The sequence below is a fragment of the Streptomyces sp. MBT53 genome, from assembly GCF_016654115.1.
Taxonomy (GTDB): domain Bacteria; phylum Actinomycetota; class Actinomycetes; order Streptomycetales; family Streptomycetaceae; genus Streptomyces.
Genome location: NZ_JAEQAZ010000014.1, coordinates 1 through 83,949, shown reverse-complemented (window position 1 = coordinate 83,949; position 83,949 = coordinate 1). Strand labels below are relative to the sequence as shown.

Here is an 83,949-nt window from a genome sequence, read left to right as displayed (position 1 = left end):
GGGCCGGCACGACGTCGTACACGTCGGCGTATTCGGCGGCGAGTTGGGCGGCCTCCTTGTCCTCGACCTGATCCACGACCGCCACCAGGTCGTTCACCGCGTAGGTGTTCACCGAGTAGCCGAAGCGGAGTTGGGCTTCGACCTTGTCGCCCTCGGTGACGGCGACGTCGCGCATGTTGTCGCCGAAGCGGGCCAGGCGCAGGGTGCGCGAGGCGTGGCGGCCGACGGCGGCCCGTGCCCAGGCCGCGACGCGGTGGACGACCCGGGGGTCGGTGGCGTGGCCGGCGACCACCTTGCGGTCGATGCCGAGACGGGACTCGATGTGGGCGAACTCCCGGTCGCCGTGGGCGGCTTGGTTGAGGTTCATGAAGTCCATGTCGATGCTGGGCCAGGGCAGCGACAGGTTGTACTGGGTGTGCAGGTGCAGCAGCGGCCGGTCGAGGGCGGAGAGTCCGGCGATCCACATCTTGGCGGGGGAGAAGGTGTGCATCCATACGATGACGCCTACGCAGGTGTCGGAGCTGCTGGCTTCCTGGCACAGGCGGCGGATGGCGTCGGCGTCGGTGAGGACGGGCTTCCACACGATGCGGACCGGGATCTTCCCGGGGCCACCGAGGATCTCGGCGATGCTGCGGGACTGCTCGGCGACCTGGTGCAGGATGTCGTCGCCGTACAGGCCCTGGCTGCCGGTGAGAAACCAGATCTCCTGGTCCGGGTAGGGAGAGGCTGTGGTGTCCATGAGGGTTCCTTCACAGTGTCGGGCGGTTCAGGTACAGGTGATGAGGTCTGGCGTTGATGCTTCGGCGGGAATGGCCGCCGGACTCCGGGGATGCTCTGATCACTCACTGGAACCTGTGTGGTCATCGCTGGTCAGCGAACTGCCGGGACGGCATTGGGCGATGGCGTTCGAGGACGGTCATCGGGGCGTCTGTCGAAGGGAGTTGACCGCCGGGCGGGGCGTGGCGTGGTGTGGCGTGGTGTTCAGGCGGAGGGCTCGGTGCGCAGGCGGCGCAGTCGGTGCATGACCTTGTTGGTGCCGCGGCCGAAGTAGTCGTGCAGGAGGCGGTATTCGGCGTACAGCCGGTCGTAGGCGGCGGCCCGCTCGGGGTCCGGCCGGTAGACGGCGGGTTGGGCCTTGGCCATGGCGTGGGCGGCGGCCCGGATGTCCGCGTGGGCGCCGGCCGCGACCGCCGCGTGCATCGCCGCACCGAGCGCGGGGCCCTGTGCCGAGTCGATGACGCCGAGGGGCAGGCGGGTGACGTCGGCGTAGATCTGCATCAGCAGCGGGTTCTTCATCAGACCGCCCGCGACGATCAGTTCACCCACCGGCACGCCCGAGGTCTCGAAGGCCTCGATGATGGTGCGGGTGCCGAAGGCGGTGGCCTCCAGCAGCGCCCGGTAGACGTCCTCGGGCCGGGTGGACAGCGTCAGCCCGACCACGACGCCGCTCAGATCGTGGTCGACGAGCACGCTGCGGTTGCCGCTGTGCCAGTCCAGCGCGATCAGCCCGTGCTCGCCCACCCGCTGCTGCGCGGCCAGCGCGGTGAGGTGCTCGTGCGGATCACGGCCCAGCGCGGCCGCCTCCTCCGCATACGGGGCAGGGAAGGAGGTGCGCACGAACCAGCCGAAGATGTCGCCGACCCCGCTCTGTCCGGCCTCGTAGCCCCACAGCCCGGGCAGGATGCCGCCGTGCACGACCCCGCACATGCCCGGTACCTCGGCCCACCGGTCGCTGCTCATCACATGGCAGGTGGAGGTGCCCATGATGGCGACCATCCGGCCCGGCTCCACGGCGGTGGCCGCGGGCGCGGTCACATGCGCGTCGACGTTCCCGACGCACACGGCGATGCCCTCGGGCAGGCCCGTCCACGCCGCCGCCTCGGCCGTCAGCCCGCCCGCCCGGTCGCCGAGCTGGCCGATGGGCTGGTCCAGCTTGTCGATGACGAAGCCCGCGAAGCCCGGGTCGAGCGCGGCCAGATACTCGGCGGAGGGGTAACTCCCCTCCTGGTACTGGCCCTTGTAGCCGGCGGTGCACGCGTTGCGGACATACGTGCCCGACAGCCGCCACACGATCCAGTCGGCGGCCTCGATCCACCGCTCGGTCAGCTCGTAGAGTTCCGGGTCCTCCTCGAGCAGTTGCAGGGCCTTGGCGAACTCCCACTCCGAGGAGATCTTCCCGCCGTAGCGCTTGAGCCAGGGCTCCTTGCGCGCCTCGGCCAGTGCGGTGATCCGGTCGGCCTGGGCCTGCGCGGCGTGGTGGCGCCACAGCTTGACGTAGGCGTGCGGACGGCCCGCGAACTCCGGGAGTTCGCACAGCGGCGTGCCGTCGGCGAGGACCGGCAGGACCGTACACGCGGTGAAGTCCGTCCCGATACCCACGACCTGCTCCGGACGTACGCCGGAACGGGCCAGGGCCTCGGGGACGGCCATGCGCAGCACGTCGATGTAGTCGGCGGGGACCTGCAGCGCCCAGTCCGGCGGCAGCGGGGTGCCGTCGGGGAGCCGGCGGTCGAGGACGGCATGGGTGTACGGGTGCTCGGCGACGGCCAATTCCGCGCCGTCCGCGACCCGGACCACCACAGCACGCCCCGACAACGTGCCGTAGTCGACTCCGATGACGTACGTGTCGAGGCCTGCGCGGTCCTCGTGGGGTGCGTTCACAACCGGCCGTCCTTCTGCTGATCGGTGATTCGGTGTGCCCTGTCGGGCCTGGCCGATGGGGGCCAGGCCCAGTCTCAGGTGGGGTCTACTGGACGAGTTCCCAGTCCTGCGAGCCGTCGGTGAGCGCGGTCTGCAGGGTCAGTTGGGCTCCGGCGGTCGCGCCGGTCAGGTACAGGCTGGTGTTCTTGACGGACTGCAGTTTGTAGAAACCGTCGCTGGTCTTGACGAGGTTCCAGCTGCCGGTGTTGCTGTTGTCGACCCACTGGCCGATCTTCTGGCCGGCCGTGGCGCTGCCGGTCCAGATGGCCGCCGCCCGGCCGCCCGCCTTGTTCAGCAGGCTCACGCCGCCGTCCGGCTCGGTCGTCGTGTGCCAGTACTGGGTGTCGGCGTTGGCCGCCGAGCCCGGGGCCTCCAGCCGGACGTCGGGGACGTCCGCGTTGCCGATGTTCGCGTCGTTGGTCTTGTTGCCGGTCCCGATCACCTGGTCGGTCTTGCGGTTCACCAACTGGTAGTAGGTGCCGTCGGAGTGGCCGAGGTCGACCTCGGCGAACTTGAGGGTGGAGGTGCCCTGGTTGTTGAGGATCACGACACGGCCGGTGCTCGTGACGTACTGGAGGTTGCGGCTGTAGCCGGCCGCCGAGGTGGTCTGGTACTCCTTCCAGGTGCCGTCGCTGCGCCCGGTGTCATTGACCCAGACGTTGCCGCTGCTCGCCGAGTTGTAGACCAGGCGCCCGCCGGGCTCCCTGATGAGGACCGGGCTGCCGCCCGTGGCGAGGGCGTGCGAGCCGGTGTCGACCGGCAGCGAGGTGACGGCCGTGCCGGTGGCGGAGCCGAGGAAGAACTTCAGCGGGTTGTCGGCGAGCACGTATCTGGTGTTCGCCCCGCCGCCCCAGTACTCGAAGGTCAGCATCCACTTGCCGTCCGCCGTCCGGACCACGTTCGCCATGCCCGGCCGGCCGCCGCCGATCTCCGTCTTGCCGCCGCCCATGTCCTGGTTCAGCCCGGCGATGTCGACGACGGTGGAGCTCCACGATGCGCTCGTGCCGTCCCAGGTCCGGTGGGCGAGGATCTGGCCGTGCGAGTCGGTCGCGGTGTCGTTGGCGGGGTCCGGGGTGGCGACGCCGGTGGTCGCGTTGAAGCCGGTGTAGTCGTTCTCGTCGGAGTAGTAGCAGACGAGCTGGCCCTTGTAGACCATCAGGTAGGGCTCCCAGATGGGGTCCACCTGGTTGCCGGTGTTCGCCGCCGCGATGTTCTGGCCGACCGCGCCCGCGCTGCCGCCCTGCCAGCCGCCGGTCGCGATGACGTTGACGACCTTCCAGGTCGCACCGTCGTTGGTGCTGGAGTACAGCGCGATCGCCACGTCCTTGCGGTCGCCGTCGTTCGTCGGCGTCCAGCTCGCGTCGGCCGCCTTGTGCTCCTTGTAGTAGTAGTCGTCACCCGACACGACACTGGCGAGGAGGAGCGTGCCCTGCTTCAGGTTCCCGACGTCCTGGGGGAGCGTGTAGAGGTAGGGGTTGGTCCAGTTGCTCGTGTACTTCGCGTACTGGGGGTCACTGGACAGGTACGCCGGAGCCTTGACCTCCGACAGCGCCTGCCAGGTCGTGCCGTGGTCGTCGCTCTTGTACACCGGGAGGGTCTGCCCGTCGGCGCTGCCCGACGCCGTCACGACCGTCGACTTCTCGAAGGACGCGACGAGCCGGCCGCTCGGCAGCTCCGCCGACTTCGGATAGATCGCGCAGTTGCCCCGCCCCTTCAGACACGCCTCGCTGCCGAGCTGGTAGAGAGTGCCGCCTGTCGGGTTGTACGCCTGCGCACTGACCATGGGTATGGCAAGGATCGCGGATGTAGCAGCAAAGGTTCCGAGGGCTCGTCCAAGCCGTCTTCTCTGCATGGCCCCTCCTCAGGGGAGTTGGATCACGATCGGGTGGCTGTTTCGGGGGTCGGCTCGGTGCCGGCGGCGACGAGGACGCGTACGTCCCAGGCACCGAGGTCGAGGGCCGAGCCGGCGACGACCGCATCGCCGGTCAGGGCGTCGGTGAGGTCCGCCGGGGCGGGGACGCTCGTGGGCTCCCAGCTCCAGTTGTGGACGATGTGGACACGGCGGCCGTCGGGTGCGGTCCCCGTGGTCGCGGTGACGGTCGGGGGAAGGTGCTGCCAGCCGCTGCTCGCGGCCGGGGACAGCCACTCGGCCAGCGCCCGGGCGAGGTCACGGTCCGGTGCCGTGCCGACGCAGGTGATCCGGCCGGCGCCGTGGCTCCGGGTGGTCACCGCGGGCCAGCGGCCGTAGTGCGGGTGCTCGTAGGCGGCGAGGACTTCGGCGTCGACGGCGGTGAGGCCCTCGATCCACCGCGTGGCACGGGCGTTCGCGGGTACCTCGAACGGGCCGCCGGGCACCGCGCGGACGGGCACGTCCTGGGTGAGGTTGCCGAACTCGTCGTACTGCACGCCCGCCGCCGCGACGAGTCGTCCGGGCGCGGGCTCGTGGCGGGCCCGTGCCTCGTGGTCGGCGTAGCCGGTGCGCGGGCCGAGGACCAGGTGGCCGCCGGCGTGGGCGTACGCCTCCAGCCAGTCGAGCGTGGAGTCGTCGACGACATACAGGGCCGGGGCGACGAGAACCGGGTGGCGTTCCACGGCCTCCTGCGGTGTCATGCCGTCCCGCTCACCACGCGGATCGTGCAGCTGGCGGGCGTGCACGATGCGCACCTGGCGGCCCGCGTCGAAGGCGCCGCGGTAGAAGGGGTCGAAGAACCGGTGGTAGGCGGCGGCGTCCGGCTCGCCCTCGGTGTTCGCGAGCGGTGGGTACTTCTGCATCAGCCACTTGCTCGGCATCGAGTAGACCATCGTGATGTCCGCGTCCGGTTCGAGACCGGCGACGAGTGCGCCCGCGGTGTCGAACTCCGCGCCCAGACGCGCGATTTCGGCATAGGTACGGCCCGGCTGCCCGCTGTGCGGGAGGACTCCGCCCCAGTAGGTCTCCGCGCCGAAGCGCAGGGTCTGCCACTGCCAGTACTCGATCATCCGGGCCCCGCGCGCGACATGCGCCCAGGCGGCCTGGCGCCACTGGCCGTCGTAGCCGGGCCGGTTGTCCCATGCGAAGCCGATGCTCTGGGCGTTGGTCTCGGTGACGAGGAAGGGTTCCTGGCGCGAGGAGAACATCCAGTCGGCGGTCTGGTACATCGACCAGACCCCGGTGGTCTTCCACTGCTGCTCGTGGTCGTCGGGGGTGGGGTCGGGAAGCAGGAGGCTGTCCTGCATGTCGTAGTACGGGTTGCCGGAGGCGATGTCGAGGCGGTCCGACAGCTCGTCGTCGTCAACTCCCTTGCGGGTGTACGAGATGCAGGTGGTGACGAACTGGCCCGGCTGGGCGTACTCGCGGACGAGGTCGGCCTGCCAGCCGATGAACTCGGTGACCTGGCGGGCCTGGAACTCCCGCCAGGCGACGTCGTATTGGGGCTGTTCGTTGCCGTCAGGGGTCCACAGGTCGGCCCAGGTGGACAGGCGGTGGGACCAATAGACCAGTCCCCACTCGCGGTTGAGGGTCTCGACGTCCCCGTACTTCTCCCGCAGATGGTCCACGAAGCGCTGGAAGACACCGTTGTTGTGGAGGAGGTGCAGGCCCGGTTCGTTGTCCACCTGCCAGCCGATGACCGCCGGGTGGTTGGCGTACCGGGCGACCATCTTGCGGATGAGCCGCTCCGCGTGGAAACGGAACGCGGGGTGGGTGAAGTCGATCTCCTGGCGGGCGCCCCAGCCGAGGCGCTGCCCGGTGGCGTGCTCGGCGGTGATCTCCGGGTAGAGACGGACCAGCCACTGGGGGGCGGCGTAGGTCGGGGTGCCGATGATCACGGAGATGCCGCGCTCGTGGGCGCCGTCCAACACCGGTTGCAGCCAGTCGAGTTCGAACCGGCCGCTCGAAGGCTCCCAGGTCGACCAGACGGACTCGCCGACCCGGATCACGGTGAAGTGCGCCTCGGCCATCAGGTCCAGGTCGGTCTTGAGCTGTTCGTCGGGCCGCGTTGTGGAGTCGTAGGCGGGCGTGTACTCGTGGTAGTACGCGGCACCGAACAGGACACGGGCAGGCAGAGCCGCCATGGGGGGAAACCTCCGGGGAAACGGGAAGTGGTACGAGGAACGCGGACGCGCGCTACTGCTTGACGCCGCCGGACGCCAGGCCGCTCTGCCAGTACCGCTGGAGCATCAGGAACGCCACGACCAGCGGGACGATCGAGATCAGGGAGCCGGTCACCACCAGCGCGAGCATGTCGCTGCTGGAGCCCGCCCCGCCGTTCTGGGCCTGCGCGGCCCAGGAGGAGAGGCCGACGGTGACGGGGTACAGGTTCGGGTTGTTCAGCATGATCAGCGGCAGGAAGTAGTTGTTCCAGGTCGCCACCAGCGTGAACAGCAGGACGGTCACCAGACCGGGACCGAGGAGCCGCAGGACGATGCGGAAGAAGATCCGCGCCTCGCCGGCGCCGTCGATCCGGGCGGCCTCCAGGATGCTGTCGGGGACGGCGTCCTCGGCGTACACCCGCATCAGGTACAGGCCGAACGGGTTGACCAGCGACGGCAGGATGACGGCCCAAGGGGTGTTGACCAGGCCCGCCTTGGCGAACAGCAGATAGGTCGGGATCGCCAGCGCGGTGGCCGGGACCATCACGGCGCCCACGACGAGGTTGAAGGCCACCCGGTCGCCGCGGAAGCGGAACTTGGCGAACCCGTAGCCGCCGGCCGCCGCGAGCAGCGCGGCGCCGACCGAGCTGACACCCGCGTACATGACCGTGTTGAGCAGCCAGTGCACGAAGACGCCGTCGTCCTGGGTGAAGGTGGCCCTGACGTTCGTCAGCAGCTGCGGGGCGTGCGAGAACCACAGGCCGAAGGTGTTGAAGAGGTCCTGGGTGCTCTTCGTCGAGGCGACCAGCAACCACAGCAGCGGCAGCAGGAAGTACGCCAGGACGGCCAGCATGGCGATCGTCAGCGGGGTGCTGTGACGCTTCCTGCGCCGCTTGCCCGCGCCGGCCGGAGCCCGCTTCGCCGACGGAGCGAGCTCGGCCGGGGGAAGGGTGGTCGTCATGATGTCCTCCTGCGGTTGGCGGTGAGCAGGACGGCATAGGAGACGATCACGATGACGAGGCCGAGGAGGAAGGACACCGTGGCCGCGTAGTTGACCTGCTGTCCGGTGAACGCGAGCGTGTAGGCGTAGAGGTTGGCGGTGTAGGAACTGCTGATCACGTCCGGGGCGATGCTCATCAACAGCTTTGGTTCGTTGAAGAGTTGGAAGCTGCCGATCACAGAGAACAGCAGGGTGAGCATCAACGCGGGCCGCAGAGCGGGCAGTTTGATGGACCAGGCGATGCGCCAGGCGCCCGCGCCGTCCATCGCGGCGGCCTCGTACAGCTCCTCGGGAATGGTGCGCAGCGCGGCGTACAGGATGATCATGTTGTAGCCGACGAACTCCCAGGTCACGATGTTCGACAGACTGCCGAGCATCCAGCCGTCGCTGAGGAAGTCCGGGGCCGGCAGATGCAGATCGTGGCTCAGCTGGGCGAACGGGCCGAAGTCCGGCCCGTACAGATAGCCCCACATGAGCGCGGCGACCACGCTCGGCACGGCGTACGGGACGAAGATGCCGAGCCGGATCACCTTGGCGAACCGCAGCAGCCCGCTGTCGAGGGCGAGCGCGAACAGCAGCGCCAGCAGCAGCATCAGCGGGACCTGGATCACGAAGAACAGGGCGACGCGTACGACACCGTGGATGAGCTGGGGGTCGCCCAGGGCCCGGACGTAGTTGTCGAGTCCGACGAACGCCGTTCCGCCGATGAGCCGTTCCTGGAAGAGGCTCAGATAGGCGGCGTAGCCGAGCGGGGCGAGGAAGAGCAGCAGGAACAGCGCCATGAAGGGTGCGACGAACAGTGGCCCTGCCGACCGGCGGCGGCGCGCGCCGCCGCGCCGGCCCTTGGGGGAGGCCGCGGTTGTGGCAGTCATCATCGGGCCTTTCTGAGGGGTGGGGTGTGCGGGGGTCCGGGTCCCGCGCCGCCGCGCGGGACCCGGCGCGCCGTCAGGCCGAGTGGACCGTGAAGCCCTGGGTCTTGGCGTACGTGGTCAGCCGCGACTGCCAACTGCCCAGCGCGCGCACGGTGTTCGTCTTGTCGGCGAGGGACTTGCCGACGGTCTCGGTCCAGTCGGTCGCCGCCTGGTCGAGGAACGGGGGCCACTGGAAGGAGGAGTTGACCGTGGAGCTGATGTCGGCGAAGACCTGGTTGACCTTCTGGCCGCCGTAGAAGGTCGGCGCGTCCGACACGAAGTCGGCCTCCGTGAGCAGGGCCTTGGTCGCCGGGAAGAAGAACTGCTCGGTGGCGAACATCTTGGCGCTGGCCGGATCGGTGTTGAGGAACTGGGCGAACACCGCCGCCTGGATGGGGTTCTTGGTGGAGCGGATCACCGCGGTGGTGGAACCGCCCCAGTTGCCCGAGCTGGGCTTGCTCGCGTCCCACTGCGGGAGCGGGGCAGCGCGCCACTTGCCCGCGGTGGCCTTGGCGGAGCCGGACAGGAACACCGGGCCCCAGGCGGCGGTCAGCCAGGTCGCGTACTTGCCCTTGTTGAGGGCCGCGTACCAGGAGTCGGTGAAGTCCGGCTCCACGCCGATGACTCCGTCCTTGGCGAGCCCGCCCCAGTACGCGCCGAGCTTCTGGGAGACTGCGTCGTCCACGCCGATGGTGATGTCGCTCTTGCCGGACAGCGCGTAGGGCTTGGCGCCCGCCTGCCACAACAGGCCGTGCCAGGCGGCGACTTGGTTGGCGGCGAGGTTGGTGAGGTAGACGTCCGGGTCGGCCTTGTGCAGCTTGCGGGCCGCAGCGGCGAACTCGTCCCAGGTGGTGGGGACTTCGATGCCGTGCTTGTCGAAGATGTCCTTGCGGTACAGCATGCCCATCGGGCCGGTGTCCTGCGGGATCGCCCAGATCTGGCCGCCGCTGCCGGTGACCTGGCCCCAAGTCCAGTCCACGAAGGTCGACTTGAGGGCCGAGGCGCCGTAGGGACGCAGGTCCAGGAGGCTGTCGGTGATGGTGAAGGTCGGGATGGCCTGGTACTCGATCTGCACCATGTCCGGGGCGCCGCTGTTCGCCTTGAGCGCGGTGCGCAGCTTGGTGTACTGCGGGGTGCCCTGACCGGCGTTGACGACCTTGATCTTGACGGCCGGGTACTTCTTCTCGAAGAGCGCGACCTCCTTGTCGATGTTCGGGACCCAGGTCCAGAACGTCAGCTCGGTCGGCGTCTTCATGGCCTTGTCGATGTCGGCCTGGCTGACCGGCTTGCTGGACGCGGTCGAGCCGCCGGAGCCGCTGCCGCCGCAGGCGGTGAGGGTGACGCCGAGCGACAGGGCGCCGGTCGTGGCGAGGAAGCCCCGACGGCTCATCGAGAAGGGGCCGGGCGTGGACGAAGAGGTGTTTCTGGGCATGGTGAACTCCCGCCGGTGGCGAAGTTGACGGCACGCCTGGCAAGGGCGTGCGGATGCGTGATGGAGGAGGGCGCGGACGCGCCGGCCGAGGAACGGACGCCGACGGGGTCGGGCACGCGTCCTCGTGGACCGGGCCGACGACTTCTCCGGATGCGGAGAGGGCGGTCGTGGCCGAGGAAGAAGGTGGTGAACCGGCGACGGAGACGGTGGGGGCGAGGCGGCTCGCCGTCTGCCGGCTTCAGGAACGGCCTTGCCTGGCAAGGGCGTTCGGAGGGACGGGGCGGGACCGGGACCTGCGGCTCGTCCTCTGGTCACGCACCGGCCGTGCGCTGGTGCTGTCCGGGCTGACCGGCGTCGTCACTGGTGGGTGGCCGGGCCTCCGTTCGACAGCGGAGCGTGGCGCGCGCCCTCGCGGGAACGGACGGCGGTACGTCTGCCGCGGGCCGGGGTCGTCCGGCCGGGCGGCGGTGCGGTCGAGGTACGGATGATGAGGTCGACCGGCGGGGGGCTGGACGGTAAGGGAACCGCGTTCGGGTTCTCGATGGCGTGCACCAGACGCTTGAGCCCTTCCTGGGCCACGGCGTCGAACGGCTGGCGCACCGTGGTCAGCGGAGGAGTCACATAGGCGGCGACCGGGATGTCGTCGAAGCCGACCACACTGACGTCCTCGGGCACCCGCAGCCCGGCCTCCGTCAGCGCGCGGATCAGTCCGATCGCCATGTCGTCGTTGGCGGCGAACACCGCCGTGACACCGCCGTCCGCGGCCAGTCGGCGTCCCGCCCGGTACCCGGACGCGGCCGACCAGTCGCCCTCGACGGGCGGCGGTACGACTCTGCCGTGTGCGGTCAGGGTGGCCCGCCAGCCGTCGAGACGGTCCCGCGCGGCGTACCACCGCTGCGGACCCGCGAGGTGATGGACCGTCATATGACCGAGTTCCAGGAGGTGTTCGGTGGCGGTGTGGGCCATCAGGTCGGCGCCGTCGCCCGCGGTCAGCACGAGCCGTGCCGAGACCGGCGAGGGCGCACCGAGGACGAGGATCGGAACGTTCAGACGGGGAGCGGCACTTCCGTCGTCACCGGGGATGCCCTCCTCCTCGATCGGTTCGGAGATGACGATGCCGTCCACGCCCTGATCGAGGAGCGAGTCCACGGCACCGGCCATGCCCGCCGGGTCGCCTTCCATCGTGTTGACCACGCGCAGCGCGTAGCCGGTGTCCCGGACGACCCGCTCGACCCCCATGAGCAGCGAGGCCGGACCGTACAGCGCCGTCCCCAGCGTCACGACGCCGATCGAACGGGTGCGTCCGGAGGCCAGGGCCCGGGCGGCGTTGTTGCGCCGGTAGCCGAGTTCCTCGGCGGCTTCGAGAACGCGCCGGCGGACATCGGCGGAGACGTACTGCTCGTCGTTGAAGACCCGCGACACCGTCTTCTGCGAGACCCCGGCCAGGCGCGCGACGTCCACGCTGCGCGGAGCCGCGGTGTTCCCGCTCCGCCCTGTCCCTCGCGTCATGGTGTCTCCCGATGGCCGGTTTCTGCGTCTGGCTGCGCAGTCATGTCTGCGCTGTCATGTCTACGCAGTCATACGGCTGTCGTCAAGAGTCCGGAACGCATCCGTAACCTCGCGTCCGTCGTTCGCCAGGCATGGGTCGGCCGGGTAAGGGCCTCGGTAAGGGAACATCATCCAACCCTCACCTCCCTTCCTGAGTTCGCCAACTGCCGCCCCCGTACTACCGGTTGCCAACTCCGAGAAAGGGGAACGACGTGTCCTTCGCGAAGATCACCCTGGCCAAGAAGGCCAAGAAGAAGGAGTGCGCCAAGGAGGCGCATCACAAGCACCACGAGAAGAAGCACCACCGCAAGCACAAGAAGCACGGCAAGTGACGGCTGTGCCGGGGTCCGCCCGTCCGCCTGACATGGACCCCGGCACGCCTTGGGACTGGACGGCGGCCGAGGAACACCGCCCGTCGTCCCGGATGCGGCACGCCCGCGTCTCCCCGCTCGCCGCCTTCCGCGCCTTCTGGCCCCTGGTCCGCGGCAACCGACTCGCCGTCCTCTTCTCCGCCCTGCTCCTCATCACGTCGTCCGCCGCCGACGCCGTCGCGATCGCCATCGCGGGCCGCCTCACCGACGACGTCCTCGCCCCCGGCGACCTCGACGCCTTCTGGAGCCCGGCCGCACTCTGGCTCGGCCTCGCCGTGGCCGGCGCGGCGGCCTCGGCCGCCGGCAGCTACCTCTCCGGCTGGACCAGCGAACACTTCCTCCTGGGTCTGCGCGACCACGTCTTCGAACACCTCCAGCGCACCCCGCCGGACACCCTCGACCGCTACGGCACCGGCGATCTGGTCACCCGCCTCACCGGCGACGTCGAGGTCGTCGAGACCCTGGTCGCCTCCGCCCCCGTCGAGCTGATCACCTCCGCCGCGGGCGCCCTCGTCTTCGCCGCCGCCGCGTTCCGGACCAGCTGGCAGCTGGCGCTCATCACCCTCGGAGCCGCCCCGCTGATCTGGCTCGGCGCCCGCGTCTTCGGCACCCTGATGCGCACCGCCACCCGCGCGGAACGCGACAGCAACGGACGCCTCGCCTCCCTCCTGGAGGAGAGCCTCGCCAACATGCCCCTCGTACAGGCCTACGGCCGTCAGCGCGCGGAGAGCAGCAAGGTGCACCGCGAGGGACGCACCTGGATGCGGGCCGGACTCCGCCAGATCCGGCTCTCCTCCGTGTACGGCCCGCTCGGCGAACTCCTCGAAACCCTCAGCGTGCTGGCCGTGATCGGCGCCGGGGCGTGGCAGATCTCCGAACACCACCTCACCGTCGGCGGCCTGCTCTCCTTCGCCGCCTTCCTCAGCTACCTCCACCCGAGACTGCAAGAACTCGGCGAACTCCTCGTCGGCGCCTCGACAGCCACCGCCGCCTGCGAACGCCTGATAGAGATCCTCCGCACCACCCCCGAACCCACCTCCCACCCCGACATGCGGCCACTCCCCGAACCCGTACGCGGCGCCGTCACCTTCCAGGACGTCGGCTTCTCCTACCCCGGCGCGTCGGGCCCCGTCCTCCACCACGTCCAACTCGACATCCCCCCGGGCCTGTTGGTCGCCGTGACCGGCCCCAGCGGCGCCGGAAAGTCCACCCTCGGCAAACTCCTCCTCCGCTTCCACGAACCCACCCGGGGCCGCATCCTCCTCGACGGCCGGGACATCGCCGAACTCCCGGTGGACGAGGTGCGCCGCCACATCACCCTGCTCCCGCAGGACAGCATGCTGTTCGACGACACGGTCCGCGCGAACATCGTCTACGGCCGTCCGGACGCCGCCGACAGCGAGGTGCTCGCCGCCGCCGTCGCGGCCGACGCGCACGGATTCGTCAGCGCGCTGCCCGAGGGCTACGACACCCCGGTCGGCAAGCACGGCAACAACCTCTCCGGCGGCCAGCGCCGCAGGATCGCCCTGGCCCGCGCCATGCTGCGCACCGCACCCGTACTCGTCCTCGACGAACCCACGACCGGCCTCGACGACGCGGCGACCGCCCGCATCATGGCCCCCATCCGCCACCTCTCCGCCGGCCGTACGACCTTCCTCATCACCCACGACCGACGGCTCGCCGCCCTCGCCGACCTTGTCCTCCACCTGTCCGACGCCACAGCCGTGCTGACGGCACCCGAACAGATCGCGACGGAGGCGGCCTGAGCGCGCCCTAGGGGTTCAGCGGTGGCGCCCCAGCGGACAGGTCCAGCGCGCGACCGAGGGCCAGGACGGCGGGGACGGCATATCCCGACAGGTGCAACGGGGCCCAGGCGGCGGCCAGTTGGAGAAAGTCGGCCAGATCGCGTTCGGCTGCGGCGAGCAGGCGGCGCAGCTCGGTGACGGGCAGTTCGATCACGGGACTGCCGTCGTCCTCGGCGTCGACGGTCAGCCGGACGATGTCGCCGTGGCGTTCGGCGACGGGAGAGGGGTCGTGTCCGAAGGAGGCCCAGCCGTCGCCGTCGACGACCTCCCACCAGTCGCGGCGCTCGTCCAGCCCGTTGCAGCAGCCGGGCACCAGCGTGGCGCCGGTCACCGTGTCCGTGATCCGCAGGCCGCCGGACGCGAAGAGGTCGTCCATGGTGAGCAGTCCGTGCAGGAAGGCGCCGAGCGGATCGGTGCCGCTCTCGGGCGCGGCGGAATTGCCGTCGGCGATGTGCATCACCGCCGCGCCCACCTCATCCGTAGTGAGCCCGCCGTGCAGCGGCAGGAAGCCGTACGGCGCGGACTCGGCGACGGGCCAGAGGGCGAAGCCGCCACGGGCGCGCGTTTCCAGGACCGGCTGCAGAACGATCACCCGAGTAGTCTGCGGCACACCCGCTCGTGCCCGCCCCTCGTCGATCTCGATCTCGTTGCGGATCACGGTCGGGGACGTCAACTCCCTTGTGCCCAGGGCAAGATCCGGATCACCCCGGTCGACGACCGTGTCGCCGGCCGCCGCACTCCAGGAGAGCTCCATGCCGAAACTCGAAGTCGACGGCGCGGTACTCGTGTACGACGACGAAGGCCCCTGCGACGGAGCCGACGTGCCGCTGGTGTTCATTCACGGCTGGACGGCCAACCGGCACCGGTGGGACGACCAGTTCGCGCATTTCTCGGCCGAACGGCGGGTCGTACGGCTCGACTTGAGGGGGCACGGCGAGAGCACGGGGGCGGGGTCGCGGACCGTCGACGCGTTGGCCGCGGACGTCGTCGCGCTGCTCGACCACCTGGAGGTCGAGCGGTTCGTGCCGGTCGGGCACTCCATGGGCGGGATGATCGCGCAGACCCTGGCCCTCGCGCACCCCGAGCGGGTCGAGCGGATGGTGCTGGTCGACTCGATCAGCCGCATGACGTACAGCTGGGCGCGCGGTGTGCTGCTGGCGGTGTCCACGCTGCTGCCGTTCAAGCTGTTCGTCGCCGCCAACATCCAGCGCGCCTTCGCGCCCGGCTACCCCAAGGACAAGATCCGCCAGTACATCGAGGCCTCCGCCGCCACGCCCCGCGAGGTCGTCATGACCTGCTACGGCGCGATGCGCGCCTTCGACGTCCTGGACCGGGTCCACGAGATCACCGCGCCCACGCTCATCGCGCACGGCTACCACGACATCCAGCTGCCGCTGTCGCAGATGCTGCGGATGGCGAACTCCTACCCCGACGCGGTCGTCCGGATCGTCGACGCCGGTCATGAACTCCCCGTGGAGAAACCGGCCGAACTCACCGCGCTCCTCGGCAAGTTCGTGACCGCGCCGACGGGCTGAGGAACCAGAACTCAGGCCGGCCGTACCAGCCCCGCGTCGTACGCGAAGATCACCGCCTGCACCCGGTCCCGCGCCCCGATCTTGGCGAGGATGCGGCTGACGTGGGACTTGACGGTGGACTCGGCGAGGCAGAGACGTTCGGCGATCTCCGTGTTGCTCCAGCCCGAGGCCATGACGGTGAGGACCTCGCGCTCGCGGTCGGTGAGGGTGTCGAGGCGGCGGTCCTGCTCGGGGGTGCGGCCGGGCATCCGGTCGCCGAAGGCGTCGATGAGTTTGCGGGTCAGGCCGGGGGAGATGACCGCGTCCCCGGCGGCCACCGCGCGGATGCCCGCGACCAGTTCCTCGGGCAGCGCGTCCTTGAGGAGGAAACCGCTGGCCCCGGCGCGCAGCGCGGCGTACGCGTACTCGTCGAGGTCGAAGGTGGTCAGGACGAGGACACGGGAGCGGCCCCCGGACTGCACGATCCGGCGGGTGGCCTCGATGCCGTCCATGCCGGGCATCCGTACGTCCATCAGGACCACGTCGGGGCGGAGTTCGGCCGTCAGCCGGACCGCCTCGACGCCGTGCGTGGCCTCGCCGACGGTGCTCAGGTCGGGGTACTGCTCGATGAGCATGCTGAAGCCGAGGCGTTGCAGGGCCTGGTCGTCGACGATGAGGACGGTGGTCATGCGGGGTGCTTCTCCATGAGGTCGGGGGCGGTCGAGGTGGGCAGGAGGAGGGCGCGGACGGTCCAGCCGCCACGGGAGTTGGGGCCCGCGGCGACCTGGCCGCCGTAGAGCGCGGCCCGTTCGCGCATGCCGACCAGGCCCTTGCCCTGTTCGTCGGTGTTGGGGGTCGGGTGAGGGCCGGTGTCCTCGACGGTGACGTGCACGGCCTCGGGGTCGCCCGCGACCGTGACCTCGACGGTCGTGTCCGGTGCCGCGTGCTTGAGCGTGTTGGTGAGGGCTTCCTGCACGATGCGGTAGACGGCGAGCTGAAGTCCCTGGGGGAGACCGGTGAGTTCGCCCTTGAGGCGCAGGGTGGCGGCGGGGCCGGCCGCCCGGACCCGCTCCATCAAAGGGCCGAGGTCGGACAGTCCGGGCTGGGGCGCGAACGGGGTGTCGTCGGGTTCGTCCTCGTGGATGACGGAGAGCAGTCTGCGTAGTTCGGCCAGGGCGCCGCGCCCGCTCTCCGCGATGATCCGCAAAGTGTCCGCGCCCCGCTTGGGTTTGCTCTCGGCGAGCCCGGCGGCACCGCCCGCCAGACCGACGATCACGGCGAGGGTGTGGCCGAGGATGTCGTGCATCTCCCGTGCCACCCGGGCGCGTTCACCGGCCGCGGCCAGCCGGGCCCGCTGGTCGCGCTCCACCTCAAGGCGTACGGCGTGGTCCTTGAGGGCCTCGATGTAGGCGTTCACGAGTTTTCCGGCCAGGCCGAGCGCGGCCATCGACAGGATGGCGACCACGGCCAGGAACAGCAGCACCGGGGTACTGGCCTGTTTCGCCGACTCCTTGAGGCCGTCGAAGAAGAAGGTCGACACAAAGGTCTGGAGGAGGTTGTACACGACGCCGACGGCCAGCTGGCTCGGAGTGCCGAAGCGTCCCAGGTTGAGCAGCGCCACCAGCTGGGTCGCGCCCGAACCCGAGTCCACCTTCAGGGCGAGGCACAGCTCCGAGAGGACGACCAGGGCGGCGAACACCAGCACCGGCCGCTGCCTCCGCCACAGCAGCGGCACGGTGAACCCCGCGGTCGCCGCCAGCATCAGCACGAACGCGGGGACGGAGTCATGGGCCGCGCGCACCAGGCCCGGGATCCCCGCCAGCGCGTAGCAGGCGGGCACTCCCCACAGCCTGACCCGCGGATGGGCCGTGTCGGCCTGCCGCACCCGTCCCAGCCAGGTGAGCAGCCCGACGACCGCCCGGTACTCGGAGTCGCCCAGCCGGGCTCCTCCCATCAGGGTCTCCGGCATGAAGGACCGGGCCGTCATCGGTGGTGAGGTCACGGGATACACCCTCCATGGTGCAGGCGGGCCGCCCGCCGGTCCCGGGGGGAGGGGACCGGCGGGCGGGGACGGTGCGGCCGGGGCGGGCCCGGACCGGCGTCCTGGTGTGGATCGTACGGCCGCCGCCTCAGCGCTTCCCGGTGGTGACGGGCGACACGGGTGCCCGGTCCGGGCTGCCGGAGGCGTCGTCCGGGGTCTCGGCCAGCAGGTGGTGCAGCCGTTCGCCCTCGACGTCCACGTTGGGCAGGATCCGGTCCAGCCGGCCGGGCAGTGCCCAGGCGCGGCGGCCGAGCAGGGTCATGACCGCCGGTACGAGCGTCATGCGGACGACGAACGCGTCGAAGAGGACGGCGGAGGCGAGGCCCAGGCCGATCGACTTGATCAGGGCGACGTCGTCCAGCAGGAACCCGGCGAACACGGAGATCATGATGACCGCGGCGGCCGTGACCACCCGGGCGCTGTGCCGGAAGCCCGCGATCACGGCCTCGGTGGGCTCGGCCCCGTGGACGTACGCCTCACGCATCCGGGTCACCAGGAACACCTCGTAGTCCATGGCGAGTCCGAACACCACGCCGATCATGAAGATCGGCAGCACGCTCACGATCGGCGAGGTCCCGTCGACGCCGAACAGGTCCGCCAGCCAGCCCCACTGGAACACCGCGACCACCACACCGAGCGTGGCGACCACGCTGAGCAGGAAGCCGAGGGCGGCCTTGAGCGGGACCAGGATCGAGCGGAACACCAGGAGCAGCAGGATCAGGGCCAGGCCGACGACCACACCGAGGTAGGGGATCAGGGCGCTGCTGAGCTTGCTGGACACGTCGATGTTCAGCGCGGTCGTGCCGGTCACCATCAGCTCGGAACCGGTGTCGGACTTCAGCGCAGGGCCCCGGTCGCGGATCTGGGAGACCAGGTCGACGGTGTCCTGGCTGCTGGGGGAGCTCTTCGGGACGACGGAGATCAGGGCCACGTCGCCGTTCTGGTTGAACACCGCGGGGCGTACGGCGGCGACGTCGGACAGCTTGCCCAGTTCGGTGACCGTGTCCTGCGCGGCCGTCTTGGCGTCGCTGCTGCCGCGACCGTCGACGACCACCGTGAGCGGGCCGTTGTAGCCGTCCCCGAAGCCCTTGGTGATGGTGTCGTAGGCGATGCGCTCGCTGGTGCCGGGCGCGGACATGCTGTCGTCGGGCAGGGACAGCCGCATCGACAGGGCGGGTATGGCCAGGACACCCAGTCCGACGACCGAGACGAGCAGCATCTTCACCGGGTTGCGGGTCACGAACCGCGCCCAGCGCACGCCCGCCGCCTCGCCCTCGCCGCGCTCCTGGAGGGCGCGCATCCGGCGGCTGGTGAACCGCCCGCCCATGATCCGCATCCCGGCGAAGCCCAGCATCGCGGGCAGCAGGGTCAGCGCGATCAGTACGGCGACGACGACCGAGAAGGCGGCGCCCAGCCCCATGGAGGTCAGCATGCCGATGCCGATGATGCTCAGACCGACCAGGGCGATGACGACGGTGAGACCGGCGAACACCACCGCGGAACCGGCGGTGCCCAAAGCGCGGCCCGCCGCCTCCTCCGGTTCGTGGCCGTCCCGGATCTCGCCGCGGTAGCGGGAGACGATGAACAGGGCGTAGTCGATGGCCACCGCGAGACCCAGCATCAGCGCCAGTGTGGTGGCGGCCGAGCTGAGGTCGAAGAACGCGCTCGCGACCGTGATGGCGGCCACCGCCGCCCCGACCCCGAAGATCGCCGTCAGCAGCGGCAGCCCGGCCGCGAGCATCGACCCGAACGTGATGACCAGCGCCACGGCCGCGATCAGCAGACCGATCAGCTCGGCCGCGCCACCGCCCGCCTTCTCCTGTACGGCGTTGCCGCCCAGGCTGACCGCGAGGCCTGCCTTCTCGCCCCGGTCGGCCACGGAGTGCAGGGCGGCGCGGGCCGCGTCGGTGACGTCGGCCTGCCCGACCTTGTAGGTGACCTGGGCGTAGGTGATGGTGCCGGACTTGCTGATCAGACCGCTCTGGTACGGGTCGCTGACGTTCGCGACCTGGGGCGCCTTCTTGAGGTCGGCGATCAGCGACTCGACCTCGGTCTTGTTGGCGCCGGACTTCAGCTGCTGTCCGTCGGGCGCCTCGAACACCACGCGGGCGGTGGCGCCGGCGGCCGACGCCTGCGGGAACTCCTTGCCCAGCAGGTCGATCGCCTTCTGCGACTGCGTGCCGGGCAGGGTGAAGCTGTCGGACGAGTTCGACGACACGCTCGCCGCACCGATACCGACGGCCGCCAGAACGGCGATCCACAGCATCAGGACGAGCCGTCGGCGCCGGAACGAGAACCGGCCCAGTCGGTAGAGGAAGGTGGCCACGGAGTACTCCCACCAGGTTCGAGAGAAAGAGGTTCGAAAGGAATTCGCGAGAAAAGGAGGGCCTTCGCGACCCACGACTTCACGCTAGGAGCGCCTTTCCTCCCCTCCGCAGCACCGGGGAAGTGAAAACGGCCGGGGTGACTAGTACCGGGGTACTAGGCCCTCTCCACCCTCCAGTCGAGGTGGGCGGCCCTCCGGCCCGGGCGGGCGCCGTGATCCGCCCCACACGATCCGGGACAAGAGCCGGTTATGGTGACCAGGCGAATCGAACAGGGACAGAACCGGCGGAGGACACCGTGTCGGACGAAGGGCGTCGCATCGCCGGGCGCTACCGGCTGGCCGAGCAGATCGGCCGCGGCGGCATGGGCACCGTCTGGCGCGCCGACGACGAGGTCCTCGGCCGTCAGGTCGCGATCAAGCGCCTCCACGCACGGCCGGAACTCTCCGCCGACGAACTCGCCACCCTCTACGAGCGCACCCGCCGCGAGGCCCGCAGCGCCGCCCGGATCCAGCACCCGAACGTGATCGTCGTCCATGACGTCGTCGACGACGACGGCCGCCCCTGCATCGTCATGGAGTACGTCCCCGGCCCGACGCTCGCCGACCTCCTCAAGGACGGCCAGACCCTCCCGCACGAGGAGGCCGCGCGGATCGGCCTGGACACGGTCGCCGCCCTGCGCGCGGCCCACGCCGCCGGCGTACTGCACCGGGACGTCAAACCCGGCAACGTCCTGCTCGGCACCGGCGACCGCACCGTCCTCACCGACTTCGGCATCGCCACGACGGACGGGGCGTCGACCCTGACGAAGACCGGCGAGATGGTCGGCTCCATCCACTACATGGCCCCGGAGCGGATCCGCGGCCTCACCCCCGGCACCGCCTCCGACCTGTGGGCCCTGGGCGCCACCCTCTACCAGGCCGTCGAGGGCCGCCCGCCGTTCCGCCGGGCCACCGCGATGGAGACGGCGTACGCCATCGCCGTGGACCCCCTCGAACCCATGAAGCAGGCCGGACCCCTGGAGCCGCTGATCGAGGCGCTCCTGATCAAGGAGCCCGACGAGCGGCCGACGGCACAACAGACCGAGCGCGCCCTGCAGACCGCGTGGTGGGGAGAGGCGACGACCGAACTGCCGCCGCCCGCCCCCGAGTTGACGACCGGGGAGCCTACGGGAGACACGGGTCGCGGGCGCCGCCGGGGCCGCAAGGGGATCGTCGCCGGGGTGCTTGCCCTCGCCGCGGCGGCCACGGCCTTCGTGCTGCACGGGACGTCGACCTCGACCCCCGGGCACGCGACGAGCAGCCCCGTGACCACGACCTCCGCGTCCCCCGTCCCGGACGGCTACCACCTCGTCCGGGACCGGCAGCTCGGTGTCTCCTTCCCGGTGCCGGACGACTGGAAGGCCGGCAAGCGGTCGGCGGAGAGCGTCACCTACACCGACGGGACGGGCCTGGCCGGGCTCACCATCGGTGTCGTGGACCCGGCGGGCCCCAACCCGAGCACGCACTTCGCGGACATCGAGGCCAACACCAAGGTCAACTACCCCACCTATCGCCGACTCCGCATGCAGCAGACCACCTTCCGCCAACAGCCCGCCGCGATCTGGGAGTTCACCTTCCAGGGCCGGGTCCGGGTGTTCCGCGCCATCGACCTCGGCTTCGGGAGGGAGGGCGATCGCGAGTACGACATCTACCTCTCGGCCCCGGACGCGAAGTGGGACACCTACCGTCCCGTCTTCGACAAGGTCAGGGACGGCTTCGTGACCAGCGCGTCGTGACCGCGTGAGAGCCGTGCACCGCTATTGCCTCCACGGCCCGCGCCCCGTTACCTTGCGGCAAAGTTACAGGCCAGCTACGCGATGCGGTCCGGCGCATCGGTGTTCGGCGAGCGGAACGGGCATTGGGTGACAGGTCGCGGCAAGGGACAACTGGAGGCGCAGTACGGCCTCCTCACGAGCATCGCCACCGAGGCGGGCGTCTCGCTCAGCACGGTGTCCAAGGTGGTGCACCGGCGCCGGGACGTCGGCGCGCGGACCCGCGAACGGGTCGAGGAACTCCTCGCGCGGCACGGCTTCGTCCGGCCCTGGGAGCGGGACCCCGCGACACCCCGGCAGATCATCGCGGTGTTCCGTGACCTGTCCGGGCCGTACACGCTGGAGGTGGTCCGCGGCATCGTGGACGCGGCCGGAGAACTCGGCATCGACGTGGTCACCGGCACGACGAGCCGCCGCTCGATCTCCGGCTGGCTGGAGCAGTGTGTCGCGCTCGGTGCCGCCGGCATCGTCATCGTGATCTCGATGCTGTCCGAGGAGGACCAGCGCCGCATCGTCGAACAGCGCCTCCCGGTGGTCCTGATCGACCCGCTCAGCGCACCCTCCGAGGACATCCCCAGCATCGGCGTGACGAACTGGAGCGGCGCCCGCGACGCCGTACAGCACCTGCTGGACCTCGGCCACACCCGCATCGGCATGGTCGCGGGCCGCTCCCACTCCCTGGCCGGGGCCGCCCGCGTGCACGGCTACCGGGCCGCGCTGGAGGAGGCCGGGATCGCCTACGATCCGACGATCGTCCGCTCCACCGACTTCGACTACGCCGAGGCGCTCGCCACCGGCGCCCAGATCCTGGACGCCGACGATCCGCCCACCGCCGTCTTCGCGGCCAGCGACGCACAGGCGCTCGGCGTGCTGGAGGCGGCCCGGCAGCACGGGCTCGCCGTACCGGACGACCTCGCGGTGATGTCCTTCGACGACACACTCGTCGCGGCGATGGCCTGCCCGCCCCTGAGCGCCGTACGCCAGCCCTTCGAGGAGTTGGGCCGTGAGGCGACCCGGGTGCTCCTCGAACTCGCCCAGGGACGGCCGCCCGTGTCCCCGCGCATAGAGCTGGCGACGGAACTCGTACTGCGGACTTCCACGTCCGTGCGGAGACGCGTCAATACCACGTAACTCCTTATTCCGCGAAACACTTTCGAAACGCGGCGGTGACATTGCCATGTCCGCTGCGAATACTGGCTTCCTGCCCGGACCCCCTCCCGGTGAAAGGAAAGCCGTTGACAAGATCCTGGGTGCGAAAGGCTTTCGCGTGGGCGACAGCCTTCGGCACAGGCGTGGCATTCGCCATCGCCTCCGCGACAAGCGCGTCGGCCTATCAGCCGAGTCCCGCCAATCTGTATACGGCGACCAACACCGCCGCGTGCAACAAGAGCCCGTGTGTGCTCTACCCGAAGTCGGCCCAGTTGCCGGACGGCCGGATCGTGGCCACCTTCGAGAATGACCAGACCGCCCCGGTGGGCCAGACACTGCCCGTCTACAAGAGCGACGACAGTGGCACGACGTGGGCGAAACTGTCCGACGTCCAAGCGCCCGCCTATCTCTCCAGCGACTCCAAATACGCGAAATACACGAGCAATTGGACCAACCCGTATCTCTACGTTCTTCCGCAGAACGTCGGCAGCCTGAGCGCGGGCACCCTGCTGCTCGCGAGCATCGTCTCCGGCGACGACTACTACTACCAGGAGCAGAAGGCCGCCAACTCCAGCTGGACGCCCACCAGTGACGGCGACCGCAAGGACGTGGCGCTCGCCCTGTACTCCAGCACGGACGACGGCGCGACCTGGACCATCCAGAACATCATCGCCGCCGGCGGCTGGCAGGGCGGCAGCGCGGGCAGCATCGGCCGGGTCTCCACCGCCAACACCTCCGCCCAGGTCGACCCCGTCTGGGAACCCCATCTCCTCGCCCACAACGGCCAGCTCATCGCCTACTACTCCGACGAGGACGACTACACCGGCTACAGCACCACCACCGGTGCGCCGACCCTCGACCCGGCCAACGACACGGCGACGGACTCCGGCGGCCAGGTTCTCCTGCACCGCACGTGGGACGGCTCCAGCTCAACCGCCTGGAGTTCCCCGGTAGTTGATGTCCCCGGCTCCACGGTGACCATGACCGGCGGCAAGACGGAGATCGGCGGCGGCCGGCCCGGCATGACGACGATCGCCCCGACGACCGACGGCAAATGGCTGCTGACGTACGAATATTGGGGCGGCGGTACGAACGTCCGCTACCGGATATCCGACGACCCGACGAAGTTCTTCTCCGCCACGGACAACCCGATCACCTCACTGCCCGTGCCCTCCGGCGGAGCCACCCTCGCCACCGGCGGCAGCCCGGTCCTCCTCCCCATGCCGGACGGCCGGATCGTCTACAACGCTGCGGGCAGCGGCGACGTCTGGGTGAACGAGTCCGGGTCGAGCACGGGCACGTGGAAGGAGTACAAGACGTCTATCGCGGCCGGCTACAGCCGCACGCTCCAGTACGTCGACGGCACCGGACGCGTGCTCATCCTCCAGGCGTCCTGGAGCGGCACCAGTGTCGGCCCCGTCAAGTACGCCGAGGTCGACCTCGGCCGCTCCGACGGCGCCTACTACAGCCTCGTCAACCGGCTCACCGGGCAGGTCCTCAGCCCCGCGTCCGGCAAGACCCAGGACGCCAACCTCACCGGGAACATCCCCGACCTGATCCTGAGCGCCGCCAACTCCACTGACAACACCCAGCGTTGGCACCTCACCGCCAAGGGCAGCAACATCACGCTGCTCAACAAGGCGGGTGGCCGCTCGGTCGCCATCTGGACCGGTACCGCGACGGCGGGGCAGAAGCTGGCCCAGTGGGTCGACGACGGAGCCACCGACAAACAGTGGACCCAGGTCGCGTCCTCGACCAGCGGCTACTACAAACTCCGCTCGGTCCTCAACACCAGCCTCTACATGACCGGTTCGACCGCCGGCGGCTCCGTCACCGTCGCGGCGGCCACCAGCGACGGCTCCCAGGACTGGCAGTTGGTCCAGGACCCGCTGCCCACCGCCTCGACCTTCACCCTGAAGGGCACCAGCTCCGGCCGCTGCCTCGACGTCCCGAACGGCGCTACGGGCGTCCAGGTCCAGATCTACGACTGCTCCGGCAACGCCAACCAGACCATCACGCAGACCGCGGCCGGTGAACTCCGCGTCAACGGCAACTGCCTGGCCGCGAACGGCGACGGCACCACCGCGGGCACCACGCTCATCCTCTGGGCCTGCAACGGGAAGTCCAGCCAGAAGTGGGCGTTCCGCGTGGACGGCACCATAGTCAACCGTTCCAACGGCCTGGTCATCGACGTGACCAGTGCGGGGACGGCCAACGGCTCGAAGGTCGAGCTGTGGACCGGTCTCGGCGCCGGGAACCAGCAGTGGACGCGTAGCTAGTCATCGCTCGAACAAGAAGATGGCCCCGCCGGTCGGATCGACCGGCGGGGCCACTTCTCGTACGGCTGGTTCGACTACTCCCGCTCGACACTCACCGGCACCGCGTGCTGCCGCAGCACCGTCGCATCCCGTTCCGCGCCCACGAGTTGCACCGTCTCCCGCACCGGAGTGTCCAGGCTGGAGGAGCCGATCTGGAGCAGGATCTCGCCGGGCTCGACGATGCGCCGCCCCGCCAGACCGGTGAAGGCCAGCCGGTCGGTGTGGACATGGAAACGGACCGTCGCCTCCTCGCCCGGCTCGAGCGCCACCTTGGCGAAGCCGAGCAGGGACCGCACCGGCCGGGTCACCTGGGCGACCGGGTCGATCGCGTACAGCTGGACCGTCTCGGCCCCCGCGACCGCCCCCGTGTTCCGCACCCGCGCGCTGACGGTGAACTCGCCGTCCACCGGCACCAGTTCACGGTCCACGCCGAGCCCGTGGATCTCGAAGCCCGTGTAGGACAGACCGTGTCCGAAGGGGAACGCCGGTGTCGGGTCGAGGTTGGAGAGCCAGCTCTGCCGGTCGCCGAGCGGCGCGTGGAGGTAGGTGTAGGGCTGACCGCCGGGTGTGGTCGGTATCTGCACGGGCAGTTTGCCGCTGAAGTTCGCCTTGCCCGCCAGGAGTTGGGCCACCGCACGGCCGCCCTCCTCGCCCGGCAGGAAGACCTGCACCATGGCCGCGGCGCCGGCGGCGAACCGGCCCACCGCGTAGGGGCGGCCACTGCTGACGACCAGGACGACGGGCCGGCCGGTGGCCAACACGGCCTCGACCAGCTCCTCCTGGACGCCCGGCAGCCGCAGATCCTCCACGTCACAGCCCTCGCCCGAGGTGCCGATCCCGAACATGCCGGCCTTGTCACCGACGACCAGCACGGTCAGGTCGGCCCCGGCAGCAGCCTCCACCGCGGCGGCGATACCGGAGCGGTCCGCCTCGCGGATGGGGCAGCCCGGCTCGAACTGCCAGTCCACGGAGGAGAGTTCGGCCGCCAGAGCGTGCCGCAGCGAGACGGCCTCGACACCGTTGCCAAGGTCGTCGCGTTCGGCGAGGACATGGTTGGGGAAGCTGTAGCAGCCGAACATGGTGCGTACGTCGTCGGCGCACGGGCCGATGAGTGCGATCCGGCCGGTCGAGGGGAGGGGCAGAGTGCCGTCGTTCGACAGCAGCACGGCACTCGACTGGGCCACCGCGTGGGCGAGTTGACGACTCGTCGGCTTGTCGAGGTCCAGTTCACCCGCGATCAGGGCGGGCGGGCGCGGGTCCCAGTCGGCGTCGAGCAGTCCGAGTTCGACTTTCTGCAACAGAACCCGACGTACCGCCCGATCGACCAACTCCTCGCCGACCAGGCCCTGTTCGACGGCGTGCACGAGGGCGTCACCGAAACCGCGCTGGTCGGGGAGTTCGACGTCCAGCCCGGCGGTAAGGGCGAGCGCGCCGGCCTCCGGGAGATCGGCCGCCACCCGGTGGTCGTTGACCAGGAAGGGCAGGGACCAGTAGTCGGAGACGATGGTTCCCTCGAAACCCCAGGCGTCGCGCAGGACTTCGGTCAGCAGCCAGCGGCTCGCGGCCGGCGCCTCGCCGTCGATCTCTGCGTAGGAGTTCATCACCGACCGCACACCCGCGGCGACGAGCCGCTCGAAGGGCGGGAGGATGACGTCGAAGAGCTCACGGCGGCCGATCCCCACGGGAGCGTGGTTGCGGCCGCCCATCGACGCGGAGTATCCGGCGAAGTGCTTGAGGGTCGCGTACACCCCGGCGCTCTGCAGGCCGGTGACATACGCCTCGGCCAACTCGCCCACCAGGTAGGGGTCTTCGCCGTAGGTCTCCTCGCAGCGGCCCCAGCGGTAGTCACGGATGACGTCGACGACGGGGGACAGGCCCTGGTGCACGCCCGCCGCGGCCATGTCGGAGCCGATCGCCTCGCCCACCCGGCGGATCAGCGCCGGGTCGAAGGTGGCCGCCATGCCGAGCGAGGTGGGGTAGATGGTGGCGCCGTACGCGGTGAAACCGGTGAGGCACTCGTCGTGGGCCATGGCCGGGATGTCGAACCTGCTCTGCGCCACCACCTGCCGTTGGTGCTCGGCCAGCAGCCGGGCGTGTTCCAACGCGGGCCGGGGCAGGGTGCCGTAGGGCCGGGTGAGCTGGCCCAGGCCGTGCCGGGCGGTCTCGTCGAGGTCGCCGACGCGGCCGAAGTGGTTGCTGCCCGGGGCCACTTCGGGGCCGTCGGCCTCGATGTCCTCCCAGGTGCTGCTCAACTGCGCGACCTTCTCCGACAGGGTGAGCCGGGCGAGCAGCGCCTCGACGCGTTCGGCGGTGGGCAGGGCGGGATCCGTCCAGGGGCGGTCGCTCTCCTCTTGGGGGAGGCCGCCGTGGTCGGGCATGGTGGTCGTCATTCACGACTCCTCGGTGTTGCGCGGGCACGCCGACGGGGCCGGGCGCCTGGCCCGGCCGTCGTACGGGGTGAACTGCCCGGTAGTGGGGGCTACTTGGAGAAACCGGCGGTGAGACCGGCGACGAGCTGACGGCGGGCCAGGATGAACAGGGCCAGCATCGGCAGGGTGGAGAGCACCACCGCGGCCATCGTGGCCGGGACGTTGATGCCGAACTGGCCGCGGAACAGGGTCAGTGCCAGGGGCAGTACGGCCTTGTCGCCGCTCTGGGTGAGGATGAGGGGGAAGAGGAAGCCGTTCCAGACCTGGAGGCCGTCGTAGACGGCGACCGTCATCAGTGCCGGGCGGGCCAGTGGTGCCGCGAGCGACCAGAGCATGCGCCAGTCGCCGGCGCCGTCGACGATCATCGCCTCGAACAGCGAACGCGGCACGTCCCGCAGGAAGCTGACCAGGATCATCACGGTGATCGGCAGCGCGAACGCGGCCGAGGGCAGGACGATCGCGAGCAGGCTGTCGTAGAGGTGCATGCGGATGATCAGCAGGTAGACCGGGATGATCACGGCTTGCAGCGGGATCGCCAGGCCCAGCAGGAACAGCCGGAACGACACCCGGGAGAAGCGGCTGCCCGCGTTGCGGACGATCGAGAACGCGGCCATCAGCGCGACGGCCACGGCGATGACGACCGTGCCCGCGGTGACGACCACGCTGTTGAGGAGATAGGTGGTGAAGTCGCCGTCCAGGACGGTCCGGTAGCTGTCCAGCGTCGGATGGCTGGGCAGCGCGAGGGGGCTGTCGGAGGTGAAGTCGGACTGGCTGCGGAGGCTGGTGACGACCAGCCAGTAGATGGGGACGACGACGATCGCCGTCCAGAAGAGGGCGGCGCCGCCGGTGAGAGTGCGGCGGAGGAACCCGGGAACGGGGTTCTTCCGGACGGGCCCGGGTGTCACGGCCCGGTGGCTTGGAACGGTCCGCCGTTCGGTGGCGGTGGTGCGGGTCTTGGTCACGGTGGTGCTCACATGCCCTCCTGCTGGCTGTCCATCCGGGTGAAGCCGGACAGGCGGGTGGTCAGCAGCGACAGGCCCAGGCCGAAGACCACGAGAAGGGTGGCCACCGCGCTGGCCCGGCCCATGTCGTGGGCCTGGAAACCGGTGATGTACATGGAGAGGGGAAGGACGCGGGTCGCGGTGCCGGGCCCGCCGGTGCCGCCCGACAGGACGAAGATCAGGTCGAAGTAGGTGAGCGAGCCCACCAGCATCAGCGTGCTCGACGTGACCAGCGTGTACTTCAGCTGCGGCAGCGTGATGTGCAGGAAGCGCGTCACGGGTCCGGCGCCGTCGAGCGCGGCGGCCTCGTACAGGGCGGTCGGGATCTGCCGTATGCCCGCCTGGTACAGCAGGGCGTGGAACGGTACGAACTGCCAGGCGATCACGAAGATCACCGTGTACAGGGCGAGTTCGGGCGAGCCGAGCAGCGGCTTGGCCAGCCAGTGCAGGCCGGGCGTGGAACCGATGCCGAAGGACGGGTCGAGCAGCGCCTGCCAGGTCAGACCGATCGCCACCGCGGAGAGCAGCAGCGGCAGGAAGAACAGCACCGCGAACAGCGCGCGCAGCCGCCCCTTGGGCGCCTGGAACAGACCGAGCGCCAGGGCGATCGGCGTCTGCACCAGCCAGCTGACCACCATCACCTTGACGGTGAGCCACAGCGACTGCCAGGTCGCGCTGTCGGTGAGGACGGACGTCCAGTTGGTGAGGCCCGCCCAGCTGATGGAACCGAGACCGTCCCAGCGGGCGACGCTGAGCGCCGCCACGCCGATCAGGGGGACGAGACCGAAGAGGCCGAAGAGGAGCAGGGCCGGAGCGGCCATGAGGAGGCCGCTCCCTCCTCTCCGGCGTACGGGGGTGGTGGTGATCGTCACGACCCCGCCTTGCTCATGTTCACCCCGAAGTCGGCCGGCGAGATCTGCCGCAGGAACGACTTGTCGGTGTTGGTCAGCAGTGGGTCGGCCTGGTCGGACGGCAGCGCCTGGTCCCACGAGAGCTGGAAGCTCGGCGCCTTGTCCACCAGGTCGTAGACGAAGGTCAGCCACGCCTTGTCGGAGGCCGACGACACCGCGGCCAGCTTGGTGTCCAGGCCCTTGACCGGCGGGACGCTGCCCGAGGCGAGATAGGCGTCGACCTGGGAGCCGTTCAGGATGTAGTCCTTCAGGTAGGTCAGCGCGTCCGACTTGTGCTTGGACGACTTGTTCAGCGACAGGAAGTTCGACGGGTTGCCGACGATGTTGTCCGGGCTGCCGGCGCCGCCGGTCAGGGCCGGGAACGCGGTGTAGCCCAGCTCGCCCTTCTTCAGGAAGTCGGGCGCGGCCTTGGCGATGTTGGCGTACTCCCAGGTGCCCATCACCTCCATCGCCGCCTTGCCCGTGTACAGCAGCGCGGTCGAGGCGCCCTGGTCGTAGCTGACGGAGGACGCGTTGTCGCCGAAGGCGCCGGCCTTCGCCAGGTCCTGGAGCTTCTGGTTGGCCTTGGTGACCGACGGGTCCTTCCAGGCGGCGGCGTCACCGGAGGCGATCTTCGAGAACACGCGCGAGCCGCCGGTCCGGTCGAGCAGGTACTCCAGGTACATCAGCGTCGGCCACTTGGAGTTCGCCGCGAGGGACAGCGGGGTGACGCCCTTGCCCTTGAGCTTCTTCACGGCCGCAAGGAGGTCGTCGTACGTCTTCGGCGGCTGGACGCCCGCGTCGGAGAGCACCTTCTTGTTGTAGTAGAGGACGACCGGGGCGAGGCCGTTGACGGGGACGCCGTAGACCTTGCCGTCGAAGGTCGCGCTCTGCATCACGCTGTCGGTGTAGCGGTCCGAGCCCACGTCCGTGGCGTTCAGGACGTCGACCTTGTCGGCCTTGACGTAGTCGTTCAGGGCGCCGCCGCCCCAGCTGAAGAAGAGGTCCGGGGCCTGGTTCGCGCCGAAGGCCACGCGCAGCTTCTGCTTGTAGTCGTCGTTCGCGAACAGCCGCAGGGTGATCTTCGCGTCGGGGTGGTCCTTGTTGTAGGCGTCGACCGACTGCTTGAGGATCAACTGGTCGTTGAGCGCCCACATCGTCAGGCCCTTCGACGACGAGCTCGTGGACGGCCCCGAGGATCCGCAGGCGGCCAGACTCGCGGTCGCGGCCAGGGTGACCGCGACCGCGACGGCGCGTCGAATTCTCGGGCTTCCGAGATGTCCGGTGACCGGGATTCCCCGCATGGTGTGCCTCTCTTCTTTCGGCGTGCCGTAAGTGCGCAGGACAGAGGCGGAAACGGATACCGGCCCGAAAGGCTTTCGGATGCCCCACCGCGGCTCGCCTGCCTGCTGGCCGGGACACTGACACGGAATTCACACCCAGGACAAGCACGGGAAATTCCTCGGTTACGAAAGACTTTCGTAGAGCTGGGGCGCCATTGCCCCGGACGCTCAGCGGAACTCGTGCACCACGCGGATCTCGCCGACGATGTGGGCGTTGAACTCGTCGAGCTCCTCGGCCGGCACCCAAAGCTCCAGAATCGTTCGCCCGCCCGCCTGTTGGACCGGATAGCGGGCCAGGAACTCCGTCTCCACCTCGAACCGCGTCACGAACCCGGCACCGTCGTGCTTGACGTTCCAGTCCCGCGCGATCCGGATCGCGTAGTCCTCGTTGAGGACCGGGTAGAAGATCGGCTGCTCGGGCAGCCGGGGCGGCCAGGCGCGCATGTCGAGCGCCCGGACCAGGTCCAGCTCCTTGGGGCCGGTGGGGCGCCAGAGGGTGGTCGTCGGTCGCTGGTTCGTCATCGGAGTCGCTCTCTGCGTCGGTGATCGAGGGGACGCAGTGGACGATATCCGCGGCGGGAACGGCACGGCCAAGGGGTTTCGCCTCCGGCGACCGACCCCCGCCCCCGACCCGATCGCACCCCACAACGGGTCGCTACCGCCCGAACGCCCGCGCGGGTGTTGGGATGGAGGTGGCAGAAAGGGGCCGCGGTGGACGGCGACGACGAGGTAACCGGGTCGGAGCAGGGCTCGGCGGATCGGTTCGTGCTCGCGCGGCGGGCGGTTTCCGCGATCGGGTCGACGCTCGACGAGCGCAGGACCGCGGCGGAGTGCGCGAGGTTCCTCGTCGAGGAGCTGTGCGAGGCCGCGGCCGTCGACCTGTTCGCGCAGGACGAGGCACGCCCGGCACCGCACGGCATGCTGCACCCGATGGCCGCCGTCGGCCGCAAGGAACTCCTCGACAGCCTGCGCAGCGCGCCACGCGAGGACGTCATGGTCCGCGCCCTGGACGCCGGCCACCCGATCACCACCTCCTTCACCACCAACGACCACGGCGTCCTGGCCGCCCTGTCCGTGCCGCTCACCGCCTGGGGCAAGGCCTACGGCGCGCTCCTCGCGATCCGCGCCGGACGGACCTTCGGCGACGACGAGGCCGCCGCCGTGCACTACGCGGCCCGCCTCACCGCCGCCCATCTGCACCACGCCGTCGAACACCACCGACTGCGCACCACCGCCCTCAACCTGCAACAAGTGCTGCTCACCGAACCCAGCCGCCCCCACCCCAACATCGAGATGGCCACCCGCTACCTCCCCGCGGGCAGCGGCACCCTCGTCGGCGGCGACTGGTTCGAGGCCGTACGACTCCACTACGGCCGCACGCTCCTCGTCATCGGCGACGTGATGGGGCACGGCCTGGACGCGGCCGTCGACATGAACGCCTACCGCTCGATGCTGCGCTACGTCGCCTCCACCGACCTGCCGCCCCACCGCATCCTGCGCCAGATGGACACCGCCATGTCCGAGGAGCACAACCGCCGCCCCGCGACCTGTCTGCTCGCCCTCCTCGACCCGGACCGCGGCACCGCCGCCTTCGCGAGCGCCGGCCATCTGCCGCCCGCCGTCTTCCACCGCGACGGCGCCGGCGAACTGATCCCCGTCCCCGTCGGCCCACCCCTCGGCACGGGCTCCGCCGACTACGAGATGACCACGCTCACCCTCACGTCCGACGACACCCTGGTCATGTACACCGACGGGCTGGTCGAGCGGCGCGGCGAGGACATCGACATCTCCTTGTCCCGGCTGGCCCGGCTGCGCCTCCACCCGGGCCAGGGCGTCTCCCGCCTCCTCGACGACATCGTGCTGCGCCTCCACGTCCAGGAGGCCGAGGACGACGTCGCGGCGATCGCCGCCCGGCTCCGCCCCAGAGGTTCGATTCCCGGATAACTTCGCAAACGGGAAACCGCTATGGCGGCCGACGCCCCCGGACGGGTCGGATCATGCTCCGGCCAGCCGTCTCCCAAGGTTCGGCAACACCCCGGCAACGCCCGGGTGTTGCCGGTCACGGCTTGGCCAACCCCTTTCCGCACGTTGGCCGCAAATTCACCGCACGCCCCTGACGCCCCATACCTGAGCGGGCGGAGAGTGATCCGAGGTCTGGTCCACGAGATCCCTCGAAGCTCTTCAAGAAGGGGCAATCATGGCCGAGTTGACACGTCGTAGACTCCTGGGTTCGGCCGCCGGCGCACTGGGCGGTGCCGCGGCTCTCTCCCTCCTCCCGCCGAGCGTCCAGAAAGCCGTCGCCGCCGAGCCGCCGAAGAACGGCTCGCTGCGGGACATCGAACACGTCGTCATGCTGATGCAGGAGAACCGGTCGTTCGACCACTACTTCGGAACTCTCTCCGGCGTTCGCGGTTTCGCCGATCCGCACGCTCGCAAACTCGACACCGGGCGCAGCGTCTTCTACCAGCCGGACGCGGTGAACCCGAAGGGCTACCTCCTCCCGTTCCACCTCGACACCCACACCTCCAGCGCCCAGGCCATCCCGTCCACCAGCCACGCCTGGTCGGTGCAGCACCAGGCCTGGAACAACGGCAAGATGGACCAGTGGCTGCCCGCCCACCGCGCGGCCGACGGCGTCAACGGCCCCTATGTGATGGGCTATTACACGCGCGAGGACATCCCGTTCCAGTTCGCGCTCGCCGAGACCTTCACCATCTGCGACAACTACTTCTGCTCGGTGTTCGGGCCGACCTGGCCCAACCGGCTGATGTGGATGACCGGTTCGATCGACCCCGGCGGCACCCAGGGCGGCCCCATCATCAGCAACGTCGCGCCAACGCCCTACCGCTGGACCACGTACGCGGAACGCCTCCAGAACGCCGGAGTCAGCTGGAAGGTGTACCAGGAGGAGGACGACTACGGCACCAACATGCTGGAGCAGTTCGCGTCCTTCAAGAACGCCCAGCCCGGCTCCGACCTGTACGAGCGGGGCGTACGGCCGCAGGCGCACGGCACGTTCGAGGACGACGCGCGCAACGACCGTCTCCCGACGGTGTCGTGGATCTGCCCCACGAGCTACCAGTCGGAGCACCCGGACTACCTTCCGGCCGCGGGCGCCGACTACGTCGCGTCGAAGATCGAGGCCATCGCGTCCAACCCGAAGGTGTGGCGCAAGACCGCGTTCATCCTCAACTACGACGAGAACGACGGCCTGTTCGACCACGTCGTCCCGCCGACGCCGCCGGTCGGCACGAAGGGCGAGTTCATCCAGGGGCTGCCGATCGGCGGCGGCTTCCGCGTCCCCGCCATCATCATCTCGCCCTGGACCGTGGGTGGTTGGGTCGCCTCCGAGGCCTTCGACCACACCTCGGCGCTTCAGTTCCTGGAGCGGTTCACCGGGGTCGAGGAACCGAACGTCACCGACTGGCGCCGCGAGACGTTCGGCGACCTCACCACCGCGTTCCGCTTCCGCGACGCCCGCCCGCGCTCGCCCCGGCTGCCCCACGACACGGCGGAGCAGCTGGAGAAGGCGCAGGAGGAAGTGGCGACCCTGCCGAAGCCCACCCTGCCCGGCGCGGACCAGAAGTTCCCGCACCAGGAACGGGGCCGCCGCCCACACGTCTGACCCGGACCACTCCGCCACGGATCACCCTGTCACGGGCGGCCCGGGCCGGGGTCATACGGCCAGGGCCGCCCGCGCCGCCGACAACGCCTGCTCGGCATAGCCGCGCCCGAACAGCACCACATGCACCAGCAGCGGAAACAGCTGGTGCAGCCCGACGCGGTCGGTCCAGCCGGGGGCGAGCGGCGCGGCCTCGCGATAGCCGGCCAGCACCTCCGCCAGAAACGGGCAGCCGAAGAGACGCAGCATCGCCAGGTCGGTCTCCCGGTGTCCGCCGTGCGCGGCCGGGTCGATCAGCCGGACGTGTCCGTCGGCGCCCCACAGCACGTTGCCGTTCCACAGATCGCCGTGCAGCCGGGCGGGCGGCTCGGCGGGACCGGCGAGTTCGGGGAGCCGTTCGCAGACCCGCTCGACCACCGCGGCCTCGGCCTGCTCCAGGGTGCCCATGTCGACCGCGGTCCGCAGATAGGGCAACACCCGTTGTCCGGCATACCAGTTGGGCCAGTCGGCGGCGGGAACGTTGCGCATCGGGGCGAGCCCGATGTACGCCTCCGTGGGTCCGTCGGGCGGCGGCGCGCCGAACGCCGGTGCCCCGGAGGCGTGCAGGGCGGCCAGGTCCCTGCCGAACATGACCGCCGCCCGCGCGCTCGGCGGCCCGGTGCGCATGCGATCGGTGATCAGCCACCGCTCGTCCAGCCCGCGTACGGCGGGCACACGGACCGTACCGGCGCCCCCCAGCCAGCGCAGCCCCGCCGCCTCGGCCCGCACCGCGTCGGGGGCCGCATCGCCCTTGACGATCACCAACTGCCCGCCGTCGAGCGTGACTTCGGTGACCGCCCCGGACAACGGGCGCTCACCGGTCACCGCACGCCCGGTGAGCCGGGCCGCCGCCGCGCTCGGGGTCTCGCTCTCGATCACGGGGACAGCGTAGGACCGGTCCACGAGTTCCCGACCGACAGGCCGGACTCGCGCAGGACCCGGTCGACCGTCTCCTCCAGCGGACTCGTCGCCGGGACCACCGTCTCGACGCCGCCGGGCAGCACGTCCAACGGCCGGTACCACTCCCGGAGTTGGTGCTCCGTGACCTCGTCCGCGGTGGGCTTCGTGGCGTGCCGGGCCAAGGTCTCCTCGAACGGCACGTCGAGGTAGTAGCAGTGCGTGCGCCCCGGATGGTCGGCGAGCAGCCCGGCCAGCATCTCGCCGTAGTGGGCGCCGTAGAGGATGCCTTCCAGCACGGTGTGGAAACCGTGCGCCAGCGCGTGCCGGACGGTCAGGTCGATCAGGCCGATGTTCGCGCCGCCGGGGACATCGCGCTCGCGCAGCACCTCCCGGCGCAGGACGTCCTGGCGCACGAGCGCGATACCGCGCCCGTACCGCTCGCGCAGGGCGGTGGCCACCGTGCTCTTGCCGGAGGCGCTGTTTCCGCGCAGCACGATCAGCCGGGTGGGGGAGGAGGGCGGCGTGGTCACCGGGGCACCCTACCCGTCGTGTACCGCCGAGTGACCGAGTGGGCACAATGCGTCCCCCGGGGCCCGCTCGCTCTGCTTATATCGTGAGAAAATGGTGTGACAGCGGTGATTGGTGGCAGGGCCATGACGGACGCGACGATCGACTACGCGGCGGTGTTCCAGGGGCTGCCCGGCATGGTGGCGCTGTTGACACCCGACCTGGTGTACGCGGACGCCAACGAGGAGTTCCTGCGGATGTCCGGCCGCACCCGCGAGCAGGTCGTCGGGCGATTCCTCTTCGACGTCTTCCCCGACAACCCGAACGACCCCGCCGCCACCGGCATGCGCAACCTGGAGACCTCGCTGCGCCGCGTCATCGCCACGGGCGAGCGCGACACCATGGCCCTCCAGCGATACGACGTCGAGTCCGTGGCCTGCCCGGGGAAGTGGGAGGAGCGCTACTGGAGCCCGGTCAACACACCGCTCCTCGATCCGGACGGCAAGGTCGTGCTGCTGGTCCACCGCGTCGAGGAGGTCACCGAGCTCATCCGGGCCCGCGGCCGCTCCGGCGGCGGTCGCACCCGGGTGCTGGAGGCCGAGCTGTACACCCGCGCCCGCGAACTGCAGGAGGTCAACGAACGTCTGCGCGGCGCCCATGCCCGCGAACGCGAGGTCGCACTCGCCCTTCAGGAGGCGATGCTGCCCACCAGCCGGCAGAGTACGGGCCACCAGATCGCCGTACGGTACCGGCCCGCGGTCGGCTCCCTGAACGTGTGCGGGGACTGGTACGACGTCGTCGACCTGGTCGGCGGCAACCGTATCGGCGTGTCCGTGGGGGACGTCGTCGGCCACGGCCTGGCCGCCGCCGGTGTCATGGGCCAGCTGCGCAGCGCGCTCACCGCCACTTCCCGGGTCGCGGACGGTCCCGCCCAGGCCCTCGACGTCCTTGGCCGCTACGCCAACGTCGTCGACGGCGCCGAATCCGCCACCGTGGTCACGACCTTCGTCGACTTCGACGACCACACCATCACCTACAGCAGCGCCGGACACCCACCGCCCGTCCTGGTCCGCCCGGACGGCAGCGTGGAGTTTTTGGACCGGGCCACCGACCCGCCCCTCGACGCCCGCCCCGACCCGACGCCCCGACCGCAGGCCGGCACCACGTTCACACCCGGCACCACCCTGGCCCTCTACACCGACGGCCTGATCGAACGCCGCCACGAGGACATCGACCGAGGCCTCGTCCGCCTCGCAGACTCCCTCGTCCGCCACCGCAACAGCGACCCCGAAGCCCTCGCCGACGCCGTACTCCTCGAACTCCTCCCGCACGGCGGCGCCACCGACGACACGGCCCTGATCATCGTCCGACTGTGACCGGCGGCAGAGCGATCGCGGTCTTGCGACTCAAACGACGATGCAGGTGAGCGCCGCCCACAGCAGCGGCGAGTGCTCGATACGGCCGTCCGCGCGCCAGCGGTCGAGCTGCCCGCGCTGCCAGCGGCCGAGCCGGTGCACGGGGTCCTCATGCTCGTGCGCCTCGTCGACCGCGACGACCGCCTCCGACAACGGGCGTACGGACTCGGGCAGTTGAGCAAGGCGGTGGAAGGCGAAGCTGGTCGGCAGGACCCAGCGGGTGGCGGTGACCAACTCGGCGCCGTTGTGCAGCATCGCCGTCGCGGGCCCGAACGACTCGGCGAACCGCAGATCACCGCCGCTCTCGCAGCCGATGAGCGCGACCCGGGCCGGCGCCGGCCAGATCCGCGCGCCCGGCTCGCCGTCCGCGCGCAGCGGGAGCGTCCCCAGCAGCAGATCCTTGGCCGACAGCGGCCGATGCGTGCGCAGCGGTTCGGCCAGGCCGACGATCTCCGCGGCGCAGGACAGGTGCAGCGTGCCGTCCTCGCTCTGCCCGCCCTCGACCGGCGCACCGCTGACGTGCCCGACGTACAGCAGCCTGCGGGCGCCCTTGCGCAGCGCACCGCTCAGCCAGTCCCGGTCCAGGTCGGTACGGCGGAACGCCTCCGCCGGGGTCGCCACGGACGGTACGACGTCGCCCGCGTCGAGATGCCGCCGGACCAGCGACAGCAGCTCCGGGTCGGAGCCGGGCGGCCCCAGCACCGAACCGAGCGCGGAGTCGGCGCGGAAGCCGGGGACACGGGGGTCCAGGACGAGGACGACAGGGCCCGTGTCCGCGTCCGTGTCCGCTTCCGCGTTCTGTGTCGCTGCGGCCGACGGAATTCGGGGCCGCACCGACGCCGGTGCGGTGGTCACCACGTCCGCCAGGTCGATGAGCCGCACGTCTTCGTCGTCGTCCACGGCGAGCAGCTCCCAGGGCACCTGGGCGACCCGGGGCGACGGCTGGATCCGGACCAGCGGACGGCCCGCACGCTCCGACACCTGACGTATCTGCGCGGTCAGGCCCTCCGGCCACAGCGCCTCGGCCAACGTTCGCGCGAGCCTGCGCTCGCTGTCGTGATCGGCCAGCGCGCCCGTGAACGCCCGCCGCATGCCCTCCGCCCCGTCGCCGGTCCCCGGCAGGGCATCGGTGAGTGCGCGGACCGCCCGGTCGATCTCGTCGCCGGGGCCGTGACCGGTGCCGAAGCCCCGGGCCCCGCCCGCCCAGGTCCAGGTCATGTACAGATCACCGGCGTCGGCCAGCCGGATCTGGACCACCGGGCGGCTCGTCATGTCGTCGGTGATCCAGAACGGCACCTCCTCCGCGTCCACGATCCGCCGGCCGTACCGGAACTCGGCCGCCGCGATGTACTCCTGGAGCGCGAGACGTCCCGGGCCCGACTGCGCCGACATCCGCACCTTCGGCGGCGGCGAGACCCGCAGCCCGGCGGAGGCGGCGGCCTCGGCGGCTACCCCACCGAGGGTCATGGTGCCGTTCGCGTGCCCGTCATCGTCGCTCGCGTCGTGCCAGTACGTCTTCATGGCCGCGTTCGGGAAGACGGAAGCGCGGTCCTCGACCGGGGCGGTGGCCGTGCTCGGACTCAGGGCCAACGTCGCGCCCGCGCAACGGTGTTCGGCCAGTTCGAAGAGCAGCCCCTGGTCCTGCCGGCGCATCACCAGACGGAACACCAGCTGTACGGCGTCCTCGGCGAGCCGCAGCCACTCACTGCGCGCGTGGGCGGTGGCGAAGTCGTAGCGTGCCGCCTCCAGGGCCAGCGCGGCGGGCAGCGCGAAGGAGAGCGCGTTGTCGATGGACTCCCGCTCCCGGTCGCCGTGGTCGGCCCGGTTCAGGTTGTCCTCGAGGGTGCGCGCGAGCATGAGGTCGACCTGCGCGCACCGCTCGTACACCGCCCGCTCCTGGTACACGTCCCGGGCTCCCTGGGCCAGCCGCTTCATCTCGTCGATGTCGCCCCGGGCGTAGGCGTGTTGGGCGCCCAGCAGCATGGTGTCGGCGGCGGCGATCGAGGCCCCGAGCCGTTCGAACCGTTCCAGGCTCGCCGCCAACAGGCCCTCCGCGCCGGTGTCGTCTCCGCGCCGACCGGCGAGGAAGGCACGCGCCTGCTCGCAGACCGCGAGGTCGCCGAACCACCCCTGCCGCTCGAAGAACGCGGACGCCTCCGCGAACAGCCGCTCCGCCAGGTCGAGTTCGCCCCGGTGCAGCGCGGTGTACGCCCGGTGCGCCAGCAGTGTCTGCTGCTCACCGGTGTTCCCCGACAACCGGAAGCGCTCCTCGGCGCGCGCGAAATGGTCCTCGGCCGCGTCGAAGCGTCCGGTCGACGAGCAGATCAGACCGAGGGCGACCAGCAGGCGCGGGATGGTCTCCACCGCCGTCTCCGGGGTGGTCGACAGCAGCGCCGACGCCTGTTCCTCGGCGGCTCCCCACGCGCCCCGGTCCATCAGCAAGTGCACCCGGTTCAGGCCGAGTTCGGAGGTGCGCAGCCCGTCGGGGTCGTCGAACTCGGGCAGTCTGAGCGCCGCCTCGTCAAGACAGGCCAGCGCCTCGTCCAGGTGCCCGGTCCTGCGCAGCAGATCGGACCTGGCGATCAGCGTCCGCAGTACCAGCTCCAGCCACAGCTGACGGCCGCGCGGCCCCATCGGCGCCGACGCGATGCCGTCGAGCAGGGCGTGGGACCGGTCCAGGGCATCCTGCGCCGCCCCCAAGTCCGTGGCGGCGAGCTGGACACTCGCGACGTTCGCCAACAGGTGCGCGCGCAGGAACCGTACGTCGGGGGAGTCCTCAAGGGACTCGGCCAACGTGAGCAACTCCTCGTACACGGCGACCGCGGCAGCGACTTCGGCGTTGAGGTGATGCTCCTCGGCCCGGGCCAGACCGCTGTCGAACGGTTCGCCGTAGAGAGGTGTCACCGCGTCGACGCCGTCTGTCGTGTCGTCTTCCTGGTCCGGCATCCGTCAGTAGTCCTCATCGGTGGTGGCGGCGGCGATCTCGGCGAGGAACGGCGCGGGGGAACTGCCGTGCGGTGGCGCGTCGTTCGGGACGGGCAGTGCCGCCGTCGCGAGGCGCCGCCGGACCAGTGCGCGGATCGCGTCGCGTTCGGCTCCGGTGTCGGGACCCGGTCCGGGGTCGAAGCCGGGCAGCAGTACGTCGAGTTCGACGCGCGGCCGGGTCTCGCCGGGCGGAAGGTCCAGATCCGCGCGGCCGGTCCACATGTCGTCCCGTCTGGCGAGGGCGACCCGTGTGTGCGGGCCGTCGTTCACCCGGACCTCCGCCGCGAGAGGTGCACCGGTGACGGGTGCCGCGCTGTGCGCGACGACGTCGACCTCGAACTGCCGTCGCGCGCCGAGCGCGCGGGCGGTCCAGGACACCGCGGTCTCGGAGGCGTCGACGAGCCCGGGCGGATAGCGGCGCCAGTCGTTGGTCCCCGAGCCCCGGGCGATCAACCGGCCACCGGCGACCAGCTGTTCACCCGCCGCGAGCGCGTAGCCGTCGTTCCGGGCGAACAGCGTGCCGGGGTCCGACGAAATGGTGGAGGCCGGACTGGACCGGTCCAGGACCGAGCGCAGCCGACGCAGTTCAGGGCCGTCCAGACCGGCGCCGTCCGCCGCGTCGTCGATCAGCCGCAGCACGCGCTCCAACTGCTGTGCCGTGTCCGCCGATGCGGCGCGCCACCACTGGATCAGCGGATCGAGGGCTGCCCGGTGCTCCTCGATCAGCTCGGCCGCACAGTCGTCGGGCTGATCACCGACGTCAGCAAAGTCACCGAAGCTGTCAGTACTCGCGTCGAACAACTGCTGGCACTGATGGGTCAGCGCCGCCAACTCCAGTCCCAGCAGGTCGGGTTGGAGCGCCGGTATGCCGTCGAGGTGCGAGGCAGGCCACCAGCGGGCCGCCCAGTGCCCGAGACCGAGCCGTGCGGCGTCGGCCGCGAGCGCGGTCGGGTCCACCGGAACCCCTGTTCCTGTCAACGGGCCCGTCGCGCAGGCGTGCACGGCGGCGGCGACGCCCTCGCCGTAGACCGCCCACAGCCACTGCTGCGCCCGCCCCACGTCGTGGATCTCGGCGGTCGGCGGCCCCGGGTCCCCGAGGACGGGCCAGGTCAGCACCGCTCCGGCGACGTCGAGCACCGCCCGGGTGAAGTCGGGACCGGCGCTGCCAGCGGCGACGCGGACGATGCCGTCGTCGTCCCGCGTGACGCGGACCTCCACGGGCGGCGGCGCCATCACGCACTCCTCGACTCGGCCGCTTCGGCTACGGACGACGGTGGTGCCGTGGGCGTCGACAGCGCGCGCAGCGCCGACCGGACCCTGGCCCGGTGGTCCATCATCACCGAGCGGGCGACCCCGTCGAGCACCGCCCAGGCCGCCGCGGAGTCCGCCAGCGGCGCGTCGCGGACGTCCCGTCCGTGCAGTCGCACCCACAACCGCCGCATATAGGCGGCCCAGGGCGTACGAAGATCCTGGGCGAGGGCGTCCAGCACGCCGCCGTCCGGATCGGGGCGGGGAGAGACGGTCATCCGGCGGGCCCGCAGGACCGAGGCCTCCCGACGCCAACGGCTGTTGACCGCCCGGTGCGCCGAGGTTCGTCCGGGCGCGGACTCCCCGGTGCCCAGCGGGTCGAGGCCGACCGCGAGCCGGCCGCCGAGTACGACGGCGACGCGCAGACTCTCGTCGTACAGACCGAGCGGAGCGCAGCTACGGCCGACCTCGCGCCGGACGAGTTCCGGGACCGTCGGCAGTTCCTCGCGCCGGGCCGAGGACTGGAGCACGACGAAGAGCCGCTCGAAGAGCGTACGGTCCAGCGGCGCGGGGAGCGTGGCCGTCGAGGCACTCCGGCCGACCCGCGGACGCGGCGGCAACTGCCGTTCCGTCAGCCCCAGATGGACCGGCAGCTCGGCACGGCCCCAGACCTCGCCCGTGCCCGCCCACATGGCGCGGCCGAGCGACTCACCGTCTCCCGCCTCGACCATGCCCCCGTACTCCGGCGGGTTCCGCGGCCCGTCCGGCTCGCCGCAGGCTTCGAGCACCTCGGTGGCCCGCGCGACCACCCCGGCCGTACCGGAGGTGGCAGCAGTCCGGCGACTCTCCCACACGAGGGTCAACTCCCTCTCGATACGGGCGTGTTGGGCGTCGTCGGCCAGATGGCGCTTGAGCGCGTCCACCGTACGGCCGCCGTCCGCTTCGGCCACGTCCTCGACGACGGCCCTGGCCAACGCACCCGCACCGCCGTCCGCACCGGCGGCGGGCGCTCCGTGCTCGGCGGCGAGTTCGAAGCACCGCTGGAAATACAGGTCCTGCGGATTGCCCGCCACCACGCCCAGCGCCCGCCGGGTTCGCTTGAGCAGAGTGAACCACTGTGCCGTCGCGACCAGCCGCGCACCGGACTCCCGTATCAGCGCGTCGAGTTGGGCGGCCGGCCCCGGCGCGAGGAAGTCGGCGGCGAGTTCGGGATGCAGCGCGGGCCGGACGACCAACGGCAGCAGGATCAGCTTGACGGTCCGGGTCAGCGGGGCGCCACCGGGACCGCTGAGCGGTTCGAGACCCGGCCCGAGAGCACGCCAGGAGCCATCGATGACCATGGCGCGCGGACGGCGCGTAGCGGTCGACTGGCTCGGAAGCGGCATGTCAGGAGGGTACGTCGTCCCGGATCGGGCGGTCGAACCTGGGATCGGTAGGCGAACGGGAGCACCTAGCGTCCACAGGGACAGCGGGAACCACGGGACATCACCCGATCAGAAGGAGGAACCGTCATGGGACTCTTCGGACGTCGCCAGAGCCGCCAGGAGCGGGCCGCGGAGATCGCGGCACAGGTGGCCGGAGGCAAGGGCTTCTACGGCCGCGCCACCCGCGCCTTTCTCGGCAAGGAGGACTACGCCAGGGTCCAGGAGTCGATGGGGGCGTACAACTCCGGCCTCGGCGTACAGCAGTTGCTCGCGGCGGGAGCGCCGACCACGTCCGCCGTCGTCGTGTCGATCGGCGACACCGGCCAGCTGATCAACTACGACCCGGTCGTCGACCTCGTGGTGCAGCCGTCGGGCGGCGCCGACCGGATCACCCTGCGGACCATCGTCTCCAAGCTGCGGATCCCCCGCACCGGCGACGAGGTGCTGCTGGTCGCCGACCCCGCCCGGCCGGGTGCCTACCTCTACGCCGGGGACGGTACGACCCCGTGACGCCGGCACTGCCGTACGACGCGCCGGTGACCGGCTCCGCGCTGCTGTCCTTCGACGGCCGGGTGCTGGAGGTGTTCGGTTATGTCGACGCGGCCCGGTACCACGTCTGGGAGGAGCCCCGGATCGAGTTCCGCAGCGGCCGGATCCGCCGGCTGACGATCATCACCAAGTCCGGCAGGAAGCACACCGTCCTCTACGACGAGCCGCACCTCCCCGGACTGCGCGTCCTGGCGGACCTGTTGGAGCGGAGCCGGCCCCGGACCCCGGAGAGCTGACATGGCGGACGACGGGGTCGGCGCCGCCGATCCGGTGCAGATGTCGCTGGTCGACCGGGTCAGCTGGTGGGACGCCGTGAACCTGTACTTCAGCGCCGCGACGCTGTGTCTGTGCGGCCCGGTCATGCTGGCCTGCACGGTCTTCGGCGGCGCCGAACTCCTGCTCATGGGCGTCGTGTTCACGGTGATCTTCCTTCCCGTGGGTCTCGGGCTCTGGTTCCACACGAACCTCGAAAGAGAGCACAACCGACGGCTCGACGCCGTAGGGGTCCCGGCGACCGCGGAGATCCTCGACCTGACCGACTTCGAGTGGAACGGCGAGGAGTCCGGCGTCCTGGTCGAGCTGCGGATCAGCGGGCCGGGGCTGCGGACGTTCGAGACGACCTGGAAACGCACGCACCACCCCGCCCTGCGCGTGGGCCTTTGGTGCAAGGCGGTGGTCGACCCGGCCGGCGGACGGTTCCGGGTCGAGTTGTGAGCAATGTCAGTGAGCCGCGAGTCCACGGATTTTCGGTGAAGCGAGTCCCCAGAGGACAGGAACGGAGGACAGGCCATGCGTAGCCGCGCCGGAGTGTTCATCGGCAATCTGCTGTTCGCCGCGCTCTGCTGTTGTACGGGCCCGATCTTCCTGGCCATTGGCTACGCCGCCTGGGACGACGACCCCGGCTGGGGCTGGCCGGCGGCCGTAGCGGCGGCCGGGGCCGCCATCACGCTCACGATCCCCGTCTCCGCGATCAGCTCGACGCGGAAGGAGTTTCCCGGGATCACACGAAGAGACCGCCTGAAGGGCGGGGGCCTCCCGTACCGGGACGACACCTTCGTGCTGTTGGCGCCCCGGTCCCAACAGGGCTCGCCGCAGGCGCGGTTGCTGCGGGCGGACGTACTGGAGGCATCCCTGGTCCGGTACAACCCGGACGGCGAGTCGACCTTCACCACCCACGTGGGCAACTACACCCCCGACGAGTTCACACCGCTGATCGGACTGAGACTGCGGGTACGCGACACCGAGGAGACCGACGACGGGACCGACGGGAGCGGTGACTTCGAGGTCTCGGGCGAGTGGCGGGTGTCGGCCGTGTGTCTGTCGGCGATCACGGCGGGCCGTCTGGTCGTCCTCGTCGAACCGGCCGCTCCCGGGGCGCAGCGAGCCGTCACGCCCGAATGGCCGCGCAGCGCCCTGCTCGCGGGCACGAGGACCAGCCGGCTGATCGATCTCGAAGGCCGCTCGGCCGAGTTGACCCGGCGCTCGGGCCGCCAGCTCCAGCAGATGCGGATCTCGCGGGAGGCCGGAGGCGTCGTCATGACCGGCGACACGATCGACCTGCGGACGCTCGACCCGTACACGGCGGCACGCTACGCCGCTCTTGCCGACCGGTACCGTGACCACCCCGAGGACCAGGCACCGGTGAGCGAGCCGGGCGAGGAGACGCGTTGGCTGGCGGACGAACTCCCGGGTGAGAAAGGTGGGTTCGGATGGGTCGGCCGCCGTTGGTCGCGGCGCGGTGGGGTGTTGGTGCGCGCCCGCTTCCTGGAGATGCGCAGCACGACCACCTTCCAGGACCACGGACCGGTCCTCGACACGGTCCTGCGCATCCAACCTGCTGACGGCACAACCCCGTTCGACGCCGCCCGGCAGCTGACGGTCCCGATGGACTATCTGACGGTCCTCCACCGGACCAAGGAGGTCGTCCTTCTCGTCAGCCCGAACGGCCGCTCGTACGTGGTCGACTGGGCCCGCACCAGCCTCCTCGCGGGCGTGACCGAGGCCAGGGTCATCGCCCCGGACGGCAGAGAGCTCCCGGTGGCGGGACGCCCCGACCTCATCTGGGCCCTGATGAACCTGCTGGCGTCCCAGGGCCTTTCGGTCACGAAGCCCGTCCTGGACCTCCGCAAGCGCCGCCTTCGCGCGGTGGCTGGCATGGTGACGCGGGTGGTCCAGGACCACACGGACCCCCGCACCTGTGCATGATGTGCGCTGTGGATGGTGCGAACGGCGACAACGGACAGCGACCGACCAGAACGGGCCGACCGCCCGCGACCTCGCGGGCCGTCCTCGAACGGGTGGGCTTCGAACTGTTCGCGCGGCGCGGCTTCGACCGTACGACCGTCGAGGACATCGCCGCCGCCGCAGGCATCGGCCGCCGCACCTTCTTCCGCTACTTCGCCTCCAAGAACGACCTGGTGTGGGGCGACTTCGCGGCCGAACTGGTCAAGCTCGACGCCCTGTTGGCGGCCACCGATCCGGCCGCCCCGATGATGGACGCGCTGCGCGACGCGGTCGTGGAGTTCAACCGCTTCGACCCGGCGGTGGTGCCCTGGCACCGACAGCGCATGGCGCTCATCCTGCGGGTCCCGACGCTGCAGGCCGACTCGACCGTGCGGTACGCGTCGTGGCGGACACTCGTCACGGAGTTCGCCGCCCGCCGCACCGGCCGCCCGCCCTCGGACCTGCTGCCCCGGCTGATCGGCCACACCGTCCTCGCCGCGTGCATCGCCGCCTACGAACACTGGCTGACGGACGAACAGACAAGCCTGGCCGACCTGTTGGACCAGGGACTGCGGCAACTCGCGGCCGGCTTCGAGGGCCAGGCCCCGGCCCTCGCCTGACCCGTCGATCCGGGTCACGGCAGGTCGCGCCGCATGGCGTCGGCGACGAGTTCGCCGACGAGCACGGCGGTGGCCGCCGGACCGCGCAGGGGCGGAGTCGGCAGGATCGACGTGTCCGCGACGCGCAGGCCCACGACACCGTGCACTCGCCCGTAGTGGTCGACGGCCGCCCCGGGATCGCCGGCCGGGCCCATGGGAACCGTGCCGCAGGTGTGCTGCGAGGTACCGAGCCGCGCCTCGATCCACCGGTCGAGCAGCCCGTCGTCCGCCAGCACGTCCGGCCCCGGCTCCACAAGCCCGCGCGACACCTCCGCGAACGCGTCGGTGGCGACCAACGCGGCCGTGGCACGGGCCACTTCACGCAGCCGCCGCCGGTCCTCGCCGGTTGCCAGATAGCCGTAGTCGATACGCGGGGGAGTGGCGGCGTCGGCGGACAGCGTGCGCAGTCGGCCGCCGAGCCGGGGCGACTGGACGGACGCCAGGAAGGCGAGAGGCGCGCCGGGGACGGTCACGGTGCCTCCGGTCAGCCCCGCCATCGGCACGAGTGACTGAAGAACCTCCAAGTCTCCCGGATGGTCGCCGTCCGACGCGGACAGATGAAGGCATCCACCGAGCCAGGAGCCGACGGGCGCGGGCAGCGGCCGCCGGGGCAGCCACTCCAGCACCAGTTGCGGGTGATCGCCGAACCGGGCTCCTACAGCAGTGGAGTTGACGGTCACGGGAATCCCGAGGCGCGCCAGCTCTTCCTCCGGACCGACGCCCGACAGACGCAGAAGCTGCGCGGAGCCGAAAGCCCCTGCGCACAGCACGACTTCGCCGCACTCCACCGTCGTACGACGCCCGTCGCGCTCGACGACGACACCGGTCGCCCGACCGCGCTCGATGACCACCTGAGTCACCGAACTGCTGCCCATCACGGTCAGGTTGGGACGATCGAGTGCGCTCAGTAGATAGCCGACACCGGTGTTGACCCGTATCCCGTCCACGGCGTTGGACGGCACCGGCCCGAACCCGGGTGCGCCCTGGGCGTTCTTGTCGGGCTCCTCGGGAAGGCCCAACTCCCGTGCGGCGGACCGGAATGCGATGGCGGCGGGATGCCACAGGTCCGTACGCCGGACCCGTACCGGACCCTCGGCGCCGTGCGACTCGTCCGCGCCGTAGTCGAGATCGGTCTCCAGGGAACGCAGCAGCGGAAGCACCCGTTCGTACGACCAGGCAGCGCCTCCCGCCGCCGACCACCGGTCGAAGTCCTCGCGCCGGGCCCGCACGAAGTAGCCGCCGTTGACGGTGGTCGACCCGCCGAGAACGCGCCCCCGCACGACCGTGTAGGGCCGCTGCGGCGTGAGGTGGACGGCGTACGGCTGGACGGCGGGATGTCCGGGCTGTGCACCTGGAACGAATCGCGCGTCCAGCAACTCACGTGCGAAACGCGGGCGTTGGCGCGGCACGGGCCCCGCCTCCAGCACCAGCACGCTGCGGTCGGAGTCCTCGCTCAGCCGCGCGGCCAGGGGAGCTCCGCTGCCGCCCGCACCCACGACGATGACGTCCGGGCGGCTCAACCGGACCTCGGCGTCGATGTAGACCGACCGGTCGAAAGAATCATGGTGACTCCCTCTTCACTTTCGGCACCGGGTGCCATTACTGTCGACCGCGCAGCCGCTCGTATGCCGAGCCGTATGCCCCGCCGGATGCCCAGGGAGATTCGCATGAACGAGCTCCACTCCGTACCGACCGTCCCGGCCAACGAGAGCAGGGCCGAAGAACCCGTCACGGAACAGCAGTTGATCGAGGCCGACGACCTCATCGAGGAGATCTCCATCGACGGCATGTGCGGTGTCTACTAAGCCGCCCGCATGACCGCGCCGACCCTCGACCGCGCCCTCGGTCTGCACCCCCAGGTCTCGGTACGCCCCGAACCGTTCGGCGCGCTGCTCTACCACTTCGGGACCCGCAGGCTGACGTTCCTCAAGGACCGCAGACTCCTGGCCGTCGTCGAGTCCCTCGCGGATGCCCCCACGGCCCGTGCCGCCTGCCTCGCGGCCGGTGTGCCGGAGGCCGAACTACCGCGCTACGACAGGGCGTTGGCCGCGCTCGCCGAGTCCTCGATGCTCGTCGGAAGGACCCCATGACCGCCACTGCCCAACCGACCCGGCTGGTCGACCTCTTCGAGTCCGGACTCGACGCGCCGATCTGCCTCACCTGGGAACTGACCTACGCCTGCAACCTGGCCTGCACCCACTGCCTGTCCAGCTCCGGCCGCCGCGACCCGCGCGAGCTGTCCACCGCCGAAGCCAAGGCGGTCATCGACGAGTTGGAGGCCATGCAGGTCTTCTACGTCAACATCGGCGGCGGCGAGCCCACCGTCCGCGCCGACTTCTGGGAACTCCTCGACTACGCCACCGCCCACCACGTCGGCGTGAAGTTCTCCACCAATGGCGTCCGCATCACCCCCGAGGCCGCCCGCAGGCTCGCCGCCAACGACTACGTCGACGTCCAGATCTCCCTCGACGGCGCGACCGCGGACGTCAACGACGCGGTACGCGGCCCGGGTTCGTACGCCATGGCGATCAAGGCCATGGAACACCTCTCCGCCGCGGGCATGCGCAATTTCAAGCTCTCGGTCGTCTGCACCCGCCACAACATCCCCCAACTCGACGAGTTCAAGGCCCTGGCCGACCACTACGGCGCCCAGCTCCGCCTGACCCGCCTGCGTCCCTCCGGCCGCGGAGCCGACGTATGGGACGAACTCCACCCGACCGCCGGCCAGCAACGCGAGCTGTACGACTGGCTGTTGGCGCACGGCGAGCACGTGCTCACGGGTGACTCCTTCTTCCATCTCTCCGCCTACGGTGAGGCGCTGCCCGGCCTCAACCTGTGCGGCGCCGGACGCGTGGTCTGTCTGATCGACCCGGTCGGCGACGTCTACGCCTGCCCGTTCGCCATCCACGACGAGTTCCTCGCGGGCAACGTCCGCGCGCCCGGCGGTTTCACGGAGGTATGGCGGGGCTCGGAACTCTTCGCACGCCTTCGCACCCCGCAGCACGGCGGAGCCTGCGCCTCCTGCGCGTTCTACGACACCTGCAAGGGCGGCTGCATGGCAGCCAAGTTCTTCACCGGCCTGCCCCTCGACGGCCCCGACCCCGAGTGCGTGCAGGGCTACGGGGAACAGCAACTCGCCAAGCGTCCCAGGGATAGGGCGGATCTTCCGAAGTCGTCCGTCGACCACTCCCGCCGCCCGCCCGTGGACCTGGTCCTCAGCCGCCGCTCGGACCTGGAACGGCCCCCGGTCAGCGACTGCGCCGAGGACCCCTTGGCCGGCCTGCGCCTGAGCCGGCACCTCTAGAAGAGAGAACACGTCATGGGCAGGAACCCCTGGTTCGAGACGGTCGCCGAAGCGCAGCGCCGGGCGAAGAAGCGACTGCCGAGCACGGTCTACGGCGCGCTCGTCGCGGGCTCGGAGCGCGGCCGTACGATCGACGACAACACGGCGGCCTTCGCCGAACTGGGCTTCGCCCCCAGGGTGGTTGGCCATCACGCGGAGCGGGATCTGTCCACGACCGTGCTGGGAATCCCCACTTCGCTCCCGGTGCTCATCTCGCCGACCGGAGTGCAGGCGGTGGACCCCGAGGGCGAGGTCGCCGTGGCCCGGGCGGCGGCGAGCCGGGGTGTCGTCATGGGGCTGAGTTCCTTTGCCAGCAAGGCGGTTGAAGAAGTCGCCGCCGCTCAACCGGACCTCTTCTATCAGCTGTACTGGAGCGGCACCCGCGCGACGATGGTGCAGCGCATGGACCGGGCCCGGGCAGCCGGTGCCAAGGCCCTCATCGTCACCCTCGACTGGTCCTTCTCCCACGGCCGGGACTGGGGGAGCCCGTCCATCCCCGACAAGCTCGACCTGAAGACCATGCTGAAGTTCGCACCCGACGTACTGCCTCACCCCGGCTGGCTGCTCCGGTTCGCCAAGTCCCGCCGCCTGCCCGACCTTTCGGTTCCCAACCTGCGGCCCCCGGGCGGCGAGGCCCCCACCTTCTTCGGCGCCTACGGGGAATGGATGCAGACCACGCCGCCGACCTGGGAGGACGTGGCGTGGTTGCGCACGGAGTGGGGCGGGCCCTTCCTGCTCAAGGGAGTCACCCGCGTGGACGACGCCAGGCGGGCCGTCGACGCCGGAGTCTCCGCGCTCTCCGTCTCCAACCACGGTGGCAACAACCTCGACACCACCCCCGCCACCATCCGGGTGCTCCCCGCCGTCGCGGACGCGGTCGGCGACCAGATCGAAGTCCTCCTGGACGGCGGGGTCCGCAGGGGCGGCGATGTCGCCAAGGCCCTCGCCCTCGGCGCCCGCGCCGTCCTGATCGGCCGCGCCTATCTCTGGGGCCTGGCAGCCAACGGACAGGCCGGAGTCGAGAACGTCCTGGACATCCTGCGCGGCGGACTCGACTCGGCGGTGCTGGGCCTCGGGCACTCCTCCGTCCACGAGTTGTCGCCCGACGACCTGGTGATACCGCCGGGCTTCCGCCTGGAACTGGGCACCCGTTCCGGCCATGACGCACCGGCCGCCCGGGCATGACCGGCGACCGGACGACCGAACTGGCCCACACCGCCTGGCCGGACGTGCCGCCCGACGCACTCGTCCTGCTGCCGATCGGCTCCACCGAACAGCACGGCCCGCATCTGCCGCTCGACACCGACAGCGTCATCGCCCACGCAGTCGCCCGACGAGCCTCAACTGCCCTTCCCACCGCGCTGGTTGCACCGACCCTGCCCTACGGCGCCAGCGGCGAACACGCGGGCTTCCCGGGAACCGTCTCGATCGGCCACGAGGCACTGCGCGCGGTACTCGTGGAGTTGGTGCGCTCACTCTCCCTGTGGGCCGCGCGGATCGTCCTCGTCAACGGCCACGGCGGCAACGCCGCCACCCTCGACACGGCCGTCCGCCTGCTGCGCGCCGAAGGCCACGACGTCGCCTGGACCGGCTGCTCCGTACCCGGAGGCGACGCGCACGCCGGCCGTACGGAGACCTCGCTGATGCTCCATCTCGCCCCGGAACATGTGCGGTTGGAGGCGGCGGTCACCGGCGACACCCGGCCGCTGTCCGTCCTCCTCCCCGAGCTGATGGCACACGGCGTCCGCGCCGTCTCACCGTCAGGCGTCCTCGGCGACCCGACCGGCGCGTCTGCGGGGGAGGGCCGTACGACGATGGACGCGATGGTGTCGACGGCAGTACGCCGGATCACCACCTGGACCGTCGACGACCGGGGCCGCCTCACCGAGCCCGCCCACCAGGCCGTACGACCATGACACTGCCCATCGGCTTCCTGGTCGAACTCGACCGGCACACCCGGATCGTGGACGGCGGCCGGGCCCTCGTCGGCGGCTTCCCGACTCGGTTGATCCGGCTGACGCCACGGGCCCAACGGCTGTTCTCCGGGCGGACGTTGTGTGTGCGGGACGCGGCGGGCGCGCTGCTCGCGGACCGGCTGCTCGACCTCGGCATGGCCAACCCGGTCGTCGGCGCACTGCCCCCGCCCGCCGACCCCCGCTACACCGTGGTCGTACCGGTCCGCGACCGACCACGCCAACTCGCCAGGCTGCTCGGCAGTGTTGGCGGCGGCCATCCGGTGATCGTGGTCGACGACGCGTCCCGACATCCGGAGGCCGTGGCCGCCGTAGCCGCCGAACACGGCGCAAAACTCCTTCCCTTGACCACGAACGTCGGCCCGGCCGGTGCCCGCAACGCAGGACTGAGGCTCGTCACGACCCCCTTCGTGGTGTTCGTCGACTCCGACATCGTGCTGGCCCCCGACACCGTGCCCACGCTGCTCCGGCACTTCACCGACCCGGCTGTCGCCATGGCCGTACCCCGCATCACCGGACTGCCCTCGGCCGCCCCCACCTGGATCGAGCGCTACGAGAACGCCCGCTCCTCCCTCGACCTGGGCGCTCACCCGGCCGGAGTACGACCCGGCAGCCCCGTCTCCTGGGCCTCGACTGCCTGCGTCGTGGCGCGGACCGACGACCTGGCGGACGGGTTCGACGAAGCGATGCGGGTCGGTGAGGACGTCGACCTGTGCTGGCGACTGATCGAGCGGGGCCGCCGGGTGCGCTACGAACCGGCCGCCGAGGCGGCCCACGAACACCGGACCCGCGCCGACGACTGGCTGCTGCGCAAGGCCGTCTACGGCACCGGGGCCCACCCGCTCGCCGAACGCCACCCGCGGTTCATCGCCCCCGCCGTGTTCGCCCCGTGGAGCGCGGCACTCGTCACCGCCCTGCTCGCCCAGCGGCGCTGGTCGGCGCCCGTCGCCGGGGCCGTCCTCGTCGGCGTCACCTTCAAGATCGGCCGCAGACTCGGCGACACCCGAGACCGCCACCGGCTGGCCGCGCGGCTCACGGCCAACGGCGCGCTCGCCGCCCTGGCCCAGACCTCGGCCCTCCTCAACCGGCACTGGTGGCCGCTCACGGTCGTCGGCTGTGTCGCCTCCCGCAGGGTGCGGCGGGCGGCGGCGGTGGCCGCGCTGGCCGACATCGCCCTGGAGTACCGACGGGACCGGGCCGAACTGGACCCGGTCCGCTACGGCGTCGCCCGCCGCCTCGACGACCTCGCCTACGGGGCGGGCGTCTGGCTGTCCGCCCTCAAGGGACGCTCCACCACCGCCCTGCGGCCTCGCGTCACCCGCTGATCCACAGTCCCGGTCAGCGGAAATCGGCCAGCAGGCGCTCGGTTCCGGAAATGACACTGGGATCATCCCGCCGCGTGTGCGCGGCACTTGCGAGGAACCAGCCAGCAGGAGGTGTGCGGCGTGACGCACGAAGTGGTCAACCGTGTCGAGGAACTCGGGCCCGAACTGGCGGCACTCGCCGAACAGAACGAGAAACTGGGCAAGTTGAGCGACCGCACCGTCGAACTCATGCGCTCCGCGGGCGTGATACGGCTCCTGCAGCCCAAGGAGTTCGGCGGCTACAGCGCCCACCCCCGCGACTTTGCCGAAGCGGTGATGGCGGTCGCGCGGTACGACGGGGCGGCAGGCTGGGTGTCCGGCGTCGTCGGCGTACACCCTTGGGAACTGGCCCAGTTGGACCCCAGGCTCGCGCACGAGGTGTGGGACGACGACCCGGACACCTGGATCGCCTCGCCGTACATGCCCAACGGCATCGCGGAACCCGTCGACGGCGGATACGTGCTCAGCGGTCGCTGGCCGTTCTCCTCCGGGAGCGACCACTGCAGCTGGGACTTCCTCGGCGCGCTCGTCGGCGACGGCAAGGGGCAGCCGGCCGGGCCGATCTCCGTGCTCCATGTGGTCCTGCCGCGCTCGGACTACGAGATCATCGACGGCACCTGGGACGTCATCGGCCTCGCGGGCACCGGCAGCAAGGACGTCGTCGTCGACAAGGCGTTCATCCCCGCCTATCGCACGATCCGGCAGGAGGAGGTCCAGGAGGGCACGGCCGCCGAGGCGGTCGGACTCTCCGACACCCTCTACAAGTTGCCCTTCAGCTCCATGTTCCCCCTCGGGATCACCGCGGCCGTCGTCGGCATCTGCGAGGGCGCCCTCGCGCTGCACCTGGACCAGCAGCGGGACCGGGTCGCCGTGACCGGGGTCCAAGTACGCGACGACCCCTACGTTCTGTACGCCGCCGGTGAGGCGGCGGCGGAGATCGCCGCCTCCCGGGTCCAACTGATCGACGGCATCAGCCGGTTGTACGACCAGGTCGAGGCCGGAAAGCCCATCACCGTCGAGGACCGCTCCAACGTCCGCCGCAACCAGGTGCGTTGCGCGTGGCGGGCCGTCGCCGCCCTGGACGAGATCTTCGTACGCTCCGGCGGCAACGCGATCCGCCGCGGCAACCCGCTCCAGCGGTTCTGGCGGGACGCGCACGTGGGACTCCAGCACATGATCCACGTCCCGGGTGCGGCCTATCACGCAAACGCCCTCGCCCAGATGGGACTTGAGCTGCCCGAGCCGATGCGCGTCCTGATCTGACGGGACGTCAAGAGAGTGAGAGAGCAAGGAGGGGCCGTGTCGGACGCGGTCGAGGGGCGCTACTTCCGTGAGGTGCTGGGGCACTTCCCCACGAGCGTGGTCGCGATCACCACGACGGACAGCGACCGGCAACCACAGGGAATGATCGTCGGAACCTTCATGTCCGTGTCCCTGGAACCGCCCCTGGTGTCCTTCCTGGTGGACGGTTCCTCCAACACCCTGCGGACGATCCGGACGGCCGGGCGGTTCTGCGCCAACGCGCTCGCCGGCAACCAGGAACGCCTGTCCCGGCGGATGGCCGGCGGCCCGAACCGCTTCGAGGGAACCGACTGGGAGGAATCCCCGCTCGGCAATCCCGTCCTCGCCGGAATCGTCGCGTGGGTCGACTGCACGGTCGAGAAAATCGTCGAACTCGGCGATCACCAACTGGTCGTCGGACGGGTCCGCACGCTCCGCGTCGAGTCGATGAAGACACCACTGCTCTTCTTCCGCGGTGGATACGGCGACTATCTGTCCAGCGCGGGACTTCTGCTGGACAGGCTCGTCGGCTGGTGAGAGAGCGAAGAACAACAAGAGCCGCGAGATCGAAGGAGATCCGTTGATGCGCCAGGACCTTCATTTCAGATTGGAACGCATCTCCGCGTGGTGCGGATTTGTACTGCTGCTGGGATTCGCCGTGGCGTTCTCCGTCGGCCATCTCATCACGCCGATGGACCCGACGAAGAACGCGCAAGGCGTCGTCGAATTCCTCACCGACCATCAGACGGGCATTCTCGCCTGCGCCGCGATCATGGTCCTCGTCGTGCCGTTCGAGTACCCGTTCGTCGTCCTGACCAGCATGCAGATGCGCCGTATCGAAGGCGGCTGGGGCCTGCTGTCCATGGTCCAGCTCACCACCGGCGTCGTCGCGCCGATCGGCTTCTTCTTCCCGATCGCGATACTCGCCGCCGCTGCCTACCGACCGGAGAGCCACTCGCCCGACGTGCTCTACGCGATGTCGGACATCTACTGGCTCATGCTGGTCGGAAATGCCTGCATATTCGTCCTCCAGGTCTGGTCGATCGGCTACGCGGCCCTCGTCGACGACCGCGCCAAGCCGGTTTTCCCGCGCTGGTTCGGCTATCTCAACCTGGTGCTCGGAGTTCTGCTCATCCCGGGCGCTTTCGTCTTCCTCACCAAGACCGGCCCGTTCGCCTGGAACGGAATCCTCGCGAACATGCTGCCCACACTCGTGTATTTCATCTGGAAGATCGCCACGCCGATCGTGCTGCTGCGCGCCGTGAAATCAGAGGAGGAGGAAGCGAAGGCGAAGGCCGCCGAACCCTCCGCGCTCGCGAGCACATAGCCGGCCGTCAGCCGAGCCCCCGGGATTCGACGATGCGGAACGTGGGATGGTCGGCGGGGTCGGGGAGCTGCCGGAACGTCTCGGCCACGGTGGGGAAGCGGCCGAACTGTTCCAGATAGACCTGGATCAACGGCGCGCGCTCCGCCACCGGGACCTCGACCGCCTCGAACTCCTCGCCACGGCCCTTGCGCCGGAGCCGTCCACTGTTCGCGGCACGCAGATTGCGGGACCACTCGGTGTTCCCGCGGGGCGCTATCAGGTAGCGCTCCCCGTCGTGGTCGAGGACGGCCACCGGCACACTCCGCCAGCGGCCCGACGTACGGCCCCGGACGCTCAGCGTGCTCAGCACAGACCGGGCGAAGAGCTTGGCCATCCGGTTGCCGATGACCCGTGCTCCCCACGGCGGGGGCAGGTAGGGGGCGCTCATCGGGACCTCCTCGAAGACGCGGGTGGAGTATTGTCTAGGGTGACCCTAAATATAGGGTCACCCTAGACTCCTTGTCTCGCCGAAATCTGGACGGAGGTGACCGTGGGGCTGCGCGAGCTGAAGAAGGAGCAGACGCGGACACTCATCGCGGACATCGCCTGGCGGCTCTTCGTCGACCGGGGGTTCGACGCCGTGCGGGTCGCCGAGATCGCCCGCGAGGCACGCGTCTCCGAGGCCACCGTCTTCAACTACTTCCCGCGGAAAGAGGATCTCCTCTACTCGCGGCTCGACGACTTCGGCGAACGGCTCATCGCGGCGGTCGACTCCCGGCCCCCGGGCGCGTCGGTCCTGGACGCGGTACGGACGTTCCTGACCGGGGCGACCGGGCTCCTCGCCCAGGTCGCAGCAGGCGACGACGAGGCCCTCGTACGACTGCGGACCGTGCACCGCATGATCGCCGACAGCCCCACGCTACGAGCCCGCGAACAGCAGGCGATCACCGATGCGACGACGGCACTGGCCGCGCTCCTCGCGGCGGATCAGGGTGACACGGCCGAGACGGACGAGGTCACGGCGTACGTGGCGGCCAACGCCCTGATGGGTGTCCACCGGGCGCTCATCGACCTCGTACGCCGACGTGTTCTCGCTGACGAGGCGCCGGATCAACTCGCCGACGATGTCCGGGCACGGGGCACGCGCGCCTTCAGCTTGCTTGCGCAGGGCCTCGCGGACCACGGCGTACGGCCAAGGGCGGGGAACGGACGGTGAGTTCACCGGCCGTCCGACGACCTGCCACCGCTACGGGCAGGACTCCCCGAACTTCACCGCCTTGAACTCCACGGGCTGCCCGGTGAGTTTCGTCCCGGCCGACGGTTTCTGCGAGCACACCTGCCAGTTCGACGCCAGCAGGATGAAACGCCCTTTGCCGGACGCGTCCTTGACCGTGACCGACGTCCCGGACGCGAGTGCGGCGCGGGCGGTGTTGACCGACTTTCCCTTGAAGTCCGGCATCGTCGAGCCGGCCCGTGCGGGTGCGGACTGGTCCTTCGACGGGCACCTCTCGGCGAGCTTCACCGCGCCGAAGTCGAGCCGGGTGGTGGTGGCGACACGCGTGCCGGCCTTCACGTTCTGCGAGCAGACCTTCCAGTCCCGGTCGAGGATCTGGTGGCGGTCGCGGCCGAGCGCGTCATGGGACCTGAGGCTGTAGAAGCCCTGCTTCTGGGCGGCGTCCTGGGCGGACTGGAGCCCCATGCCCACGAAGGCGGGAACGGTCTTGGTCCCGCCACGGGTCTTCGCGTTGCCGCTCGCGCCCGCTGTCGTGCTGCCTTGCCCGGTGTCGGGATTGCAGGCGGTTCCGAGGCCGCCGATGACGAGGACGCCCGCGACGGCTCCGACGATGAGCTTCCCGTCGCGCCGCCGCCTTGGCGACGGGAACACGGAGTTGGACACGGTAGGCCCCCTGGTGTGGTCGGCAACACGGGCTGATCCCCGACTACTTGAGGTGTTGCCCCAGGAAGTCGACGATATGTCCCATCGTCTCCTGCGTGGACCAGGGCAGGGCGGCCGAGGTGTCGCCGGTGAAGGAGAGGTCGCCGTGGCCCGCGCCGGTGAGGACGTAGCGGGTGCTCTCGATCCCCTTGGCGCGCAACGCCGTTTGGAGATCAAGGGTTTCACTGGGCGAGACCAGGTTGTCGGCGCTGCCGTGGAACAGCACGAAGGGCGCCGTCCTGGAGCTGATGTGTGTCGCCGGGTCGGCCGCCGCGACCTCGCTGGTGCGGTCCGCGACCGACTTCTTGGTGCCGGGGCCGTAGACCCACTGGGCGGCACTGTTGCCTGCCGCGTAGTTGGACTTCTGCGCCGCCGTGTCGTAGTCGGCCGCGAGCCTGGACAGGTCGGCGGGGCCGAACTCGTCGACGACGCCCTGGACTTCACTGCTCTGGTCGAGGTTGTCGCCGACGTCGAAGGACTCCTCCCCGTTGGTCGTGCCGGTCATCGCGGCCAGGTAGCCGCCGGCGGACTGGCCCCACACGGCGACGTGGTCGGCGTCGATGTCGTACTTGTCGGCGTTGGCGCGGAGATAGCGGATCGCGGACTTCACATCGGCGACGGCGTCCTTGTACGTGGCGCCGTCCTTGGTGGTGCGGTACTGGAGGCTGGCCACGACATAGCCCTGGTCGGCGACATAGGTGCGCTGACTCAGGTTGGCGGTGCGGTCCGCCATGACGAACCCGCCTCCGGTCAGATAGATGACCAGCGGCTTCTTGCCCGACGTGGACGTGGGCACCTGGATGTCCAGCTTCAGATCGGTCTTCTTGCCGTTGGTGGTCGGCGAGGAGTACGTGATGTCGTGCGTGGTGGTGATCCCGGACGTGGCGCACTGGATCTGCGCACCCTTGGGGTCGATCACGGTGCTGGTGCTGGTGTCCGACTTCTTGATGGTCTTGGCCACCGGAAGGCCGCCCGCGTTGCCCGACGGCACCGCGCTGGGCGCTCCGGAACTCGTGGCGCTCGTACCCGTGGGGCAGGCGGCCGTCCTGGCGCGGGCGCTGGTGCTGGACGTACCGCTGGACGCGCTGTTGCTGCCCGAGGAGCAGGCCACCAGCGCCAGCCCGGCCGCGACGGTGATCGTGACGCCGGCGATACCCCTCCGCCGGCCTGCCCGCGTCTTCTCTTCTTCGCGCATGTCTTCGTCTCCCGCGACATCGGATGGCAAACGGAGATCACATCTCCGTTTCTTGCTCCCACCGTAACATCAAACGGAGATGTCATCTCCGTTTGGTTCTGGGGCGTCGCGGCCCGGAATCGAACCTGATCAAGGGGTGCGCAGCTCGCGGCAGTACGATGCGCTGGACGAATCGACATCACCCGGAAGGCGGGACGACTGCTATGGCGGAGCCCGCTGAACCCGGCAGGGCGCCGCTGCGGCGCGACGCCGAGCTGAACCGCCGCCGGCTGATGGCCGCCGCCCGCGAGGTGTTCCGTGACCGGGGTCTGGCCGCGACCCTCGACGACGTCGCCCGCCACGCGGGGCTCGGTGTGGGGACGGCCTACCGGCACTTCGCCAACAAGGAAGAGCTGGTCGACGCGGTCTTCGAGGACATGATCGACCGGGTCGAGGCCTGCGCCCGGGAAGCCGCGACCGATCCCGATCCATGGCACGGGCTGGCGACCAGCCTGGAGAAGGTGTGCGAACTCCAGGCACACGATCGCGGGCTGCGCGAGGTCATGCTCGGCACCGGCAAAGCAGCCCAGCGGCACGCCCTCGTCGACCGGCGGATCAAGCCCCTGGTCGATCCGCTGATCGACCGCGCAAAGGAGCAGGGCGCGCTGCGGTCCGACGTGGCGCCCCTGGACCTCCCCATGATCCAACTGATGGTGGGTGCGGTCACCGACCAGACCGGAGAACCGGACCTGTGGCGCCGGTATCTGCGGATGCTGCTGGACGGCATGCGCACCAGGCCGGACGGGACCGAGCCGCTGCCCCCGGGCCCCCAGTCCCACCCGCTGTGATTCAAGACGCTAGACGGAGAGCGCGAACCCGCCCGTCACCCGCAGCGTCTCACCCGTGACGAACGACGACTTCGACGAGACCAGATACAGCAGCGCCTCGACGATGTCCCGTTCCTCGCCCTCCCGTTGGAGGATCTGCTCGCCCAACACCCGCTTCGCCTCGGCCTCGGAGAGTTCGGCGCGCACGGTGTCCGTGAAGATCAGGCCCGGCGCGATCGCGTTGACACGGATGCCGTCGGCCGCGAACTCCCGCGCGAAGGACACCGTCAGACCGCGTACGGCGAGTTTGGAGACGCCGTAGATGCTGCGGTTGGCGTAGGCCGCCGACGAGGAGATGTTGACGATGGCGGCGCCTTCGCGTCCCCGCATGGCCCGTTGGGCGGCGAGGGAGCAGATGACGACGCCCATGACGTTCACGTCGAGCACGCGGCGCACCTTGGCGAGGCCGAGTTCGGCGAACGGCCGGTTGTAAGCGGCGTGCAGGCCCGCGTTGTTGACCAGGATGTCGAGACCGCCGTGGCGTGCGACGACCTCGTCCATCACCGCCTCGACGGCGGCCTCGTCGGCCACGTCACAGGCCACCCCCGTCAAGCTGCCGCCGGCGGCGGTGAGTTCGGCCGCGGCGGCGTTCGCCGCGTCACCGTCGATGTCCGCGAGCACGACATGCGCGCCCCGCGCCGACAGCGCGGCGCCGAACGCCTTGCCGAACCCGCGCCCGCCCCCGGTGATGAACGCGACCTTGCCCTGGTGTTCGTCGTGTTCCGGCATTACGGATGCTCCCCTCGTCGTGCTGGCTCCAACCGGCCCCTGACAACGGTCACTTGGGACCGAACCGCTGCCCCGCGTCGAGCCGCAGGCACTGGCCGTTCAGCATCGGGTTGTCGACGACGGCGAGCGCGAGCTTCGCGTACTCCTCCGGCCGGCCCAGGCGCTTGGGGAACGCCGCGTCCTTGACCAACTCGGCGCGCACCTCGTCCGGGATCTTCTCGACGGCGCCCGTGTCGAACAGGCTGGGCGCGATGGCCAGGACCCGGATGCCGAACGGGCCGAGATCGCGCGCCATGGTGAGACACATGCCGGCGATCGCGGCCTTGGCGGCCCCGTAGGCGACCTGGCCGATCTGCCCCTCGAAGGCCGCGATCGACGAGGTGTTGACGATGACACCGCGCTCGCCGTCCGGGTCCTCGGGCTCGTTGCGGCTCATGTGCGCGGCGGCGAGCCGGCTGATGTTGAAGGTCGCGACGGCGTTGAGGTCGAGGATGCCGCGGAAGGTGTCCAGGTCGTGTGGACCGTTCCTGCCGAGCGTCCGTTTCGCCTTGCCGCCACCGGCAGTTGTGATCGAGACATGCAGCCCGCCCAGCGCCTCCACGGCGGCGGCGAGCGCACTCTCCGTCGCCTCGAAGTCGGTGACGTCGACCGGCTCGAAACGCCCGCCGAGCGCGGCGGCGACCTCGGCGCCGGCCGACGCCGGACGGTCGAGTACGACGACGTCGGCGCCGCGCGCCGCGAGCAACTCGGCGCTGGCACGGCCCATTCCGGAGGCCCCGCCGAACACCACGGCCTTCTTGCCCTTGATCTCCATCGATCTAGATTCCCTTTCGCGTGCGCTCAGACCGACGCGGCGGACCGCTGAAGCAGGGTGCAGAGCCGGTCGCGATGGACGGCGGTGTCCCCGTACAGCACCCGATCGGCCCTGGCCCGGCGCAGATAGAGGTGGAGGTCGTGCTCCCAGGTGAAACCGATCCCGCCGTGTAACTGCAGTGCCCGCGCGGCGACTTCACCGGTGCCGGCCGTGGCGTAGGAGGCGGCGGCACAGGCTGCCCGGGCGGTGTCGTCCGCGCCGGCGTCGGCGGCCATCGCCGCGTAGTACGTCGCGGCCCGGGTGCCGTGTACCAGCAGTGCCATGTCGGCGCAGGCGTGCTTGACCGCCTGGAAACTCCCGATCGGGCGCCCGAACTGCACCCGGCTCTTGGTGTGTTCGACGGTCAGCTCCAGCATCCGGTCCATCACGCCCAGCGCGTCGGCACACCGCAGGACGGACGCCTCGTCGAGCAGGGCCTGGATGTCGGCCGGCCCACCGACGAGACGCGCGTCCAGCGGGACGCGTACGGCGTCGAGGCGGACCTCGTGGAACGCGCGCGTGGGATCCAGGACGCGCTGCCGCCGGACGGTGACACCGGGAGCCGCGCGGTCGACGAGGAAGGATGCCGGTTCGCCGTCGTGGAGTGCGGTGACCAGCAGCCGGCGCGCACCGTCGGCATCCTGCACCACGGTCTTGACCCCGTCGAGGACGACTCCGTCGCCGTCGCCGCGTGCCGTGGCGTGGATCCCGTCCAGCGTCCAGGGCGCGTGCGGTTCGGCGAAGGCCCAGGTGGCCCAGCTCTCCCCGGAGGCGAGCGCGGGCAGCACCTCGGAGCGCAGCCGCTCGGAACCGCCGTGGGCGATCGCCCGGCCGACAAGGGCGGTCGGCAGGAAGGGGCCCCGGCCCAGCGCGCGTCCGATCTCCTCGGCGACCAGGGCGAGTTCGACCAGTCCCTGGCCGGATCCGCCGTACTCCTCGGGCAGGGCCAGGCCGGGCCAGCCGAGGTCGGACGTCAGCCGCCACAGCTCGGGGTCGACGTCGTCGGAGCGGTCCATCCAGGCTCGTACGACGGTGATCGGGGCCCGGTCGGACAGCAGGTCGCGGGAGGCCTCGCGGAGCATGGCCTGCTCCTCGCTGAGCTCGAAGTTCACCAGCCACCACCCGGTCCGCAGCGGATCAGTATCTCGAAGAAGGTATCCTCTTTTATGTCGCTGGTCGAGATCCAGTGCCGTTTAAAGGTGTTCATACCTACGCACCACCAAGTTGAGTATCATCAATTGCATGACTGATGCCGTTCTGCTCGCCGCCTGCCGCACCGCGATCGGTACCGCTCGGAAGGGAACGCTCCGGGACACCAGCGCCTTCGACCTCGCCACCGTCGTCGTACGGGAGGCCGTGCGGCGCTCGGGGCTGCCGCTCGATCTGATCGACGACGTCGTCCTCGGCGAGACCCTGGCCGGAGGCGGGGACATCGCCCGCTACGCGGCACTCGAAGCGGAGCTCACGCATGTGCCGGGGCTCGCCCACAACCGGCACTGCGCCTCGGGGCTGGCCAGTGTGGCGACCGCGGCGGCGGGGGTGCTCGCCGGCATGGACCGTGCGGTCGTCGCCGGCGGTACCCAGTCCTCGTCCACCGCTCCTCAGGCCCGGCGCCGGATTCCGGGCACCGACGACTGGCAGGACCCCTGGTCGTCGCCCTCGCACGCGCCGACCCAAGAGGCCCCCAACAACGACATGGCCACCCTGGTCGGCTGGAACACGGCGCGGCTGGCCGGTATCTCCCGCCAGGACATGGACAGTTGGGCCCTGCGCTCGCACCAGCGGGCCGTCCGCGCGATCGACGAGGGGCAGTTCGTCGACGAGATCGTCCCCGTCGACGTCACCGACCGCAGCGGCTCGGTCTCCGTGTTCGACACCGACGAGCACCCGCGCCGCGACACCAGCATCGAGAAGCTCGCCGCACTGAAGGCGCTGCGCCCCGAGATAGAGGGCTACTCCATCACCGCGGGCAACTCCAGCGGGGTGAACGACGGTTCGGCCGCGGTCGTCGTCGCCTCCTCTGAGATCGCCGCCCGTCATGGGCTCGCTCCGCTCGCCACCGTACGGTCGTGGGCCAGCGTCGGTGTCGACCCCGTCGAGACGGGACTGGCCCCGATCGCCGCCATCCGCAAGGCACTTGACCGGGCCGGGCTGCGGATCGAGGACGTCGACCTGTTCGAGATCAACGAGGCCTTCGCCGCGGTCACCGTCGCCGCCACCCGTGAACTGGGCCTGGACGCCGAGCGGGTGAACCCCTTCGGCAGCGGGTGCAGCCTCGGCCACCCGATCGCCACCACCGGCACCCGCATGATCGTCACGCTCGCGCACGAGCTGCGCCGCCGCGGTGGAGGCACGGCGGTCGCGGCGATGTGCGCGGGCGGCGGCATGGGATCGGCGATGGTGCTCACCGTGTGACGCGCTGAGCATCGGTCAGCGGGCCGCCCAGCTCACCGTCTTCGTCTGCAGATACTCGTCGAGCCCGAACTCGCCCCACTCCCGGCCGAGTCCACTCTGCTTGTAACCGCCGAACGCGGACCGCGGGCTCACCCCGGCACTGCCGCCGTTGATCGTGACCCCGCCGGTCCGCAACCGCGTCGCCATCTCGTACGCGGCCACGGTGTCGGCGCTCCACACGGCACCGCCCAGACCGTACGGACTGTCGTTGGCGATGTGTACCGCCTCCTCGTCGGTGCGGAACGGGATGACGACGCCGACCGGCCCGAAGAACTCCGTCCGGGCGACGGCCATCGCGTTGTCCACGGCGGCGAAGAGCGTCGGCTCCACGAAATAACCCCGGTCGAGCCCGGCAGGACGCTTGCCGCCGCACACGATCCGGGCGCCCTCCTCCTCGCCGACCCGGATCAGCTTCTCCACCTTGTCCCGCTGGGCCGCGCTGATGAGTGGCCCCATTGTGGTGGCCGCGTCGGCGGGGTCACCGACCCTGACCCCGGCGAGGGCCGCGCTCAGCCGGTCGACGAACTCGTCGTGGACGGACTCGTGCACCAGCGTGCGCGTCAGCAGCGAACAGCCCTGTCCCGCATGGGTGGTCATGCCGGAGAACGCGGAGCGGACAGCGCCGTCCAGATCGCCGTCGGCGCGCACGATGTTGGCCGACTTGCCGCCGAGTTCCAGGACGACCTTCTTCATGGAGGCCGCGGCCTGGGCGTACACCGAGCGGCCCACCGTGTCCGACCCGGTGAAACTGACGAGGTCCACCATCGGGTGCGTGGTCAGCTCCCGGCCGGCCTCCACATCGCCGGTCACGATGTTCAGCACCCCCGGCGGCAGCCCGGCCGCGTCCGCGAAGTCGCCGAGCAGCAGCGAGTCGAGCGGGGTCTGCGGCGCCGGCTTCAGGACGACGGTGCAGCCCGCGGCCAGGGCGGGGATCACCTTCATCATGCTGAGGAAGAAGGGGAAGTTGTACGCCGAGATCAGCGCGCACACCCCGAACGCCTCGCGGCGCAGCACCCCTTGGAAGATGCCGGCGCCCGGCGCGATCGTGGGATCCATCGGACGCTCCCACGCGAAGCGGGGGATCACCCGCTCGGCCATGTCCCGCAGATGCGCCACCGGAACCCGGGTCTGCAACGTCTCCGCAAGACCGCGCACCGAACCCGCCTCGGCCATGTTCACGGCGACCAGCTCCGGCAGCCGCCGCTCCAACTCCTCGGCCATGCGCAGCAGTACCGCACCGCGCTCGGCGGGCCTCATCCGCGGCCACGGCCCCTCGTCGAAGGCCCGCCGCGCCGCCTCGACCGCCCGCCGCACATCCCCGAGCGAGGCGTCCGGCACCTCGGCGACCGTCTCTTCCGTCGCCGGATTGCGTACGACGATCCGCGCGTCCGACGTGCCATCGGTGTGCCGTCCGTCGATGTAGAGCCGCGAAGAGAACGAGTACGTCGTCGTCATGTGCCGTCTCCTCATCAAGTGTGTCCCGTGTTGAGTGTACTGAATTAAGAGGGGTGGGTCAGGAGTGTGCCAGTTTTATTGACTCGACCGGTCGGTACAGCTAACTTCGCAGATATCTGGGGGTCGGCCTTCTGGCTACGAACGACGGAGTTCGAAAAGAGGTACCGCCTGTGTTCAAGGAATTTGTCGTGTCCGGCGATTCGCACATCATCGAGCCGGTCGATCTGTTCAAGACCCGTCTGCCCAAGGCGTTGCGTGAACGCGCCTTGTGGGAGGAGGAGTTCACCCTGGACGAGCCGATCGTTCCGGGTGGGCACACGGAGTTCAAGAAGCTCCACACGATCGGGTTCGACGGCTGGACGATCTCGAAGTACCGCCAGACCGGCGGGGAGACCCCGGACGGCGATCCCGACCACATCATCCGGGACATGAACTTCGACGGCGTGGACGCCTCGGTGATGTTCCCGAACCTCTCGTTGTTCGTCCTGTTCACCGACGACCACGAGCTGTCGATGGCCCACGCGCGTGTGTGGAACGACTACCTCGTCGAGCGGTACCTCCCCTACAAGGACCGACTGCGCCCCACCGCCGCTATCCCGATCACGGACGTCCCCGCTGCCGTGGCCGAGATCGAGCGGGTCGCGGGCCTCGGCCTCGGCGCGATCCTGCTGCCGGAGATCCCGCCGCTGCCGTACTACGCGCGGGAGTACGACCCGATCTGGGCCGCCGCGCAGGCCCACGGCCTGCCGGTCTTCATCCACGTCGCCACCGGCGGGGTGAAGGTCAAGGAGAACATCTCCGGGACGGCGCGGACCGTGCGCGGTCTGATGACGGCCATGAACATGGGCAAGGGCAACCTGACCGACGACATGGTGGCGGGCCGGACCATGGGCTTCGCGGCCGGCGCCGGTGTGGCCGGTCCGCAGGGCATCATCGCCAGCCTGGTCGGCGGTGGCGTGTGCGAGCGTTTCCCGGACCTGCACTTCAACCTGATCGAGTACACGGCCGGCTGGCTGGTCTCCTTCATGGGCTACATGGACAAGGCGTGGAAGACGGGCACCGGCCAGGACCCCGACTGGTGGCTCGGCTTCTGGGACGACAGCCGCCCGGCGACCGAACAGCCTTCCATGGGGCGGCTGTTCGCGATCAACGACAAGTGGCCCTACCCGCTCAAGCCCACCGAGTACGTCCAGCGCCAGATCCATGTGCAGTTCGCCGACGACCCCACGGCCGTCAAGGCACGCCACATCACCGGGCTCTCGACGGTCATGTGGGGCAACGACTACCCGCACGCGGAGGGCACCTTCCGCAGCAGCGCGGAGTGCATCGCCGAGAACTTCGAGGGCGTGAACGACGAGGACCGCGCCGCGATCCTGGGCGGCACGCTCGCCGAGATCGTGCACTTCGACAAGAGCCGGAAACTCGCCCCGGTCACCGAGAGCGCCTGATCACCGGAACGGCGTTTCAGGGCACTGAAACGCGACGACAGCGGCGGGCGGTCCGAGGGTGCCGCCCGCCGCTTCTCCTTTCAGGGCGTGGGCAGTTCGCCGATCAGGGCGAGGGAGGCGCGGGCGTACGCGGCCCGGCGCCTCTGGCTCACCAGGAAGCTGGGCGGTGCGAAATAGCCGACGTCACGAGGGAGCGAGCCGGCGCGAGCGGCGAGCATGTCCTTCGCGTCGGCCGTCGTCCCGCACACGGCGATCGCGGTCAGCATCTCGTCGGTGACGGCGGCGGCCATCGCGTCCGTGTCCCCGGCCCGGAACGCCTTGCGCAGCTGCGCCACCGGGCCCTCCCAGCCGTGGTGGGCGACGAACGGGTCGTACGTCTTCACCGTGAGGTAGAAGGCGATCATCCGGCGGGCGTCGGCCACCGCGCGTTCGGGGGCCGAGTCGTCCACCGCCGTGATGACCCAGCCGTGTTCCAGCGGCGGTTCGGTGCGTCCGGCGGTGGCGGTGCCGCGCTCGACGGACGGTCGTACGACGTCGTTCCACCAGGAGCCGGTGAACAGCCCGTGCCCGATCACGCCGTCGGCCACCCGGCCCGCCGTGGCGGCCATGCGCGTGTTGAACGCGGCGAGCAGCACGGGGATGTCGAGCCGGCCGAGTACGGGAGCGCGGACATCGGCGTCCAGCGAATAGAACTCGCCGGAGTACTGCACCTTCTCGCCGTTTTCGGCGTGCAGCCAGGCGCGGACGGCGCCGACGGTCTCCGCGATCCGGTCGACCGGCCGGTCGGCGGGTACGTCGAGCCAGTCGCGGTTGATGCGGAACGCGGCGCTGCCGAGGCCGAGGAAGAGCCGCCCCGGCGCCTGGGCGTGGAGCTGGCGCAGTGCGGTGGCGTGCGCGTACGGGGTGCGGGCGAAGGCGTAGGCGATGGCGGGCCCCGCCAGGGCGCGTTCGGAGTTCGCGACGATCTCGGCGAGGGTGAGGTAGGCGTCGTGGTCGACGAACTCGCCGGCGCAGAAGGCGCCCGCACCGGCCTCCTCGGCCTCGTGCGCCACCTCTCGGCCCGGCCAGGGCATGCCGAATCGCATCAGAGCCAGCCCTTCATGGAGCCTCGTAAAAAAGGATACTGTTTTATGGAGCGTAGGGGAGTGTCAGCGCAGTGTCCACCGTCCCCGCGGCACCGCGGCGCGGTCCACCTCCGCCTTTCCGACGGGGTTCCCGATCTGCGTGTACGACAGCCCGGTGCGCAGGGCCTGGGTGCGGGTCGAGTCCAGGGACTCCCAGATCGCGCGGACCGTGCCCTGGATCGCGGCCGGCGGCTTGGCGGCGATGATGCGCGCGATCTCGTCCGCCCGCTTCCAGAGCTCCGCACCCGGCAACACCTCGCTGACCAGGCCGATTTGGAGAGCGCGCGCCGCCGACACCCGCTCGTCCAGGCCGAGCAGCGCGATGCGCAGGGTCTCGCCGAGCGGGATGCGGCGGGCCAGTCCGATCGGTTCGAGGGCGGCGGTGAGTCCGTAGCTGACATGAGGGTCGAAGAAGGTCGCGTCGTCCGAACAGATCAGGATGTCGGCCTCGTTGAGCCAGTAGAAGGCGCCGCCGGCGGCCATCCCGTGCACCGCGCAGACCAGCGGTTTCCACACCTGGTTCAGCTTCGGCGACAGGAACTCCCCGGGGTCGGTCTGCGACCAGACGTTGGGATGGCGGTCGATGCCCTCCTTGACGTCCATGCCGGTGCTGAACGCGCGCTCGCCCGAGCCGCGCAGCACGACGACACGCACGTCGTCGTCGGTCTTCACGGTCCGCCAGATGAGCGCGAACTCCTCCAGCATCTCCTGATTGAAGCTGTTCATGGCCTGCGGCCGGTTCAGGGTGATGGTGGCGACATGGTCGGTCACCTCGAACAGGACGGTCTTGAGATCCATCCGGCGACTCCGTTCGTCGACTCGGTTCGTCATCTCGACGCGATCGAGGTAAGTAGTATACTTTTTTCTGGTCTTCGGGCGCCCGGAACGGAACAAGATCCGCGGAGGAACCTGCGATGAGGCCACGAGTGGGACAGATGCTCGCCAGCACGGTGGACACGACGGCGGTGATCGTCGTGCGCTGTCCTGACAGCGACCTGGACATCACCTGCGGCGGTGCCGCGATGGCCGAGGGGCCCGCGACCGCGGCCCCCACGGGCGCCGCGGACCCGGACCGGATGGGCGGTTCACTGCTCGGCAAGCGGTACGCCGACGAGGAACTCGGCCTCGAACTCCTCTGCACGAAACAGGGACCGGGCACCCTCGCGGTGAACGGCGTCCCGCTGCCCGTGAAGACCGCGAAGCCGCTCCCGGCCTCGGACTGAGAAGAGGGAAGCGCGCCGATGAACGTGTCGATGATCCTGGACATGGCCGCCGAGGGCTTCGGCGACCGGATCGTGATCGGACGCGCACAGGACGGGCTCACCCCCGTACGACTGCGCGAACTGGCCCTCGGTGGGGCCCGGTTGGTCCACGCGGCCGGCGCCGACGCGCTCGTGTACCTGGCCACCAACGGCCCCGCCTTCGCCGTCGCCCAGTTCGCCGCGGCCCACGCCGGAGTCCCGCTCGTCCCGGTCAACTACCGCCTGGGCGACCAGCAGTTGGACGCCCTGCTCGCGAACCATCCGCACGCCCTGGTCATTGCCGCCCCGGACCAGGACGCGGCCCCGCGCCGGGCCGGACTGCCGGTCCGCAGCCCGGCCGAATGGCTCACCGAGGCCGCCGCGCACACCGACGCCGAGGCCGACGCCGAACCGGCCCCGCCGACCGATGCCCCCGCCGTACTGATCTACACCAGCGGCACCACCTCGGCCCCGAAGGGTGTGGTCCTGCGCCACCACAACCTGGTGTCGTATGTGCTCGGCACAGTCGAGTTCGCCGCGGCGGACCCTGCCGAATCAGCGCTGATGAGTGTGCCGCCGTACCACATAGCCGCCGTCTCCAATGTGTTGACGAACCTCTACGCCGGCCGACGCACCCTCACTCTCGACCAGTTCACCCCGGAGGGCTGGCTCGGCCTCGTCCGGGAACAGCGGATCACCCACGCGATGGTCGTCCCCACCATGCTCGCCCGGATCATGGACACGGAGGGCCTGGACCGATCAGTGCCCTCAATGCGCTCGCTCGCCTACGGTGGCGCCAGGATGCCGGTCCGGGTGATCGAGACGGCGCTGCGCTCCTGGCCGGGGGTGGACTTCGCCAACGCCTATGGCCTGACGGAGACTTCGTCCACGATCTCCGTGCTCGGTCCGGCCGAACACCGCGCGGCGGTCGCCAGTGACGACCCCGTCGTACGGTCCCGGCTGGGCTCGGTGGGACTGCCGGTGCCGGGCATCGAGATCGAGGTCCGTGACGTGACCGGGGAACCCCTCGGTACGGGGGAGACCGGGCAGATCTGGGTGCGCGGCGAGCAGGTCTCGGGGGAGTACGCAGGTCAGGGATCCGCCGTCGACGAGCGCGGCTTCTTCCACACCCGCGACCGGGGCCGCCTCGACGCCGACGGCTATCTCCACATCGAGGGCAGGACCGACGACACGATCATCCGCGGCGCGGAGAACATCGCCCCCGCCGAGATAGAGGACGTTCTGCTGCGCCACCCCGATGTGCTCGACGCCGTCGTGGTCGGTGTCCCCGACGAGGAGTGGGGCCAGCGCATCGAGGCCGTGGTCGTACCCCGCGACGGCGCCCAGGTCGACGCCGGAGCACTGCGCGCCGCCGTACGCGGCACCCTGCGCGGATCGAAGACCCCGGAACGCATCACGTACTGGACCGAACTCCCGCGCACGGTGACCGGCAAACTCGTGCGCCGCGACATCGTGGCGGCACTCACCGCACCGGAGAACGGGACGAAGGGGCAGCAGCCATGAGCGTAGTCGCCACCAACAGCCCTGCCCTGCTACGGGAGTTGACGGACCGTACGGCCGCCGTGGTCGGCGGCTGGATCCCCGGCGCCACCGTCGACGGCGTCGAACCGCTCACCGGCGGCACATCGAGCCTGACGTACGTCGCCGCCCTGTCGGGTGTCCCGGCGGGCTACGCACGGGTCGTCCTCAAAGTGGCCCCGCCCGGCCTGCCTCCGGTCCGCAACCGGGACGTGCTGCGCCAGGCGCGGCTCATGGCGGCCCTGGCCGGACAGCCGGGCGTGCGGGTACCGAAGGTGCTGTTCTGTGACGCGGGGGCGCCGCCGGACGTCCAGCCTTTCGTGGCAATGGAGTTGGTGCCGGGGGAGTGCGTCGAACCGATACTTGTGCCGCGCGGCACGCTCACGCGGGAGGATGTGCGGTCCCGTGCCCTGGACGCCGCCCGGATGCTGGCCGACCTGCACCGGGTGGATCCGGCGCGGACGGCACTCGCGGCGGAGCCGGCCGTGTCGCTCCACGCCGAGATCGACCGCTGGACGCGGGCGTTCGGCACCGTCCCCGACGACCTGCGCACCGGGCACGAGGCGGTCGCCGACCGGCTGCACGCCACCGCGCCCGCCGCGATGACACCGGTCTTCACCCACGGCGACTACCGACTGGGCAACACGTTGTGCGCGGACGGCTCGGTCACGGCGATCATCGACTGGGAGATCTGGTCGCTCGGCGATCCCCGCGTCGACATGACCTGGCTGACCTTCTTCACCGACGAGGCCCGCCACCCCGCCTCCGCTTCGGACGAGCCGACCGGCATGCCCTCCAAGGCCGAACTGGTCGCCGCCTACGAGGAGTTGCGCGGCGAGTCGCTGCACGACCTGTCGTGGTTCGAGGCGCTCACCAAGTACAAGGAGTCGGCGGCGACCGCCCTGCTGATCAAACGGGGCCGTAAATCAGGGCAGTTGAACTCCATGCATCAGCGGATGCTGCCCGCGCTGCCCGTGTTGTTGGACGAGGCGGCCGAACTGCTGGGCACAGCCCGAAGTTGACGGATCCCCAGATCGAGGGCCGCTTCGAGATGTGCCAGTGAGCCGGTGGACATCATGATCAGGACACCGCCCTGGATACCGGCCAGCAGGGCCGCCGCGGCCTGGTCGGCGTCGAGGCCGGCCGGGGTCTCGCCCTGGTCCTGCATCGCCCGGATGCCGATGGCGAGCTTGTCCTGCCACGAGGCGACGAGCTGTCCGGTGACGGCCTGCGCGCCGGGTGAGGCGGGGGTCAGCTGGGACATGAGCGCGTTGAGCGGGCACCGCTGCCCCTGCCGTCGATAGCGGTCGACGACCGCGTCCCGCCAGTCGTGCCAGGCCCGCCACGAGGTGAGCGCGTTGAGGTGGGGCTGCTGGTCGGACAGGACCCAGTCCGCCTCGTTCTGGGCCACGGCGAGCAGGAGCTCCTCCTTGCCGCCGGGGAAGTAGTGGAAGAGCTGGCTCTTGCTGGTGGACGTACGGGCCCGGATGTCGTCCAGGGTCGTCTCGGTCACACCGCGGGCGCGGATCTCCGCCGCGGCTCCTTCGACGATGCGTTGCCGGGTGGCCGCGCCCTTCGGTGTGAGTCGTGGTGCCATGCCGTCACTGTGCCACTTTCTGGACTTGCGGGTCCATTTTCTGAGTGGCAACTTTGCCGTTCCCAGCCGGTTGGATCAGCTTCCGGCGGGTCGGATTCGGAGAGGCGCAGCATCATGACCAAGCGACTTGCCGGGCGGAAAGCCCTGGTCACCGGCTCCACCAACGGCATCGGCGTCGCCATCGCAGTGGCCCTGGCCGCCGAGGGAGCGTTCGTCGTCGTCAGCGGACGCGACGAGCGCCGTGGCGCCGAGGTGGTGTCCCGCATCCAGAAGGACGGCGGTGCGGCGGCCTTCGTCAAGGCGGATCTGTCCGAGGGCGTCGAAGCGATCGACCGCTTCGCCACCGAGGCGCTCACCGCGGCCGGCGGGCGGATCGATGTGCTCGTCAACAACGCGGCGCTGCTGCTCACGCCCGCCCCCACCGCCGAGGTCGCGCAGGAGACCATCGACGAGGCGCTGGCCGTGAGCGTGCGGTCGGTGTTCCTCCTGACCGGCCTGCTCGCACCGCCCATGGCCGAGCGCGGCCACGGCGCCGTGGTCAACCTGGGCTCCATCGCCGGCCTGCGGGGCACCGCGCATTCGGCGCTCTACAACATGACCAAGGCGGCTGTGCACTCGCTCACCACCTCGTGGGCCGGGGAGTACGGACCGCACGGCGTGCGGGTCAACACCGTTGCTCCCGGCCCGACTTTGACCGAGAAGGCCATGGCGATGGGGGAGCGCCTGGCCCCGTTCGTCGCGCGCATGCCCTCAGGCCGCGCCGGTACTCCGGGCGAGGTGGCCTCCGCCGTCGTGTTCCTCGCGAGCGACGAGGCGTCCCAGATCCACGGCGCCACGCTCACCGTCGACGGCGGATTCTCAGCGGTGTAGGACCGCTCCTTCGATGGTCAGTACAGCCCGCCGTCCACCCTGATGAGCGCCCCCGTCGTATAGCTCGACGCGTCGCTCGCGAGGTAGAGCGCGGTGCTGACGATCTCCTCCGGCTGCCCGGGGCGACCGACCGCGCTGCGTGTCGTCTCCCGTTTCTCCGGGGCCCAGGCCTTGGAGATGTCGGTGAGGAACGGTCCGGCCGAGATCGTGTTGACGCGCACGGTCGGGCCGTATTCGAGGGCGAAGACCGTCGTGAGTGCGTTGAGCGCGGCCTTGGCGCCCGCGTACGGGCCGAAGCGCGGCTGGGGCATCAGCGCCCCGGACGACGAGACGTTGATGATCGAGCCCCCGTTCTCCGAGTCGGCCATCCGCTGTCCGATCAACGAGGCGAGCCGGAACGGGCCCTTGAAGTTGACGCCGATCACCTTGTCGAAGAGCGCCTCGCTGGTGTCGGCCGAGGAGGGGGCGAGGGGTGACATGCCGGCGTTGTTGACCAGGACGTCGACCCGGCCGAACTCCTCGTAGGCCGCGTCGGCGAGGCGGGCCAGGTCGTCCCAGTGGCCGACGTGGGCGGCGACGGGCAGCGCGCGGCGGCCGAGGGCGCGGACCTCGGCCGCCGCCGTCTCGCACGCGTCGAGCTTGCGGCTGGCGATGACGACGTCGGCGCCCGCGGTGGCGAAGGCGCGCACCATCGCGAGCCCCAGGCCCCGGCTGCCGCCCGTGACGAGCGCGACCTTGCCGGACAGGTCGAAGAGGTCGGCCGGGGCAAGGGACTTGGTGTCGCGTGCGTCGCTCATGCCTGCACCCGGCCGGAGAGGCTGTCGTCCTCGACGATGTGGGCGTACCGCTTGCGGGCGGCCTCCAGTTTCGGCGGGATGTGCTCGCTGGGGAACAGACCGTCGGCCGGACTGCGGTGCTTGAGCAGCTGCTTGGCGATGGTGGTGCGGTGCACCTCGGTGGGGCCGTCGGCGAGGGCGAGGTTCGGTGCGGCCATCCACCATTTGGCGAGCGGGAGTTCGTTGGTGGTGCCGAGCGAACCGTGCAGATGCAGGGCGCGCTGGATGACGTCGTGCAGCACCTTCGCCGTCTGCACCTTGCACATCGCGATCTGGGTGCGGGCCGCGCCGTGCGGCTGGGTGTCGATGATCCAGGCGGTGTGCAGCACCAGCAGCCGGAACTGCTGCAACTCCACCCACGAGTCCGCGATGAACTGCTGCACGGCCTGCTTCTCGGCGAGAAGAGTGCCCTGAGTACGACGGGACAGCGCGCGCTCGCACATCATGTCGAAGGCGCGCGTGCACTTGCCGACCGTGCGCATCGCGTGATGGACCCGGCCCCCGCCGAGCCGGGCCTGGGCGACCTTGAAGCCCTCGCCGGGACCGCCGAGCATCGCGTCGAGCGGGACCCGCACCTGGTCGTAGCGGATGTAGGCGTGGATGCCCTCGTCGAGGGAGTCGCGCTCGTCCATGGTGCCGACGTTGCGCTTGATCTCGATGCCGGGTGTCTCGGCCGGGACGATGAACATCGACATCCGGGCGTGCGGCGGCGCCTCCGGGTCGGTGACGGCCATGACGATGAGGAAGGCCGCGTACCGGGCGTTGGAGGAGAACCACTTCTCCCCGTCGATCACCCACTCGTCCCCGTCACGCCGGGCCCGGCACGTGAACTCCTTCGGATCGGCTCCGGCCTGCGGCTCCGTCATCGAGAAGGTGGAGACGATGTCCCCGTCGAGCAGGGGCTGCAGATAGCGCGCCTTCTGCTCCTCGGTGCCGAACATGGCCAGGATCTCCGCGTTGCCCGTGTCGGGGGCCGCGGTGCCGAAGACGGTCGGCGCCCAGTAGGAACGGCCGAGGATCTCGTTGAGGTACGCGAGCTTCACCTGGCCGTAGCCCGCGCCGCCGAGTTCCGCGCCGAGGTGGCAGGCCCACAGGCCCTGGGCGCGGACCTGGTCCTGGAGCGGCTTGAGGATCGCGCGGGCCTTCTCGTTGCGCGTGTCGTACGGGTCTCCGCCGTGCGGGAAGAGAAGGTCGAGCGGCTCGACCTCCTCCCGTACGAAGGCTGTCGCCCAGTCCAGTTTGGCCTGGAACTCGGGTTCGATCGAGAAGTCCAGCATCGGCCCTCCGGAAGGTGCGGGTTGGTCGGCGACAGCAAAACAGTATACTTTTTAGCGAGGTTCGGTCCATACTCGGAGTGCGTGACGGCAGATGAGTATGAGGAGTTGGTCGATGCGCAGGCCGATGGAGGGCGTACGCGTTCTCGAAGTAGCCCAGTTCACCTTCGTCCCGGCGGCGGGTGCCGTGCTCGCCGACTGGGGCGCTGATGTGATCAAGATCGAACACGCCGAACGCGGCGACGGACAGAGGGGGTTGGTCCGTGTCCTCGGTTACGACGCCACCAGTGAGGGGTCGTCGTTCTTCCCGATCGTGGAGGGACCCAACCGCGGCAAACGCAGCGTCGGCCTCGCGCTGGAGAAGCCGTCGGCCCGCAAGGCGTTCGAGGAACTGGTCCGCCGCAGCGATGTGTTCCTGACCAACTTCCTGCCCGAGGCCCGCGCGAAACTGCGCATCGAGGTGGAGGACATCCGGGCCATCAACCCGGACATCATCTACGTACGGGGCAGTGGCTTCGGCCAGCGCGGGGACGAGGCCACGAAGGGCGGCTACGACTCCACGGCCTTCTGGGCGCGCGGCGGCAGCGCCGCCGGTGTCACACCGCCGGGCTCGGACCGGATGATCCGGATGCCCGCCGGTGCCTACGGCGACTCGATGGGCGGTATGACCATCGCCGGCGGTGTCGCCGCCGCCCTCTTCTCCCGCGCGGCGACCGGCGAACCGTCCGTGGTGGACGTATCGTTGCTGGGCGTCGGCGCCTGGGCGACCCAGTTCACGGTCAACATGGCGCTGATGAACGGCGGCCCGCTGCCGGTGAACGTCCAGCCCCGGCACGGCTCACGCACCAACCCCCTCATCGGGGCGTATCGGACCTCGGACGGACGCTGGATCGAACTGTCGATGCTCCAACCCGGCCGCTACTGGGCCGAGTTCTGCAAGCTCGCCGGACGTGGCGAACTCGGCACCGACGAACGCTTCGACAGCGCCGAGAAGTTGATGGCCAACGCGGCTCAGGCGGCCGACATCGTCGCCGAACTCATCGCGTCCCGCCCCTTCGAGGAGTGGGTGGAGATCCTCTCCCGAGGCGAGGGCCAGTGGTCGGTGGTGCAGAACGCCTGGGAGGTCGGCCAGGACCCCTCGCTGCGCGCCAACGGACTCATCGCCTCCGTCGTGGACGCGGACGGCGTCGACCGCGAACTCGTCGCCAACCCCGTCCAGTTCGACGAGACCCCGGTCGACATCACCCGGGCACCGCAGTTCGCGGAACACACCGACGAGGTGCTGCGCTCACTCGGTCTCTCCGACGAGGAACTGATCGCGCTGAAGATCGACGGCGCCGCGACATGAGTGCCGCGGGTGAAGAAGCGACCGTACGAAAGGAGCCGTGATGAGCGCGACCCTCGAACCCGACGGGACCCACCAGGGCGTCCCCGCCTACCACTTCGACAACCGGCTCGGCGGCCCGGTCCTCAGCCATCAGGAACGCTGGGACGAGATCGCCCGCACCCACTCCGGATTCCGCAGCACCATCGCGCGCGGATACTGGGTCGTCACCGAGGGCGAGGCCGTCCAGCAGGCACTGCAGGACTGGCGGACCTTCTCCAACCAGTCCGTCACGGCACTCGATCCGGACCCCAGGTTCCTGTGGATCCCGGAGATGCTGGACCCGCCCCAACACACCGCGTGGCGGCGCCTGTTGGGCAGCGCCTTCTCGCCCAAGACCGTCGCCGCCCGCGAACCGGAGATCCGCGAGGTCGCGTCCGGCCTGATCGACGCGGTGAAGGACAGCGGCTCCGCCGACGTCCTGGACTCGTTCGCCCGCCGCTTCCCGACCCTGATCTTCATGCGCCTGATGGGACTGCCCGAGCAGGACCTCCCGCAGTTCCTCGACTGGATCCACGACCTGCTGCATCTGTCCCACGGCGAAGACCCTCACGGCGAGCGGCAGTTGAGCGCCATGAACGCCGTGTCGGAGTACTTCGAGCAGCAGATCGCACTCCGCCGCGAAGCGCCCCGCGACGACCTGCTGTCCCGCGCCATGACCTGGACGATCGACGACGAGCCGATCAGCGACCGGGACATGCACGCGTTCTGCATCCTGCTGTTCCAGGCCGGCTTCGACACCGTCCCCATCTCCATCGGCTGGGCCCTCTACCACTTCGCCACGCACCCGGAACAGCGCAGGGCGATCGTCGACGACCCCTCGCTGATCCCCACGGCGGTCGAGGAGATCCTCCGCGTCTACTCGTTCGTCGTGCCCGCCCGCAAGGCGACACGGGACGTGGAGATCGGCGGCTGCCCGGTCAGGTCGGGGGAGATGGTGATGCTTCCGCTCGCGGTCAGCAACCGCGACCCCGAGCGCTTCGAGCGGCCCCTCGAAGTGGACCTGCGGCGCAAGACCACCAACCACATCGCGTTCGGCTCGGGACCGCACCGCTGCCTCGGCTCCCACCTCGCCCGCCTCGAACTCAACGTCGCCGTCGAGGAATGGCACCGGCGCATCCCCGACTACGGGATCACCCCCGGCCAGGATCTCGAACAGCACGGCAACATGTACGGCATCAAGCAGCTCCAGCTGGAGTGGTGAGCGCCGCCATGACCTCACCTCTCAACCCGACAGACCTGTACCACACGGGAATCGTGGTCCCGGACGTCGAGGCGGCGAAGACCTGGTTCACCCGGATCGCGGGCCACCGCTGGACGGAGACCCAGGCCTTCGACCTCACCGTGCGCATGGCCGACGGCGAGCGCGTGCTCCCGCTGCGCTTCGCGTACTCGCTGGACGCCCCGCACCTCGAACTCGTGCAGGAGATCCCGGGCACGCCATGGACCCCGTCCGGGGACCTGACCATCCATCACCTCGGCTACTTCTGCGACGACCTGCCGACGACCTCCAAACGGCTGGAGGAGGCGGGTTTCCCGCTGGAGGCCTGCGCGATCGTCGACGGCTCTCCGTCCATCTTCGCCTACCACTTCGCCCCGTACGGCGTACGCATCGAGATCGTCGACCGCACCCGCATGCCGGACTTCGACGACTACCTCCGTTCCAAGGCACCGCAGTGGCACTGACGTTCACCGAGGAGCAGGAGGAACTCCGTACGACACTACGGCGCTTCCTCACCGACAAGGCACCGAGCGCCGCCGTACGCCGCGCGATGGACTCAGCCGAGGGCCACGATCCCCTGCTGTGGCGGCAGATGGCCGACCAACTCGGCCTCCACGGGCTCGCGTTGCCCGAGGAGTACGGCGGATCCGGCGGCGGGCCCGTCGAGTTGGGGATCGTACTGGAGGAGACCGGACGGGTGCTGCTGCCGTCGCCGTACTTCGCGACCGTGGCACTCGCCGGCCAGGCCCTCACGGCCTCCGGCGACGAGACGGCGAAGTCACGCTGGCTGCCCGCGATCGCCGACGGAACGCTGACGGCCACCCTGGCCATGACGGAGGAACGCGGCTCCTGGCGGCTGGAGGACATCGAGACCTCGGCCGAGAACGGGACCGTGACGGGCACCAAGATGTTCGTCGTCGACGGCCACACTGCCGACCTGATCCTCGTAATGGCCCGCACCGGCACGGGACTTGGGCTCTTCGCCGTCGACGGAGACGCCCCCGGAGTGACCCGCACCCGGCTGGAGACCCTCGACCCGACCCGGCGACTGGCCCGCGTCGACCTCGACGGCGCGCCCGCGCTGCGGGTCGGCCCGGGCGGGGACGCCACGCCGTATCTGCGTACCGTGCTCGACCTCGTGGCGGTGGCGCTCGCCGCCGAACAGGTCGGCGGGGCACAGGCATGCCTCGACGCGGCCGTGGCCTACGCGAAGGTCCGGGTGCAGTTCGGGCGCCCCATCGGCTCGTTCCAGGCGATCAAGCACAAGTGCGCCGACCTGCTCGTCGCCGTGGAGGGCGCCCGGTCGGCGGCCTACCACGCGACGGCCGTCGCCGCCGCTGAACCACCGCAATCCGGCGAGCAGTTGGTGCCCGCGGAACTGCCGGTGTCCGCCGCCCTGGCCGCCGCCTGCTGCGCGCAGGCCTTCACCCGAGCGGCCAAGGAGAACATCCAGATCCACGGCGGCATCGGCTACACGTGGGAGCACGACGCACACCTCCATCTGAAGCGCGCCAAGTCGTCGGAGCAGTTGTTCGGAGGCCCGGCGACGCACCGGAGCCGGTTGGCCGACCTGGTCGGAATCTGAGACCGACGTCCTGTCGAAAGGTTCATCACGTGGGAATTCGCGACCGCCTGTCCCGCCTGCTGGCGGAAGCGCCCGCGGCTGCCGAGGCGATCGAGTACGACCGGAACTGGTGGACCTGGGGACAGGTCCAGCGCACCGCGCGGGGCCTCGGCGACGCACTCGACGCGCTCGGCCTGCCCGCGGGCGCCCGCGTCGGAGTCGTCCTGGAGAACCGGCCCGAGCACGTCGCCGTGGTCGCCGCGGTGATCGCCTCCGGCCGCTGCCTGGTCATGCTCAGCCCGCTCCAGCCCGCCGCCCGCCTCGCCGCGGACATCGCCCGCTGCACCCCACCCGTCGTCGTGTCCGGAGCCGAAGTCCTCGCCCGCGAGGGCGTGTTGAACGCTGTGACCGCACAGGGCGCGGCCCTTGAACTGGACACCGACGGGTCCCTACGACCTGCGGGCGGCACGGCACCCGCCGAGGCACCGACGAGTCCGGGTGTCGCCGTGGAGATGCTCACCTCCGGCACCACCGGCCCCCCGAAACGCGTCCACCTGCGCATCGGCCAGCTCGACCAGGCCCTCGTCTCCGGCGGCCAGACACGCAAGGACGACCGGCTCCTGTCGGAGTCGGCGTCCCTGGTGGCCACCCCGCTCGTGCACATCGGCGGACTGTGGCGGGCCCTCGCCTGCCTCGCGACCGGCCGCCGCATGCTCCTCATGCCCAAGTTCGTTGTCGAGCCCTGGGTGAGCGCCGTCGAACGCCACCGACTGCGCGCGGCGAGTCTGGTCCCGGCCGCGATCCGCGCCGTACTCGACGCACGGATCCCGAAGGAACGCCTCGCCACGCTCCAGGTGGTCACCTCCGGCACGGCCCCCTGCCCGCCGGAACTCGCCGACGCCTTCTTCCGCACGTACGGCATCCCCGTCCTGATGACCTACGGCGCGACGGAGTTCGCCGGAGCCGTCGCGGGCTGGACCCTCGCGCTGCACGAACACTGGTGGCAGCGCAAGGCGGGCAGCGCCGGACGGGCCTTCGCCGGCGTCGAGTTGAGGGTGACGGGAGAGGACGGCACCGAGCTGCCGGCCGGCCGGACCGGCCGACTGGAGGTCCGTACCGAGCAGAGCACCCACGGCGGCCGGACCTGGATGAAGACCAGCGACCTGGCCCGCATCGACGCCGACCGGTTCGTGTGGATCGAGGGCCGTGCCGACGACGCCATCATCCGCGGCGGCTTCAAGGTGCAGCCGGAGACCGTCAAACGCGTCCTGGAGACCCACGCCGCCGTACGCGAGGCGGCCGTCGCCGGACTGCCCGAGCCACGGCTCGGTGAAGTACCGGTCGCAGCGGTCGAGTTGGAGCCGGGGCAACCCGCACCGGACGCGGTCGAACTCACCGCCCTGTGCCGCACCCACCTCACCCCGTACGAGGTGCCCGCCCACATCGTCGTGCTCGACCAGCTGCCCCGCACCCCGTCGAGCAAGGTCAGCCGCGTCGAACTCCTCGACCTCGTACGGGCCCGGCTCGCCGAACCCGCCGGAGCGTCAGTGCCCGAAGGAGTAACCGCGGTGTCCAGCAAGGAGGTTGACCGGTGAGCGATACCGAGCAGAAGCCGGCCGAGCAGTTCGGCGTGCTCACGGACGAGGCGGTCGAACGCTCCCGGCGCCGCCTGGGCGTCCCCCAGCCGCAGCGCAACCCGCCGCACAACTACGAGGTGACGTGGGACGGTTCACGCCACTTCGCCTACGGCTACGGCGACGCCAACCCCCTGTACTGCGACCCGGAGTACGCCGCGAAGACCCGCTGGGGCGCGCTCGTAGCCCCGCCGACCTTCCTCTACACGATGGGGGAGGACGCGGCCCCGGCACCGGACCCGGAGACCAAGGCGCTCCTCAAGGGCGACCCCTTCGCGGGCCTCGGTTCCTATCAGGCGGTGATGGAGTTCGAGTGGTGGCAGCCCCTCCAACTGGGCGACCGCTGCCGGGTGTTGCAGACCCAGGTCGGCGTGGAACTCAAGCGCAGCAGCTTCGGCGGACGCACCGCACACGTCGTCCGCGACTACCTCTACGCCAACGGACGCGGCGAGATGCACGCCCTGCGCCGCGGCACCTGGATCAACGCCGAGCGTCACACGTCGAAGAAGCGCGCCAAGGAAGCACTCGAACAACAGCCGTACCCGCCCGAGCAGTTGGCCGAGATCGACGCCGCGTACGCCGCCGAGACCCGGCGCGGCGCCGAACCCCGCTACTGGGAGGACGTCGAGGTCGGCGAGGTGCTGCAACCCCGCGTGAAGGGCCCGTTGACCACGACGGACGTGGTCGTCTGGCACCTGGGCTGGGGCATGCAGCTCACCCCGCCCGGCGCCTTCGGCATCGCAGCGGCCGTACGGCGCAAGGCCCCCGGCCTCTACCCGCCCAACCGCCTGGGCGTCCCCGACACCGTGCAGCGCCTGCACTGGGAACCCGAGCGGGCCCGCGAACTCGGCCTGCCCAACCCCTACGACTACGGCGGCATGCGCGAGACCTGGCTCTGCCACCTCCTCACCGACTGGATCGGCGACGACGGCTGGCTGTGGCAACTGCGCTGCGAACACCGCAAGTTCAACTACCTCGGCGACACCACCTGGGTGCGCGGCACGGTCGTCGACAAACGGCAGGTGGACGGACGGAGCGAGGTGCACATCGACGTGCGCTGCGAGAACCAGCGCGGCGAAGTCACCACACCCGGCAGGGCGGTTGTGCTGCTGCCGACCAGGGAGCGGGCCGTCGAACTGCCCGAGCCGCCCGCCCGGGACCTGGACGGCATGGTCGCCCACGAACTGGAGCGGTTCGCCGTCAAGTGAACGGCCATCGAGAACGAGAACTCAGGAGGCAAGGTGTCGGACGAAGTGCTGGTGGAGCGCCGGGGCGCGGTCCAGGTCATCACGATCAACCGTCCCAAGGTCAAGAACGCGTTGGACGCCGGGGTGGGCGCCGGAATCGCCGCCGCGGTCGACGAGTTGGACGAGACGGACGAGCTGCGGGTCGGCGTGCTCACGGGAGCGGGGGGCACGTTCTCGGCGGGCATGGACCTCAAGGCGTGGCTGCGCGGTGAGAGCCCCGCGATCGAGGGCCGGGGGCTGTGCGGGATCACCATCACCCCGCCGCGCAAGCCGCTGATCGCGGCAGTGGAGGGCTGGGCGCTGGCCGGCGGCTTCGAGCTGCTGCTCGCCTGCGACCTCGTCGTGGCGTCCCGCACCGCGCGGGTCGGGGTACCGGAGGTGACGCGGTCCCTGGTCGCCCGGGCCGGTGCGGCCCTGCGCCTGCCCCAACGGGTCCCGTACGCCATCGCGTTGGAGCTGCTGCTGACCGGCGAGCCCATCACCGCCGAACGCGCGGCCGAGGTCGGACTGGTCAACCGGCTCACCGACGAGGGCGGCGCACTCGCCGGCGCGCTGGAACTCGCCGCGACCATCGCGGCGAACGGCCCCCTCGCCGTCGCCGCCACCAAAGAGATCGCGCAGTCCGCCGCCGACTGGACGCTGGCGGAGGGCTGGATCCGGCAGGCCGAGATCGCCTCGCCGGTGTTCTCGTCCGAGGACGCGAGGGAGGGCGCCGCCGCGTTCGCCGAGAAGCGCCCGCCGGTCTGGAAGGGACGCTGACAGCGTCGTAGAAGCACCAGGATCCTCAACTCAGGCTGCCAGGGAGGGTGTTGTGAGCGCAGGACCGCTGTCCGGCTGCCGCGTGGTCGAGCTGGGGGGCATCGGGCCGGGCCCGTTCGCCGGGATGCTGCTCGCCGATCTCGGTGCGGAGGTCGTCCGGGTGGACCGGCCCGAGCGGGCGGCCGAGCCCGACGCGGGCGGACCCGCGGACGTCCTCAACCGGGGGAAGCGGTCGGTCGTACTCGACCTGAAACACCTGGCAGGACCCGCCGCGCTCCTCCAACTCGCCGAACGCGCCGATGTGTTGATCGAGGGATTCCGCCCCGGCGTCACCGAACGCCTGGGCATCGGACCCCACGAGTGCCTGGCCCGCAACCCCCGGCTGGTCTACGGCAGGATGACCGGCTGGGGCCAGACCGGACCGCTCGCCGCGGCCGCCGGACACGACCTCACCTACATCGCCCTCACCGGCGCGCTCGGCGCGATCGGCGACGCGGCGGGCCCGCCGCAGATACCGCTCAACCTCGTCGGCGACTTCGGGGGCGGCGGCTGCTACCTCGTGATCGGCGTACTCGCCGCGCTACATGCCGTAGGACGTACGGGAGTCGGTCAGGTCGTCGACGCGGCCATCGTCGACGGCACGGCCCATCTCCTCGCGAGCACCTTCGGCAAACTCGGGCGCGGGGCATGGACCGACGAGCGGGGGATCAACCAACTCGACGGCGGCTGGCCCTTCTACGCCGTCTACGAGACCAAGGGCGGCGGACATGTGGCGGTCGGCGCCCTCGAAGCCAAGTTCTACCGGAGCCTGATCGAGCTGCTGAAGCTGGACATCGACCCCGGACTTCAGCACGACCGGTCGACCTGGCCGGAGCTGCGCCGTCGGCTGGCCGAACGCTTCGCCGAGCGCACCCGCGACGAATGGGCGGCCCTGTTCGAGGGCACCGACGCCTGCGTCGCACCCGTCCTCGGTCTCACCGAGGCGGCTGCACACCCCCAACTGGCCGCGCGGGGCAGCCTGTTCACCCGGGAGGGCGTCGTGCAGCCGGCCGCGGCACCCCGCTTCTCGGCGACACCGTCGAGCCCCGGCCCGGCCGCACCACCTGTAGGGGCGGACACCCGTGCCGTCTTCCGGGACTGGGAGATCGCCGACGCCGACGACCTCGTCGACAGCGGCGCCGCCGTCCAGTTCCCCCACTGACCGAAAGGACTTCCCAATCGTGA

Annotated in this window: 72 protein-coding genes and 1 pseudogene; 38 read left to right on the top strand and 35 right to left on the bottom strand. The window is 70.4% G+C overall.

Annotation, left to right across the window (positions count from 1 at the left end):
• The 8 genes and pseudogenes from JHN45_RS07825 to JHN45_RS07790 form a co-directional block, all read right to left on the bottom strand.
• A pseudogene (locus JHN45_RS07825) lies at positions 1 to 739 on the bottom strand (L-arabinose isomerase); the annotation flags it as partial.
• 242 nt (positions 740 to 981) lie between these two features.
• Positions 982 to 2,661 (bottom strand): ribulokinase, encoded by a 1,680-nt coding sequence (gene araB / locus JHN45_RS07820; RefSeq protein WP_201048513.1) that lies wholly within the window; start codon positions 2,659 to 2,661, stop codon positions 982 to 984.
• Positions 2,662 to 2,746: 85 nt separating this feature from the next.
• Positions 2,747 to 4,552: an RICIN domain-containing protein gene (locus JHN45_RS07815; RefSeq protein ID WP_201048512.1), complete on the bottom strand. Its 1,806-nt coding sequence runs from the start codon at positions 4,550 to 4,552 to the stop codon at positions 2,747 to 2,749.
• Between the two features lie 23 nt (positions 4,553 to 4,575).
• The gene (locus JHN45_RS07810; protein ID WP_201048511.1) at positions 4,576 to 6,753 is read right to left on the bottom strand and encodes a beta-galactosidase; all 2,178 of its coding nucleotides are present in this window, start codon (positions 6,751 to 6,753) and stop codon (positions 4,576 to 4,578) included.
• Positions 6,754 to 6,805: 52 nt separating this feature from the next.
• Positions 6,806 to 7,732 carry a carbohydrate ABC transporter permease gene (locus tag JHN45_RS07805; protein ID WP_200716266.1) on the bottom strand — a complete coding sequence of 309 codons (927 nt, stop codon included), beginning with the start codon at positions 7,730 to 7,732 and terminating at the stop codon, positions 6,806 to 6,808.
• Entirely contained in the window at positions 7,729 to 8,646 is a 918-nt protein-coding gene (locus JHN45_RS07800) for a carbohydrate ABC transporter permease (protein WP_374192820.1), read from the bottom strand. The genes JHN45_RS07805 and JHN45_RS07800 overlap by 4 nt, the downstream gene beginning before the upstream one ends.
• 70 nt (positions 8,647 to 8,716) lie before the next feature.
• Entirely contained in the window at positions 8,717 to 10,114 is a 1,398-nt protein-coding gene (locus tag JHN45_RS07795) for an ABC transporter substrate-binding protein (protein ID WP_200716265.1), read from the bottom strand.
• A gap of 357 nt (positions 10,115 to 10,471) precedes the next feature.
• Positions 10,472 to 11,623: a LacI family DNA-binding transcriptional regulator gene (locus JHN45_RS07790; RefSeq protein ID WP_236583466.1), complete on the bottom strand. Its 1,152-nt coding sequence runs from the start codon at positions 11,621 to 11,623 to the stop codon at positions 10,472 to 10,474.
• Positions 11,624 to 11,990: 367 nt separating this feature from the next.
• Here JHN45_RS07790 and JHN45_RS07785 point away from each other — a divergent pair, with 367 nt between their 5' ends.
• Positions 11,991 to 13,799, top strand: a complete 1,809-nt coding sequence (locus tag JHN45_RS07785) for an ABC transporter ATP-binding protein (protein WP_307783057.1) — start codon at positions 11,991 to 11,993, stop codon at positions 13,797 to 13,799.
• Between the two features lie 7 nt (positions 13,800 to 13,806).
• Here JHN45_RS07785 and JHN45_RS07780 read toward each other — a convergent pair whose 3' ends face one another.
• A complete protein-coding gene (locus tag JHN45_RS07780; RefSeq protein ID WP_236583465.1) occupies positions 13,807 to 14,592 on the bottom strand; it encodes a hypothetical protein in 786 nt (261 codons plus the stop codon).
• On the opposite strand from JHN45_RS07780, the gene JHN45_RS07775 reads away from it, so the two are divergent.
• The gene (locus tag JHN45_RS07775) at positions 14,591 to 15,373 is read left to right on the top strand and encodes an alpha/beta fold hydrolase (protein ID WP_201048510.1); all 783 of its coding nucleotides are present in this window, start codon (positions 14,591 to 14,593) and stop codon (positions 15,371 to 15,373) included. The two genes, JHN45_RS07780 and JHN45_RS07775, sit on opposite strands and share 2 nt — an antisense overlap.
• Before the next feature lie 11 nt (positions 15,374 to 15,384).
• Here the strand turns inward: JHN45_RS07775 and JHN45_RS07770 are convergent, their stop codons facing one another.
• The 3 genes from JHN45_RS07770 to JHN45_RS07760 all read right to left on the bottom strand — a co-directional run bounded on the left by JHN45_RS07770 (position 15,385) and on the right by JHN45_RS07760 (position 19,719).
• Positions 15,385 to 16,041: a response regulator transcription factor gene (locus tag JHN45_RS07770; protein WP_019068012.1), complete on the bottom strand. Its 657-nt coding sequence runs from the start codon at positions 16,039 to 16,041 to the stop codon at positions 15,385 to 15,387.
• Complete coding sequence (locus JHN45_RS07765) at positions 16,038 to 17,354, bottom strand: histidine kinase (protein WP_307783056.1); 1,317 nt, start codon at positions 17,352 to 17,354, stop codon at positions 16,038 to 16,040. The genes JHN45_RS07770 and JHN45_RS07765 overlap by 4 nt, the downstream gene beginning before the upstream one ends.
• Before the next feature lie 127 nt (positions 17,355 to 17,481).
• The gene (locus JHN45_RS07760) at positions 17,482 to 19,719 is read right to left on the bottom strand and encodes an MMPL family transporter (RefSeq protein WP_201048509.1); all 2,238 of its coding nucleotides are present in this window, start codon (positions 19,717 to 19,719) and stop codon (positions 17,482 to 17,484) included.
• A 296-nt stretch (positions 19,720 to 20,015) separates the two neighbouring features.
• Here JHN45_RS07760 and JHN45_RS07755 point away from each other — a divergent pair, with 296 nt between their 5' ends.
• The 3 genes from JHN45_RS07755 (at position 20,016) to JHN45_RS07745 (ending at position 24,958) form a co-directional block, all read left to right on the top strand.
• Positions 20,016 to 21,494, top strand: coding sequence for a serine/threonine-protein kinase (locus JHN45_RS07755; RefSeq protein ID WP_200716593.1), 1,479 nt, complete (start codon positions 20,016 to 20,018; stop codon positions 21,492 to 21,494).
• A 126-nt stretch (positions 21,495 to 21,620) separates the two neighbouring features.
• Positions 21,621 to 22,661 carry a LacI family DNA-binding transcriptional regulator gene (locus tag JHN45_RS07750; protein ID WP_200716594.1) on the top strand — a complete coding sequence of 347 codons (1,041 nt, stop codon included), beginning with the start codon at positions 21,621 to 21,623 and terminating at the stop codon, positions 22,659 to 22,661.
• Positions 22,662 to 22,822: 161 nt separating this feature from the next.
• A complete protein-coding gene (locus tag JHN45_RS07745; RefSeq protein WP_374192827.1) occupies positions 22,823 to 24,958 on the top strand; it encodes an RICIN domain-containing protein in 2,136 nt (711 codons plus the stop codon).
• A gap of 74 nt (positions 24,959 to 25,032) precedes the next feature.
• Here JHN45_RS07745 and JHN45_RS07740 read toward each other — a convergent pair whose 3' ends face one another.
• From JHN45_RS07740 to JHN45_RS07720, 5 genes are all read right to left on the bottom strand, one after another.
• Entirely contained in the window at positions 25,033 to 27,387 is a 2,355-nt protein-coding gene (locus JHN45_RS07740) for a glycoside hydrolase family 3 N-terminal domain-containing protein (protein ID WP_201048508.1), read from the bottom strand.
• 89 nt (positions 27,388 to 27,476) lie between these two features.
• Positions 27,477 to 28,400 (bottom strand): carbohydrate ABC transporter permease, encoded by a 924-nt coding sequence (locus JHN45_RS54330; RefSeq protein ID WP_200715904.1) that lies wholly within the window; start codon positions 28,398 to 28,400, stop codon positions 27,477 to 27,479.
• Positions 28,397 to 29,248 carry a carbohydrate ABC transporter permease gene (locus JHN45_RS07730; protein ID WP_200715912.1) on the bottom strand — a complete coding sequence of 284 codons (852 nt, stop codon included), beginning with the start codon at positions 29,246 to 29,248 and terminating at the stop codon, positions 28,397 to 28,399. Before JHN45_RS07730 ends, JHN45_RS54330 begins: the two co-directional genes overlap by 4 nt.
• Before the next feature lie 47 nt (positions 29,249 to 29,295).
• Complete coding sequence (locus JHN45_RS07725; protein WP_200715905.1) at positions 29,296 to 30,621, bottom strand: extracellular solute-binding protein; 1,326 nt, start codon at positions 30,619 to 30,621, stop codon at positions 29,296 to 29,298.
• Positions 30,622 to 30,828: 207 nt separating this feature from the next.
• On the bottom strand, positions 30,829 to 31,182 hold the full coding sequence (locus JHN45_RS07720) for a hypothetical protein (RefSeq protein ID WP_200715906.1): 354 nt from the start codon (positions 31,180 to 31,182) through the stop codon (positions 30,829 to 30,831).
• 189 nt (positions 31,183 to 31,371) lie between these two features.
• Here JHN45_RS07720 and JHN45_RS07715 point away from each other — a divergent pair, with 189 nt between their 5' ends.
• Together JHN45_RS07715 and JHN45_RS07710 are read left to right on the top strand one after the other, a co-directional pair.
• Entirely contained in the window at positions 31,372 to 32,604 is a 1,233-nt protein-coding gene (locus JHN45_RS07715; RefSeq protein ID WP_200715907.1) for a PP2C family protein-serine/threonine phosphatase, read from the top strand.
• A 253-nt stretch (positions 32,605 to 32,857) separates the two neighbouring features.
• A complete protein-coding gene (locus JHN45_RS07710; protein ID WP_200715908.1) occupies positions 32,858 to 34,285 on the top strand; it encodes an alkaline phosphatase family protein in 1,428 nt (475 codons plus the stop codon).
• Positions 34,286 to 34,336: 51 nt separating this feature from the next.
• On the opposite strand, the gene JHN45_RS07705 is transcribed toward JHN45_RS07710, so the two are convergent.
• Together JHN45_RS07705 and JHN45_RS07700 are read right to left on the bottom strand one after the other, a co-directional pair.
• Entirely contained in the window at positions 34,337 to 35,200 is an 864-nt protein-coding gene (locus JHN45_RS07705) for a fructosamine kinase family protein (RefSeq protein WP_201048507.1), read from the bottom strand.
• Positions 35,197 to 35,751 (bottom strand): AAA family ATPase, encoded by a 555-nt coding sequence (locus JHN45_RS07700; protein ID WP_201048506.1) that lies wholly within the window; start codon positions 35,749 to 35,751, stop codon positions 35,197 to 35,199. Before JHN45_RS07700 ends, JHN45_RS07705 begins: the two co-directional genes overlap by 4 nt.
• A gap of 123 nt (positions 35,752 to 35,874) precedes the next feature.
• Here JHN45_RS07700 and JHN45_RS07695 point away from each other — a divergent pair, with 123 nt between their 5' ends.
• Positions 35,875 to 37,104: a PP2C family protein-serine/threonine phosphatase gene (locus JHN45_RS07695; protein WP_201048505.1), complete on the top strand. Its 1,230-nt coding sequence runs from the start codon at positions 35,875 to 35,877 to the stop codon at positions 37,102 to 37,104.
• 30 nt (positions 37,105 to 37,134) lie between these two features.
• Here the strand turns inward: JHN45_RS07695 and JHN45_RS07690 are convergent, their stop codons facing one another.
• Genes JHN45_RS07690 through JHN45_RS07680 form a run of 3 tightly spaced genes read right to left on the bottom strand, consistent with a single transcriptional unit; the run spans position 37,135 to position 42,761 of the window.
• Positions 37,135 to 40,089 carry a CHAT domain-containing protein gene (locus JHN45_RS07690; protein ID WP_201048504.1) on the bottom strand — a complete coding sequence of 985 codons (2,955 nt, stop codon included), beginning with the start codon at positions 40,087 to 40,089 and terminating at the stop codon, positions 37,135 to 37,137.
• Positions 40,090 to 40,092: 3 nt separating this feature from the next.
• The gene (locus tag JHN45_RS07685; RefSeq protein ID WP_201048503.1) at positions 40,093 to 41,361 is read right to left on the bottom strand and encodes a hypothetical protein; all 1,269 of its coding nucleotides are present in this window, start codon (positions 41,359 to 41,361) and stop codon (positions 40,093 to 40,095) included.
• The gene (locus JHN45_RS07680; RefSeq protein ID WP_201048502.1) at positions 41,361 to 42,761 is read right to left on the bottom strand and encodes a hypothetical protein; all 1,401 of its coding nucleotides are present in this window, start codon (positions 42,759 to 42,761) and stop codon (positions 41,361 to 41,363) included. The genes JHN45_RS07685 and JHN45_RS07680 overlap by 1 nt, the downstream gene beginning before the upstream one ends.
• 126 nt (positions 42,762 to 42,887) lie before the next feature.
• Between JHN45_RS07680 and JHN45_RS07675 the strand changes: the two genes are divergently transcribed.
• The 5 genes from JHN45_RS07675 (at position 42,888) to mftR (ending at position 46,192) form a co-directional block, all read left to right on the top strand.
• On the top strand, positions 42,888 to 43,310 hold the full coding sequence (locus JHN45_RS07675) for a hypothetical protein (RefSeq protein ID WP_200712295.1): 423 nt from the start codon (positions 42,888 to 42,890) through the stop codon (positions 43,308 to 43,310).
• Positions 43,307 to 43,585: a hypothetical protein gene (locus JHN45_RS07670; RefSeq protein ID WP_200712296.1), complete on the top strand. Its 279-nt coding sequence runs from the start codon at positions 43,307 to 43,309 to the stop codon at positions 43,583 to 43,585. The genes JHN45_RS07675 and JHN45_RS07670 overlap by 4 nt, the downstream gene beginning before the upstream one ends.
• A 1-nt stretch (position 43,586) precedes the next feature.
• Positions 43,587 to 44,063, top strand: a complete 477-nt coding sequence (locus JHN45_RS07665; protein WP_200712297.1) for a hypothetical protein — start codon at positions 43,587 to 43,589, stop codon at positions 44,061 to 44,063.
• 75 nt (positions 44,064 to 44,138) lie between these two features.
• Positions 44,139 to 45,554, top strand: coding sequence for a hypothetical protein (locus JHN45_RS07660; RefSeq protein WP_201048501.1), 1,416 nt, complete (start codon positions 44,139 to 44,141; stop codon positions 45,552 to 45,554).
• Between the two features lie 8 nt (positions 45,555 to 45,562).
• Positions 45,563 to 46,192 (top strand): mycofactocin system transcriptional regulator, encoded by a 630-nt coding sequence (gene mftR / locus JHN45_RS07655; protein ID WP_307783055.1) that lies wholly within the window; start codon positions 45,563 to 45,565, stop codon positions 46,190 to 46,192.
• Between the two features lie 14 nt (positions 46,193 to 46,206).
• Here mftR and mftG read toward each other — a convergent pair whose 3' ends face one another.
• Positions 46,207 to 47,751, bottom strand: coding sequence for a mycofactocin system GMC family oxidoreductase MftG (gene mftG, locus JHN45_RS07650; protein ID WP_201048500.1), 1,545 nt, complete (start codon positions 47,749 to 47,751; stop codon positions 46,207 to 46,209).
• Between the two features lie 147 nt (positions 47,752 to 47,898).
• Between mftG and mftA the strand changes: the two genes are divergently transcribed.
• The 9 genes from mftA (at position 47,899) to JHN45_RS07605 (ending at position 55,519) form a co-directional block, all read left to right on the top strand.
• The gene (mftA, locus tag JHN45_RS07645) at positions 47,899 to 48,036 is read left to right on the top strand and encodes a mycofactocin precursor MftA (protein ID WP_200712300.1); all 138 of its coding nucleotides are present in this window, start codon (positions 47,899 to 47,901) and stop codon (positions 48,034 to 48,036) included.
• A 9-nt stretch (positions 48,037 to 48,045) separates the two neighbouring features.
• On the top strand, positions 48,046 to 48,321 hold the full coding sequence (gene mftB, locus JHN45_RS07640) for a mycofactocin biosynthesis chaperone MftB (protein WP_200712301.1): 276 nt from the start codon (positions 48,046 to 48,048) through the stop codon (positions 48,319 to 48,321).
• Complete coding sequence (mftC, locus tag JHN45_RS07635) at positions 48,318 to 49,535, top strand: mycofactocin radical SAM maturase (RefSeq protein WP_201048499.1); 1,218 nt, start codon at positions 48,318 to 48,320, stop codon at positions 49,533 to 49,535. The genes mftB and mftC overlap by 4 nt, the downstream gene beginning before the upstream one ends.
• Before the next feature lie 15 nt (positions 49,536 to 49,550).
• Positions 49,551 to 50,759 (top strand): pre-mycofactocin synthase MftD, encoded by a 1,209-nt coding sequence (gene mftD, locus JHN45_RS07630; RefSeq protein WP_201048498.1) that lies wholly within the window; start codon positions 49,551 to 49,553, stop codon positions 50,757 to 50,759.
• Positions 50,756 to 51,490 (top strand): mycofactocin biosynthesis peptidyl-dipeptidase MftE, encoded by a 735-nt coding sequence (gene mftE / locus JHN45_RS07625; protein ID WP_201048497.1) that lies wholly within the window; start codon positions 50,756 to 50,758, stop codon positions 51,488 to 51,490. The genes mftD and mftE overlap by 4 nt, the downstream gene beginning before the upstream one ends.
• Positions 51,487 to 52,872 carry a mycofactocin biosynthesis glycosyltransferase MftF gene (gene mftF, locus JHN45_RS07620; RefSeq protein ID WP_201048496.1) on the top strand — a complete coding sequence of 462 codons (1,386 nt, stop codon included), beginning with the start codon at positions 51,487 to 51,489 and terminating at the stop codon, positions 52,870 to 52,872. The genes mftE and mftF overlap by 4 nt, the downstream gene beginning before the upstream one ends.
• A 120-nt stretch (positions 52,873 to 52,992) precedes the next feature.
• Positions 52,993 to 54,174, top strand: a complete 1,182-nt coding sequence (locus JHN45_RS07615) for a hydroxylase (protein WP_200712306.1) — start codon at positions 52,993 to 52,995, stop codon at positions 54,172 to 54,174.
• A gap of 36 nt (positions 54,175 to 54,210) precedes the next feature.
• Positions 54,211 to 54,729 (top strand): flavin reductase family protein, encoded by a 519-nt coding sequence (locus JHN45_RS07610; RefSeq protein ID WP_201048495.1) that lies wholly within the window; start codon positions 54,211 to 54,213, stop codon positions 54,727 to 54,729.
• 46 nt (positions 54,730 to 54,775) lie between these two features.
• Positions 54,776 to 55,519 (top strand): hypothetical protein, encoded by a 744-nt coding sequence (locus tag JHN45_RS07605; protein ID WP_200712308.1) that lies wholly within the window; start codon positions 54,776 to 54,778, stop codon positions 55,517 to 55,519.
• A 7-nt stretch (positions 55,520 to 55,526) separates the two neighbouring features.
• Here JHN45_RS07605 and JHN45_RS07600 read toward each other — a convergent pair whose 3' ends face one another.
• A complete protein-coding gene (locus JHN45_RS07600) occupies positions 55,527 to 55,946 on the bottom strand; it encodes a nitroreductase/quinone reductase family protein (protein ID WP_201048494.1) in 420 nt (139 codons plus the stop codon).
• A gap of 102 nt (positions 55,947 to 56,048) precedes the next feature.
• Here JHN45_RS07600 and JHN45_RS07595 point away from each other — a divergent pair, with 102 nt between their 5' ends.
• Positions 56,049 to 56,714, top strand: coding sequence for a TetR/AcrR family transcriptional regulator (locus tag JHN45_RS07595; protein WP_200712310.1), 666 nt, complete (start codon positions 56,049 to 56,051; stop codon positions 56,712 to 56,714).
• A 30-nt stretch (positions 56,715 to 56,744) separates the two neighbouring features.
• Here JHN45_RS07595 and JHN45_RS07590 read toward each other — a convergent pair whose 3' ends face one another.
• Together JHN45_RS07590 and JHN45_RS07585 are read right to left on the bottom strand one after the other, a co-directional pair.
• Complete coding sequence (locus JHN45_RS07590; RefSeq protein WP_201048490.1) at positions 56,745 to 57,395, bottom strand: PASTA domain-containing protein; 651 nt, start codon at positions 57,393 to 57,395, stop codon at positions 56,745 to 56,747.
• Between the two features lie 43 nt (positions 57,396 to 57,438).
• The gene (locus tag JHN45_RS07585) at positions 57,439 to 58,629 is read right to left on the bottom strand and encodes an alpha/beta hydrolase (protein WP_201048488.1); all 1,191 of its coding nucleotides are present in this window, start codon (positions 58,627 to 58,629) and stop codon (positions 57,439 to 57,441) included.
• Between the two features lie 203 nt (positions 58,630 to 58,832).
• On the opposite strand from JHN45_RS07585, the gene JHN45_RS07580 reads away from it, so the two are divergent.
• Positions 58,833 to 59,456, top strand: a complete 624-nt coding sequence (locus JHN45_RS07580) for a TetR/AcrR family transcriptional regulator (RefSeq protein ID WP_201048486.1) — start codon at positions 58,833 to 58,835, stop codon at positions 59,454 to 59,456.
• A 9-nt stretch (positions 59,457 to 59,465) separates the two neighbouring features.
• On the opposite strand, the gene JHN45_RS07575 is transcribed toward JHN45_RS07580, so the two are convergent.
• The 3 genes from JHN45_RS07575 to JHN45_RS07565 are packed head-to-tail and all read right to left on the bottom strand — an operon-like array spanning position 59,466 to position 62,189.
• Complete coding sequence (locus tag JHN45_RS07575) at positions 59,466 to 60,224, bottom strand: SDR family NAD(P)-dependent oxidoreductase (protein ID WP_201048485.1); 759 nt, start codon at positions 60,222 to 60,224, stop codon at positions 59,466 to 59,468.
• Between the two features lie 49 nt (positions 60,225 to 60,273).
• The gene (locus JHN45_RS07570) at positions 60,274 to 61,038 is read right to left on the bottom strand and encodes an SDR family oxidoreductase (protein WP_201048484.1); all 765 of its coding nucleotides are present in this window, start codon (positions 61,036 to 61,038) and stop codon (positions 60,274 to 60,276) included.
• 26 nt (positions 61,039 to 61,064) lie between these two features.
• A complete protein-coding gene (locus JHN45_RS07565; protein WP_201048482.1) occupies positions 61,065 to 62,189 on the bottom strand; it encodes an acyl-CoA dehydrogenase family protein in 1,125 nt (374 codons plus the stop codon).
• 130 nt (positions 62,190 to 62,319) lie between these two features.
• On the opposite strand from JHN45_RS07565, the gene JHN45_RS07560 reads away from it, so the two are divergent.
• Positions 62,320 to 63,492, top strand: coding sequence for a thiolase family protein (locus JHN45_RS07560; protein ID WP_201048481.1), 1,173 nt, complete (start codon positions 62,320 to 62,322; stop codon positions 63,490 to 63,492).
• A 15-nt stretch (positions 63,493 to 63,507) separates the two neighbouring features.
• Here JHN45_RS07560 and JHN45_RS07555 read toward each other — a convergent pair whose 3' ends face one another.
• On the bottom strand, positions 63,508 to 64,986 hold the full coding sequence (locus JHN45_RS07555) for an aldehyde dehydrogenase family protein (RefSeq protein ID WP_201048480.1): 1,479 nt from the start codon (positions 64,984 to 64,986) through the stop codon (positions 63,508 to 63,510).
• Positions 64,987 to 65,174: 188 nt separating this feature from the next.
• On the opposite strand from JHN45_RS07555, the gene JHN45_RS07550 reads away from it, so the two are divergent.
• Positions 65,175 to 66,434, top strand: a complete 1,260-nt coding sequence (locus JHN45_RS07550) for an amidohydrolase family protein (RefSeq protein ID WP_201048478.1) — start codon at positions 65,175 to 65,177, stop codon at positions 66,432 to 66,434.
• Between the two features lie 80 nt (positions 66,435 to 66,514).
• On the opposite strand, the gene JHN45_RS07545 is transcribed toward JHN45_RS07550, so the two are convergent.
• Together JHN45_RS07545 and JHN45_RS07540 are read right to left on the bottom strand one after the other, a co-directional pair.
• Positions 66,515 to 67,519: an LLM class flavin-dependent oxidoreductase gene (locus JHN45_RS07545; protein WP_201048477.1), complete on the bottom strand. Its 1,005-nt coding sequence runs from the start codon at positions 67,517 to 67,519 to the stop codon at positions 66,515 to 66,517.
• A gap of 63 nt (positions 67,520 to 67,582) precedes the next feature.
• The gene (locus JHN45_RS07540) at positions 67,583 to 68,356 is read right to left on the bottom strand and encodes an enoyl-CoA hydratase/isomerase family protein (protein WP_200709286.1); all 774 of its coding nucleotides are present in this window, start codon (positions 68,354 to 68,356) and stop codon (positions 67,583 to 67,585) included.
• Between the two features lie 116 nt (positions 68,357 to 68,472).
• Between JHN45_RS07540 and JHN45_RS07535 the strand changes: the two genes are divergently transcribed.
• Genes JHN45_RS07535 through JHN45_RS07525 form a run of 3 tightly spaced genes read left to right on the top strand, consistent with a single transcriptional unit; the run spans position 68,473 to position 71,360 of the window.
• On the top strand, positions 68,473 to 68,781 hold the full coding sequence (locus tag JHN45_RS07535) for a hypothetical protein (protein WP_234467609.1): 309 nt from the start codon (positions 68,473 to 68,475) through the stop codon (positions 68,779 to 68,781).
• Between the two features lie 18 nt (positions 68,782 to 68,799).
• Positions 68,800 to 70,323, top strand: a complete 1,524-nt coding sequence (locus JHN45_RS07530; protein WP_201048476.1) for a class I adenylate-forming enzyme family protein — start codon at positions 68,800 to 68,802, stop codon at positions 70,321 to 70,323.
• Positions 70,320 to 71,360, top strand: coding sequence for a phosphotransferase family protein (locus JHN45_RS07525; protein WP_201048475.1), 1,041 nt, complete (start codon positions 70,320 to 70,322; stop codon positions 71,358 to 71,360). Before JHN45_RS07530 ends, JHN45_RS07525 begins: the two co-directional genes overlap by 4 nt.
• Here the strand turns inward: JHN45_RS07525 and JHN45_RS07520 are convergent.
• Complete coding sequence (locus tag JHN45_RS07520; RefSeq protein ID WP_201048473.1) at positions 71,288 to 71,935, bottom strand: TetR/AcrR family transcriptional regulator; 648 nt, start codon at positions 71,933 to 71,935, stop codon at positions 71,288 to 71,290. The genes JHN45_RS07525 and JHN45_RS07520 overlap by 73 nt on opposite strands.
• A gap of 114 nt (positions 71,936 to 72,049) precedes the next feature.
• Between JHN45_RS07520 and JHN45_RS07515 the strand changes: the two genes are divergently transcribed.
• Entirely contained in the window at positions 72,050 to 72,805 is a 756-nt protein-coding gene (locus JHN45_RS07515; protein WP_201048472.1) for an SDR family NAD(P)-dependent oxidoreductase, read from the top strand.
• 17 nt (positions 72,806 to 72,822) lie between these two features.
• On the opposite strand, the gene JHN45_RS07510 is transcribed toward JHN45_RS07515, so the two are convergent.
• A complete protein-coding gene (locus JHN45_RS07510) occupies positions 72,823 to 73,602 on the bottom strand; it encodes an SDR family NAD(P)-dependent oxidoreductase (RefSeq protein ID WP_201048471.1) in 780 nt (259 codons plus the stop codon).
• Positions 73,599 to 74,918 (bottom strand): acyl-CoA dehydrogenase family protein, encoded by a 1,320-nt coding sequence (locus tag JHN45_RS07505; protein ID WP_200709280.1) that lies wholly within the window; start codon positions 74,916 to 74,918, stop codon positions 73,599 to 73,601. The genes JHN45_RS07510 and JHN45_RS07505 overlap by 4 nt, the downstream gene beginning before the upstream one ends.
• A 112-nt stretch (positions 74,919 to 75,030) precedes the next feature.
• Here JHN45_RS07505 and JHN45_RS07500 point away from each other — a divergent pair, with 112 nt between their 5' ends.
• From JHN45_RS07500 to JHN45_RS07465, 8 genes are read left to right on the top strand one after another with little or no spacing between them, the layout of a single operon-like run.
• The gene (locus JHN45_RS07500; protein WP_201048470.1) at positions 75,031 to 76,263 is read left to right on the top strand and encodes a CaiB/BaiF CoA-transferase family protein; all 1,233 of its coding nucleotides are present in this window, start codon (positions 75,031 to 75,033) and stop codon (positions 76,261 to 76,263) included.
• 40 nt (positions 76,264 to 76,303) lie between these two features.
• Positions 76,304 to 77,503, top strand: coding sequence for a cytochrome P450 (locus tag JHN45_RS07495; RefSeq protein WP_201048469.1), 1,200 nt, complete (start codon positions 76,304 to 76,306; stop codon positions 77,501 to 77,503).
• Between the two features lie 8 nt (positions 77,504 to 77,511).
• Positions 77,512 to 77,985, top strand: a complete 474-nt coding sequence (locus tag JHN45_RS07490; RefSeq protein WP_201048468.1) for a VOC family protein — start codon at positions 77,512 to 77,514, stop codon at positions 77,983 to 77,985.
• Positions 77,976 to 79,106 carry an acyl-CoA dehydrogenase family protein gene (locus JHN45_RS07485; protein ID WP_201048466.1) on the top strand — a complete coding sequence of 377 codons (1,131 nt, stop codon included), beginning with the start codon at positions 77,976 to 77,978 and terminating at the stop codon, positions 79,104 to 79,106. The genes JHN45_RS07490 and JHN45_RS07485 overlap by 10 nt, the downstream gene beginning before the upstream one ends.
• 29 nt (positions 79,107 to 79,135) lie before the next feature.
• The gene (locus JHN45_RS07480; protein ID WP_201048464.1) at positions 79,136 to 80,680 is read left to right on the top strand and encodes a class I adenylate-forming enzyme family protein; all 1,545 of its coding nucleotides are present in this window, start codon (positions 79,136 to 79,138) and stop codon (positions 80,678 to 80,680) included.
• Positions 80,677 to 81,927, top strand: coding sequence for a MaoC family dehydratase N-terminal domain-containing protein (locus tag JHN45_RS07475; RefSeq protein ID WP_201048463.1), 1,251 nt, complete (start codon positions 80,677 to 80,679; stop codon positions 81,925 to 81,927). The genes JHN45_RS07480 and JHN45_RS07475 overlap by 4 nt, the downstream gene beginning before the upstream one ends.
• Positions 81,928 to 81,960: 33 nt before the next feature.
• Positions 81,961 to 82,725: a crotonase/enoyl-CoA hydratase family protein gene (locus tag JHN45_RS07470; RefSeq protein WP_201048462.1), complete on the top strand. Its 765-nt coding sequence runs from the start codon at positions 81,961 to 81,963 to the stop codon at positions 82,723 to 82,725.
• A 52-nt stretch (positions 82,726 to 82,777) separates the two neighbouring features.
• Complete coding sequence (locus JHN45_RS07465) at positions 82,778 to 83,926, top strand: CaiB/BaiF CoA-transferase family protein (RefSeq protein ID WP_201048460.1); 1,149 nt, start codon at positions 82,778 to 82,780, stop codon at positions 83,924 to 83,926.
• Positions 83,927 to 83,949: the final 23 nt, after the last annotated feature.

Excerpts from the sequence above, each read along its gene's own strand:
- JHN45_RS07520 (WP_201048473.1), bottom strand. The coding sequence starts at position 71,935 with ATGGCACCACGACTCACACCGAAGGGCGCGGCCACCCGGCAACGCATC.
- JHN45_RS07710 (WP_200715908.1), top strand. The coding sequence starts at position 32,858 with ATGGCCGAGTTGACACGTCGTAGACTCCTGGGTTCGGCCGCCGGCGCA.
- JHN45_RS07775 (WP_201048510.1), top strand. The coding sequence starts at position 14,591 with ATGCCGAAACTCGAAGTCGACGGCGCGGTACTCGTGTACGACGACGAA.
- JHN45_RS07720 (WP_200715906.1), bottom strand. The coding sequence starts at position 31,182 with ATGACGAACCAGCGACCGACGACCACCCTCTGGCGCCCCACCGGCCCC.
- JHN45_RS07540 (WP_200709286.1), bottom strand. The coding sequence starts at position 68,356 with ATGGATCTCAAGACCGTCCTGTTCGAGGTGACCGACCATGTCGCCACC.
- JHN45_RS07810 (WP_201048511.1), bottom strand. The coding sequence starts at position 6,753 with ATGGCGGCTCTGCCTGCCCGTGTCCTGTTCGGTGCCGCGTACTACCAC.
- JHN45_RS07560 (WP_201048481.1), top strand. The coding sequence starts at position 62,320 with ATGACTGATGCCGTTCTGCTCGCCGCCTGCCGCACCGCGATCGGTACC.
- JHN45_RS07680 (WP_201048502.1), bottom strand. The coding sequence starts at position 42,761 with ATGCCGCTTCCGAGCCAGTCGACCGCTACGCGCCGTCCGCGCGCCATG.
- JHN45_RS07780 (WP_236583465.1), bottom strand. The coding sequence starts at position 14,592 with ATGGAGCTCTCCTGGAGTGCGGCGGCCGGCGACACGGTCGTCGACCGG.
- JHN45_RS07730 (WP_200715912.1), bottom strand. The coding sequence starts at position 29,248 with ATGGCCGCTCCGGCCCTGCTCCTCTTCGGCCTCTTCGGTCTCGTCCCC.
- JHN45_RS07570 (WP_201048484.1), bottom strand. The coding sequence starts at position 61,038 with ATGGAGATCAAGGGCAAGAAGGCCGTGGTGTTCGGCGGGGCCTCCGGA.
- JHN45_RS07530 (WP_201048476.1), top strand. The coding sequence starts at position 68,800 with ATGAACGTGTCGATGATCCTGGACATGGCCGCCGAGGGCTTCGGCGAC.
- JHN45_RS07795 (WP_200716265.1), bottom strand. The coding sequence starts at position 10,114 with ATGCCCAGAAACACCTCTTCGTCCACGCCCGGCCCCTTCTCGATGAGC.
- JHN45_RS07580 (WP_201048486.1), top strand. The coding sequence starts at position 58,833 with ATGGCGGAGCCCGCTGAACCCGGCAGGGCGCCGCTGCGGCGCGACGCC.
- JHN45_RS07600 (WP_201048494.1), bottom strand. The coding sequence starts at position 55,946 with ATGAGCGCCCCCTACCTGCCCCCGCCGTGGGGAGCACGGGTCATCGGC.
- JHN45_RS07690 (WP_201048504.1), bottom strand. The coding sequence starts at position 40,089 with ATGCCGGACCAGGAAGACGACACGACAGACGGCGTCGACGCGGTGACA.
- JHN45_RS07495 (WP_201048469.1), top strand. The coding sequence starts at position 76,304 with ATGAGCGCGACCCTCGAACCCGACGGGACCCACCAGGGCGTCCCCGCC.
- JHN45_RS07805 (WP_200716266.1), bottom strand. The coding sequence starts at position 7,732 with ATGACGACCACCCTTCCCCCGGCCGAGCTCGCTCCGTCGGCGAAGCGG.
- JHN45_RS07740 (WP_201048508.1), bottom strand. The coding sequence starts at position 27,387 with ATGACGACCACCATGCCCGACCACGGCGGCCTCCCCCAAGAGGAGAGC.
- JHN45_RS07535 (WP_234467609.1), top strand. The coding sequence starts at position 68,473 with ATGAGGCCACGAGTGGGACAGATGCTCGCCAGCACGGTGGACACGACG.
- mftA (WP_200712300.1), top strand. The coding sequence starts at position 47,899 with ATGAACGAGCTCCACTCCGTACCGACCGTCCCGGCCAACGAGAGCAGG.
- JHN45_RS07660 (WP_201048501.1), top strand. The coding sequence starts at position 44,139 with ATGCGTAGCCGCGCCGGAGTGTTCATCGGCAATCTGCTGTTCGCCGCG.
- JHN45_RS07510 (WP_201048471.1), bottom strand. The coding sequence starts at position 73,602 with ATGAGCGACGCACGCGACACCAAGTCCCTTGCCCCGGCCGACCTCTTC.
- JHN45_RS07545 (WP_201048477.1), bottom strand. The coding sequence starts at position 67,519 with ATGCGATTCGGCATGCCCTGGCCGGGCCGAGAGGTGGCGCACGAGGCC.
- JHN45_RS07515 (WP_201048472.1), top strand. The coding sequence starts at position 72,050 with ATGACCAAGCGACTTGCCGGGCGGAAAGCCCTGGTCACCGGCTCCACC.
- JHN45_RS07490 (WP_201048468.1), top strand. The coding sequence starts at position 77,512 with ATGACCTCACCTCTCAACCCGACAGACCTGTACCACACGGGAATCGTG.
- JHN45_RS07725 (WP_200715905.1), bottom strand. The coding sequence starts at position 30,621 with ATGCGGGGAATCCCGGTCACCGGACATCTCGGAAGCCCGAGAATTCGA.
- mftB (WP_200712301.1), top strand. The coding sequence starts at position 48,046 with ATGACCGCGCCGACCCTCGACCGCGCCCTCGGTCTGCACCCCCAGGTC.
- mftC (WP_201048499.1), top strand. The coding sequence starts at position 48,318 with ATGACCGCCACTGCCCAACCGACCCGGCTGGTCGACCTCTTCGAGTCC.
- JHN45_RS07525 (WP_201048475.1), top strand. The coding sequence starts at position 70,320 with ATGAGCGTAGTCGCCACCAACAGCCCTGCCCTGCTACGGGAGTTGACG.
- mftF (WP_201048496.1), top strand. The coding sequence starts at position 51,487 with ATGACACTGCCCATCGGCTTCCTGGTCGAACTCGACCGGCACACCCGG.
- mftE (WP_201048497.1), top strand. The coding sequence starts at position 50,756 with ATGACCGGCGACCGGACGACCGAACTGGCCCACACCGCCTGGCCGGAC.
- JHN45_RS07605 (WP_200712308.1), top strand. The coding sequence starts at position 54,776 with ATGCGCCAGGACCTTCATTTCAGATTGGAACGCATCTCCGCGTGGTGC.
- JHN45_RS07685 (WP_201048503.1), bottom strand. The coding sequence starts at position 41,361 with ATGGCGCCGCCGCCCGTGGAGGTCCGCGTCACGCGGGACGACGACGGC.
- mftD (WP_201048498.1), top strand. The coding sequence starts at position 49,551 with ATGGGCAGGAACCCCTGGTTCGAGACGGTCGCCGAAGCGCAGCGCCGG.
- JHN45_RS07585 (WP_201048488.1), bottom strand. The coding sequence starts at position 58,629 with ATGCGCGAAGAAGAGAAGACGCGGGCAGGCCGGCGGAGGGGTATCGCC.
- JHN45_RS07505 (WP_200709280.1), bottom strand. The coding sequence starts at position 74,918 with ATGCTGGACTTCTCGATCGAACCCGAGTTCCAGGCCAAACTGGACTGG.
- JHN45_RS07815 (WP_201048512.1), bottom strand. The coding sequence starts at position 4,552 with ATGCAGAGAAGACGGCTTGGACGAGCCCTCGGAACCTTTGCTGCTACA.
- JHN45_RS07675 (WP_200712295.1), top strand. The coding sequence starts at position 42,888 with ATGGGACTCTTCGGACGTCGCCAGAGCCGCCAGGAGCGGGCCGCGGAG.
- JHN45_RS07800 (WP_374192820.1), bottom strand. The coding sequence starts at position 8,646 with ATGATGACTGCCACAACCGCGGCCTCCCCCAAGGGCCGGCGCGGCGGC.
- JHN45_RS07575 (WP_201048485.1), bottom strand. The coding sequence starts at position 60,224 with ATGCCGGAACACGACGAACACCAGGGCAAGGTCGCGTTCATCACCGGG.
- JHN45_RS07665 (WP_200712297.1), top strand. The coding sequence starts at position 43,587 with ATGGCGGACGACGGGGTCGGCGCCGCCGATCCGGTGCAGATGTCGCTG.
- JHN45_RS07790 (WP_236583466.1), bottom strand. The coding sequence starts at position 11,623 with ATGACGCGAGGGACAGGGCGGAGCGGGAACACCGCGGCTCCGCGCAGC.
- JHN45_RS07695 (WP_201048505.1), top strand. The coding sequence starts at position 35,875 with ATGACGGACGCGACGATCGACTACGCGGCGGTGTTCCAGGGGCTGCCC.
- JHN45_RS07770 (WP_019068012.1), bottom strand. The coding sequence starts at position 16,041 with ATGACCACCGTCCTCATCGTCGACGACCAGGCCCTGCAACGCCTCGGC.
- JHN45_RS07500 (WP_201048470.1), top strand. The coding sequence starts at position 75,031 with ATGCGCAGGCCGATGGAGGGCGTACGCGTTCTCGAAGTAGCCCAGTTC.
- JHN45_RS07555 (WP_201048480.1), bottom strand. The coding sequence starts at position 64,986 with ATGACGACGACGTACTCGTTCTCTTCGCGGCTCTACATCGACGGACGG.